99 protein-coding genes, 2 tRNA genes, 1 pseudogene and 1 riboswitch (1 of these 103 only partly in view) are annotated in these 114384 nt (G+C 68.2%); of the genes and pseudogenes, 62 read left to right on the top strand and 40 right to left on the bottom strand.

Features of this window, described 5'->3' with window-relative positions:
* The 4 genes in view from ACWF0M_RS03485 to ACWF0M_RS03470 are tightly spaced (at most 4 nt apart) and all read left to right on the top strand, a layout consistent with a single transcriptional unit that may run on beyond the window.
* Positions 1-536: the end of an ABC transporter ATP-binding protein gene (locus tag ACWF0M_RS03485; RefSeq protein WP_452234011.1), read on the top strand. 595 nt of this gene lie to the left of the window's left edge; the window shows 536 of its 1131 coding nt (coding positions 596-1131); its start codon lies beyond the left edge, outside the window; the stop codon is at positions 534-536.
* Positions 533-1459 (top strand): acetylxylan esterase, encoded by a 927-nt coding sequence (locus ACWF0M_RS03480; protein ID WP_452234010.1) that lies wholly within the window; start codon positions 533-535, stop codon positions 1457-1459. The genes ACWF0M_RS03485 and ACWF0M_RS03480 overlap by 4 nt, the downstream gene beginning before the upstream one ends.
* A 4-nt stretch (positions 1460-1463) precedes the next feature.
* Entirely contained in the window at positions 1464-2309 is an 846-nt protein-coding gene (locus tag ACWF0M_RS03475; RefSeq protein ID WP_452234009.1) for an acetylxylan esterase, read from the top strand.
* Positions 2306-3364, top strand: a complete 1059-nt coding sequence (locus ACWF0M_RS03470) for a hypothetical protein (RefSeq protein WP_452234008.1) — start codon at positions 2306-2308, stop codon at positions 3362-3364. Before ACWF0M_RS03475 ends, ACWF0M_RS03470 begins: the two co-directional genes overlap by 4 nt.
* Here ACWF0M_RS03470 and ACWF0M_RS03465 read toward each other — a convergent pair whose 3' ends face one another.
* Positions 3365-4228 carry a phosphotransferase family protein gene (locus tag ACWF0M_RS03465; RefSeq protein ID WP_452234473.1) on the bottom strand — a complete coding sequence of 288 codons (864 nt, stop codon included), beginning with the start codon at positions 4226-4228 and terminating at the stop codon, positions 3365-3367.
* Between the two features lie 208 nt (positions 4229-4436).
* Here ACWF0M_RS03465 and ligD point away from each other — a divergent pair, with 208 nt between their 5' ends.
* The gene (ligD, locus tag ACWF0M_RS03460) at positions 4437-5405 is read left to right on the top strand and encodes a non-homologous end-joining DNA ligase (RefSeq protein WP_452234007.1); all 969 of its coding nucleotides are present in this window, start codon (positions 4437-4439) and stop codon (positions 5403-5405) included.
* A 3-nt stretch (positions 5406-5408) separates the two neighbouring features.
* On the opposite strand, the gene ACWF0M_RS03455 is transcribed toward ligD, so the two are convergent.
* Together ACWF0M_RS03455 and ACWF0M_RS03450 are read right to left on the bottom strand one after the other, a co-directional pair.
* Positions 5409-8681, bottom strand: a complete 3273-nt coding sequence (locus ACWF0M_RS03455; RefSeq protein WP_452234006.1) for a hypothetical protein — start codon at positions 8679-8681, stop codon at positions 5409-5411.
* A gap of 26 nt (positions 8682-8707) precedes the next feature.
* Complete coding sequence (locus ACWF0M_RS03450) at positions 8708-9280, bottom strand: TetR/AcrR family transcriptional regulator (RefSeq protein WP_452234005.1); 573 nt, start codon at positions 9278-9280, stop codon at positions 8708-8710.
* Positions 9281-9399: 119 nt separating this feature from the next.
* Here ACWF0M_RS03450 and ACWF0M_RS03445 point away from each other — a divergent pair, with 119 nt between their 5' ends.
* Positions 9400-10329, top strand: coding sequence for an alpha/beta hydrolase (locus tag ACWF0M_RS03445; RefSeq protein ID WP_452234004.1), 930 nt, complete (start codon positions 9400-9402; stop codon positions 10327-10329).
* Here ACWF0M_RS03445 and mug read toward each other — a convergent pair.
* Positions 10322-10822 (bottom strand): G/U mismatch-specific DNA glycosylase, encoded by a 501-nt coding sequence (mug, locus tag ACWF0M_RS03440; RefSeq protein ID WP_452234003.1) that lies wholly within the window; start codon positions 10820-10822, stop codon positions 10322-10324. The two genes, ACWF0M_RS03445 and mug, sit on opposite strands and share 8 nt — an antisense overlap.
* Before the next feature lie 135 nt (positions 10823-10957).
* Here mug and ACWF0M_RS03435 point away from each other — a divergent pair, with 135 nt between their 5' ends.
* The 3 genes from ACWF0M_RS03435 to ACWF0M_RS03425 are packed head-to-tail and all read left to right on the top strand — an operon-like array spanning position 10958 to position 15639.
* Entirely contained in the window at positions 10958-12235 is a 1278-nt protein-coding gene (locus tag ACWF0M_RS03435; protein ID WP_452234002.1) for a serine hydrolase domain-containing protein, read from the top strand.
* 45 nt (positions 12236-12280) lie between these two features.
* Positions 12281-13678, top strand: a complete 1398-nt coding sequence (locus tag ACWF0M_RS03430; protein WP_452234001.1) for an ATP-binding protein — start codon at positions 12281-12283, stop codon at positions 13676-13678.
* 2 nt (positions 13679-13680) lie between these two features.
* Positions 13681-15639, top strand: coding sequence for a hypothetical protein (locus tag ACWF0M_RS03425; protein WP_452234000.1), 1959 nt, complete (start codon positions 13681-13683; stop codon positions 15637-15639).
* Between the two features lie 42 nt (positions 15640-15681).
* On the opposite strand, the gene ACWF0M_RS03420 is transcribed toward ACWF0M_RS03425, so the two are convergent.
* Positions 15682-16554: an ABC transporter substrate-binding protein gene (locus ACWF0M_RS03420; protein ID WP_452233999.1), complete on the bottom strand. Its 873-nt coding sequence runs from the start codon at positions 16552-16554 to the stop codon at positions 15682-15684.
* A gap of 286 nt (positions 16555-16840) precedes the next feature.
* On the opposite strand from ACWF0M_RS03420, the gene ppdK reads away from it, so the two are divergent.
* A complete protein-coding gene (ppdK, locus tag ACWF0M_RS03415) occupies positions 16841-19495 on the top strand; it encodes a pyruvate, phosphate dikinase (RefSeq protein WP_452233998.1) in 2655 nt (884 codons plus the stop codon).
* A 512-nt stretch (positions 19496-20007) separates the two neighbouring features.
* Entirely contained in the window at positions 20008-20286 is a 279-nt protein-coding gene (locus ACWF0M_RS03410) for a YciI family protein (protein WP_452233997.1), read from the top strand.
* 6 nt (positions 20287-20292) lie between these two features.
* Here the strand turns inward: ACWF0M_RS03410 and ACWF0M_RS03405 are convergent, their stop codons facing one another.
* Positions 20293-21513, bottom strand: coding sequence for a hypothetical protein (locus ACWF0M_RS03405; RefSeq protein WP_452233996.1), 1221 nt, complete (start codon positions 21511-21513; stop codon positions 20293-20295).
* A gap of 161 nt (positions 21514-21674) precedes the next feature.
* On the opposite strand from ACWF0M_RS03405, the gene ACWF0M_RS03400 reads away from it, so the two are divergent.
* On the top strand, positions 21675-23201 hold the full coding sequence (locus ACWF0M_RS03400; protein WP_452233995.1) for a helix-turn-helix domain-containing protein: 1527 nt from the start codon (positions 21675-21677) through the stop codon (positions 23199-23201).
* On the opposite strand, the gene ACWF0M_RS03395 is transcribed toward ACWF0M_RS03400, so the two are convergent.
* Positions 23166-24059: an alpha/beta hydrolase gene (locus ACWF0M_RS03395; RefSeq protein WP_452233994.1), complete on the bottom strand. Its 894-nt coding sequence runs from the start codon at positions 24057-24059 to the stop codon at positions 23166-23168. The two genes, ACWF0M_RS03400 and ACWF0M_RS03395, sit on opposite strands and share 36 nt — an antisense overlap.
* Positions 24060-24144: 85 nt before the next feature.
* On the opposite strand from ACWF0M_RS03395, the gene ACWF0M_RS03390 reads away from it, so the two are divergent.
* Positions 24145-24771 (top strand): TetR/AcrR family transcriptional regulator, encoded by a 627-nt coding sequence (locus ACWF0M_RS03390; RefSeq protein ID WP_452233993.1) that lies wholly within the window; start codon positions 24145-24147, stop codon positions 24769-24771.
* Here ACWF0M_RS03390 and ACWF0M_RS03385 read toward each other — a convergent pair.
* Both ACWF0M_RS03385 and ACWF0M_RS03380 read right to left on the bottom strand, forming a co-directional pair.
* Positions 24711-25964 (bottom strand): MFS transporter, encoded by a 1254-nt coding sequence (locus ACWF0M_RS03385; protein WP_452233992.1) that lies wholly within the window; start codon positions 25962-25964, stop codon positions 24711-24713. The genes ACWF0M_RS03390 and ACWF0M_RS03385 overlap by 61 nt on opposite strands.
* Positions 25961-26503 (bottom strand): winged helix-turn-helix domain-containing protein, encoded by a 543-nt coding sequence (locus ACWF0M_RS03380; protein ID WP_452233991.1) that lies wholly within the window; start codon positions 26501-26503, stop codon positions 25961-25963. Before ACWF0M_RS03380 ends, ACWF0M_RS03385 begins: the two co-directional genes overlap by 4 nt.
* Positions 26504-26575: 72 nt before the next feature.
* Here ACWF0M_RS03380 and ACWF0M_RS03375 point away from each other — a divergent pair, with 72 nt between their 5' ends.
* Together ACWF0M_RS03375 and ACWF0M_RS03370 are read left to right on the top strand one after the other, a co-directional pair.
* A complete protein-coding gene (locus tag ACWF0M_RS03375) occupies positions 26576-27175 on the top strand; it encodes a dihydrofolate reductase family protein (RefSeq protein WP_452233990.1) in 600 nt (199 codons plus the stop codon).
* Between the two features lie 43 nt (positions 27176-27218).
* Positions 27219-28454, top strand: coding sequence for a deoxyguanosinetriphosphate triphosphohydrolase (locus tag ACWF0M_RS03370; RefSeq protein WP_452233989.1), 1236 nt, complete (start codon positions 27219-27221; stop codon positions 28452-28454).
* On the opposite strand, the gene ACWF0M_RS03365 is transcribed toward ACWF0M_RS03370, so the two are convergent.
* The gene (locus ACWF0M_RS03365; protein WP_452233988.1) at positions 28410-30269 is read right to left on the bottom strand and encodes an exo-alpha-sialidase; all 1860 of its coding nucleotides are present in this window, start codon (positions 30267-30269) and stop codon (positions 28410-28412) included. The two genes, ACWF0M_RS03370 and ACWF0M_RS03365, sit on opposite strands and share 45 nt — an antisense overlap.
* A 98-nt stretch (positions 30270-30367) precedes the next feature.
* Here ACWF0M_RS03365 and ACWF0M_RS03360 point away from each other — a divergent pair, with 98 nt between their 5' ends.
* A complete protein-coding gene (locus tag ACWF0M_RS03360) occupies positions 30368-31621 on the top strand; it encodes an NAD(P)/FAD-dependent oxidoreductase (protein WP_452233987.1) in 1254 nt (417 codons plus the stop codon).
* Here the strand turns inward: ACWF0M_RS03360 and ACWF0M_RS03355 are convergent.
* A complete protein-coding gene (locus tag ACWF0M_RS03355) occupies positions 31618-32466 on the bottom strand; it encodes a biopolymer transporter Tol (RefSeq protein ID WP_452233986.1) in 849 nt (282 codons plus the stop codon). The two genes, ACWF0M_RS03360 and ACWF0M_RS03355, sit on opposite strands and share 4 nt — an antisense overlap.
* A 129-nt stretch (positions 32467-32595) precedes the next feature.
* Here ACWF0M_RS03355 and ACWF0M_RS03350 point away from each other — a divergent pair, with 129 nt between their 5' ends.
* From ACWF0M_RS03350 to dnaG, 4 genes are all read left to right on the top strand, one after another.
* Complete coding sequence (locus ACWF0M_RS03350; protein ID WP_452233985.1) at positions 32596-35397, top strand: ATP-binding protein; 2802 nt, start codon at positions 32596-32598, stop codon at positions 35395-35397.
* A gap of 73 nt (positions 35398-35470) precedes the next feature.
* A complete protein-coding gene (locus ACWF0M_RS03345) occupies positions 35471-36160 on the top strand; it encodes an alpha/beta fold hydrolase (protein ID WP_452233984.1) in 690 nt (229 codons plus the stop codon).
* Between the two features lie 25 nt (positions 36161-36185).
* Complete coding sequence (locus ACWF0M_RS03340) at positions 36186-37007, top strand: alpha/beta fold hydrolase (protein WP_452233983.1); 822 nt, start codon at positions 36186-36188, stop codon at positions 37005-37007.
* Positions 37008-37066: 59 nt separating this feature from the next.
* Positions 37067-38980 (top strand): DNA primase, encoded by a 1914-nt coding sequence (gene dnaG, locus ACWF0M_RS03335; protein ID WP_452233982.1) that lies wholly within the window; start codon positions 37067-37069, stop codon positions 38978-38980.
* Here dnaG and ACWF0M_RS03330 read toward each other — a convergent pair.
* Positions 38977-39579, bottom strand: a complete 603-nt coding sequence (locus ACWF0M_RS03330) for a TetR/AcrR family transcriptional regulator (RefSeq protein WP_452233981.1) — start codon at positions 39577-39579, stop codon at positions 38977-38979. The genes dnaG and ACWF0M_RS03330 overlap by 4 nt on opposite strands.
* Positions 39580-39670: 91 nt before the next feature.
* Here ACWF0M_RS03330 and ACWF0M_RS03325 point away from each other — a divergent pair, with 91 nt between their 5' ends.
* On the top strand, positions 39671-40783 hold the full coding sequence (locus tag ACWF0M_RS03325) for an FAD-dependent oxidoreductase (RefSeq protein WP_452233980.1): 1113 nt from the start codon (positions 39671-39673) through the stop codon (positions 40781-40783).
* A gap of 99 nt (positions 40784-40882) precedes the next feature.
* Here ACWF0M_RS03325 and ACWF0M_RS03320 read toward each other — a convergent pair whose 3' ends face one another.
* Positions 40883-41419, bottom strand: coding sequence for a mycothiol transferase (locus ACWF0M_RS03320; RefSeq protein ID WP_452233979.1), 537 nt, complete (start codon positions 41417-41419; stop codon positions 40883-40885).
* 206 nt (positions 41420-41625) lie between these two features.
* Here ACWF0M_RS03320 and ACWF0M_RS03315 point away from each other — a divergent pair, with 206 nt between their 5' ends.
* Positions 41626-41901: a YggT family protein gene (locus tag ACWF0M_RS03315; protein ID WP_452233978.1), complete on the top strand. Its 276-nt coding sequence runs from the start codon at positions 41626-41628 to the stop codon at positions 41899-41901.
* Here the strand turns inward: ACWF0M_RS03315 and ACWF0M_RS03310 are convergent.
* On the bottom strand, positions 41891-42781 hold the full coding sequence (locus ACWF0M_RS03310; protein ID WP_452233977.1) for a LysR family transcriptional regulator: 891 nt from the start codon (positions 42779-42781) through the stop codon (positions 41891-41893). The genes ACWF0M_RS03315 and ACWF0M_RS03310 overlap by 11 nt on opposite strands.
* A gap of 202 nt (positions 42782-42983) precedes the next feature.
* Between ACWF0M_RS03310 and ACWF0M_RS03305 the strand changes: the two genes are divergently transcribed.
* Positions 42984-43616, top strand: a complete 633-nt coding sequence (locus ACWF0M_RS03305) for an NADPH-dependent F420 reductase (protein WP_452233976.1) — start codon at positions 42984-42986, stop codon at positions 43614-43616.
* A 38-nt stretch (positions 43617-43654) separates the two neighbouring features.
* Positions 43655-44590 carry an SDR family oxidoreductase gene (locus ACWF0M_RS03300; RefSeq protein ID WP_452233975.1) on the top strand — a complete coding sequence of 312 codons (936 nt, stop codon included), beginning with the start codon at positions 43655-43657 and terminating at the stop codon, positions 44588-44590.
* Between the two features lie 107 nt (positions 44591-44697).
* Here the strand turns inward: ACWF0M_RS03300 and ACWF0M_RS03295 are convergent.
* Positions 44698-44771, bottom strand: a tRNA-Ile gene (locus ACWF0M_RS03295).
* 376 nt (positions 44772-45147) lie between these two features.
* Here ACWF0M_RS03295 and ACWF0M_RS03290 point away from each other — a divergent pair.
* Positions 45148-45285 carry a hypothetical protein gene (locus ACWF0M_RS03290; protein WP_165546613.1) on the top strand — a complete coding sequence of 46 codons (138 nt, stop codon included), beginning with the start codon at positions 45148-45150 and terminating at the stop codon, positions 45283-45285.
* A 154-nt stretch (positions 45286-45439) separates the two neighbouring features.
* On the opposite strand, the gene ACWF0M_RS03285 is transcribed toward ACWF0M_RS03290, so the two are convergent.
* From ACWF0M_RS03285 to ACWF0M_RS03250, 8 genes are all read right to left on the bottom strand, one after another.
* The gene (locus ACWF0M_RS03285) at positions 45440-46102 is read right to left on the bottom strand and encodes a hypothetical protein (protein ID WP_452233974.1); all 663 of its coding nucleotides are present in this window, start codon (positions 46100-46102) and stop codon (positions 45440-45442) included.
* A gap of 104 nt (positions 46103-46206) precedes the next feature.
* Positions 46207-46470, bottom strand: coding sequence for a DUF4232 domain-containing protein (locus ACWF0M_RS03280; protein ID WP_452233973.1), 264 nt, complete (start codon positions 46468-46470; stop codon positions 46207-46209).
* A 299-nt stretch (positions 46471-46769) separates the two neighbouring features.
* Positions 46770-46842: transfer RNA gene (locus ACWF0M_RS03275), tRNA-Asn, on the bottom strand.
* A gap of 94 nt (positions 46843-46936) precedes the next feature.
* Positions 46937-47476 carry a hypothetical protein gene (locus ACWF0M_RS03270; RefSeq protein ID WP_452233972.1) on the bottom strand — a complete coding sequence of 180 codons (540 nt, stop codon included), beginning with the start codon at positions 47474-47476 and terminating at the stop codon, positions 46937-46939.
* Positions 47477-47622: 146 nt separating this feature from the next.
* On the bottom strand, positions 47623-48507 hold the full coding sequence (locus ACWF0M_RS03265; protein WP_452233971.1) for a sigma-70 family RNA polymerase sigma factor: 885 nt from the start codon (positions 48505-48507) through the stop codon (positions 47623-47625).
* Positions 48508-48604: 97 nt separating this feature from the next.
* On the bottom strand, positions 48605-49111 hold the full coding sequence (locus ACWF0M_RS03260; protein WP_452233970.1) for an SRPBCC family protein: 507 nt from the start codon (positions 49109-49111) through the stop codon (positions 48605-48607).
* Positions 49098-49427, bottom strand: coding sequence for an ArsR/SmtB family transcription factor (locus ACWF0M_RS03255; RefSeq protein WP_452233969.1), 330 nt, complete (start codon positions 49425-49427; stop codon positions 49098-49100). The genes ACWF0M_RS03260 and ACWF0M_RS03255 overlap by 14 nt, the downstream gene beginning before the upstream one ends.
* 47 nt (positions 49428-49474) lie before the next feature.
* Positions 49475-50962: an amidohydrolase family protein gene (locus ACWF0M_RS03250; protein ID WP_452233968.1), complete on the bottom strand. Its 1488-nt coding sequence runs from the start codon at positions 50960-50962 to the stop codon at positions 49475-49477.
* A gap of 109 nt (positions 50963-51071) precedes the next feature.
* Between ACWF0M_RS03250 and ACWF0M_RS03245 the strand changes: the two genes are divergently transcribed.
* The 3 genes from ACWF0M_RS03245 to ACWF0M_RS03235 are packed head-to-tail and all read left to right on the top strand — an operon-like array spanning position 51072 to position 53878.
* Positions 51072-51848 carry a uracil-DNA glycosylase family protein gene (locus ACWF0M_RS03245; RefSeq protein WP_452233967.1) on the top strand — a complete coding sequence of 259 codons (777 nt, stop codon included), beginning with the start codon at positions 51072-51074 and terminating at the stop codon, positions 51846-51848.
* A 31-nt stretch (positions 51849-51879) separates the two neighbouring features.
* The gene (locus tag ACWF0M_RS03240; RefSeq protein WP_452233966.1) at positions 51880-52749 is read left to right on the top strand and encodes an exodeoxyribonuclease III; all 870 of its coding nucleotides are present in this window, start codon (positions 51880-51882) and stop codon (positions 52747-52749) included.
* 1 nt (position 52750) lies between these two features.
* Positions 52751-53878 (top strand): hypothetical protein, encoded by a 1128-nt coding sequence (locus tag ACWF0M_RS03235; RefSeq protein ID WP_452233965.1) that lies wholly within the window; start codon positions 52751-52753, stop codon positions 53876-53878.
* Here ACWF0M_RS03235 and ACWF0M_RS03230 read toward each other — a convergent pair.
* Entirely contained in the window at positions 53871-54371 is a 501-nt protein-coding gene (locus ACWF0M_RS03230; RefSeq protein ID WP_452233964.1) for a mycothiol transferase, read from the bottom strand. The two genes, ACWF0M_RS03235 and ACWF0M_RS03230, sit on opposite strands and share 8 nt — an antisense overlap.
* A 73-nt stretch (positions 54372-54444) precedes the next feature.
* Between ACWF0M_RS03230 and ACWF0M_RS03225 the strand changes: the two genes are divergently transcribed.
* Entirely contained in the window at positions 54445-55473 is a 1029-nt protein-coding gene (locus tag ACWF0M_RS03225) for an aldo/keto reductase (RefSeq protein WP_452233963.1), read from the top strand.
* On the opposite strand, the gene ACWF0M_RS03220 is transcribed toward ACWF0M_RS03225, so the two are convergent.
* Entirely contained in the window at positions 55470-56051 is a 582-nt protein-coding gene (locus ACWF0M_RS03220) for a hypothetical protein (RefSeq protein WP_452233962.1), read from the bottom strand. The genes ACWF0M_RS03225 and ACWF0M_RS03220 overlap by 4 nt on opposite strands.
* 23 nt (positions 56052-56074) lie before the next feature.
* On the opposite strand from ACWF0M_RS03220, the gene ACWF0M_RS03215 reads away from it, so the two are divergent.
* Positions 56075-56800: a DUF5995 family protein gene (locus ACWF0M_RS03215; RefSeq protein WP_452233961.1), complete on the top strand. Its 726-nt coding sequence runs from the start codon at positions 56075-56077 to the stop codon at positions 56798-56800.
* Here the strand turns inward: ACWF0M_RS03215 and ACWF0M_RS03210 are convergent.
* Together ACWF0M_RS03210 and ACWF0M_RS03205 are read right to left on the bottom strand one after the other, a co-directional pair.
* Positions 56797-57501, bottom strand: coding sequence for a M50 family metallopeptidase (locus ACWF0M_RS03210; protein ID WP_452233960.1), 705 nt, complete (start codon positions 57499-57501; stop codon positions 56797-56799). The two genes, ACWF0M_RS03215 and ACWF0M_RS03210, sit on opposite strands and share 4 nt — an antisense overlap.
* A 28-nt stretch (positions 57502-57529) precedes the next feature.
* Positions 57530-58702 (bottom strand): hypothetical protein, encoded by a 1173-nt coding sequence (locus ACWF0M_RS03205; protein ID WP_452233959.1) that lies wholly within the window; start codon positions 58700-58702, stop codon positions 57530-57532.
* 133 nt (positions 58703-58835) lie between these two features.
* On the opposite strand from ACWF0M_RS03205, the gene ACWF0M_RS03200 reads away from it, so the two are divergent.
* The 3 genes from ACWF0M_RS03200 (at position 58836) to ACWF0M_RS03190 (ending at position 62622) form a co-directional block, all read left to right on the top strand.
* The gene (locus ACWF0M_RS03200; protein ID WP_452233958.1) at positions 58836-60893 is read left to right on the top strand and encodes a S41 family peptidase; all 2058 of its coding nucleotides are present in this window, start codon (positions 58836-58838) and stop codon (positions 60891-60893) included.
* Between the two features lie 116 nt (positions 60894-61009).
* The gene (locus ACWF0M_RS03195; protein ID WP_452233957.1) at positions 61010-62230 is read left to right on the top strand and encodes an aconitase X; all 1221 of its coding nucleotides are present in this window, start codon (positions 61010-61012) and stop codon (positions 62228-62230) included.
* Positions 62227-62622, top strand: coding sequence for an aconitase X swivel domain-containing protein (locus ACWF0M_RS03190; protein ID WP_452233956.1), 396 nt, complete (start codon positions 62227-62229; stop codon positions 62620-62622). Before ACWF0M_RS03195 ends, ACWF0M_RS03190 begins: the two co-directional genes overlap by 4 nt.
* Here ACWF0M_RS03190 and ACWF0M_RS03185 read toward each other — a convergent pair.
* Positions 62612-63550, bottom strand: a complete 939-nt coding sequence (locus tag ACWF0M_RS03185; RefSeq protein WP_452233955.1) for an MFS transporter — start codon at positions 63548-63550, stop codon at positions 62612-62614. The two genes, ACWF0M_RS03190 and ACWF0M_RS03185, sit on opposite strands and share 11 nt — an antisense overlap.
* Before the next feature lie 402 nt (positions 63551-63952).
* On the opposite strand from ACWF0M_RS03185, the gene ACWF0M_RS03180 reads away from it, so the two are divergent.
* Positions 63953-64780 carry a phosphatase PAP2 family protein gene (locus ACWF0M_RS03180; protein ID WP_452233954.1) on the top strand — a complete coding sequence of 276 codons (828 nt, stop codon included), beginning with the start codon at positions 63953-63955 and terminating at the stop codon, positions 64778-64780.
* Positions 64781-64794: 14 nt separating this feature from the next.
* On the opposite strand, the pseudogene ACWF0M_RS03175 reads toward ACWF0M_RS03180, so the two are convergent.
* Positions 64795-66732 (bottom strand): annotated as a pseudogene (locus tag ACWF0M_RS03175) (bifunctional SulP family inorganic anion transporter/carbonic anhydrase); the annotation flags it as partial.
* A gap of 228 nt (positions 66733-66960) precedes the next feature.
* On the opposite strand from ACWF0M_RS03175, the gene ACWF0M_RS03170 reads away from it, so the two are divergent.
* Positions 66961-67734 (top strand): SDR family NAD(P)-dependent oxidoreductase, encoded by a 774-nt coding sequence (locus ACWF0M_RS03170; RefSeq protein ID WP_452233953.1) that lies wholly within the window; start codon positions 66961-66963, stop codon positions 67732-67734.
* Position 67735: 1 nt separating this feature from the next.
* On the opposite strand, the gene ACWF0M_RS03165 is transcribed toward ACWF0M_RS03170, so the two are convergent.
* Positions 67736-68494, bottom strand: a complete 759-nt coding sequence (locus ACWF0M_RS03165) for a DUF427 domain-containing protein (protein ID WP_452233952.1) — start codon at positions 68492-68494, stop codon at positions 67736-67738.
* Positions 68495-68555: 61 nt separating this feature from the next.
* The gene (locus tag ACWF0M_RS03160; protein ID WP_452233951.1) at positions 68556-70580 is read right to left on the bottom strand and encodes a fibronectin type III domain-containing protein; all 2025 of its coding nucleotides are present in this window, start codon (positions 70578-70580) and stop codon (positions 68556-68558) included.
* 207 nt (positions 70581-70787) lie between these two features.
* Between ACWF0M_RS03160 and ACWF0M_RS03155 the strand changes: the two genes are divergently transcribed.
* Positions 70788-72239, top strand: coding sequence for a lysyl oxidase family protein (locus ACWF0M_RS03155; RefSeq protein ID WP_452233950.1), 1452 nt, complete (start codon positions 70788-70790; stop codon positions 72237-72239).
* 64 nt (positions 72240-72303) lie between these two features.
* Here ACWF0M_RS03155 and ACWF0M_RS03150 read toward each other — a convergent pair whose 3' ends face one another.
* On the bottom strand, positions 72304-73833 hold the full coding sequence (locus tag ACWF0M_RS03150) for an MFS transporter (protein ID WP_452233949.1): 1530 nt from the start codon (positions 73831-73833) through the stop codon (positions 72304-72306).
* Between the two features lie 123 nt (positions 73834-73956).
* Here ACWF0M_RS03150 and ACWF0M_RS03145 point away from each other — a divergent pair, with 123 nt between their 5' ends.
* Positions 73957-74829 carry a LysR family transcriptional regulator gene (locus ACWF0M_RS03145; protein ID WP_452233948.1) on the top strand — a complete coding sequence of 291 codons (873 nt, stop codon included), beginning with the start codon at positions 73957-73959 and terminating at the stop codon, positions 74827-74829.
* On the opposite strand, the gene ACWF0M_RS03140 is transcribed toward ACWF0M_RS03145, so the two are convergent.
* On the bottom strand, positions 74826-75626 hold the full coding sequence (locus ACWF0M_RS03140; protein ID WP_452233947.1) for a UbiA family prenyltransferase: 801 nt from the start codon (positions 75624-75626) through the stop codon (positions 74826-74828). The genes ACWF0M_RS03145 and ACWF0M_RS03140 overlap by 4 nt on opposite strands.
* A 33-nt stretch (positions 75627-75659) precedes the next feature.
* Here ACWF0M_RS03140 and ACWF0M_RS03135 point away from each other — a divergent pair, with 33 nt between their 5' ends.
* Genes ACWF0M_RS03135 through ACWF0M_RS03125 form a run of 3 tightly spaced genes read left to right on the top strand, consistent with a single transcriptional unit; the run spans position 75660 to position 78285 of the window.
* Positions 75660-76706: a type III polyketide synthase gene (locus tag ACWF0M_RS03135; protein ID WP_452233946.1), complete on the top strand. Its 1047-nt coding sequence runs from the start codon at positions 75660-75662 to the stop codon at positions 76704-76706.
* Positions 76706-77233 (top strand): isoprenylcysteine carboxyl methyltransferase family protein, encoded by a 528-nt coding sequence (locus ACWF0M_RS03130; protein ID WP_452233945.1) that lies wholly within the window; start codon positions 76706-76708, stop codon positions 77231-77233. Before ACWF0M_RS03135 ends, ACWF0M_RS03130 begins: the two co-directional genes overlap by 1 nt.
* Positions 77230-78285, top strand: a complete 1056-nt coding sequence (locus ACWF0M_RS03125; RefSeq protein ID WP_452233944.1) for an NAD(P)/FAD-dependent oxidoreductase — start codon at positions 77230-77232, stop codon at positions 78283-78285. Before ACWF0M_RS03130 ends, ACWF0M_RS03125 begins: the two co-directional genes overlap by 4 nt.
* Before the next feature lie 239 nt (positions 78286-78524).
* Here ACWF0M_RS03125 and ACWF0M_RS03120 read toward each other — a convergent pair whose 3' ends face one another.
* A complete protein-coding gene (locus ACWF0M_RS03120; RefSeq protein WP_452233943.1) occupies positions 78525-80063 on the bottom strand; it encodes a helix-turn-helix domain-containing protein in 1539 nt (512 codons plus the stop codon).
* A 102-nt stretch (positions 80064-80165) separates the two neighbouring features.
* On the opposite strand from ACWF0M_RS03120, the gene ACWF0M_RS03115 reads away from it, so the two are divergent.
* Positions 80166-81431: an NAD(P)/FAD-dependent oxidoreductase gene (locus ACWF0M_RS03115; protein ID WP_452233942.1), complete on the top strand. Its 1266-nt coding sequence runs from the start codon at positions 80166-80168 to the stop codon at positions 81429-81431.
* Positions 81432-81628: 197 nt separating this feature from the next.
* Positions 81629-81805: a VOC family protein gene (locus tag ACWF0M_RS03110; RefSeq protein ID WP_452233941.1), complete on the top strand. Its 177-nt coding sequence runs from the start codon at positions 81629-81631 to the stop codon at positions 81803-81805.
* Positions 81806-81872: 67 nt separating this feature from the next.
* On the opposite strand, the gene trxA is transcribed toward ACWF0M_RS03110, so the two are convergent.
* Both trxA and ACWF0M_RS03100 read right to left on the bottom strand, forming a co-directional pair.
* Positions 81873-82262 carry a thioredoxin gene (gene trxA, locus ACWF0M_RS03105; RefSeq protein WP_452233940.1) on the bottom strand — a complete coding sequence of 130 codons (390 nt, stop codon included), beginning with the start codon at positions 82260-82262 and terminating at the stop codon, positions 81873-81875.
* A 151-nt stretch (positions 82263-82413) separates the two neighbouring features.
* Positions 82414-83289 carry an aldo/keto reductase gene (locus ACWF0M_RS03100; protein WP_452233939.1) on the bottom strand — a complete coding sequence of 292 codons (876 nt, stop codon included), beginning with the start codon at positions 83287-83289 and terminating at the stop codon, positions 82414-82416.
* Between the two features lie 455 nt (positions 83290-83744).
* On the opposite strand from ACWF0M_RS03100, the gene ACWF0M_RS03095 reads away from it, so the two are divergent.
* From ACWF0M_RS03095 to ACWF0M_RS03055, 9 genes are all read left to right on the top strand, one after another.
* Complete coding sequence (locus ACWF0M_RS03095) at positions 83745-85022, top strand: conjugal transfer protein (RefSeq protein WP_452233938.1); 1278 nt, start codon at positions 83745-83747, stop codon at positions 85020-85022.
* Between the two features lie 49 nt (positions 85023-85071).
* Positions 85072-85359, top strand: coding sequence for a hypothetical protein (locus tag ACWF0M_RS03090; RefSeq protein ID WP_130380595.1), 288 nt, complete (start codon positions 85072-85074; stop codon positions 85357-85359).
* Positions 85359-85931, top strand: coding sequence for a hypothetical protein (locus ACWF0M_RS03085; protein WP_452233937.1), 573 nt, complete (start codon positions 85359-85361; stop codon positions 85929-85931). The genes ACWF0M_RS03090 and ACWF0M_RS03085 overlap by 1 nt, the downstream gene beginning before the upstream one ends.
* Complete coding sequence (locus ACWF0M_RS03080; protein WP_452233936.1) at positions 85918-89178, top strand: ATP-binding protein; 3261 nt, start codon at positions 85918-85920, stop codon at positions 89176-89178. The genes ACWF0M_RS03085 and ACWF0M_RS03080 overlap by 14 nt, the downstream gene beginning before the upstream one ends.
* Positions 89175-91178: a type IV secretion system protein gene (locus ACWF0M_RS03075; RefSeq protein WP_452233935.1), complete on the top strand. Its 2004-nt coding sequence runs from the start codon at positions 89175-89177 to the stop codon at positions 91176-91178. Before ACWF0M_RS03080 ends, ACWF0M_RS03075 begins: the two co-directional genes overlap by 4 nt.
* Before the next feature lie 375 nt (positions 91179-91553).
* The gene (locus ACWF0M_RS03070; RefSeq protein WP_452233934.1) at positions 91554-91988 is read left to right on the top strand and encodes a hypothetical protein; all 435 of its coding nucleotides are present in this window, start codon (positions 91554-91556) and stop codon (positions 91986-91988) included.
* A gap of 123 nt (positions 91989-92111) precedes the next feature.
* Positions 92112-93158, top strand: coding sequence for a hypothetical protein (locus ACWF0M_RS03065; RefSeq protein ID WP_452233933.1), 1047 nt, complete (start codon positions 92112-92114; stop codon positions 93156-93158).
* Positions 93159-93250: 92 nt separating this feature from the next.
* Positions 93251-94303 carry a M48 family metalloprotease gene (locus ACWF0M_RS03060; protein ID WP_452233932.1) on the top strand — a complete coding sequence of 351 codons (1053 nt, stop codon included), beginning with the start codon at positions 93251-93253 and terminating at the stop codon, positions 94301-94303.
* Positions 94300-95955, top strand: coding sequence for a type IV secretory system conjugative DNA transfer family protein (locus tag ACWF0M_RS03055; RefSeq protein ID WP_452233931.1), 1656 nt, complete (start codon positions 94300-94302; stop codon positions 95953-95955). The genes ACWF0M_RS03060 and ACWF0M_RS03055 overlap by 4 nt, the downstream gene beginning before the upstream one ends.
* Before the next feature lie 548 nt (positions 95956-96503).
* On the opposite strand, the gene ACWF0M_RS03050 is transcribed toward ACWF0M_RS03055, so the two are convergent.
* Positions 96504-97652: a winged helix DNA-binding domain-containing protein gene (locus ACWF0M_RS03050; RefSeq protein ID WP_452233930.1), complete on the bottom strand. Its 1149-nt coding sequence runs from the start codon at positions 97650-97652 to the stop codon at positions 96504-96506.
* 207 nt (positions 97653-97859) lie between these two features.
* On the opposite strand from ACWF0M_RS03050, the gene ACWF0M_RS03045 reads away from it, so the two are divergent.
* The 6 genes from ACWF0M_RS03045 to ACWF0M_RS03020 all read left to right on the top strand — a co-directional run bounded on the left by ACWF0M_RS03045 (position 97860) and on the right by ACWF0M_RS03020 (position 104335).
* Positions 97860-99329 carry a M36 family metallopeptidase gene (locus ACWF0M_RS03045; RefSeq protein WP_452233929.1) on the top strand — a complete coding sequence of 490 codons (1470 nt, stop codon included), beginning with the start codon at positions 97860-97862 and terminating at the stop codon, positions 99327-99329.
* Between the two features lie 57 nt (positions 99330-99386).
* Positions 99387-100316, top strand: a complete 930-nt coding sequence (locus tag ACWF0M_RS03040; protein WP_452233928.1) for an oxidoreductase — start codon at positions 99387-99389, stop codon at positions 100314-100316.
* Positions 100317-100375: 59 nt separating this feature from the next.
* Positions 100376-101965, top strand: coding sequence for an alpha/beta fold hydrolase (locus ACWF0M_RS03035; RefSeq protein WP_452233927.1), 1590 nt, complete (start codon positions 100376-100378; stop codon positions 101963-101965).
* Positions 101962-103068, top strand: a complete 1107-nt coding sequence (locus ACWF0M_RS03030) for a lactonase family protein (RefSeq protein WP_452233926.1) — start codon at positions 101962-101964, stop codon at positions 103066-103068. The genes ACWF0M_RS03035 and ACWF0M_RS03030 overlap by 4 nt, the downstream gene beginning before the upstream one ends.
* An 82-nt stretch (positions 103069-103150) precedes the next feature.
* Positions 103151-103975, top strand: a complete 825-nt coding sequence (locus tag ACWF0M_RS03025; protein WP_452233925.1) for an aldo/keto reductase — start codon at positions 103151-103153, stop codon at positions 103973-103975.
* A 7-nt stretch (positions 103976-103982) separates the two neighbouring features.
* Positions 103983-104047, top strand: a riboswitch (guanidine-III (ykkC-III) riboswitch).
* Positions 104048-104071: 24 nt separating this feature from the next.
* Complete coding sequence (locus ACWF0M_RS03020) at positions 104072-104335, top strand: CBU_0592 family membrane protein (protein ID WP_452233924.1); 264 nt, start codon at positions 104072-104074, stop codon at positions 104333-104335.
* 11 nt (positions 104336-104346) lie between these two features.
* Here ACWF0M_RS03020 and ACWF0M_RS03015 read toward each other — a convergent pair whose 3' ends face one another.
* On the bottom strand, positions 104347-105198 hold the full coding sequence (locus tag ACWF0M_RS03015) for a hypothetical protein (RefSeq protein ID WP_452233923.1): 852 nt from the start codon (positions 105196-105198) through the stop codon (positions 104347-104349).
* Positions 105199-105536: 338 nt separating this feature from the next.
* Between ACWF0M_RS03015 and ACWF0M_RS03010 the strand changes: the two genes are divergently transcribed.
* From ACWF0M_RS03010 to ACWF0M_RS03000, 3 genes are read left to right on the top strand one after another with little or no spacing between them, the layout of a single operon-like run.
* On the top strand, positions 105537-106571 hold the full coding sequence (locus ACWF0M_RS03010; RefSeq protein ID WP_452233922.1) for an AAA family ATPase: 1035 nt from the start codon (positions 105537-105539) through the stop codon (positions 106569-106571).
* 29 nt (positions 106572-106600) lie between these two features.
* A complete protein-coding gene (locus ACWF0M_RS03005) occupies positions 106601-107563 on the top strand; it encodes a DUF58 domain-containing protein (protein ID WP_452233921.1) in 963 nt (320 codons plus the stop codon).
* Positions 107563-108516: a VWA domain-containing protein gene (locus tag ACWF0M_RS03000; RefSeq protein WP_452233920.1), complete on the top strand. Its 954-nt coding sequence runs from the start codon at positions 107563-107565 to the stop codon at positions 108514-108516. Before ACWF0M_RS03005 ends, ACWF0M_RS03000 begins: the two co-directional genes overlap by 1 nt.
* On the opposite strand, the gene ACWF0M_RS02995 is transcribed toward ACWF0M_RS03000, so the two are convergent.
* The gene (locus tag ACWF0M_RS02995) at positions 108513-110687 is read right to left on the bottom strand and encodes a glycoside hydrolase family 9 protein (protein WP_452233919.1); all 2175 of its coding nucleotides are present in this window, start codon (positions 110685-110687) and stop codon (positions 108513-108515) included. The genes ACWF0M_RS03000 and ACWF0M_RS02995 overlap by 4 nt on opposite strands.
* A 199-nt stretch (positions 110688-110886) precedes the next feature.
* On the opposite strand from ACWF0M_RS02995, the gene ACWF0M_RS02990 reads away from it, so the two are divergent.
* Together ACWF0M_RS02990 and ACWF0M_RS02985 are read left to right on the top strand one after the other, a co-directional pair.
* Positions 110887-111897 (top strand): LacI family DNA-binding transcriptional regulator, encoded by a 1011-nt coding sequence (locus tag ACWF0M_RS02990; protein ID WP_452233918.1) that lies wholly within the window; start codon positions 110887-110889, stop codon positions 111895-111897.
* 201 nt (positions 111898-112098) lie between these two features.
* Positions 112099-112596, top strand: coding sequence for a DUF3145 domain-containing protein (locus ACWF0M_RS02985; RefSeq protein WP_130380557.1), 498 nt, complete (start codon positions 112099-112101; stop codon positions 112594-112596).
* Positions 112597-112869: 273 nt separating this feature from the next.
* Here ACWF0M_RS02985 and ACWF0M_RS02980 read toward each other — a convergent pair whose 3' ends face one another.
* Positions 112870-114294: an acyl-CoA carboxylase subunit beta gene (locus tag ACWF0M_RS02980; protein WP_452233917.1), complete on the bottom strand. Its 1425-nt coding sequence runs from the start codon at positions 114292-114294 to the stop codon at positions 112870-112872.
* Positions 114295-114384 lie beyond the last annotated feature (90 nt).

The following is a 114384-nucleotide window of genomic DNA, read 5'->3' as shown; positions in this document are numbered from 1 at the left end:
CGATGTCGGACCGGATCGCGGTGATGCGCGACGGCGTCGTCCAGCAATGCGCGACCCCGGAGGAGATCTACGAGCGCCCGGCGAACCGCTTCGTCGCCTCGTTCATGGGTTCACCGCCGATGAACTTCGTCACCGGCGAACTCGCCGACGTCGACGGCACCCGAACCTTTCGCAGCCCCGCGATCACGCTCGCCCTCACCGCGACGCACTCGGGGATACAGCAGAGTGCGTCGTCCGGCGCCGCGCCGGACGATCGCCGGGTCGTCCTGGGAATCCGCCCCGAAGACGTCACGCTGTCCACCACTCCGGTCCAGGGTCATCACCCCGGGAAGGTCTTCGTAGCCGAACCGCTGGGCCCCGACGTCCTGGTAACCGTCCGCATCGAAGGCGAACTGATCAAGGCCCGCGTCCCGACTCCCTTCCGCCTCGGCCACGACAGCACGGTGTACGTCGGCATCAACCCGAACCGCCTGCACCTGTTCAAGGCCTCCGACGGCGCCGCACTCCACGCCCCGAACCGAGAGGAACAATCTTGAGAGACCCCGAGAAGGCGACCGTCGAGGTCGAACTGCCCGCCGACTTCGACGACTTCTGGGCAGCCGGTCTCGCGGACTGCGCGTCGTACCCGCTGGACCCGGTCCTCACCGAGATGCCGACGCTCTCCACGGACACGGTGATCGTCTACGACCTGCGCTTCACCAGCTACGGAGGTCTGCGGATCGCCGGCTGGTACGCCGTCCCGCGCGCAGGCACCGCGCCGTACCCGGGCCTGGTGACGATCCCCGGGTACATCTCGGAGCCGACCGTCCCGAAGGAGTGGGCGGAACTCGGGTACGCCGCGCTCGCGGTCGCGCCGCGCGGGAAGCTCCGCTCGAACGACGTGTTCGATCCCGGGTATCCGGGTCTGCTGACGCACAACATCGTCGACTCGCAGACGTACGGGTACCGCGGGTTCTACCTCGACGTGGTGCGCGCGGTCGAGGTTCTGCTCGATCGTCCGGAGGTGGACAATCTGCGGATCGGATTGCAAGGGTCGAGCCAGGGCGGCGGGCTCGGGATCTCCACGGCCGCGTTGCTCCCCGATGTGATCCGGTGCGTCGCGGCGGGCGCGCCGTACCTCTGCGGGATCATGACCGCGCCGACGCTGACCCGGTCGTACCCGTACGAGGAGATCAACGAGTACCTGCGGATCCATCCGAAGGACGTCGACCGGGTGCGAGAGACGGTCGCGTACTACGACGGGCTGAACTTCGCGCCCAAGGTGCAGGCGCCGACGCTGATCTACCTCGGGCTCGAGGATGACGTCTGCCCGCCGGAGACCGGGTTCGCGTTGCACCGCACGCTGACGTGTGCGAAGACGCTGCACACCTATCCGCATTGCGCGCACCACGCCGGCCTGCCGGGCGTGATGCGCGTCGTGGAGGACTTCCTTGCCGAGCACCTCACCCCGGGACGGTGACCATATGACCTTCGATGCCTACTGGGCCGCGGTCGACGACGAGCTCGCGGCGATCCCCGGCCGCCCGGTGCTGGACGTGGTGCCGGCGCGGACGACCGACGAAGCGACGTTCTACTCGGTGCGGATCACCAGCACCGGGCCGTACCGCGTGTACGCCAACCTCAGCATCCCGAAGGGCGACGGCCCGTTCCCGGGGCTGCTCATCACGCCGCGGTACGGAAGCGTCAACAACATCCCGCACCCGAACGACCGGAGCCGGTACGTCGTACTCGGGCTGATGCACCGCGGTCAGCGGCTCGCCGACCAGGGATTCGCGGCGGCGTACCCGGGCCTGTTGACGCTGGGGATCGACGACCCGTCGACGTACATCTATCGGGGGATCGCGGCGGACTGTCTCCGCGCGGCGGAGTTCCTGATGGGTTTGGCGGAGGTCGATCCGGCGCGGGTCGCGGTGACCGGTGACGATCTTGCGCTGCTGACGGCGGCGCGACGGCCCGGGTTCAGTACTGTGCGCGTGACGGACCTGCTGTTCTACCGCGCGATGGAGGCGCGGCTGAAGTCGTGCATGTATCCGTTGGAGGAGCTGAACGATCACCTCCGGGGTGGATCGTCGACTGATGCTTTGTCGACAACCTTGTCGTACTTCGATCCGGCGCAGCACGCGCCCGCGGTCGCCGGTCGGACGCTGCTTGCCGTCGCCGACGAGGACTGGTGCAGGTCGCTGCTGTCGGCGTTGCCGGATCCGGAGGTCTACCAGGTCACCCACCTCGACGGCACAGACAACGATTACCTCGACGCGTGGCTGGCCGAACGGTCCGGCGTACCGGCGATGTCGAAGTTCGTCGCATGACCGCACCACTCGGCGTACGGCCCGTCATCAACGCCAATGCCACAGTCACGGTGCTCGGTGGATCGTTGATGCCGGCCCCGGTCCTGCAGGCGATGAACGACGCCGCGGCGCAGTTCGTCGACCTGCCCGAGCTGAGCGAACGGGTGGGGCAGCGGCTCGCCGAGCTGACCCACAACGAGGCCGCGTACGTGACGTCCGGCGCCGCGGCCGCGATCTCGCTGACGGTTGCCGCGTGCATCACCACGGAATCGCAGGCGTTCCCGACCGACGCCGAGGTGGTGATGTTCGCGAGCCAGCGCAACGGCTACGACTACTCGGCCCGACTCACGGGCGCCCGCGTCGTCGAGATCGGCCCGTCGTACGACGAGTTGCGTACGGCGCTCGCACGCAAGCCGGCGTGCGTGCTGTGGTTCGCGGGCGCGCACTACGCGGCGGGTGCGCTTCCGGTGGAGGAGGTGGTGCGGGGTGCTCGCGAGTTCGGCGTACCAGTGATTGTGGATGCGGCTGCGCAGATCCCGCCGATTGCGTCGCTCTGGCGGTTCACGAGGGACGTCGGTGCGGATGCGGTGCTGGTGAGCGGCGGGAAGGGACTGCGGGGGCCGCAGGCGAGTGGGCTGGTGCTGGGGAAGCGGTGGCTCGTGGATCGGGTACGGGCGCACACGTCGCCGAAGCAGGAGCTCGGGCGCGGAATGAAGGTGGGGAAGGAGGAGCTGATGGGTCTGCTCGCTGCGGTCGAGTGGACGCTCGCGCAGGACGAGACCGAGCTGCTGGCGTCGTACGAGCGGATTGTCGACGATTGGATCGTCGGCTTGCAGGGGCTCGTGGTCGTCGAGCGCGGGTACCCGAGCGAGGCCGGCCAACCCCACAGCCGCGCCGTACTGCGCCTCACCCGCGACCGCGACGAGGTCATCAAGGCCCTGTGGGACGGCGACCCGCGCATAGCGGTCGGCACCTTCGGCGTACCCGACGACGCCATCGCCCTCAACCCCCAAACCCTCCAACCCGGCGAGGACAAACAAGTCCTCGCCGCCCTCCTCAAAATCCTCGCCCCGTAGTTATCCGAGGCGCCGTAGAGCTGTCTCGACAGCGGCCTCGACCCGGGAAGTCATGCCGGGTACATCGACGGGACGGCGGCCGGCGACCTGACCACGGATCCACTTCGACCCGCTGTCGTCATAGTGCAGCAGGGCATACAGGTCCCACCACGGATCGAGAGTCACCCCGGCGATCGACTCGTAGAGCGACCGAAGCTGCTCCGACCACTCGGGCGAGTACAGCGCCGCCAAGTATCGCCGGCAGTGCCCGACGTCGATCGCGCGCGACCCCCGATAGATGGAGTTCCAGTCGGTCAGCCCAGTGATCCTCCCGCGCGACCACAGCAGGTTGACCGGCAGGAGATCGCAGTGCAGAAACACGGCAGTGTCCTTCGGCGGCGGCGCCGCCATGACACCGAACGCCGCCTTCCACACAGCCGGCTTCTGTGCGTCGACCGGCACCTGAAACCCGTCCCGAGGAGCGATCCAGGAATCCGTCCAAGGTCGGAACGTCTTCGCGGGGAGATCGAGGGAATGCAGCAAGACAGCAATCTCCGCGATCCTCGTCAGCCATGGCCGAGGTTCCGCCGGATCGAGGTGAACATGCCCCGGCAACCGGGTCATCAGCAACGACGGCGCGCCCCCCGTCGAAGCACCGGCAACATCAGCAGCGAGGACTTCCGGAACCGGGAGCCCGCTTCCCGCCACCACACCGAGGTTGGCGATCTCCTTCTCCAAGGTCCCCTGCAGGTCGAGCCCGCCCGGGTACTGCCGCAGTACGACGAACGTTCGCATTCCACGTCGCTCGACAGTCACTCGATTCACGGCGGAGCAGACGCCACCGGTCAGTCGGCGACAGCCAACGACGCGGCTGCCCCGACCCATCGACGCCGCAACCCAGGCGAGGGTCTCCGCGGAGGGCCGACGCTGCCTGAACCCGCCATCCCTCCAGTCGCCGTCGGTCATGAGCGCGAGCCTATTCGTCAGGGACCTCCGGCGATAAGGGTTTTCTACCCGCTGGAGGCAGTGCAGGCGGTGAGGTGGACTTCCTGATGGTGGGTTGTGTGACGGGTGGCGGGTTTAAGCTCGGGGGATGGCGAGCAAGCCGGATGAGACGCGGGACGGCGTTGACCTGACCAATCTGGATCAGCCGTTGTTCGACGGGGCCGATGCGCGGAAGCGGGATCTCGTCGACTACCTGGACGCGGTGCACGAGCGGATCGTGCCGGAGCTGCGGGAGCGGCCGTTGTCGGTCGTGCGGATCCGGCCGGGGCAGCCGAAGTTCATGCAGAAGAACGTCCCGAAGTACACCCCGGACTGGGTGAAGACCGTGCAGGTCTGGGCGGAGGCGTCGAAACGCCAGGTGTCGTACGCGTTGTGCGACGACCGCCGGACGTTGCTGTGGTTCGCGAACCAGCGCGCGGTGGAGTACCACCCGACGTTGATGCGCGCCGATCGCTGGGACCGCGTCACGCATCTCGTGCTCGATCTCGACCCGCCGGAGGGCGCGACGTTCTCGATGGCGGTGCAGGCTGCGCTGCTGGTACGGCAGGCGCTGACCGACTGCGGTCTGTCCGGCGCGGTCAAGACGAGTGGCGCGAAAGGTGTACACGTGATCGTGCCGATCGTCGACACGGTGACGATCGAGGACGCCGCGGCCGCCACACGGGCGATCGCGGCGCGAGCCGAGAAGATCGATCCGTCGATCGCGACCACGGCGTACATCAAGGAGGACCGGCACGGGAAGGTGTTCGTCGACTCCACGCGGTCGGGTGGTGCGACGGTCGTCGCGGCGTACAGCCCGCGCGTCCGGCCCGGTACGACGGTGTCGTTCCCGGTCGGCTGGGATGACCTGGAGAGCGTGACGCCGCGCGACTTCACCGTCCGCAATGCGCCGGCCCTCGTCGGCGACCGCGACCCATGGGCCGAACAGCTCCCCGCCCCGCAATCCCTTCCCGAGGATCTACTGGAAGAAGGCCGCGCCATACCCATCGCCCGCGTCGTCGCCATGCACGAAGGCAAACGCCGCAAACGCGCCCGCGAGGCCGAGGAGCAGAACTAGCTGCTACTCCGTGGCGGTTGTCAGGTCGAGGCCGCGGCGGCGAACGGCGGGAGACGGGTGGTTGCGGAGGGCAACCAACAGCTCGCGCCACTCCGCGGACCACCCGGCCCGCGGCGCCGCAGCGCTCACGAGCGCATGGGCCAACAACCCGGATGCCAAGTCAGGGGAGTGAACGAGCGAATCGGCCACCGGCAGCAGGTCTGCAGGCGTCCAGGTCGACTCGGTCGCGGACAGGCGGGCGGAGACGAGGTCGGCGGCCCTCAGCGCGGCCAACGGATCATCGCGGACCAGATCCCGAAGCTCGTCGGCCCGCTGCGAGTGCACCAGCAGCTGCAGCCGGAGCTCGAGGAAGTCCGAGCCGGTCAGCTCGTCCGCAACCACGCGCAGGTACCGACGGTCCGCAGCCGAGCGGCCGCTGAACTGCGCAGCCAGCTGGCTCACCAGATACGTGAGCCGCTGCCGCGCCGGGTGATCCCGATCCGGCAACGCGTTCGGCAGTGCGGGATTCGCCTCCGACCGCACGAGCAGCCGAGCGACCTCAACCACCTCATCCAGCCCGGCCGGCGCATCCGTCGCGACGAACGAGACGAGTGCAGTGACCGCGTCCCGCCATACCCGATTGCGCAGCGACAGCCGGGTGATGAAGTCCGCGCAGACCCGAGTCGCAGCCGGGTTGTACCGCGCCCAGCCCCGCAACGCGAGCAACGCCGGCCCAACAACGTCAGGCTCGCTACGACTCGTCACAGCGATCAACAGGTCGGCGTACCGCGCCCGGTACCCCACAGGTACGTCGTACGCGCGCCGTACCGTCAATGCCTTCGCAGTTGCCGGTGAGTCATGCACAGCCTGCTCCAGCACTGCCCACGCCGCAGGGTCGTACAGGAGGTACTGCGACACGGTGCGCGCGATAGCGGCCCGCACGTCCCGATGCGCTCCGGCCCACGTCTCCGTCAGTACGGCGCTAGCTCCAGGCGCTCGTAGCTCACCCAGCAGCCGCACGGCCTCCTTCCGCGACGTGACCTTGACGCGGCCACCGGACAGCACCGGCTGCAGCAGCCCGGGCAGGAGACTGGGCCGAACGTACCGCGCAGCCCGTGCAGCCGAGTACACAGCGACCCGCGCCCGATCGTCACCCGCATGCGCAAGCAGCAACGGCATCGCGAGGTCAGGTCGCTCTGTCCACGCCAACGCAGCCAGCGCGGCCTCCTGCAGCAGTACGTCGGAACTCCCGAGGAACTCGTCCAACGCAGCCCTGCCCGCGACCGGTACGCGTCCGAGCGTCCGCACCGCCAACGCCCGGTACCACGTGTGCATGCGGTCGTCACGGGCCGCTTGGACGAGCAGATCGGCGTACCGAGCCTGCTGTCGCGGCAACCAGCGGCGGATGGCGTAGTCGGGCACCTGCCAGGAGGTGCTGTTGCGATCGAAGCGGCGAATCCGATCCGCCGCGGCGAGGACCGGGTCGAGCAGGTCGGTGTAGTGCTCGGTGACCAGCCACCACACCGGCTGCCAGCGGGCCATGGTCACGTCCCGCTCGACGATCTGACGGAGACGGTCGTACCGGGTCCGCGGCGCTTCCAGCCAGTATCTGCAGGCCTGGTCGGATGTGTACTCCTGGTCCGACCAGACCGCCTGCTCGAGCACACTGTCGAGGTGATCCGTCGACCAGCTGCGGCGGCCCAGCGCAGCGGCCACCGTGAACGCCAGCGAGAATTCGTCGCGCTTGGCCGCGGCCTGGATCGCGGGCCGCAGCGCCTCGTACACGTCGGCTTCTCGTCCACGTGGCAGCCGGTCGACCAGGGGATCGAGGTCGATCCGGCCGTGGTTCTCCGACAGCCGCGCGTGCGCCTGCAGGCCCCAGTCCATCAGGGCGTTTCGGTCGCCCAAGACGCCTTGTACGACCGCGTCCTCGGCCAGCTGCGTCAGGGCATGCCGTGTCGCCCCCGAGGTGTCTCGTGCTGCCAGCGCATCGGTGAGCAACGTGTCCAGCGACTCGGTCAGCGCATCGGTCAACAGCGACTGCGGAAGCTCCGCGACAGCCTGTACGGCGTTGAGCCGCACGGTGTCCTGGTCGTTGCGGATCCGCCCCGCCGCCCACGCGACAGCCTGCACGACATGCTCCGGCCGCCTGCCGTAGCCGGCCGACTGAATGATCCCCTGGTAGACCGAGCTGCGCACTGCGGCGTCTGGCTCGCTCACATCGGGTTCGAGGAGTGCGAAGGCCTCGTCGAACGGGAGGTGACTAGCGATGCTGCGCCGCCACCACGCGTCTTCACTGATCGCCAGCATCCGACGTGCCTGCTCAGCGCGCACAGTGTGTGGCAGCGCCTGGAGAAGCTCCGTACTCAGCTGCGTCTGACTGAGGTCGACGTACTGCGTCACGGCCGCGAAGACGACCGCCCGCCGTGACGGAGGCAGTGTGTCGAGGAAGGTGGCCGGCCAGAGAATCCGTCCGAGCGTGATGAGCTCGTCGTCGGAGTACCTGTGCAGGCGGCGCCGGAACGCTGGGGTCAGCGCCCGCGTCACCACCCCGCGCCGGTCGGGTGCGAGCAGCAGCTCCAGTACGCCCGTCGAGTCCCGATCCGTGAGCTGACCGATGATGTCGAGCACTGCGACGGGCAGGTCGTGCGCAGGCACCGCATCCTTGATCAGCTCCAGCACCACGTCCGGTGCGTGCTCTAGCGATGCAGTGACGCCGTGGCCGACGCTCTGCCACCACTCGTCGTTGGCCGGGAGCGTCTGGCGAGCAAAGGCGAGTACCTCGTCCGGATGATGCTTCGCGAGCTGACGCCAGCCACCAGGCGTCACGCAGTACGCCAGCTCAGGCAGCAGCCGCGCCACAGTCGCGTGATCGGTCGCGTCGAGCAGACCGGTCGCCGCCACATCACCCCAGCGCGCCCGGTGCTCGTCGATCAGCCGTACGGCGAGATGCTCGCGCCGCTGCCGACGTACCAGCGCCACCAGCTTCGAGCGCAGTGCCGCGGGCGCGTCGTCGTACACGATCCGCAGGTCGTCGTCCGCGACAGGCACCCCGCGAGCGACCGCCGCGAGCGCCCGCCTCTGCACAGCCGGATCCGGGTCCCGAAGCATCCGGCTGACGTACGTCGCCTCGTGGGTGACCTCGGCGATCTGGAGACCGAGGACGCGTTCGAAGGCGCTACCTCGACCCAGGTCGTCGAGGAGACTCACCAACTGCGGCGCCTGGTCGGCGAGCAGGCGTACGCGCTGTCCGTACGAGAGTCCGTCGATCGATCGCAGCAGCTCGGGCAGACGCATGAGCCCATCCTGCCCAATAGGAGGTGTCAGCTCTTCAGTGAGGCGTCCAGGATCATCGTCGCGGCCTCCCGGGCGCTCAGAGCGGGGTCGGCCGAACCGGAGATCGCGGCGCGGGTGATCGCGCCCTCGCTGAGCAGGATCAAGTGGTCGGCGAGCCGGTCGGGATCGTCGGAGCCGGCCTCGCGGGCGAGCTGGGTGAGGGCCTGCCGGAAGCCTTCCTTGTGCCGCAGCGCCATCTCGGCGACCCGTGGCGACACGGCGCCGAGCTCACCGAACGCGTTGATGAACGCGCAGCCGCGGTAGTCGCGCTGGCTCGACCAGGCGTAGAGGAAGTCGAACACCGCGAGGATGCGCTTGCGCGGATCGGTCTGCGCCTCGACATGGTCGGCGAGCATCGTCTGCCAGAGGATCTCCCGGCGGTCCAGGTACGCCTCGACCAAGGTCTCCTTCGACGGGAACAGCTGGTAGAGCCGCTTCAGCGACACCCCGGACGCCGTCCGGATCGCGTCCATGCCGACCGACTGCACGCCGCGCTCGTAGAACAAGTCGTCGGCCGCGTCGAGCACTTGCTGCCGTGCCGTCGCCGTGTCCAGCACCATCTCTCGCCTCCAGTGTGACCCGCGCCACCTTGCGCGGAGAACCATCGTTCTCCTAGAGTAGCAAACACCGGAGAGAACGAGCGTTCTCACCGACAATCCCAGCCAGGAGGATGATTCAGATGACCGTTCTGGAGCCCGCTGCCCAGGCCTTCGCCGACGCGACCGCCAAGCCGCCGTACCTGTTCCAGCTGACGCCCGAAGAGGGCCGCAAGGCCGTCGACGAGGTACAGACCACCGACTACCCGAAGCTCCCGGTCGACGAGGAGTGGGTGACTGCCGCGGACGGCACCAAGGCCCGCATCGTCAAGCCCCAGGGCGCCACCGGCGTACTGCCTGTGATCCTCTACATCCACGGCGCGGGCTGGGTGTTCGGCAACGCGCACACCCACGACCGGCTGGTTCGGGAGCTCGCCGTCGGCGCGGGCGCCGCGGTGGTGTTCCCGGAGTACGACCTGTCGCCGGAGGCGCGGTACCCGCACGCGCTCGAGCAGAACTACGCGGTCGCCCGTTGGATCATTGCCTCAGGCAAGGACCACGGTCTGGACGCGCAGCGGCTGGCGATCGCCGGCGACTCGGTCGGCGGGAACATGACGGCCGCGCTCACGCTGCTCGCGAAGGAGCGCGGGGACGTGAAGTTCGTCCAGCAGGTGCTGTTCTACCCGGTCACGGACGCTTCGTTCGACACCGCGTCGTACAAGGAGTTCGCCGAGGGCTACTTCCTGCAGCTGGACGGGATGAAGTGGTTCTGGGACCAGTACACGACCGACGAGAACGAGCGGAACCAGATCACCGCGTCGCCGCTGCGCGCAACAACCGAGCAGCTGACGGGCCTGCCGCCGGCGCTGGTCATCACCGGCCAGGCCGACGTACTGCGAGACGAGGGCGAGGCGTACGCCGCCAAACTCCTCGAGGCCGGCGTACCGACAACCGCCGTCCGCTTCGCCGCAATAATCCACGACTTCGTAATGCTCGACGCGCTGCGCGATACCCGCGCAGCCAACGCCGCAATCGACCTAGCAATCACAACCCTACGCAAGGCGCTCAACTGACCCGTTCGAGCTCCGCGAAGGCGGCGGCGAGCTTTGGCAGCGTGTAGTGGGCGTTCAGGCCGCTTGGATTTGGTAGGACCCAGACGCGGGTCGCGCCGATCGTTCGGTCCTGTTTGCCCACTGCTGCTGTGCGGTCCGCGAAGGCGTCGCGGTACGCCGTGACGCCTAGGACCGCGAGCCACTCGGGCTGGACGTCGAGCACCTTCTTCACGAGGTTCTCGCCGCCCGCCTCGAGCTCGGCCCGCGACAACTCGGCCGCCTTCGCCGACGGTCGGTCGACCACGTTGGTGATCCCGAGCCGGTACGTCAGCAACTCCCGCTGCTCGTCCGGCCGCAGCTGACGGGGCGTGAATCCGCTCAGGTGCAACGCCGGCCAGAACCGGTTCCCCGGCCGCGCGAAGTGATACCCGGTCTCCGCCGACATCAGCCCCGGGTTGATCCCACAGAACAACACCCGCAACCCAGTCCCGATCACATCCGGAATGCCGTCCACGGGGAACACCGTAGCTAACGACAGGAGGTAGTGGTCGCGGCCGCCCAGGTCCACGCCTGACGCCCGCGCCGGCCATCCCGTGTGACGCCACTACCTCCTGTCGTTAGCGACGTCGTGCCGACGTAGGTTGGGGGCATGGCTGACTGGGCTGCGCGGTTGAACGAGTTGGCGGTGGCGGGTGAGGTGACCGGTGCGGTGCTCGGGATCTGGCACGACGGTGAGACGACGATCGCGCCGTACGGCGTCCTGAACGCCACGACCGGCGTCGAGACCACCGCCGACTCGCTGTTCCAGATCGGCTCGGTCAGCAAACCGTGGACCGCGTCGATGATCGTCCAGCTCGCCGTCGAGGGCCGGTTGCGGCTGGACGACCCGATCGTCAAGTTGTTGCCCGAGGCACCTGTCGACCCGCGGATCACGGTCGGTCACCTGCTGACCCATACCAGTGGCATCGACGGCGACCTGTTCACCGACACCGGTCGCGGCGACGACTGCCTGCAGCGGTACGTCGCTCTGCTCGCGAACGTGGACCAGCTGTTCGAGCCCGGTACGGCGTACTCGTACTGCAATGCCGGATTCATCCTGCTCGGCCGGCTGATCGAGGTCCTCGACGGCCGGACCTGGGACGAATCACTGAAGGCCCGTCTGGTCGAGCCGCTCGACCTGACCCACACGGTCACGCTGCCGGAAGAGGCGATCCTGGAACGCGCCGCAGTCGGTCACCTGGCGACGGACGGTTCGCGGGTCAAGACATGGCAACTCCCGCGCAGCATCGGCCCTGCTGGGACGATCACCGCGAGTGCCAGCGACCTGCTCGAGTTCGCCCGGATGCACCTGACCGACGAGCGGTACGCGGTCATGCAGGAGCCGCAGGTCCCGTTCGCGGCCGGCATCGGCGGCTTCGTCGACCTCGGCCTGACGTGGCGGATCTACGACTGGGGCGGCCGCCGCCTGTTCGGGCACGACGGGTCGACGATCTCGCAGCTTGCCTTCCTGCGGATCGATCCGGAGGCCCGGTTGGCGATGTGCCTGCTGACCAACTCCGGAAACGGCACCCGCCTCTTCGAGCCGCTCGCCACCGAGGTCTTCACGGAGTACGTCGGGGTCGCGCATCCGCCCGCGCCGCAGCCGATCGACGTACCCGTCGACGACCGTCATACCGGGGTGTACGAGCGCGCCAGCGTCCGGCTCGACGTCGCGAAGCGTGACGACGAACTGGTAATGGTCTATTCCGCGACGGGCGATCGCCTGCTGTTCTCCGACGATCCGGTGCACGAGTACGAGTTGCGCCCGACCGAACCGGCCGACGGTGACCATTTCGTCACGCGCGAGTCGCCGGCGCACCCGTGGGTGCCGGTCACGTTCACCCCGACTCACGTGTTCACCTCAGGACGGGTAACGCCCAGGCGGTGAGATATTTGAGGTGCATTTTGGGGTGAGCGAGCTAACGTCTCACACGTGACTAGTGCACCTGCTGAACTCCCTCGTAAAGCCGGTGACCTCCGGGCCGCCGGATATCTTCCCCGGTCGATCAAGGCCGAGATCCGTGACAACCTGCTGAAAGCACTCCGGGACGGGCGTGACCCGTGGCCCGGCATCGTCGGTTTCACCCGCACGGTGATTCCGCAACTCGAACGCGCCCTGCTCGCGGGGCACGACGTCGTACTGCTCGGTGAGCGCGGTCAGGGCAAGACGCGCCTGCTGCGCACCCTGGTCGGTCTGCTCGACGAGTGGACCCCGGTGATCGAGGGCGCGGAGCTGCCCGAGCATCCGCTCGACCCGATCACGCCGGCCTCGATCCGGCGTGCCGCCGAACTCGGCGACGACCTGCCGGTCGCCTGGCTGCACCGCAGCCTGCGGTACGCCGAGAAGCTCGCGACCCCGGACACGTCGGTCGGTGACCTGATCGGTGACGTGGACCCGGTGAAGGTTGCCGAGGGCCGCAGTCTCGGCGACCCGGAGACCATCCACTTCGGGCTGGTCCCGCGGGCGCACCGCGGCATCGTCGCGATCAACGAGCTGCCCGACCTCGCCGAGCGCATCCAGGTCGCGTTGCTGAACGTGATGGAGGAGCGCGACATCCAGGTCCGCGGGTACACGCTCCGGCTGCCGCTCGACGTGTTGCTGGTGGCAACGGCCAACCCCGAGGACTACACCAACCGCGGCCGGATCATCACGCCGCTGAAGGACCGCTTCGGCGCCGAGGTCCGGACCCATTACCCGCTCGACATCGACGCCGAGGTGGACGTGATCCGGCAGGAGGCCGAGTTCACCGCCGAGGTCGGCGAGCCGTTGCTGGAGGTGCTGGCCCGGTTCGTCCGGCACCTGCGCGAGTCGACGTCGATCGACCAGCGGTCCGGGGTTTCCGCTCGGTTCGCGGTCGCAGCGGCCGAGACGATCGCCGCCGCGGCGCTGCGTCGGTCGGCGATCACGGGCGAGGAGCCCGCCGTGGCGCGCCCGGTGGACCTCGAGGCGGTGCCCGCCGTACTGCGGGGCAAGCTCGAGTTCGAGCCGGGTGAGGAAGGGCGCGAGATCGAGCTGCTCGAGTACCTGCTGCGCCGGTCGGTAGCCGACACCGCACGCGAGCGTTTCGCCGGACTCGACCTGACCCCGCTCGCGCACGCTGTTGCCGATGGCAACCTTGTGACGACGGGGGAGCGGGTGCCCGGCCGGGACGTGCTGGCCGCGCTGCCGGAGCTGCCCGTCCTGCACGACGTCGCCGCCCGCGCCGGCGTCGAGCCCGACGACTCGTCCGGACGGATCGCCGCCGCGATCGAACTCGCCCTGGAAATGCTGTACCTGTCCAAACGCGTCGCCAAGGACGCCGACGACGACACCACGGTCTACGGGTCCTGACCATGTCGGCATCGATTCCGGAAGGCTGGTCCTACGGTCCGTGGCACGACGGGCCGGATCCTCTGAAGGCGCCCGCTGACCTGCGGGATGCGCTGGACGAGATCGGCCGGGACGTGATGAACGGGTCGTCGCCGCGGTCCGCGCTGGAGGAGCTGCTCCGGCGCGGCACCCGGAACACCCAGGGCCTGGACGACCTGTCCCGGCGGTTGTGGGAGCGCCGCCGCGAGATCCAGCGGCGGCACAACCTCGACGGCACCCTGCAGGACGTCCAGCGCCTGCTGAACGAGGCGCTCGAAGCGGAGCGGCGTGAGCTGTTCCCGAACCCGTCCGACGACGCGCGGTTCAAGGAGGCCGAGCTCGACGCGCTCCCCTCCGGTACGGCGGCCGCCGTACGGGAGCTGGCGAACTACCAGTGGGAGTCGTCGGACGCGCGAGCGAAGTACGAAGAAATCCGCGAACTGCTCGGGCGGGAGCTGCTCGGTTCGCGGTTCGAGGGCATGAAGGAGGCGCTGCAGCAGACCACGCCTGAGGACGTCGAGGCGATCAACGAGATGCTGACCGACCTCAACGCCCTGCTCGCGGCGCATGCGCAGGGGCTGCCCGAGGTGCCCGAACTCTTCGAGGAGTTCATGGCCAACCACGGCGAGTTCTTCCCGGAGAATCCGCAGAACGTCGACGAACTGATCGACGTACTCGCGCAACGGGCGGCCGCCGCGCAACGGATGCTCAACTCGATGACGCCCGAACAGCGCGCCGAGCTGGCGGAGCTTTCGCAGCAGGCGTTCGGCAGTCCGCAACTCGCGCAGCAGTTGGCGCAGCTGGATGCTCAGCTGCAGTCGCTGCGGCCGGGGGAGGACTGGTACGGGTCGGAGCAGATGCGCGGTGACGATCCGCTCGGTCTCGCCGAGGGTGCTCAGGCGATGTCCGACCTCGCGGAACTGGATGCGCTGGCCGAGCAGTTGGCGCAGTCGTATCCGGGGGCGCGGCTCGAGGACATCGACCTCGACGCGCTCACCCGTCAGCTGGGTGACGAGGCGACGGTCGACGCGCGTCGGCTGAGTGAGCTGGAGCGGCAGTTGCGTGATCAGGGCCTGATCGAGCGGGCGCCCGACGGTTCGCTGCGGTTGTCGCCGAAGGCGTTGCGTCAGCTCGGTCAGACGGCGTTGGCCGACGTACTGCGGACCGCTCGAGGATCAGGTGAACGGGACGCGGCCAACGCGGGTGCGGCCGGTGAGCTGAGTGGATCGTCGCGCCCGTGGCAGTTCGGGGACACCCAGCCGTGGGACGTGCCGAGGACGGTGCGGAACGCCGTACTGCGGAGCTCGTCGCTCGATGGGTCCGTCAAGCTTGATGTGGCGGACGTGGAGATCGCGGAGACCGAGCATCGGGCCCGGGCGGCCGTGGCGTTGCTCGTCGACACGTCGTGGTCGATGGTGCAGGAGGGGCGCTGGCTGCCGATGAAGCGGACCGCGCTCGCGTTGCATCAGCTGATCTCGACGCGGTACCGGAACGACGCGCTGCAGCTGATCACGTTCGGCCGGTACGCCGGGGTTGTCGAGCTGCCCCAGCTGATCGGGATGGAAGGCACGTGGGAGCAGGGCACCAATGCGCACCACGCGCTGCTCCTCGCCGGGCGTCATCTGCGGCGGCACCCGGACGCACAGCCCGTCGTACTGATGGTGACGGACGGGGAACCGACCGCCCACCTGGAGCCCGACGGCACGGCCGAGTTCTCGTACCCACCCGAGGCGGCCACCCTCCGCAAGACGATCTTCGAGGTAGACCGCCTGGCCAAACTCGGCGCCTCCCTGACCGTCTTCCGCCTAGGCGACGACCCGCGCCTCCACGCGTTCGTAGACCTACTGGCCCGCCGCAGTGGCGGCCGCGTCCTCGCGCCCGACGCCGACGGCCTAGGCGCGGCTGTAGTAGGCGACTACCTCCGCACCCGCCGCAAGCTCTAAAGCTGACTGGTGTGCCCGACGGACTGGGGGTTTCGTACGGCGCTAGCGGAGGCGCCGGGCGATCGCGGGATCCGGGGTCTCGCTCTGGAGGATGGCTGCCAGCACCTCGACACCGTCCACCAGGCGGGGCCCCGGCCGTGCGAAGTACCCGTTGGCGTCGACTGCCCACACCGGTACGCCCGCCGGCAGCTCACCCATCAGAAGCTCGGTCAGCTCGGCAGCCTCATCAAGTCCGAACCCACACGGCGCCGACACAACCACCTCAGGCTCCGCAGCCGCCACCTCTCGCCAGCTGATCGCTCTCGACCGCTCCCCAGCCGCACCCAACACGTTCACCCCACCCGCAACCTCCACCATCTCCGGCAACCAATGCCCAGGCGCAAACGGCGGATCAGTCCACTCCAACAACCCCACCCGCGCACCACCGCCTCGTGTGCCCGCTGTAGCGGCCAGCTGGTCTAGGCGGGTCCGGAGGTTCTTCACCAACTGCACCGAGTCTCGGCCGATGACCTTTGCGATGGTTTCGATTGACTCGAGCACCTCGGTCAGGCTGTCGGGATCGGTGGTCACCACCTCCGCGCAGCACCCCAGGTAGTCGAGGGCCTGGGAGACGTCGGCGACGTCGATCGCGCAGACCGCGCACAGGTCCTGGGTGATCACCACGTCCGGGTCGAGATCGCGCAGCGCGCCCGCGTCCAGGTGATAGAGATCCTCCCCGGCGGCGACCTTCCGACGTACGGCGGCGTCGATCTCGCTCGGTGTCAAACCCTCGGGCAGCGCCGTCGTCGACACGATCCGCCGGGTGCGCGCCGCCGCCGGGTAATCGCATTCGAACGTGATGCCGACCACATCCTCACCACCACCGAGCGCGAAACAGATCTCGGTCGCCGAGGGGAGCAGCGAGACGATACGCACCCCCAAACTCTAGCCCGCCTACCCACTTACCCACCGACGAAACCGCCTCAGCGCCGACGAAGAATGTTTCATCGGTGAAGACCCGGAATGTCTCGCGTTGTCAATCAGGGAAGGGTTTTCCGGCCTTCGACCTGTGGGGAGGGTCACGTCAGCATCGTGAGACCAGTGTTCAACTGGACTGGTTTTTAGGCTTACTCTGAAAACACGCCCCCGCCGCCGGAGTCGATGGGCCAGCGGGCCATTCTCCCGCGCCTGAAAACACCCGCCTGCAACCCAGGGAGTGACCGTGCCGAAACTCGTCTATGACTTCGCCGAAGGCAACAAGGACATGAAGCAGCTCCTCGGCGGCAAGGGAGCGAACCTGGCCGAGATGACCAACCTCGGCCTGCCGGTGCCACCCGGTTTCACCATCACCGCGGACGCCTGCCGCGCGTACCTGGAGACCGGCACGGTCCCCGCCGACCTGGCCGACGAGATCGACCACCACGTCGCGCTGCTCCAGCAGAAGATGGGCAAGAAGCTCGGCCAGGCCGACGATCCGCTGCTGGTCTCGGTCCGCTCGGGTGCCGCCGTCTCGATGCCCGGCATGATGGAGACGGTCCTGAACGTCGGCCTCAACGACGACTCGGTGAACGGGCTCGCGCACCACTCCGGCAACCCCCGGTTCGCCTGGGACGCGTACCGCCGGCTGATCCAGATGTTCGGCAAGACCGTGCTCGGCATGGACGGCGACGTGTTCGAGGACGCGATCGAGCAGGCCAAGCAGGCGAAGGGCACTCGCGACGACCTGGACCTGGACGCCGCCGACCTGAAGGGTCTCGTCGAGACCTTCAAGCGGGCCGTACACGAGCACACCGGCCGCGACTTCCCGCAGGACCCGCGGACCCAGATGGACCTCGCGACCGAGGCCGTGTTCCGTTCCTGGAACTCGGACCGCGCGATCCTCTACCGCCGCCAGGAGCGGATCCCCGCCGACCTCGGTACGGCGGTGAGCGTCTGCTCGATGGTGTTCGGCAACCTCGGCATGGACTCCGGCACCGGCGTCGCGTTCACCCGCGACCCGTCGACGGGCCAGCCCGGCGTGTACGGCGACTACCTGCAGAACGCCCAGGGCGAGGACGTCGTCGCGGGCATCCGCAACACCGTCCCGCTCGCCGACCTCGAGCAGATCGACAAGGCGTCGTACGACGCCCTGATGGAGATCATGGCCAAGCTCGAAGGTCACTACCGCGACCTGTGCGACATCGAGTTCACCGTCGAGCGCGGCAAGCTGTGGATGCTGCAGACCAGGGTCGGCAAGCGGACCGCGGCGGCGGCGTTCCGGATCGCGACGAGCCTGATCGACGAGGGCGTGATCGACACCGACGAGGCACTGAAGCGGGTGAAGGGCGCCCAGCTCGCGCAGCTGATGTTCCCGCGGTTCGATGCGGATGCGGCGACGGACCTGATCACGAAGGCGATCGGTGCGTCGCCGGGTGCGGCCTCGGGCAAGGTCGTGTTCACGTCGGCGGCCGCGGTCGAGGCAGCGGAGCGCGGCGAGAAGGTCATCCTGGTACGGCGCGAGACCAACCCGGACGACCTGCACGGCATGATCGCGGCGCAAGGCATCCTGACCAGCCGCGGCGGCAAGACCTCGCACGCGGCCGTGGTCGCCCGCGGCATGGGCAAGACCTGTGTCTGCGGCGCCGAGGAACTCGACGTGAACGTTGCCCAGGGCACCATCACGGTGAAAGGCACAGTGCTCGAGGCGGGTGAGCTGATCTCGATCGACGGCACCACGGGTGAGGTGTTCCGCGGCGAGGTCCCGGTCGTACCGTCCCCGGTCGTGCAGTACTTCGAGGGCGCGTTGGCCCCGGACGCGGGCGACGAGCTCGTCGCGTCGGTGCACCGGTTGATCACGCACGCGGACGACGTACGGCGGCTCGGCGTACGGACCAATGCCGATACGGCGGACGATGCGGCGCGGGCGCGGCGGTTCGGGGCCGCGGGGATCGGGCTGTGCCGGACCGAGCACATGTTCCTGGGGGAGCGGCGGGAATCCGTCGAGCGGTTGATTCTCGCGGACACTCACGCGGAGCGCGACGCGGCGCTGGCCGAGCTGGAGCCGTTGCAGCGTGCGGACTTCCTGGAACTGCTGGACGCGATGGACGGGCTGCCGGTGACGATCCGGCTGATCGATCCGCCGCTGCACGAGTTCCTGCCGTCGCTGGAGGACTTGGCCGTGAAGGTGGCGGTGGCGCGCGAACGCGGCGAGGACCCGGGGCGCGACGCGACCCTGCTGGCCGCGGTCCAGCGGTTGCACGAGCAGAACCCGATGCTCGGTCTGCGCGGGGTTCGGCTCGGGCTGGTGATCCCCGGACTGTTCGCGATGCAGGTCCGGGCGATCGCGTCGGCGGCGAAGGAATTGGGGGCCAAGGGCAAGGATCCGCGGCCGGAGATCATGATCCCGCTGGTCGGCGCCGCTCAGGAGCTGCACCTGGCGCGCGACGAGGTGGAACGTGTGCTCGCCGACGTCGACCCCGGCCGGGAGATCCCGATCGGCACGATGATCGAACTGCCGCGCGCGGCGGTGATCGCGGACCAGATCGCGGAGGCGGCCGACTTCTTCTCGTTCGGCACCAACGACCTGACCCAGATGACATGGGGCTTCAGCCGGGACGACGTGGAGAGTGCGTTCTTCTCGCGGTACCTGGAGAAGGGGATCTTCGCGGTCTCGCCGTTCGAGTCGATCGACCGAGAGGGCGTCGGTGCGCTGGTGCGGACCGGTGTGGAGCGTGGGCGGGCGACCAAGCCGGACCTCAAGCTCGGCGTCTGCGGCGAGCACGGCGGCGACCCGGACAGCATCCACTTCTTCCACGAGGTCGGCCTCGACTACGTCTCCTGCTCCCCGTTCCGTATCCCAGTAGCCCGCCTAGAGGCCGGCCGAGCCGCCCTGGCCTGACCCCGATCCCAACTTTGAGAAGCCACCAACCACGAATCGGCCCGCGAAATGGTTGGTGGCTTCTCAAAGTGGGCTGACGTGCTACGGCGGGGCGGGGCGGTGCGGTCGCGGGCGGGGCTCGGGGAGACGGGGCTTTTCGGGTCTGTGGAGTTCCGCGGGTATGCCTGGGACGTGGACTATTCGACGGCCGGGTACCTCGAACTTCTGTCGTCTTATTCGGGTCATCGGGCCTTGACAACGGACCGGCGTGACGGACTGTACGGCTGTATCGGCGCTCTCATCGACGCGGCCGGGGGGTCGATCACGAAGCGTTATCTCAATCAACTGTCTGTAGGAATTTCCCTTAACCAACCCCTTGCGTAGGGGGCCGTCGGCTGGCGAGAATGTCCGGGCGGGAAGGGAGATCACTCGTCGACTTTCGGGTCTGACCTGAACCAGCCGCTGTGGCGGCTCGTGACTCCCTTTCCCGCACCAAATCCCCTTGTTTCCAAGACTCTTGTAGAGTTTTGGGCATGGCCCAATTTGTCGTGCAGTTGCGCTTCGATCTCGACCGGACCGACCAGCGGATGGAGGTCCGTCCGGCGCACCGCGAGTACCTGACGGCGCTGAAGGCCGACGGCAAGCTCGTCGCCGCCGGACCGTTCGCCGACCAGACCGGCGCCTTGCTCGTGTACGACGTCGCCGACGAGGCCGAGCTCCGCGACATCCTCGCCAAGGACCCGTACACGCCGGCCGACGTCTACCAGCTCGCCACCCTCGCCGAGTGGCAGCCGCTCTTCCCGTTCAGCTGAGGCGGCTCAGGCGTCGGCGCCTTCCAGGTTCAGGTGGTCGACGTACGCCCAGAGCCAGACCAGGGGAGCGAGGACCAGTTCGGGCTCGTTGTCCTCGTCGGCGATGAACAGCATCGAGGCCTCGCCGTTGGTGAGGTCCTCGATGACGGCCTCGCACATCTCGATCGCGACCTCGAACGGCAACAGCCGCGGACCGTTCTCCCAGCGCGGCTCCGGCAGCGGCAGGACCGGTGCCTCGTCCGTCCCGTCCAGCTCGACCGAGACCTTCTGCAGCTCCTCGTACAGGTCGAACGAGATCAGGCCCGCGAGCGGCCGCCCGTCCAGACCGACCAGGTACGGGTCGTCGGCGCCGTCGCGGAACGCGTCCCGGATGTCCGGCAGCGCCGCCTTGAGATCGGACGCTTCGAGGTACGGCGCCTCGTCCAGCTCCTCCTCGGCCTCCGCCTCGACCAGCCCGCTGCGCATCTGGTCGAACTGGTGCAGCAGCCCGTTCAACTCGTCGTACGCGCCACCGCCCGGCGCCTTCTGCGCGCGCGCCTCCAGGTCACGGAGGTGCTCGACCAGTTCGTCCTCGAAGTGCAGCTCGTACCGCGGGAGGCCCGGCTCGCGGCCCGCGTTGATCTGGGCGACCAGCTGCGTCGACACCGGGCCGATCCGCTCGGCGAGCACCTCCAGCGGCGTGGTCGGCTTCTCCTCGTCGTCGTGCGCGCAGGAGTCGTCCTCGCCCTTGCCGTCGCCTTCCATCGCGAGCAGCACCTGGAACGCCTGGAAGGACAGCAGCGCGGCGGTCGCCATCGTCCCGTCGCCGATCAGCATCAGCGGGTTGCCGCCGGCCTCGGTACGGCGTACGTGGTCGGACATCAGCGTCGCGGCCTGCTCGACGTTCACCTGGCTGGCCAGCGACGACAGCCCGTGGTCCGTGTCCACGCCGAGCAGTTCGACCAGCCGCTCGGAGCTCATGTCGAAGTTGGAGCGGAGGTAGTACCGCAGCCAGCCGGCGTCGACCGGGTTGCCGAGCAGGTCGGCGATCCGGGCCCGGAAGTCGGCCAGGTCGGCGATCGCCAGCACCACCAGCACCGGCTGGTCGCCGTCGCCGATCACCAGCGGCCGGGTGTCCCCGTTGTGGAATCCGTCGATGACCTGGTGCAGGCTGTCGGCGGCGGCCTCCAGCGGCCACGACTCCGCCTCGAACTCGTTGACCACCGCGGCGGAGGTGTCGTCGGGCATCTGATGGATCCTCTCCGGGGTGCGGCGGGAGTTAGGTAACTGTAGGCTGCGGGCGTTTCACCAGGCCGCAGGGGTCCTTCAAGGGTCCGGTAGTGACATTGGCTACGCTGGTACCGGCGGGTCGGTGCAGCGGTATCTCACATGTGAGATAAGGTCCGGCCATGACCGATGACTACCTGAGCCGGATCGGAAACCTCATCCGGGACGCCCGCAAGCATCGCGGCTGGACGCAGACGCAGCTCGCGGAAGTTCTGAACACCAGCCAGAGCGCGGTGAACAGGATCGAGAAGGGTCATCAGAACCTCACCCTCGAGATGCTCGCCCGGATCGGCGAGGCGCTCGATTCAGAAATTGTCTCTCTCGGTGGCGGTCCGGTCCACCTCCGTGTTGCCGGTGGCCGCCGGTTGTCCGGCTCCATCGACGTCAAGTCCAGCAAGAACGCCGGTGTCGCGCTGCTCTGCGCGAGCCTGCTGAACAAGGGCCGTACGACGCTGCGCAAGGTCGCCCGCATCGAGGAGGTCAACCGTCTCCTCGAGGTGCTGAACTCGATCGGCGTCAAGACCACCTGGCTGAACGACGCCGGCGACCTGGAGATCATCCCGCCGACGCAGCTCGACCTGAGCGCGATGGATGCCGAGGCGGCCCGTCGTACCCGCTCCATCATCATGTTCCTCGGCCCGCTGCTGCACCGCGAGGACGCGTTCGAGCTCCCGTACGCCGGTGGCTGCGACCTCGGCACACGCACCGTCGAGCCGCACCTGACCGCGCTGCGCCCGTTCGGCCTCGAGGTGAAGGCGACCGGCGGGCAGTACCACGCGCTGGTGAATCGGGCGATCACGCCGGGCAAGCCGATCGTGCTGACCGAGCGCGGCGACACCGTGACCGAGAACGCGATCATGGCCGCCGCCCGGTACGACGGCGTCACGGTGATCCGCAATGCGAGCCCGAACTACATGGTCCAGGACCTGTGTTTCTACCTCGACCTGCTCGGCGTGAAGATCGACGGCATCGGCACCACGACGCTGACCGTGCACGGCAAGGCCGACATCGACGTGGATGTCGACTACGCGCCGTCCGAGGATCCGATCGAGGCGATGAGCCTGCTCACCGCGGCGATCGTCACGAAGTCCGAGATCACCATCCGGCGCGCGCCGGTGGAGTTCCTGGAGATCGAGCTCGCGCTGCTGGAGGAGATGGGGCTCGACTACGACCGCAGTACGGAGTACCTCGCCGAGAACGGTCGGACCCGGCTGGTCGACCTCACCACCCGGCCGTCGAAGCTGCACGCGCCGATCGACAAGGTCCACCCGATGCCGTTCCCGGGCCTGAACATCGACAACCTGCCGTTCTTCGCGGTGATCGCGGCGATCGCCACCGGGCAGACGCTGATCCACGACTGGGTCTACGAGAACCGCGCGATCTACCTGACGGACCTGAACAAGCTGGGCGGCCGGGTCAAGCTGCTCGACCCGCACCGGGTGATGGTCGAAGGCCCGACGCATTTCTCCGGCGCCGAGATCATGTGCCCGCCGGCGCTCCGGCCGGCCGTCGTCACGCTGATCGCGATGCTGGCCGCGAAGGGTACGTCGGTGCTGCGCAGCGTCTACGTGATCAACCGCGGCTACGAGGACCTGGCCGCCCGCCTGAACTCGCTAGGCGCTCAGATCGAGACCTTCCGCGACATCTGAGTCATCGCTTACGTCCGAAGAAGCGGAGGGAGCTCCCGCCACTTCTTCGGACGTAAGGAAGGTTGTCGCTGCCTCGATGACCGCCGGGGTGGACAGGATCCGGCGGTGGCCGAGGCCCGTCGTCGGCAGGAAGTGTGCGCGGTCGCCGTAGTTCCGTAGCAGTACCTGCGCCTGCGCCGGGTCCACGACGTCGTCCTCGTCGTTGTGGATCACCAGCAGCTCGAGCTTTCCTGTGGTCACCGAGAAGCGCGTCCAGATCTGGTCGTCGCCGTCGAAGTACCCGCGCTCGATCCGGCGCCGCAGTTGCTGGTTGATCTTCGGTCCCAGGCCGAGCTGGGCGCAGAACGTGTCGGCCAGGTACCCGAAGTCCGCGACGCCGCTGATCATCACCAGCCGCTTGGCCGCGACGCCCTCGCGGACGGCGTACAGCGCGAACGGTACGCCGAGGGAGTGCGCGATCACGCCCTCGAACGGGCCGTGGCGTTCCTCCAGCGCGCGGATGATCCGCTGGTGGCCGAGGATCGACACGACGTCGCCGTCCGAGTCGCCATGCGCAGGAGCGTCGTACGACACCGGGCTGTAGCCGAGCTCGAGCAGGCGCGTGATGAATCCGGCGTACCGCGATGCGCGGGAGCGCCAGCCGTGGACGAGCAACACCGGGCGGTTGCCGTCGCCCCACGCGTAGGTCTTCACGTTGTCGACGATCTCGACGCGCGCGGCGTCGTGGACGGCCTGCTCGTCGGGGCGGACCCGGCCGCGGGCGAGCGGGCGCCGCCACAGGTTGAACGCGAGCCGTCCGCCGAGTCGCGGTGACAACGCTCCGACGGTCTGCAATCCGGCACTGACCAGCTTCTGCATGACATCCCCTCCGGTAACTGTACGAACGGTCGTACTATTAGATTCGCACAGACTAGCAAGTCAACGGCACTTAGGATCAGGAATCGTGGAGAAGGTCGACGGACGGTTGGCGCGGGGTGACCAGACCCGCCGCGCCGTCCTGCGCCGTGCGGTCGACATCGCGTCGGTCGACGGGCTCGAAGGGTTGTCGATCGGGCGGCTCGCGACCGAGCTCGGGATCAGCAAGAGCGGGCTGTTCGCGCACTTCGGTTCCAAGGAGGAGCTGCAGCTCGCGACCGTCCGGGCCGCGCGCCGGATCTACGCCGACAACGTCGTGATTCCGGCGTACGAGGTGGAGCCCGGTCTCGGCCGGGTGTGGGCGCTGAGCCGGCATTGGCTGGACTACTCGCGGAGCCGCGTGTTCCCGGGCGGCTGTTTCTTCCAGAAGGTCTCGCACGAGTTCTCCGCGCGCGACGGCGCTGTGCACGAGTACCTCGCGGCTGTCCATCACGAGTGGATGGACCTGATCGAGACCGCGGTCGCCGAGGCCGTCGAGCGGGGTGAGCTCGCGGCCGATCCGGTGCAGCTCGCGTTCGATCTGAATGCGTACTACGAGGCCGCGAACCTCGCGTCGATCCTGCACAACGACGAGGCGGGGTACGAGCGCGCGCGTCAGGCGGTGCGGATCCGGTTGGAGTCAGCGGTCGTTCCCGGTACGCCGGTGCCCTGGTGAGCCGGCAGGTCGCGGCGACTACGGATCGGTGACGCGAGCAGGACCAGGCCGGCCAGCGGTACGCCGGCTGTCGTGATCCAGAGGGCCGGGGTGAGGCCGAGGGTTTGGCCGAGCGTTCCGCCGACGAGCGCGCCGAGCGGGATGGTGCCGTAGTTGACGAAGGCGTTCGTCGCGGTCAGCCGGCCGAACAGATCTGGCGGACAGTACGACTGCAGGAAGGTCGCCTTCACGACATTCCCGCCGACCACGCCGAGGCTGACGCCGAACGCGCCGACCAGATAGAACCACGGGCTCGCGCCGCTCAACGGGATCAGCAACGCCAGGGTGGGCAGGCCGAGCTCGCACAGGAGCAGCGCACGCGCCGTACCGAACCGCATCATCTTGCGACCGACGAGCGCACCGACCACGCCGCCGCTCGATGCCGCCGCGATCAGGCCACCGACTGTGCCAGCAGTCAGTCCGGCCTCGCGGACCAGGAACACGACGACGATCGCCTGATATCCCATCAAGGCGAGGTTCGAGACCGCGCCGAAGATCGTCAATGTACGCAGCCAGACGTCGTGCGCGACCAGCCTGATGCCCTCCCGGATCGCGCCGGCCTGCCGAGGCGTGTTCGTACGCCGTTCCCGGAAGCGGATCGCGGCGAGACAGCCGAGCGCGACCAGGAAGCTGCCCGCGTCGACGAGCAATGCATTCGCCGCGCCGGCGAACTGGACCAGCAGTCCACCGCACCCGAGCCCCGCGATCTGCGCGGCCGACGCACTGCCGTGGAGTTTCGCGTTGCCCTCGGCGTGATCGGACGGATCCAGAAGCGTCGGAAGATAGGCGGTGTACGCCGTTTGGAAGACGACCGATGCGGCTCCGACGAGTCCGGCGAGGACCAGGAGGAACTCGATCGTCAGCAGGTCGCCGGCCAGCGGAACCACGGCGAGCAGGAGACCGGACGCAGCCGAGGAGGCGAGCATGAGCGGACGTCGACGTACCCGATCGATCCAGGCGCCGGTGGGCAGGCCGATCAGGAGCCACGGCGCCCAGGCGGCCGCGGTCAGCAGGCCGACCTCGAAGGTTGTTGCGTCGAGCATCGAAATCGCGACCAGCGGCAGCGCCACCGACGACGTCGCGCTGCCGAAGCGGTTGATCGTCTCGCCGATCCAGAACAGACGGAAGTCGCGGTGCGTTCGCAGGAGGCTCATGGGCGGCGCGGGAACGATTGCAGCTGGACGATCACGCGCTCGGATCCCTCGGCCGGTTCGCTACCGGTGTACCGGTCGACGACGGCCGCGATCTCCTCGTTGAGCTTGTGCAGTTGCTCCGGGGTCAGCTGCAGATCACGCCAGTCCGAGAGGCCGGCCGCGTGCTGCCAATCGGCGGGCCAGTCTTCATCGACGTACGCGCGGACGCGGTCGTAGTACCGCTCCACGAGATCGCGCAGGTAGACGTCGAGTGCGCGCCGAGTCTCCGGGTCGTCGAGGAACTCGGCCGGGTTGAGGACGGTCGGCCCGTCGGGGAGCCGCCACCAGCGCTCGCGCTTCGTGCCGCGGCCGGGATCCTCCTCGAGGTACCCGTGCTCGGCGAGCAGGCGCAGGTGCCAGCTGATCGTGCCGGTGTTCTCGCCGAGTCGCGTCGCCAGGGTGCTCGACGTCGCCGGTCCGTCGAGCTCGATCGCCTCCAGGATGCGCATCCGGAGCGGGTGGGCGAGTCCGCGCAGACTTCGGGCATCGATCCGTCGCATGGATGCAGAGTAGTCTCTGCAAAGGAGTCTCTGCAAGTGGATTTGTCGGTGGTCGTCCCTAGGTTTGGGGACATGCGGCCTCATGTGGTGGCTCAGCTGGCGGTCTCGCTGGACGGGGTGGCGTCGGGATTCGACGTCGACCTCGCGCGGTTCTATGCGCTGGCGTCGCTGTGGCAGGAGGACGTGACGCTGATCGACGCCGGCGCGATCCTCGCCCAGGAGAACGCCGTACTCGCGGCTCCTCGTCGCGGTCCGCGGGCGGAGGGTCCGCTGCTCGCGGTGGTGGACGAGCGGGCGCGGGTCCGGAGCTGGGACTCGTTGCGGGAGCTGGGCTACTGGTCCGGCGTCCTCGCGTTGTACGCCGACCAGACGCCGGAGCGGCCGCCCGACGCGACGACGCGTGAGTTGATCACCGGCTACGACCAGGTCGATCTTGTCGAGGTGTTCGACGTACTGGGGCGCCGCGGTGTGCAAACGGTCCGCGTCGACGCGCCCGGCGTACTGCTGCGGACTTGCCTGGCGCTCGGTTTGGTCGACGAGCTCGCCCTCCTCGTGCATCCGGTGCTGATCGGCGGCGACCGCTGGTACGACACCGGGCGCCTCAACCTCCAGCACGCGGGCACCGAAGTATTTAAGGACGGCGTCATCTGGATCCGGTACTGCGTTTCCTGAAGAGTCCGCAAACTGTCGGTAGGCGCGGCTACTGTGAGCGGTGATGAGGAAGCAGCATGAGTGGTACGACGAGCACGATGCCGAGCGGTGGGTTGCCGAGCCGGTCAAGCGACCGGGACGGACCGCGTTCGCTCGTGATCGCGCACGCGTGCTGCACAGCGCGGCGTTGCGACGGCTGGCGGCCAAGACGCAGGTCGTGACGGCCGGCAGCGACGACTTCGTGCGGAACCGGTTGACCCACAGTCTCGAGGTCGCGCAGATCGGCCGCGAGCTGGCGGCAACGCTCGGCTGCGATCCGGACATCGTGGACGCCGCCTGTCTGGCGCACGATCTCGGGCATCCACCGTTCGGTCACAACGGCGAGCGCGCGCTGGACCAGGTCGCCGCGGAGATCGGCGGCTTCGAGGGAAACGCGCAGACGTTGCGGCTGCTGACCCGGCTGGAGTCGAAGACGTTCGATGCCGAAGGACGCAGCGTCGGCCTCAACCTGAGCCGGGCGACCCTCGACGCCGCGACGAAGTACCCCTGGCCTCGCCGGGCGGACGAGCGCAAGTTCGGGGTGTACGACGACGACCTCGCGGTCTTCTCGTGGTTGCGCCAGGGCGTGGGGGAGCGGCGCTGCCTCGAGGCGCAGGTGATGGACTTCGCCGACGACGTGGCGTACTCGGTGCACGACGTCGAGGACGGGATCGTCGCGCATCACATCGACCTCGCCGCGGTCGACGCCGAGCCGGCGCCGTACTGGGAGACGGTCCGGCAGATGTATTTGCCGGAGGCAACCGATGCCGAGCTGGACGAGGGCTGGGCGCGGCTGAAGGCGCTGAACTACTGGCCGCGGGTCGCGTTCGACGACAGCCGGCAGGCGCTGGGCGCGCTCAAGGACGTCACCAGCCAGCTCATCGGGCGGTTCGCGACCGCCGCCGAGCAGACCACGCACGCTGTCTTCGGCCGGTCCCGGCTGATCCGGTACGAGGCCGATCTGGTTGTTCCGGACGGCATTCGCACCGAGATCGGGCTGTTGAAGGGCGTCGGCATGTTCCACGTCCTCAACTCACCCGAACGCCAGGCCCGCCGGGCCACCCAACGCGAGCTCCTCACCGAACTCGTGGAAGCCCTGTGGAAAACGGCCCCGCAGCACCTGGACGTCCCGTTCCGGTCCGACTTCGCGGAGGCGACCGACGACGATGCCCGCCTCCGCGTCATCGTCGACCAGGTCGCCTCCCTCACCGATCCGTCAGCCCTGGCTTGGCACGCTCACCTTGTCGAAGGGCAGATCTAGGCCGAGCCGGTTCGTGATCGGCTTGTTCTGCTCGCGGATCTGCTGAAGTTCGGTGTCCGTCAGTGCCCGGCGGTAGACACGGACCTCGTCGAGCGCTCCCTGGAAGCGGTTGACGCCGTCGACGCGCTGGCCGACGTGGATGCCTTGCACGCCGAACTCCTTGCCGGCCGTCACCGATCCGGCCGGCGCCGTCGCCGAGCCGACCTCGACGCCGTCGACCACCAGCCGCAGCTTCCCGCCGACCCGCTGCAGTACGACGTGATGCCACTGGTCGTCGTTGTACGCCGACGCCGACTGGACCGTCACGTTGAAACGGTCGACCGACAGCAACGCGCGGATCCGTTTGCTCGCCGGCTCCGCCCGCAACCACACTTGCGGCGTACTGCCCGACCCGGTCCGGTACGCCCACAGGATCGCGTGCGTCCCGGTCGTCGCGCCGTACTTGATCCAGCTCATCATCGTGAAGTCGTCGGCGCCGAGATCGATCGACCGGTCGTACGGCACCTCGACGTAATCGTCCACCCCGTCCAGCGCGAGCCCGTTCCCGAACTTGCCTGCGGCAACAGTCGCCCCACCCCGCACGTACGCCGGATTGTGCGCCGGGGCGACGTCAGGCGTCAGCGGCCCGGGCGCGGGCGGACCGGGGATGCCCGGCGGCGTCCCGTTCGGCGTCGACAGATAGGCCTCGTTGAATCGTGCCCAGCGGATCGACTCGTACGGGTTCGCGACGCCGGCCTCGTACAGCAACCCGGCCTCGTCGCCGTCCAGCTGGACCATGTCGGAGTACGCCGACGGACCCCAGTAGAACACCTTCCCCTGTTGCCAGGTGCCGAACGATCGCGCCTCGTCGTACGACGACCGCACGGTCATCACCTCGCGTGCGGCCGGGTGCGCCGGCGCCGAGAACAGGATCCGGTGCTTGTCGAACCGCAGCAGCGACCCTTGGACGTCGGGCATCTCCAACTTCGGGATCGTCCGGAACGGTGCGTCGAAGCTGTCCCCGCCGTCGCTGCTGATGGCGTACGCGCGGTTGCCCGGATCGGTGCCGCGTTCGCGGGCCAGCGCGTAGATCCGGCCGTCGGTCAGCTCGACCACGGTGACCTCCTGCGCGATCACCGAACCGTCGTCCCGCGAGGTCGTCGCGCCGATGTGCCAGGTCTCGCCGGCGTCGTCGGAGTACAGCAGATGCGTGCCGTAGACATGCGGCCCGACCCCGTCGTACGTCTCGAAGCTGGCACCGACGATCAGCCGGCCGGCGTGCGGGCCGTGTTCGAGCTGGATGCCGTGCATCGGGCCGGTCGCGTACCAGAAGTTCCAGCTCGGCAGCTTGGCGTCGGTCAGTTCGCGCGGCGCGGTCCAGGTCGCGCCGAAGTCGTCGCTGGTCTGGACGTACGGGTCGCGGTCGCAGCCGTTCGGGCACGGCTGCGGGCCGTTGTGCGTCGTGACGAGCACGATCCGCCCGGTCTTCCCGTCCACTATCGGGACCGGGTTGCCGTGGGTGCTGCCGTTGCCGTCCGAGACCACCTGCAACGGGCCCCAGGTCTTGCCGCCGTCGGTCGAGCGACGCAGGACGATGTCGATGTCGCCGTCGTCACCGCAGTCCGCGACGCGGCCCTCGGCGAACGCGAGCACGTCGCCGTTCGTCGCGTGCACGACGGCCGGGATCCGAAAGCACGAGTAGCCCTCGGTCTTCTGCTGGAACAGCACGCTGTCGTCGACGAAGGGCGCTGCGCCGGCATGAGCGGGCGGCGCGGTGAGGGCTGTGAACACCAGTAGGGCGGCGGCCGCGAGACGGCCTGGTACGAGTACGCGCATGGCTCTCCCAGGGAAGTCATAGGACGTATGATGTCCTGCGACAACGTAGTCATCCGCGTCGTCGGCGACAAGGGGTCGGGGAGGACTATCGTTCGGTCATGGCTGATACTGCTTCTGCCTCAGCGCAGATCGTGATCGTCGGTGCGAGTCTCGCGGGAGCGACCGCGGCCGAGGCCCTCCGGAAGGACGGCTGGAACGGCGGCATCGTCCTGATCGGCAGTGAGCAAGCACTGCCGTACGAGCGACCTCCGCTGTCCAAGGGCGTCCTGCTCGGCAAGGACCAGACCGAGTCCGCGCAGCTCCACGACCAGCAGTGGTACGACGACAACACCATCGACCTGCGCCTCGGGACCACGGTCACCGCGATCGATCCGTCCGCGCACACGGTCACGCTCGACGACGGCTCGCAGGTGCCCTACACGAAGCTCCTGATCACGACGGGCAGCCGCGTCCGCAAGCTCGACGTACCCGGTGCAGATCTGCCAGGCGTGCACTACCTGCGGACGGCCGACGAGGCGCAGGCGCTGACCGACGCGTACGCCGCGAAGCCGCGCGTCGTCGTGGTGGGTGCCGGATGGATCGGTCTCGAGGCGGCGTCGGCTGCTCGCGAGCGCGGGTGCGAGGTGACGGTCGTCGAGCCGCAGTCCACCGCGCTCGCCGCCGTACTCGGTGAAGAGGTCGGTGAGCTGTTCGCCGAGTTCCACCGGCAGCACGGGGTGCACTTCCGGTTCGGGACCGGGGTCGAAGGGTTCGAGGGGACCGACCGGGTCACGGGCGTCCGCGTGAGCGGCGGTGAGGTGATTCCGGCGGACCTGGTGGTGGTCGGGGTCGGTGTGCAGCCGAACACCGAGCTGGCCGAGGCAGCCGGCATCGAGGTCGCGACCCGGGAGAACGGATCGGGCATCGTCGCCGGCGCGGACCTGCAGACCTCGGTCGCGGACGTGTACGCCGCCGGTGACGTGGTCCGCTGGGACCACCCGCTGTTCGGGCGGTTCGTCCGCGTCGAGCACTGGCAGAACGCGAAGGACACCGGCGCCGCGGCCGCGAAGGCGATGCTCGGGCAGGACGTGGCGCACGACGCGATCCCGTTCTTCTTCACCGACCAGTTCGACCTCGGCATGGAGTACGCCGGGGACGTCCCGCGCGGAACGTCGTACCAGGTCGTCCTGCGCGGCGACCCGAAGTCCGGCGCCTACGTGGCGTTCTGGCTGGACGACGAGCACCACGTCCTGGCCGGTATGCACGTCAACACCTGGGGTGCGATCGACGCGGTGCAGAACCTCATCCGCTCCGGCAAGCAGGTCGACCCTGCCCGCCTGGCCGATACGTCGGTGGACCTCGCCGACGTCTAGAGCGGGTACGTGACGTAGGCGAACGACGCGCTGTCCGGCGACCAGCTCGGTACGTTCATCGTGCCCTGGCCGCCGAACAGGCTCGTCAGCTCGCGGATCTCGCCGTCGCGCATCAGCAGCCGCAGGCGGACGTCCTCGATGTCGGCCGGATGTCCTTCGGTGCCGGTCGGGAAGCTGACGTACGCGATCGCCGACCCGTCCGGAGCGGGATGCGGGAACCAGTTCACCCGCTCGTCGTCGGTCAGCTGCTCCGCGTGTCCGTCGGCGACCCGGATCCGGAACAGCTGCGCCTGGCCGGAGCGCTCCGAGTTGAAGTAGATCCACTCGCGGTCCGGGCCGTACTCCGATCCGTCGTCGGCGAACTCGTCGTCGGTCACCTGTACGTCGGCGCCGCCCGCGCTCGGGATCGTCCACACGTTGGTGATCCGCTGATCGCCGACCCATTCCAGTCCGATGTACGCGAGCGTCGTACCGTCCGGTGAGACTCCGTGCAGGTAGTGGCGGAATCCCGGTCCGCGATCGTTCGTCACCCGGCGGCCAGGTCCGCCCTCGATCGGTACGGCGTACACGTGGCCGTCCTCCGCCGACACGTAGACCGTCCGCCCGTCCGGGCTCACCACGTGGTCGTTGTTGATCGCCGGTACGCCGCCGAGCTCGATCTCCTCGAGCGCGTCTGCGACCCGGAACAGCAGCCCGTTGCCGTTGACAACCAGTGTCCCGTCGGGCAGCCAGTTCGGCGCCTCGAACAGCACCTCGTCCGAGCTGAACACCAGCCGGTGAGTGCCGGTCGCGACATCGACGACGTACAACTCGGACCGCTGACCTGGACGAAGAGTACGAGGCATGTCCGCACCCTAGCTCGGGTTCGCGAACGCCGAACGCTCTCGGCGTAAACTCGCGCCCACCACAAGCACCGACCGGGGGCGGGCCTCGGCGCTGACACTGTCAGCGCCGGAGAATCGGGAGGTCGCAGCATGCAGACGGGGGAGGCCGGCGCCGCGCGGTGGGAGGGTGAAGCGCGCGCGTCGATGGTGGGTCGGCAGGCAGAGCTCGACCAGCTCGACTCGATGGTCGACCGGATCGGCACCCGAGGCGGGTCATTGCTGATCCGTGGCGAAGCCGGCGTCGGCAAGTCGACGCTGCTGCAAGCCGTCCGGGAGCGTGCGCGTGAGCGAGGTGCAACGGTGGTCACGGCGACAGGTGTCGCATCGGAGTCCCGCCTCGCCTTCGGCGCGCTCCATCAGCTCCTGCTGCCGTTCCTCGGCTCGGACCTCAACCTGCCGCCGCGGCAACGTAGGGCTCTCGACGTCGCTCTCGGAATCGCCGACGGCGAGACGCCTGACATCTACCTGGTCGGTCTGGCCACCCTCGGCGTCCTCACCGATCGAGCCGCTACCGCACCGCTGCTAGTGGTCGTCGACGACGCGCACTGGCTCGACGGACCCACCGCCGAGGTCCTCGCGTTCGTCGCACGCCGACTCGACATGGAGGTCGTGCTGCTTGTGCTCGCGATCCGCGAGGGTCTGCGACCCGAACTCGAGAACGTCGGGCTTCCCGAACTCCACCTCGGAGGGCTCGATCCGGACGCCGCCCGGAACCTCCTGGACCGCACCGGCCGCGGCCTGTCGCCTGAGCTGCGCGACCGCATCCTGAAAGACGCCGCCGGGAACCCGCTGGCGCTCATCGAACTGCCCATCGTCTCTGCCACCCTCCAACAGACCAGCTCCTGGGTCCCGTTGCCCCTGACCGCCAGACTCGAGTCGGCCTTCGCGTCCCGGCTGTTCGCCCTGAGCGCCGACTCACGCGCCTTGCTCCTGCTCGCGGCGCTCGACGGCGCCGACGTCAACCTGCTGACCCGCGCCGCGGAGGACCTGCTCCGTCGCAGCGTCGACCAGGACGCGTGGGCGACGACGGTCACCACCGGTCTGGGATCGCTCGACCGGGGACGCTTCCGGTTCCGGCATCCACTGATGAGATCGGCGGTCCACCAGGTGGCGACCGCCGACGAGCGCCGCCACGGGCACGCGGCGCTGGCCCGGGTGCTGGCCGGCGACCCCGACCGGGCCATCTGGCACCGCGCCGACGCGTCCGCGGGAACCGACGACGGCATCGCGGACGGACTGGTCGAAGCCTCTGACAGAGCCCGTGCGCGCGGCGGAATCGATGTGGCTGTGGCCGCCCTGGAGCGTGCGGCGTCCCTCACCACGGATCCTGGGCTGCGGGCGATCCGGTTGAAGCACGCCGGGTATCTGGAGTTCGATCGGGGCGAGGCCAGCCACAGCCTCGACATGCTTCGTCGAGCACTCACGCTCGGACTGCCCGAGGCCGATGCGGCGTCGGCTGCCTTCCTGCTCGAAACGATGTCGTCCGCGTGGACCGCGTCTTCTGCGGTCCCGCGGTTCACCCAGATCGCCCAGGATCTGGCCTACCGGGGTGACGACCGTGAGGCGCTGCTGGTCCTCGACGACGTCTCCCTGCGCGCTCACTGGGGTCCACTGGACGACGAGACACGGCACCAGGTCTCAGCGGTCGTGGCAGGGCTCGCGGTGCCGGCCGACGACCCGATCCGACTCTCGTGTCTGGGTCTCATCGACCCCGTCGGCCGCGCCGCGGAGGTCGTCCAGGGGCTGCGGCGGTTGACTCCGCTGAACCTCGTGGATCCCACGGCGCTGATGGCGGTCGGGCAGGCCGCCGCGGCCGTCTGGGCCGACGACCTGGGGTTGCCGTTCCTCCGGCTCGCGGTCGACGGGTTCCGTGCCGACGGGCGCCTGGGGAAGCTCGGCCAAGCGCTCATCCATCAGGCGTGGGGCGACGTACACGCCGGGTCCGCCGGCCTCGCCCTCACCGGTGCGGCCGAAGGGGTCCGGCTCGCCCACGAAGTCCGGCAGCCTCGGTACGCCGCCGTCGGGACCATTGCCCACGCGATCGCCGCGGGCGCGTCCGGTGACGCCCGAACCGCCGAGCGGCTCGCGTCATCTGCCGAGGCCGTACTCATGCCGACGGGTGCGCACCAGTTGCTCGCCCTGGTCGCGCTCGCGCGAGGTCGGGCGGCCCTGGCTCAGGAGCTTCCCGACGAAGCCTTCGCTAGCCTGGCACGCATCTTCCGGCCGACCGACGTCGCCTACCAGCCGTTCGTCCGAGGATGGGCGCTGGCCGACCTGGCCGAAGCTGCCGTCCACGGACGAGGTGACCTCGGCTTCGTGCACGAATGCCTGGCCGAATGGCATCCGATCGCAGCACGCGCCGGGTCCGGTCACCTCGTAGTCCAGATCGCCTACGCCGACGCGGTCCTCGCCGCCGAGGAGAACCCCGGCGATCCAGAGGACCAGTTCGCAATCGCCATCGCCATCAGCGCCCGCGGGTGGCCGTTCTACAGTGCCCGCACCCAGCTGGCGAAGGGCGAGTGGCTGCGTCGGCAACATCGTGACGTCGATGCACGGGACCCGTTGCGCACAGCCGCCGAGGTGTTCGAGGCGCTCGGCCAGCGACGGTACGCCGAACGTGCGGTGCGTGAGCTGCGCGCCACCGGGGAACGGCCCCGACAGCGAACCCCGGAGAACTGGACCCAGCTCAGTCCTCAGGAGCTGCAGATCGCCCAGCTCGCCGCCACAGGTCTGTCGAACCGCGAGATCGGGCAACGGCTCTACCTGTCACATCGCACCATCGGCACCCATCTCTACAACACGTTCCCCAAGCTGGGCATCACGTCGCGCGCGCAATTGCGCGACGTACTGCCGGCAATCGATGACCCGGGTCAGGCCAGTCATTTGACGTAGGTGAGCGCTCTCGCCGATTCCTAAGGTCGGAGCGGCCGCCATCGAGCGGCTCATCCGATCCGAGGGAGAGCCCATGAGCACCACGCCGGCGATCATCCTGGTGCACGGCGGTTTCGTCGACGGGTCCGGCTGGCGAGCCGTCTACGACCGCCTGCGCGCCGACGGCCACCGCGTCGCGGTCACCCAGAACGACACCATCACCCTGCAAGGGGATGTGACGACCACCAAGCGGGTCCTCGACACTGTCGACGGCCCCGCCGTACTGGTCGGTCATTCGTACGGCGGCGCGGTCATCACCGAGACCGGTACCGACGAGCGGGTCGCGGGCCTCGTCTACATCGCCGCGTTCGCCCCCGACCGGGGCGAGTCGGTGGGAACCCTCACGTCGAACCCCGCACCGGATGCCCCCGTACCGCCGATCCTGCCGCCGACCGACGGCTTCCTCTTCCTGGACCGGGAGAAGTTCCATGACTCGTTCGCCGGCGACCTCTCGGCCGAGGAGGCGGCGTTCATGGCCGACTCGCAGGTCCCGTGGGGCCTGGGTGCCGCGGGCGGCGAGATCACCGAGCCCGCGTGGCGGGTCAAGCCCAGCTGGTACCTGGTCGCCACCGACGACCGGATGATTCCGCCGCCGGTCCAGCGACAGATGGCCGAGCGAGCCGGAGCCACCGTCCGCGAGGTCGCCGGCAGCCACTCGGTCTACGTCTCACAGGCCACAGCCACCGCGGACCTCATCCACGCCGCCGTCGAGTCCCTGAGCTGAGCAGCTCGAGAAACTGGAGATCATCATGAGTAAGAACGTCACACGCCGCCAGGTGCTGGCCACCGGCGCGGCTCTTGCCGGGTCAGCAGCGCTGACGGCCACTCCGCTCGGGGCGGAGGCTTCCACGGCGAAGGTCAAGCCGACCATCGTCCTGGTGCACGGTGGGTACGCCGATTCCTCGTGCTGGAACGCGGTCATCCAGGACCTGCAGCGCGACGGCTACCCGATCATCGCGGGATCGAATCCGCTGCGCGGTATCCCCACCGACGCGCCGTACATCGGGAGTCTGCTGGACTCCATCAGCGGTCCGGTCGTGCTGGTCGCGCACTCCATGGGCGGAACCGTCATCACGAATGCCGCCGCCGGAAAGAGCAATGTGAAGGCGTTGGTCTACATCGCGGCGTTCGTGCCGGATGTGGGCGAGACGCAGGGCGAGCTCATCAACAAGTTCCCGGGCAGCGAGGTCGGGCCCGTCAGCGTCCCGGTCCCGTACACGAAGCCCGACGGCACCACGGGAATCGACTTGTACCTGGGCACGAACGGCCAGGCAGCTTTCGCCGCGGATATCTCCAAGGCTGCGTTCCGCGTCCTGCAGGCCACTCAGCGGCCGTTCGACGCCGACTCGTTCATCTTCCCGACTCAGGCCGCCGCGTGGCGGACGATCCCGTCGTGGGGGCTGGTGGCCGGTCAGGACAAGGCGATTCCGGCCGAAACCGAGCGCTGGATGTACAACCGCGCGAACGCCCGCAGGGTCGTCGAGGTGCCGACGTCGTCCCATGTCGTGATGATCAGTCACCCGGGGATCGTCGCCGGTCTGATCAAGGAAGCTGCCAGGGCGACCAGCTGACTTGTCCGGTACGCCGTCCCGCGGGTAGAGGTGCTTGCCGATGATCGTAGACTCGCGGGGTGGCAGGCCGGATCAAGGAAGAGGACATCGCGCTGGTGCGCGAGCGCGCCCGGATCGACGACGTCGTCGGCTCGTACGTGACCTTGAAGAACGCCGGCGGGGGCAACCTGAAGGGCCTCTGCCCGTTCCATGACGAGAAGTCGCCGTCGTTCAACGTCACCCCGGCGCGCGGTTTCTTCTACTGCTTCGGCTGCCAAGAGGGCGGCGACGTCATCGACTTCATCCAGAAGGTCGACCAGATCACCTTCTCGGAGGCGGTCGAGACGCTGGCCTCGAAGGTCGGCATCCAGCTGCGGTACGAGGACTCCGGAGCGCCGGTGCAGCGCGGCCCGGGCAACCAGCGGCCGCGGCTCGTCGAGGCGCACAAGGTCGCGGCCGAGTTCTACGTCGACAACCTGTTCGGCGCGGCCGAGGCCTCGATCGGGCGGCAGTTCCTGGACAAGCGCGGCTTCGACAAGGACGCCGCGGTGCGGTTCGGGGTCGGCTTCTCGCCGCGCGGCGGCGAGGCGCTCACCAGCCACCTCCGCGGTCGCGGCTTCACGAACGCCGAGCTGGTCGCGTCCGGCCTGGTCGCCGACGGGCAGCGCGGGCTGTACGACCGGTTCCGCGGCCGGCTGATGTGGCCGATCCGGGACGCGTCGTCGGACGTGATCGGGTTCGGCGCGCGTCGGCTGTTCGACGACGACCGGATCGAAGCGAAGTACCTGAACACCCCCGAGACGCCGATCTACAAGAAGTCCAAGGTCCTGTACGGCGTGGACCTCGCCCGCCGGGAGATCGCGAAGGGCCGGCAGGCCGTGGTCGTCGAGGGCTACACCGACGTGATGGCCTGTCACCTCGCGGGCGTACAGACCGCTGTCGCCACCTGCGGTACGTCGTTCGGCGACGACCACGCGCGGGTGCTGCGGCAGCTGTTGCTCGACCACGACCAGTTCCGCGGCGAGGTGATCTTCACTTTCGACGGTGACGCGGCCGGCCAGCGCGCCGCGGTCAAGGCGTTCGAAGGCGACCAGGCGTTCGCCGCGCAGACGTACGTCGCGGTCGAGCCGGACGGGCTGGACCCGTGCGACCTGCGGCTGCAGAAGGGTGATGCTGCAGTCCGGGAGCTGATCGGGCGGCGCGTCCCGCTGTACCGGTTCGTGCTGGGGAACGTGCTGTCGAAGTACGACCTGGACCGCGCCGACACCCGGATCGACGCGCTGCGGGACGCGGCGCGGCTGGTGATCAGCATCCGCGACCGGTCGAAGGTGGACGCCTTCACACGCGAGCTCGCCGGGCATCTCGGGATGGACGAGGACCAGGTCCGCTCCGAGGTCTACAAGGCGGCCTCGCGGCAGACGGCTGCTCCGGCGGGGACGTTTGCCCATCCGCAGCCGGCCGTGGCTTCTGGCGATGCATCGCAGCCGGCGGTCCGGCGTACCGAGATCCCGTCGCCGCGGGACCAGCGGTTCGTGATCGAGTGGGACGTGCTGAAGGTCGCGATGCAGCATCCGGCACTGGTCGGGGCCGCCTTCGACGAACTCGACGACCACGACTTCACGCATCCGTGGCTGGGCGCGATCCGGGCCGGTATGGCGAAGATCGGTGGGCCGGCCGCCGCGCCACCCGGTGAGGCCTGGGTGGTCGCCGTACGCGATGCCATCGGCAACGATCCGGCGGCTGCTGTGGTCGGTGCGCTGGCCGTGGATCCGTTGCGGTTGGGCCGCGAGCCCGATGAGCCGTATGCGCTCGCGTTGCTGGCGCGATTGCAGGAGCTGACGTGCGCGCGCCGCATCCAGGACCTGAAGTCGAAGCTGCAGCGGACGAACCCGATCGAGCGCGCGGACGAGTACAACCGGATGTTCGGCGAGCTGATCGCGCTCGAGGCCTACAAGTCCGAACTCCGCAACCGCGCCATCTCCGGGGCGATCTAGCTCTTCTTCAGGTGTGACACGATCCTCGCCGTCTGGTCGGCGTACTCGGCGGCGAAGTCCTCGTTCTCGACGTCCAGGCCGAGCGCCTGGGCGATCTGCGGGAACACCACCGGCGCGGCGGCCAGACCGAACAGCGCGAGCGCGGCATGCCGCGGATCCAGGTCGGGCGCGAGCTCACCGTCGGCCTGCCGGCGCCTGAAATCCTCGACCATCGCCCGGAACCGGGCGCGCTGCCCCTCCCGATCCAGGTTGCTGGTGTCCCGCTCGACGGCCTCGCGGACAAGCAGTCGCAGCAGGTCCGGCTGCGCGATCGCGGCGCCCGCATACGCCCCGACCACCTCGCCGAGGGAGTCCGCGTCCGCCGCGAGGTCCGGCTCGCCGGCCCGCCAACGGTCGGCGACCGCACGGTACAGGCCCTCCTTGCCACCGAAGTAGTACGAGATCAGTTGCTTGTTGACGCCTGCCCGGGCGGCGATCTCGCTCACCCGCGCCCCGCCAAACCCGTGCCTGCCGAACTCGACCACCGCCGCATCCAGCAACTGCTGCTTGCTGCGCTCGGGGTCGCGTTGCCGTTCCTCAGGCTCCGGTGATCTCCGCACGAAAATCATCCTAGCGGACTTCCATCCGGCGTGCTAACTTAATCAACCACACGGATGACAAAGTTTTCTGAGCGGATGATTGGAGTCGGAGATGAAGGTCGCGATCATGGGTGCCGGGATCGGTGGACTGGCGCTGGCGCAGGGATTGCTCAAGGCGAGCGTCGACGTCACGGTGTTCGAGCGCGATCCCTCCCCGCGGTTCCGCAAGCAGGGCTACCGGATCCACATCAGCCCGGTCGGGGAGGAGGCGCTGGCCGCGATGCTGCCGGACGCGGTGCGGCGTCGGGTGATCGCCACATCGACGCAGCCCGGTGACCTGGTGGCGGGCTTCGACGCCCAGCTGAACCCGCAATTCGAGCAGGTGTTCCCGGTCGCCGGTCCGGACGCGGTGACCTCGGTCGATCGGTATGCGTTCCGCCGCGCGTTGATGACAGGGCTCGACGACGTGCTGCAGTTCGGCAAGCAGTTCACGTCGTACGTCGAGACGCGCGACGGGGTCGAGATCGCCTTTGCGGACGGGACTTCCGCGGTCGCCGACGTACTGGTCGGTGCGGATGGAGTGGGTTCGCGAGTGCGCGGTCAGCTGGTGCCGGAGCTCGACGTGCTGGACATCGGGGTGCGGTGCATCTACGGGAAGGTGCCGTTGACTCCGGCCGTCCGGGCGGCGGCACCGGAGGCCTTTCTCCGCGGGTTCTGCATCGCGAGCGATGGATCCGGTCTTGGCGCGGCGTTCGCGCCGGTGGTGTTCCGGGAGCCGCCGGCGGAGTACGGCGACTATCTGATGGCGGTGCTGACCGGGACGAACTCGGTGCTCGGCGCGGCCGACGAGGAGCTCCTCGCGATGAGCCCCGCCGAGTTGTGGGCGATCGTGGAGCGATCCGTGGCCGACTGGCATCCGAAGATCCGCGAGCTGGTCGATGCGGGGGAGCCCGGCGCAGCCTTCCCGATCACGCTGCGCACCTGCATCAAGGTCCCGTCCTGGTCCGCGTCGCGCGTCACCTTGCTCGGCGACGCCGTACACCCGATGACCCCAGCCGCGGGCGCCGGCGCCAACACGGCCCTCTGGGACGCAGCACGACTCACCCGCACACTGACCTCGGACCAGGACCTCGCGACCTACCAGCAGGAGGTAATCGCCAACGCCCAGCCCATCGTCACCGAGTCCCTACACAACGCCGAACGCATGTTCAAGATCTCAGTCTGAGCCGCTCCCGCAACCTGGTTGATGGTGTTGGTGCCCGCGGGGATCCGGTGTAGTTCGGTCGTGTGGATGCCGTACGCATCTCGCAGGGCGTTCGCGATGTCAGTCAGGATCGTTTCCTCGCACGCCGTCGACGGCCTCGCGCAGGACATCGGCATGGCCGGTGTGCTTGAGGTACTCCTCCAGAAGGTCGAACGCGATGCGCCGGCGGTTCGACGTCCAGGCTGGATCCGGGTCCTCGATCAAGGCGTCCAGGCCACCGTCCGCACTCAGTTGTTGCCAGGCGGCGCGGGAGCGGGCAGCAGCGGCGTACCAGAGTGCGTAAAGCTCGTCCGGGTCGTCGGTGACCGCGGATTCCCAACCCCAGCGGTCGTTCTCGACCCAACTGCGGGTGTCCCACGGGGGAGCGATCGGCTGATCGGCAGCCTTCGCGGTGAAGCCGTCCTCCACGAACGCGAGGTGCTTGATCAGCCCTGCCAGCGTCATCGTCGACGGTGGATGCGTCTGCCGGAGTTGCTCCGCGGTGAGCCCGCCGGTCTTCCACGCGAACTGCTGCCGCACCCGGTCCAAGGCGAACTGCAACATCTCCACCTCGTCACCCCGCGGGCAATGCTCGATCGGCAGATCTTTCCAGTCCATGACCACCCCTTCGCCGACACTCATCGTGTGAGGCAGCCCAGCATGCCGCACCCGATGGACCAATCCGCTTGCCAAGACCCCCGGTTCGGAGTGGCACCCCTCCACCCTGATAGTCCGCTAAGAAGTCGGCCGCGCGGACATTCCTGCGGGGCCTGCACCGTTGATACTGACAAGACGGTCAGCGTCGGATCACGGAGGAGTTGATCATGAGCCTCATCGGAGCCCTGGTCGGGTACATCCTGACGGCGTACATCCTGGTGTTGATCGCACGGATGATCCTGGACTGGACAGGGGTCCTGGCAAACGGCCCTCAATGGGCAAGCCGAGCCCGCGCCCTGACCCACGCCTGGACAGAGCCAGTAATCGCCCGAGTACGCCGAGTCCTACCGCCGGTCCGCGTCGGCGGCCTGTCCCTGGACCTAGCCTTCTCTGCAGTCTTCCTCGCGGCACTGATCCTGCGCTCGATAGCCTTCAGCCTGTAGCCGCACCCGAATCGTAGTTCCCACATGCTGCCGTGATCTCGGCCGTCGATTGTGCCGCGGCGACGAAGTCGTCGGCGAGCGGCGAGATGCGCGATGCCGCCATCGCGAGGCCTACCTGGTCGGGCGCGAGTTCCGGGATGGGCACGTAACTGATGTCCGGCCGTGAGTAGAACACTGTCTCCGAGCGCCCTACGAACGAGATGCCCCGGCCGGCGGCGACGTGCTCGAGCTTCTCCTCCACGCCGCGTACCCGGATCCCGGAGTCGGGGTGCGGGCGCCTGGTGGGGTGCGTGCTCGGGCCGGCATGCCAGACCAAAGGCTCACCGGCCAGGTCGGCCTCGGTGACCTCCTCCTTACCGGCCAACCGGTGGCCTGCGGGCAGCACGACCATGAGCGGTTCGGTGTACAGCGGTGTCACGCGCAGGCCGGTCTCGTCGATGGGCAGCCGCACATAGCCGACGTCGATGCGGCCGTCGAGCAGCATCGCGGCCTGGTCGTCCCATTCGATCCGCTGCACGTCCACGACCACGTCCGGATGCCGGGCCTCGAACGCCCGGGCCGCCGGTATGACCGGGATGCCGGTGCGGAAGCCGACTGCCAGCCGCCGGTTGCCGCGGGCGGCCACGGTCACGCGGCGGCGGACCGCGTCCGCGGAGGCGAGCAACGGACCGACGTCGGCCAGCAGTTGCCGGCCGGCGTCGGTCAGCACGACGACGTGGCGGTCCCTGGTGAACAGCGACGCGCCGAGATCCTTTTCCAGCGCGCGGATCTGCCGACTGAGCGCCGGCTGCGCGATATGCAGCTCTTCAGCCGCGCGGCCGAAGTGCAACCTCTCGGCGACGGCGAGGAAATAGCGCAGTTTGCGCAGATCCAGATCCATGGAAGCTCCCGGTCCGGTGATGCCTCCAAGGTATCACCACGGCTGAAAGAGGTCTTGGACACCCAGTCAAGTCAATGGCAGCCTTAATGGGTACCTAATGGGGTCAAAGCAGATTCGGAATAAGAATTCGACATCGAGACTTGCTAGCGGGCCCCAGAATCAGAATTAACATTTCATGAATTGATTCAGAAAGCAGACACCTATGAGTAACGTCAGCATTATCGGTCTGGGGAACATGGCCGGCGCTCTGGCCGGCCGGGCGCTCGCCGGCGGCAACGCCGTCGAGATCATCGGTCGCGACCCGGCCAAGGCCAAGGAAGTGGCCGCCGCGCTCGGCGGCGCCACTGTCGGGACGGCCGGCACCGTCCCAGCCGGAGACATCGTCATCCTCGCCGTACCGTACGCCGGCGCGGCGGCGGTTGTCCGCGAGTACGGGGATGCGCTGCAGGGCAAGGTCATCATCGACATCACCAATCCCGTCACCCCCGATCTGACGGGCCTCGTCACCCCCGACGGCAGTTCCGGCGCGCAGGAGATCGCCAAGGTCGCCCCCGCCGGCGCGCATGTCGTCAAGGCGTTCAACACCCTGTACTCCAATGTTCTGGCCGCCGGCCCAGCCGATGGCCGCCGATTGGACGTGTTCCTTGCCGGCGACGACGCGGAGGCAAAGACACGCGTGTCGGCGTTCATCGAGAGCATGGGACTGCGCCCGATGGACACCGGGCCGCTGCCAATGGCGCGGACGCTGGAGAACGCCGCCCTGTTGATGCTGGGCCTGGTCGCCCACTCCGTCAAACACACCAACTTCGCCCTCGGCATCAGCATTCTCAGCTGAGCGCGCCCGCACCCACATCATTCACAAGGAGCAGTAGCGTGCGCGTTTTCGTCACTGGCGGGACCGGCCATTCCGGTTCGTACATCATCCCCGAGCTCATCGCCGCCGGGCACGAGATCACCGGCCTGGCCCGGTCGGACACGGCCGCGGCGGCGTTGTCCGCGCTCGGCGCGAAGGTACGTCGCGGCGACCTCGAGGATCTCGACGGGCTCAAGGAGGCGGCCGCGGATTCCGACGGCGTCATCCACGTCGCGCACCGGCAAGACCTGCTTCCGTCCGGCGGGATCGACGCCGTGGCCGCCGCGGAGCTCCCGATCATGCTCGCGTACGGCGAGGCGCTCGCGGGAACCGGAAAGCCGCTGGTCGCGGCGGGGAGCATCGGCTCGCCCGGGAACCTGGGCCGGCCGGCCACCGAGGAGGACCCGGCTCTTCCCGGCGGCGATGAGTACAAGGGCACCCTGCGGGCTCGTAACGTAGTTGAAACCGCGGTCGTCGGCCTCGCCGAGCAGGGAGTGCGGTCTTCGGTCGTGCGGATTGCCAACATCGCGCACAGCACGACCGATCGGGTCGGCTTCCTCGTGCACCTCATCGCGCTCGCGAAGGAGAAGGGCTTCGTCGGCTACCCCGGAGACGGCGCGAACCTGTGGAACGCCGTACATGTCCGCGATGTCGCCTCCTTGTTCCGCTTGGCGCTGGAGAAGGGGCCGGCCGGCAAGTACTGGCACGCGGTCGAGGACAGGCTCATCCCGCTCCGCGAGATCGCCGAGGCCATTGGCAGCCGTCTGGGCCTGCCCGCGGTGAGCATTCCCGCGGACGTACTGATGGTGCCGGGATACTTCGGGTTCCTCGCGAACATCGTCACGCAGAGCTACCCGGCGTCCAACCTCATCACCCGCCGCACCCTCGGCTGGGAACCCACCCAGCCCGGCCTACTCGCCGATCTGGACAACGGCCACTACTTCTCCGCCGGCTGACGGCAGCGCCCCGAATCGCGACGAGCCCTCTGAGCTCATGTCACGGGCGGGCTCGGACTGCTCGCAGGTCACGGCCGAACGCGACCGTGACCCGCGGCGATGCAAGGTAGGGCGGGCGGGACTCGAACCCGCGGCCCAGGGATTATGAGTCCCCTGCTCTAACCAGCTGAGCTACCGCCCCGTGTGCGGCAGATCGTATCGGGTCCGGGCGGGGCAGGCGGGAGGGAGGTGCGGGGCGGGTGGTGACGGCGTACCAGCTTGCGGTAGATCGGCGTCTCGGGGGGCGGTGGCTTCATTGGTACGGCGGTCGAGGTTTCGCGCACCGGGCGCCGGATGCTGATCGACGAGGGCGGCTGGTCGGCCGGACGCTTCGAGGTGTGGTGGGGTGAGGTTCTGGTCCGGGGGCTGGTGGTGGATCGGGTTCGGTGACAGGGGAGGTTGAGCACCTGTGCGGTTGCTGAGGTGGTGGGAAACCAGGGGTTAGTCAGGGGTTTGACTGAGCTGTGGTTACCGGGGACCGGGCATGATGGAGGCAGGTCCGGACGAAGGGAATCCTGATGGGCTGGTTCATTTTCCTGGTGATCGTGGTGGGCGCGATCGCGGCGTACAAGTACCGCGTGCCGCTGCTCGCGAAGATCCTCGGTCAGCCTCAGCAACGTATCCAGCGAGCGATCGACCGGAAGAAGGGGAAGTAGTCACTTCCTCCTGAAGCACGAAGAGACCCTGACCGCCGGATGCGGTCAGGGCCTCCTTGATGAGCGGTGCTCTTCACGAGCGGTGTTCTCGACGAGCGGTGTTCTTGATGAGCGGTGCGTCTGACGAGCGGTGCTTTGACGCGGCAGGTGCTTGTCAGCCGATCAGGACCGCTACTACCGATGCGGAGGCGGCGATCTCGCCGCTTCCGGCGGCGCTGGCGTCGTCGTTGTAGCCGAAGGCGAAGACCTCGACTGTGGTCGCCTTGGTGACGGTCACGACCTTGACCGTCGAGCCGGTCAGTTCGCGGTCCTTCGCGGGGGAGATCTCGGCGCCGAGGATGGTGCCGTAGTCGTCTCCGAATGCGGTCTCAGAGGCGCCGACCCGAAGGGCGAGCTGCGGCCGGGTGCCCGGTGTGCCGGCGGTGTTGCGCGCGAAGAACGCCGTCGAGTTCAGCAGCCACGTGCCCGGCTCGAGCTTGAACTCGCCCAGCTTGGTCTTGTTGGTCTTGAACGGCCCGCCGATCTTGTCGATCGTCACGGCCTTGAAGTCGGCGGACACCCCTGACTTGCCGTACACGTCCGTGTTCTTGAGGAACGCTGCGCGATCGCCCGGCACGAGCTTGCTGGCCGGGATGCTGTTGTCGACGACCTGCGACGCGGCAACCGAGCGCGCGCAGAGCGGGTACGACAGGGTTTTGCAGTCCGGCCGTACGGCACCGTTCGCCGCGACCGTGACACCGACCAGCACGCCGGCCCCCAGTACGGCGGCCACCAACAGCCGGCCACCCTTGGTGTTGAAAACCTTCTTGATGTTCACAGGGTCCCTTTCCCCTCCATCCCCGAGGCCCCCCTCGGGATACTGGAGAGGAAGCTAGCTCAGATGGCGGTCTAGGCCAATAGGCGGAATGCATTCGTCGCGAATCAATTCGGGAACTTCAGGCACCAGGCGGTCAGGGTGACCTTGGCCGTTGTGCCGAGGTCGGTGTCGACCGGCCAGATCACCGGTTGCGCTCCGCGGTGGCGCGCGACGGCGAGATAGGTGCCGGAGGCCTTGTCCTCGGCAACTTCCACGGTGCTGGACCAAGAGACGGCGGCGAGCGCCGATTCCCCTTTGTTCAGGCGGATCTGGGTCGCGCCTGGGTCGATTGCCATGTACGACGTACCACGCGCAATCGTCACGTTCATCGTGCGTCGGCGCCGGACGCCGGACAGGTTGGCGGGGGAGGAGTTGGCGTGACTGCGGCAGTCGGACCCGGGGTGGTGCGTGACGTACTCGTCCCCGGCGAGGTCGGCCCTCCGCCAACTGCCCCGGATCCTGCGGCCTCGGTCCCGCAGCCCGCTAGCAACAGGAGCGCACCAACCAGTGGCACCCACCCCCGGCAACTCATTCCCTGAACCTACCGGCGCGCGGTTCAACGGGGTGGGGCGAGCGGGCCTGAGAAATGCGGAAGCCGGGCTCCTGTGGAGGCCCGGCTGGTGTGTTGCTCCCGCGACTGGACTCGAACCAGTAACCTGCCGGTTAACAGCCGGCTGCTCTGCCAATTGAGCTACGCGGGATCGTGGCGGTGCTCAAGCCCTCGATCCCCGAGGACCTGAGTAGGTTAGCAGGCGGGCGGCGAACTACAAAAACGGGATTCGGGCCGCTGCCGGGTCAGATTCCGAACTCGTCGCGGACCTGTCGGAGCGCTGCCTCGGCCGCGTCCACGACGCCGGGCTGGGTGGGCTCCAAGCCCTTGTCCAGAACGAAGTTCCAGGTGACGGCTGCGTCGGTGGCTGCTGGGTTGCGGCGGCCGACGATGCGTACGCCGCGCTTGCCGGACAGTGGGACATGACGCTGTACGACGATGCTCGCGTCGACGCGCTCGCGGAGGAGTTGGCCGAAGCGGCCCGGGTCCTCGACCTTGAGCTCGGTGGCGCGCAGCGGGGTGCCGAAGTCGGTGGTCTCGTAGACGTGCAGGACCGATGCCTCGGAGTCCCAGTTGGCGCGTTCGATCTTCTCCCATCCGACCCGGCGGTCGGCGTCCGCGGCGTCGGACGGCAGGTAGACGGCCGCGCGCGTCCCTGCCACCCAGCGGCCGTTGGTCAGTTCGACGGCGGCCAGGATGTCTTCCTTGCTCCCGGTCGACTGACGGGCGGCGGCCGCCACGGCGTCGCCCAGTTCGCGCGGCCAGCGGGTACGCAGAAGTCTCACACCCCCATCATCCCAGCCTCACCAACAAGCCGATCAGCCCACTCCACCAGCCCACTCCACCAGCGCCGTCCACCACGGCCGTCCATCATCGCCGTCCAGGGCGCTGCACCAGCGCGTTCGGTCAGGGTCGTTGGTCGGGTGGTTGGTTAGGCGACGTAGTCGCGGAGTTGTGGGAGTGCTCGGCGTCTGAGTTGGCGGAGGGCTTCTCGTTCCAGGGCGCGGACCTTTGGTGTGTTCAGACCCAGTTGTAGGGCGATCTCCTCGGGGGTGGACGGGATGTGGCCGTGGAGCCCGTAGCGGCGGTGAAGTACGGACTGGTGCAGGTCGTCGAGGAACTGGAGGTGATGGGCGAGGTCGCGGCGCAGCGCGGCCCGTAGGACGATCGGGTCGTCGTCGATCACCGGGTCGATGTCGTCGACGTCGAGCGTTTCGGGTTGCATCCGCCACGCCTGCGCCCGCTCGATCCGCGCGATGCTCAGGCCGGTCGCCCGCGCGAGCTCCGGCGTACCGGGTTCGCGTCCCAGTTCCTGGGTCAGGTCGTGGCGCGCCGACCCGACCCGGGACGCGTCGGCGTACGCCTGGGCAGGCATCCGGACCAGGCGCGAGCGGTCCGAGATCGCGCGCCCGATCGACTGGCGGATCCACCAGATCGCGTACGTCGAGAACCGGTGCCCGAGGCGGTGGTCGAACCGCTCGACCGCCCGCATCAGCCCGATGTTGCCCTCCTGGATCAGGTCGAGCAGCGAGATGCCCTTCCCGCCGTACCGCCGGGCCAGCGACACGACGAGTCGCAGGTTGCCCTCGATCATCCGCTGCCACGAGTGCTGCCCGAGCGCGACCACCTTCTGCAGGTCGCGCGGATCGTGCCGCCCGGGATCGCCGGTCAGCCGCTCCGCCGCCAGCAGGCCGGCCTCGATCCAGTACGAGTGTTCGTTCACTTCCTCCAAGGTCAGTAGTTCGTGTTGCCCGATGTCGCGCAGGTACGCCACCAGTGCGGTGATGTCCGCCGGTTCACAGTCGAGATCTCCCATTCCGGCCCCTTCGCCGCCAATCTCCTTGCCAAAGAGAGTGCCGTGAATCGACCCCTTGAGAACCGGTGACTTCGCGTATGTGGATAACTACGTCGAGTCAGATCCACGTTGGGTACGACGGTGCCAGCTCGGCGTACCGGTCCGACCAGTCGGGGATCTCGGCGTCGTCGAGCCAGGCCTCGAGCCGGTCGAAGAAGGCGTGCGTGCCGGGGATGAAGCCGCGAGCGTTCTGCTCGGACAGGCCGGTGTGGGTGAAGGTGAGCAAGGTCCCGGCGCCGTCCGGGCGGAGCTCGTACCGCACGACGCTGTCCTCGACGATGCGCTGGCGCCACTCGTGCTCGAGGACGTGAGGCGGGTCCCAGACGAGGATCCGGCCGGTCAATCGCTTGGCGTCCGGCGCCGCCGGGGGATCGGTCGGCATCATCTCGATGGTGCCGCCGGTGCGCCCGTCGATCACGGTCTCGCCGAACCACGCCCTGCGTTCGAGGGGATCGGTGAGCGCGGCCCACACCCGCTCGATCGGGTACGGAAGGTGGCGCCGGAACGTCATGGTGGCGCGGTCGCCGTCGATGGCGAGCTCGCCCAAGTGGTCAGGGGTTGTCATGCGGGTGCTCCTCGGGGTTGTCGGCCAGGTGCTGCTCGAGGGCGTCGAGGTGCCGCGGCCAGTACTTGCGGTACCGGCTGATCCAGTTCTCGATCTCGATCAGCCGGTCGGCGCGCAGCGTGTAGATCCGCTTCTGGCCCTCCGGCCGTACGTCGACCAGCCCGACCTCGCGCAGGATCCGCAGGTGCCGGGACACGGCCGGCTGGGTCAGCCGGTGCAGATGCTCGACCAGCTCACCGGCTGGTCGCTCCCGCTCTGCGAGCAGATCGAGCACCTCCCGCCGGCTCGGCTCCGCGATCGCTTCGAACACGTCCATGCCGAGAAGTATTACAACAAGCATATATAGAGTGCAAGTGATATATCTCAGGCGTAGGCGCGGAGGCCGCTGAGGAGGCCTTGGTGGAACGGGTTTGCGTCGACGGCGTCGAACCAGGCTGGACCGGTGGTGAGCGGTTCCAGTGGCGGGATGGCGACGGGGTCGGGGGATGGGGTGGCAGGACCGCCGCGGAGGATCTCGTCGTCGACCTCGGGCGCGGGCATGTCGGGCAACAGGACGAACGAATCGGCGAGACCATTCCCCGCAACACCATCACCGGCGAGGGCGCCAAAGGTGACGGCTGCTCGGGCGGAGGCTCCGGCGGGGTCGCTGCGGATCTTCTCCAGATCCGCGACGACGGTCTCCCAGGTGACGGCCGGGTCGCCGTAGTCGATCGCGCGCGACAACCGGCCGACCTTGATCGGGGTCGCCGCCGGCGCGAGCGGCGTCATGAGCGACCGCAGCCCGTACCGTGCCCGCCCACCCACGACGACCAGCCGGACGTCGGCCTCGGTCGCCTCGATCACACTGCGATACGTGCCCGCGGCAGAACGCCGTACGACGACCAGGTCCGCGAGTGCACCGGGCTCGAGCCGCCCGACCGGACGCGGCCAGACCCCGGACAACGCGTCACCGGGATTCGACGTGACCATCCAGACCAGTTCTTCGTCGGTGAACACCGATTGCGCCTTGTTCCACAGGTCGGCGACCTTCAACTCCCATAGGACATTTCGCGTCCCCGACGGGCCCCAGTCCGAGCCCAGGCACAACCGGACCCCGGCCGCATGGGCGGCTTTCACATCGGCCGTTGCCCCGTACAGCCAAAGGTTCGAGAACGGCGACCAGACCAGACTCGAATTCCCGACCTTCATCGCCGCGAAATCATCGGCATTCAGGGCCGCGCCGTGAATCGCGACCAGTTGCGGTTTCACCACACCGGCATCGGCCAGCAGTCGGAACTCGGATCGCAGTTTCGGATCCGATCCCTCCGCCGAATGCGCGATGAATCCACGCCCGGCCTGTACGGCGGCGGCGTACGGCGCCAGTGCGGCCGCGTTGTCGGCGACGAGCGTGCTGACCCGGATGAAATCGTCGTGCGTCCCGAGTTTCTCCGAGTCGACGTTCCGGATCAGGTCGTTGTCCGGCGGTACGGCGCCGCGCGGGTTCCCCTGGATCGATGTCGTACCGCCGACGATCGCCCGCGTCTCGACGTACCGGAGCAGCGCCCGCCCCGCGGTGGCGCCGAGCAGGCGGGCCGGCTGGCTGATCTGGCTGCTGTACGTCGGCGCGCGGCCCCACTGGTTGTGCGAGGTCCAGGGAACGGCCCGGGAAGGCTCCGTCCACAAGGGCAGGCTGTTGTACATCAAATGATTGTGCAGATCGATCAGACCCGGGCAGATCAACCCGCCCGCGGTGATCCGCGGCGCATTCCCGAATCCGGCCGGGACGGGATCCAGCGGTGTGACCGCCGCAATCAGCCCGTCGTCGCCGACGTACACCTCGCCGCCGGACAGAACGTCTCCGCCCGGTCGCATCGTCACTACGGTTCCACGCAGTACAAACATGGCCCACCCTCCCGTAGAATCCCCGTTGCCGCCCCTAGGTCCTGAATCACGAGCGTATCGCCGAGGGGGAGGTAGTTCGATGGGTGATTTCGATCCCGGCCCGCCGGTCACGGTGGCGCGGCACTTCGCGAAAGTTCCCAGTTATGCGGATTTCCGCGAATTGTTCTGGCACGACTGGGGTCCGGTGTTCTACCGGGGACGGCTCAACCGCACGGCCCGGCTGCTCGCGATCGCGTCCGACCCTGGCCCGACGGAACGCGTCGCGGGTCGCACGCTGGTCGGCGACGCCGGTCAGCGCGTGCAGGGTTTCCTGGGCAAGCTCGGCCTGACCCGCAGCTACGCTCTCGTCAACGCGTACGCCTACGCGCTCCGACCGTCTCGCGCACAACAAGCGGCACCGCTGCTGTCCCGGCCCGACCAGCTCGCCTGGCGCAACACCTTGCTCAACCTGATCACAGGCCCTGAACTGCAGGCGATCGTCGCGTTCGGGACCCAGGCGCGTTCAGCTGTTCAGCTGTGGACCGACAAGCCCGACGTACCGCTGTTCGAGGTGCCGCATCCGTCGAGTCGCAGCCCGAAGGTGCTCGTCGACAGCTGGCGGCAGGCGATCGTCGAGTTGCGTGGGATCGTGACGCCGGATCCGGACGGCGACAACACGGTCCCCAACTACGGCGTGAAGTTCGCGGAGTCCGACTACGCGCCGATCCCGCCGCAGGACCTGCCGTTCGGCGTACCGCCGTGGCTGGGGAACGACGCCTGGGGACGCAAGGACAAACCCCGGCACAACAACAGCGTCGAACGTCCGAGCACCGACCTCTTGAACACTCTCGTCTGGCGGGCGCCGAAGCTCGGCTGAAATGGTCCGTGGCTGGCGCTACCTTGGTCGGATGCGAGTCGCCACGTGGAATGTGAACTCGGTCAAGCAGCGGATGCCGCGGCTGCTGGACTGGCTGGACGAGCGGCAGCCGGATGTCGTGTGCCTGCAGGAAACCAAGCTGGCCGACGACGCGCTCCGGAAGCTGCTCGGTGACGAGCTGACCGGCCGCGGCTACGAGATCGGCCTGTACGGCGAGCCGCAGTGGAACGGGGTCGCCCTGCTGTCGAAGGTCGGTCTCGAGGATGTGGTGACCGGAGTCGCCGGCGCGCCCGGGTTCCCGAATCCCGAGGCCCGCGCGGTGGCGGCGACCTGTGGCGGCGTCCGGATCCACTCGCTGTACGTGCCGAACGGTCGCGAGCCCGACTCCGACCACTACCGCTACAAACTCGCCTGGCTGGCAGCGCTGACCGAGGTCGTGGCGAACGGGCCGGCCGATCAGATCGTCTGTGGTGACATGAACATCGCCCCGACCGACGCCGACGTCTTCGACCCCGTCGCGTACGTCGGCCAGACGCATGTGACCCCGCCCGAGCGGCAGGCGCTCGCGGAACTGATGGCCGCGAAGGACCTGCACGATGTCGTCCGCGACCGCTGGCCCGACAACCGCATCTTCAGCTACTGGGACTACCGAGCCGGCATGTTCCACCAGGATCTCGGCATGCGGATCGACCTGATGCTCGCAACCGTTCCGGTCGCCGAGCGGGTGAAGGCCGCGTGGATCGACCGCAAGGCCCGCAAGGGCACCGGCCCGAGCGACCACGCACCGGTGATCATCGACCTCGACACCGCACCGGACGGCGACATCGGTCCGGTGGTGCCACCGCCGTCCGCGCCGCGGACCGGCCGGAAGAAGACCACCAAGCTTCCCCAGAGCCGCTGACATGCGGCGCCTCGCTGCGGTCGCGATCCTGGTGTTCGCGACCCTCACCGCCTGCAGTGACAACAAAGCCGACAACAAGCCGCAACTGCTCGACGACTGGACCCTGGTCGACGTCAGCCCGGCCGAGCCTGTCACCCTGACCGCGCACGACAACCAGCTCCTGGTCGGCCTGCGACATCGCGGTGCCAAGGTGGTCCCGGAGCTGATGTTCTACGACAGCACCGGCAAGCGCACGCCGGTCGCGGTCAAGCCCAACCCGGCCAGCCCGTACGCCTTCGAGGCGATCTGGTACTCGATCGCGTACGACGGCAAGCAGCTCCTCGCGCTCGGTGGAGCTTCCGGCGGCGCGCACTCCAACACCCGCTGGACGGTCTGGACCGGCACGCCGCAAACCGGGCTCGTCGAGCACCCACAGAACTTCTGGACCTTCGGCGGGCAGACCGCGGGCGACCTGTTCAGCGCGGTCCGCACCCCGAGTGGCGGCGCGCTCCTCGGCACCTGGGGCGGCGTACAGACCGGCAACGACGCAATGGTCTGGCTGCCGCAGAGCGACGGCAAATGGGTCCGGCAGGATCCGACGAAGACCGCTCTGCAAAGTACGCCGTCCCTCCTGGTCGGGCCCGGTTTCGGTACGACGCTCGGCGACCGCATCGTCCTCGTCGGCTCGCAGGTCCGGCTCGCGCCCAACGTCGTCGCGCAGGAGGCGGCCGTCTGGCGATCCACCAGGTTCAACCAGGGCTGGACCCGGATCGTGCTGCCCGATCCCGGCAGCCGCAGTCAGGCCAACACCGCGACCTGCGCGAAGGACTGCGTGATTTCCGGGTACGTCGACGGTCAGCTCGCGATCTGGCAGCTCGACGCCTCCGGTGCGGCGAAGCGGCTGCAGGGCGTGCCGTCGGTCCCGGTGGGGGACAAGGACAAGCTGCCGCCGCCGATCATCGACGGCGACAAGGTCGTCCAGGTTGTTGCCCAGGACAACAAGGTGAAGGTGCTGACCGGTCAGGACGGCCATTGGACCGTCCGTGACACGGTAGGACCGGAGGGCAAGGTGACCGACGCCGTACTGCTGCCGGATCGCAAGCTCTACCTGATCGCAGGCTCCTCGCTCTACTCGACCACGCTCAGCTGAGCAGACCCTTCACGTACGCCGCCTGGCCGGAGTGCTGCGCGCAGTCGTCGATGACGCTGACCAGTCGCACTCCGAGCGTGACCGGCGGGTTCCATCGCCGGTCGACGATCCGGTCGAGGTCCTCGTCGGTCACGGTCTGCAGGAACTCCGCGGTCCGTGTGTGTACGGCGTCGTAGTACCCGAGCAGCTGATCCGCTGAGAGCTTCACGAGCCCGACCTGGTCGGACGTGTGCGCATACCCGGTGTCGGCCGCGTCGAGCGGCAGCCTGAGCCGCTCGAACCACCCGTCGGCGGTATAGACCTGCTCATACCCACCCGCGTCCGCCAGGTGATCGTCCTGCACCCGGGTCAGGTGCCAGACCAGCCAGGCGATCGAGTTCGCCGTGTCACCCGGGCGCGTCGCGAGCGTCTTGTCGTCGAGCCCGGTGACGACGTCGTGCAGCACCTCCTGGACCCGGCTGTGCGCATCGAGGAGCAGTTCACTTGTCTTCATACCCGCCACCGTAGTCTTCGCTTCAGACAGTTCGAGGACAATTCGAGGACAGTTCGATGAGAGGGAGCATTCCGTGGAATATCGCACTCTCGGCGCGAGTGGCGCCGTTGTCTCGACGTACGCGATCGGCACGATGACGTTCGGCAACGAGACCGATGAGGACGGGTCGCACGCGCAGCTCGACCGGTATGTCGAGGCGGGCGGCAACTTCGTCGACACCGCGGACGTGTACACAGCCGGGGCGTCCGAGGAGATCGTCGGCCGCTGGCTGGCGAAGAAGAACGCCTCCGACGTCGTCCTCGCGACGAAGGGCCGGTTCCCGACCGGCGACGGGCCGAACGACGTCGGTACGTCGCGCCGGCACCTCCGCCAGGCGCTGGAGGCGTCACTGCAGCGACTCGGTGTGGACCACATCGACCTGTACCAGCTGCACGCGTGGGATCCGGTCACGCCGCTCGAGGAGACGCTCAGCTTCCTCGAGGACGCCGTACGCGTCGGCAAGATCTCGTACGGCGGTCTGTCGAACTTCACCGGATGGCAGTTGCAGAAGGCCTGTGACCTGATCGCGTACCGCGGGTGGTCGCGGCTCGTCACGCTGCAGCCGCAGTACAACCTGCTGGTCCGCGAGATCGAGTGGGAGATCGTCCCGGCCGCGCAGGAGAACGGGCTGGGCCTGCTGCCGTGGTCGCCGCTCGGTGGCGGCTGGCTGACCGGGAAGTACTCGTTCGACGAGGAGCCGGCCGGTGCGACCCGGCTCGGTGAGAACCCGGACCGCGGTGTCGAGTCCTGGTACCGCCGCAGCCGCAACCAGCGCGTCCGCGACGTGGTCGACGCGGTCCGCGAGATCGCCGAGGCCCGCGGGATCTCGATGGCGCAGGTCGCGCTCGCGTGGCTGGTCGACCGGCCCGCGATCACGTCGGTGATCCTCGGCGCCCGCACCCTCGAACAGCTCGACGACAACCTCGCCGCGGCGGACCTGCACCTCACCCCCGAGGAGACGACCAAACTCGACGAGGCCAGCGACCCGGGCGCGGCCGACTACCCGTACGGCGGCCCAGGCGTAGCACAACGCGACCGCCCAATCAGCGGAGGACGCGCCTAGTTCTCAACAGCCACGCGGAGAGCGGCGTACGACGCAACCAACGCACGCCGCTCTTCCGCAAGCAGCGGGTCGTCGCGATCGCATCCCGCTCGGACCCACCGGTCCGACAGGTCCATCGCCTCGACCCGCTTGCGAGCTGCCTGCCGTACGGCGTCCCGCTCGGCGTCGTACACGTACGAGTAGAGGTCGACGAGCACCGTCTCCAGCTGTTCCTCGGCCACGTCGTCCGAGTGCTGGTGCACTCGATGCACGTGCCACCACGCGACTTCGAGCTCGGCGGCGCGGGCCGGGTCGAAGGTCAGGGAGCTGGAGACGGCGACGAGCTCGTAGAAGCGGCGCATGTACGCGCGGGCGGCGTCGGGCTGGTTGTCGGGGTACGGCGCCCACACCTGGTTGGCGCGTAGTACGTACCAGGCTCCGGCGAGTGTTCGTCGTACGGGCATCCCGAACCCGGCCGCGACCATCCCGACCGCAGCGACGAGGAACGTGCGCCACTCGTGGCGGTAGTACGCGGCCCAGGCGTCCGTCTCCCGGTTGCCGACCACTACCGGGTCGAAGGACAGTGGAGTGGTGCGCATGATCCCTCCCCTGAGGAGATCCGATGACCGATAGTAATCCGATCGCAGATGTGGTCGCGCGGATGCGGCAGCGGGTTGAGGAGCTGCCGCCGGAGCTTGCGCATCGGCGGTTCTTCCTGGAGACGTACCTGCGCACCACACAGGCCGTGGGGCGGGCGATCGACCAGGCCCGGTTCGAGGATCCGGACTGGGTCGAGGTGTGGGACGTGCGGTTCGCGGAGCTCTACCTGCAGGCCCATGACGGTACGTCGGTGGCGCGTCCGTGGAGGCTGGCGTTCGAGGCACCGGCGAAACTGCCGGCGTTGGCGCACGTACTGCTCGGGATCAACGCGCACGTGAACTACGACCTGCCGCAGGCGCTGCTCGCAGTGATCAGCGACGACGACTTCCTGGATCCGCACCTGATGGACCGACGCCGTCGCGATCACGAACGAATTGACGGTGTGCTCTCGGAACGTGTCGCCGCAGAGGACGGCGAACTCGCTGCGACTGGTGCCCGCAGCCTGACAGATCGCGTGCTCACACCGCTCAACCGGCTGGCGTCGCAACGCTTCCTGCGCGAGTCCCGGCAGAAGGTCTGGCACAACACGGTCGAGCTGCAGCATGCGCGCATACAGGGCAGCTACGAGAAGCGGCTGGCTGAGCTAGAGGTGCTGAGCGCAGCAAAGGTGGCTGACCTGCTCAGACCCGGACAGGTGTTGCTGCGACTCGCACTGACCGGCTTCGGCGTGACGCTGCCGCCCGTCTAGCTCGGTAGTACGCCGGACCAGACGACGCCCAGCGCCAGACAAGCGAGCGTGATCAGCCCGAACACGCCGACCCACATCAACGCCGGTACGCCGGTGAGGCGCCGGAGCTGATCCGCGTCGGAGCTGCGCCCCTGACCGCGCCGCCGCGAGTGCTGCAATTCCAGCACGGCACGGGGCGCGGCCAGCAGCAGGAACCACGTGAGCAGATGCGCGAAGGTGGACTGCACCGAGGTAGAACCCCACCACGTCACGCCGAACACCACGGCGCCGAACACCAGCACCGACCACAGCCCGAACAGGTTGCGGATCTGGAGAAGCAAAATCACCAGCGCCGCCAGCAGTCCCCACAGCAGCGCAACGGCGTACCCGCGGCTGAGAACGAACGCGGCGGCCAGACCGAAGAGCGCAGGACCGGGATAGCCGGCCAGGAGTACGGCGATCATGCCGCCGCCAGTCGGCTTGCCGCGCGACACGGTGACGCCGGACGTGTCTGAGTGCAGCCGGATCCCGGACAGCTTCCGGCCGACCAACGCGGCGATCAGTCCGTGCGCGCCCTCGTGCGCGATCGTCACGACCTGCCGCGTGTACTTCCAGATCGGGCGCCAGGCGATCAGCAGCAGCGCAGCTACTCCCGTACCGATGACCAATTGGAGCGACGGCTCCGGCTGAACCGACGTGATGTTGTCCCAGAACTCCTTCACCCGCCCATCCTTACAGGCAGGTGGTCGACTACCAGGGGATGTGGACGGTGACGCGTTCGCGGAGTTGCTCGCTGAGCAGCCACAGCTCACCGGTCGCGGGCCAGTACGAGAGGTTCTCGGTGTTCTTCGGCGCTTTGGTCCAGACCGTTGTCGACTCACCGCCGACGCCACGATGGAGGCAGCTCGGGTAGTCGATCCCGTCGCCGATGTTCCCGGCGTACTCCGGACACACGCCGGTGATCACGAAGCTGTTGTTGTACGACGTCGCGCCCTGCATCCCCCACACGGGCGAGTCGAACGCCTCGACCGCGTGCACGACCCCGTCGGAACCCGCACGGAGCAGACCGGTCGACTCGTCGAGCGGCCAGCGAACGATCCGCCCGCCGCCCCGCGTCGTGTGCTCCACTGCCACGAACGATCCTGTCCCGCCGTGGTCGATCCCGAGCGATGCGAAGCACGGCTTGGTCCCGGTCGTGTTCGCACAGCCGCCACCGGCGTACCAGTACGCACCGACCTGCGGCAGCGCGAACGCGTGCCACAACGCATGATACTTGCCGTCGGCGCCTAGTCCGACCTCGCCGGTACTCGTGTCCGTGCGCCAGATGTGCCGCAGGTCGAACACCCGCAGGACCGATCCGCCGGTCGCGACCACCAGCATGTTCCCGGACCAGAACAACCCGTGCCCGTGCCCGGCGACCGCCTGGAAGTTCCCGTCCGCGGTCGGTTCGACGAGCAGCACGTGCCGGTACTTGTTCGTCGCCAGGTCCAGGAACGACACCCGGATCGCCGTGTCGTCGCTGTTGTGCCAGCTCGCGACCACGACCCGGCGCGCCCCGCCGGCCGGCTGTGCATCGCCGGAACCGCTGACGCCCTGCGGAACCCAGACGTTCTCGTCGTCGTCCTCGCCGTCCTGCCAGCAGAATCCTTGTGGATTGAGCGAGGCGTTCAGGTACGTCTCGTGGCACAGCGCGCGCCCGGTCCGGTTGGACGCGGCGAGCACCTCGGTGACGCCGACCGGTGCGAGTGGCGGCTTGGTCTCCAGTTGCGCGACGCGGGCGCCGTAGGTCGCGAACGTGTCACCTGACACGAGCTGGAAGCCGCTCGCATCGATGCGTGGGAAGGTTGCCGCCGCCTGCGCAGGCGTCGGGACGAGCACGCCGATCAGGAGGGCGGCCGTCAGGAACAAACGGCTGATCCGCATGTCTTCGATAATGATTGACAAGGCGGTGAGATGTCCTGGTGGTACGGCGTGGCGGGCCGTTGACATCGCCTGGTGCGCGGACCAACGTGGAGGGATCGTGGCCCGGGGAGGGGCCCGCCGTATTGGGGGGACGATGTCTCAACCACGCACGACCAAACGCCCAGCCAGCAAAACAGCAGCCAGCAAGACAGCTGCCAAGAAAACAGCAGCTAAGAAGACCGCAGCGAAGAGGACGGCGGCCAGCAAGTCGGCCGCGCGTGGGTCGGTGGTGCGGGAAGCAGTCGGGGCGGACGCAGCGACCGCTGTCCCGTTGCCGGACTTCCTCGACGCGGCCGGAACGCTGACGCTCGACCAGCGGAAACTCCTGGTGGAGCAGGCGCTTGTGCTGCTCAGTGAGAACTACGTGCACCTGCCACTGAAGGTCGCGATGCACGCCGTCAACCCGTTGCAGCGGCTGCGGGTGATGCGCGCGCGGATGGACCGTTTGACGACGGAGACGATGGAGGACGAGTGGCTGTTCCATCGCGAGATGTCGAGCATCTTCCACTCGGTCCGCGACCTGCACACCAACTACCTGCTGCCGGTGCCGTTCGCCGGGAAGATCGCGTTCCTGCCGTTCATGATCGAGAAGTGCTACGACGCCGACGGCCCTGACAGCACAGAGCACTATCTGATCTCCCGCACGATCACCGGCTACGAAGCCCCGCAGTTCGGTCCCGGCGCCGAGGTGACGCATTGGAACGGTACGCCGATCGCTCGCGCGGTCGCCCTCAACGGCGCCGTGTTCGCCGGTAGCAACAACGCCGCCAACCTGGCCCGCGGCCTGGAGTCGCTGACGCTGCGCCCGCTGGTCATCCAGGCTCCGCCCGACGAGGACTGGGTGACCCTGACGTACGTCGGCCTCGACGGCTCGAACCAGGAACTGCGCGAGCAGTGGAAGGTCACCACGAACCTTCCGCCGATGACGGACCTCGACGCGGTCAGCGAGGCGTCCGCGTTGATGGGTCTCGACCTAGACTCCGACGAGAAGTCGCGCGCGAAGAAAGCGCTGTATGTCCGCGACGTCGTCGACCTGGAACGCGGCCAGAGCTCGGCCGAGCTGGCTGCCCCGGCCGCGGTCGCCGGCGCGGATCTGCCGACCACGATGCCCGGTGTGTTCCGGGCCCGTGAGGTCGTGACGCCGTCCGGGGCGTTCGGGCACCTGCGGATCTTCACGTTCAGCGTGCCGGACCCGGTCGCGTTCCGGGACGAGTTCGTCCGGCTGGCCGCGGTGCTGCCGCAGAACGGCCTGATCGTGGACGTCCGGGACAACGGCGGCGGGCACATCTACGCGAGCGAGTTCACCCTGCAGACGATGACACCGCGGCGGGTCGCGCCGGAGCCGGTGCAGTTCATCAGCTCGCCGCTCAACCTGCGGATCTGCCGCCGGCACCAGGACAACCCGGCCGGGATCGACCTCGGTCCGTGGTTCGACTCGCTGGACCTGGCGATCGAGACCGGCGCGCAGTACTCGGCGGCGAAACCGATCACGCCCGAGGACGGGGCGAACGACGTCGGCCAGACGTACCACGGACCCGTCGTGCTGATCACCGACGCCCGGGTCTACTCGGCGACCGACATCTTCGCGGCCGGGTTCGCCGACCACGAGATCGGTGTCATCCTCGGCGTCGACGACAACACCGGCGCAGGCGGCGCGAACGTCTGGACGCACGGTCTGCTCGCGCAACTGCTGAACGAACCGCCGCCACCCGACGAGACCTCGCCGTACGTCGCGCTGCCGAACGGCGCGAACCTGCGGGTCGCGATCCGGCGCACCCTGCGGGTCGGCAAGCTCGCCGGTACGCCGGTCGAGGACCTCGGCGTCAAGCCGCAGGAGACGCACCGGATGACCAGGGCCGACCTGCTCGAGGGCAACGTCGACCTGCTGAACAAGGCCGGTGAGCTGCTCGCCGCGCTGCCGGTCCGCCGGCTCGACCTGAAGACCACGCTGAGCGGTACGACGCTCACGGTCGACATAGATGCCCAAGGCATCGACCGGGTCGACCTGTACGTCGACGGCCGCCCGATCAGCTCCGAGGACTACACCGGCTCGCTGAGCATCGACATCCTCGAGGTGAACCCCGGACAACTCCTCCGCGCCGACGGCTACGACGCGGACGAACTCGTCGCATCCAGACGGCAGGTCGTCTAGGCGGACGCCCGACACTCACCAACCTCGCGCGAATCGGGTCCCGGCGGCCTGGACGAGCGTGGCGCGCGTCGCGTCCGGCGGGTTGGTGAGTGGCGCAGGTCCGCTAAGTTCAACGCATGCCGATCCTCCACCTGACCGCCGACGAACAGGGGATGCTCGGCGGTCGGGACGGGGAGGGTGTCGCGCTCGCGATGCGGGTGGTGGTCGGTCAGGCGCGGATCTCGGACGCGCCGCGGCTGGTCGAGATCACGTCGGCGCACGTCGACTCGTGCCTGTACCACGGTCAGGTCAGCCTGGACTTCGCGCACCGCCTCGTCGACCTGGGCGCCCGCGTGCGCGTGCCGACGACGCTGAACGTGGGTTCGACCGACCTCGTCCATCCAGGCCTCGTCCGCGATCACGAGCTCGCGGCGGCGGGGCGGGAGCTGATGGCGGCGTACGTCGATCTCGGTTGTACGTCGACGTTCACCTGCGCCCCGTACCAGCTCCCGAATCGCCCGGCGCTCGGTGAGCACATCGCGTGGGCGGAGTCGAACGCGATCGTGTTCGCGAACTCGGTCCTCGGCGCGCGCACGGATCGGTACGGCGACTTCCTCGACGTCTGCGCGGCGATCACCGGACGAGCGCCGTACGCCGGGCTGCAGACTCCCGAGGCGCGGCGGGGGACTGTGGTGTTCGACTGCCGTCCGCTGGGCGACTTCCTCCGAAACGACCTGGCGTACCCGTTGCTCGGCCACCACATCGGATCGGTGGTCGGCGCCGAGATCCCTGTCCTGGTGGGGATTCCGGCCGATGTAGGGGAGGACGACCTGAAGGCGCTCGGCGCGGCGGCCGCGTCAGCCGGCGGTGTGGCGTTGTTCCACGCGGTCGGCGTCACGCCGGAGGCGCAGACCTCGGTCGACGGCCTGCCGGTGCGAGTGGTTGACCTCGAGATACTGCAGCGCGTCCGACGCGAGTTGTCGTCGGCCGCCTCGGAGCTGGATGCGGTCAGCGTCGGTACGCCGCATGCGTCGTACGCCGAGTGCGTCCGGCTGTCCGAGCTGGTCGTGGGACCGCCCTTGAAGTTGCCGTTCTACCTGTCGACCGCTCGCGCGACACGGGAGCGCCTGGCAGCAAGCGGCGTACTGCAGGTGTTGGAGGCTGCGGGTGTGACCGTCGTCGTGGACACCTGCACGTACGTCACGGCGATCCTGTCGCCCACCTGGAAGTACGTGATGACGAACTCGGGCAAATGGGCGCACTACGCACCCGGCAACCTCAACGTCGCCGCGATCCTCGGCTCGCTGACCGAATGCGTCGCGTCCGCCCGCGCCGGCCACGTGGTCCTCGACGCATGATCATCCACGGCCGAACCCTCCACCCCGGCACCGCTTCGGGTACGCCGATCCGCCTCACCGCGCCGTTGTCGTTCTGGGGAGGCACCGACAACGAGGGCCGTATCGTCGACGCGCATCACCCGCAGTGCGGCGCCGTCCTCACCGGCCGCATCCTCCTGATGGAATCCGGCCGCGGCTCCAGCTCCGCGTCGAGCGTCCTCGCCGAACAGATCCGCGCCCGCACCGCGCCCGCCGCCATCATCCTGTCCCGCCCCGATCCGATCATCCCGCTCGGCGCCCTCATCGCCGCCGAGCTGTACGACCTCCACCTCCCGGTCGTGGTCGCGCCGTACGACGCCATCCCCGCCGACGCCTTCGTGCAGGTCGCAGCGGACGGCACGATCACCTGGTGACCGGCCGGCGCATCAGTACGACGGTTGCCGCGAACAGGACCGCGCACGCGGTGAGCGCGAGCGGGAGTGTGGTGAGTCGGGCGATCGCGGAGATGGTGACACCGCAGACGATCTCGCCCAGGTACTCGAGCTGCGCGAGGAACGAGTGCGTGGTCGCGCGGATGTCGGCGGTCGTACGGGCATTGACCCAGATCGTGCTGATGACGCGAGTGAGCGGCGTGACGATCCCGTTCAGCAGTACGACGGCGATCGCGCCGACGACCGGATCGCGGGCGAACGCGAGCAGCAGCATCGCCAGCACTCCGACGAGGGCGGCCAACGCGTAGTCGGTCGCGGCGTGTGCGCCGTTGATCCGGTTCGTGACGAGCCGCAGTACGACGGCGCCGACGACCAGGCCGGTGACGCCGAGGGCGGTGAACCAGACGATCGGGTCCGGCGCCGTGGGCAGGCCCAGGTCGAGAAGTTGCTTCTGGGTAAGACGTCCGGCGGCATCGGAGGCGCCGTTGACGAGGAAGGTCGCGGCGAAGATCAGCAGGATCGCGCGGCTCCGTCGTACCAGCGTGACGCCGCGGCGGAACGTGCTCCAGGACGTCGACCAGCGGGCGGTCCGGGCCGGGACGAAGTTGTGTTCGGTGAAGCGGAACGCGACGTACAGCGCGAGCGCCGCCATAGCCCCGCCGGCGATCACGATGGTGAGGTCGCGCCGGGTCGCCCACGCGAGCAGCCCGAGGAGGACGAGACCGGTCGCCGCACCGGTCAGCTGCGCGCGGGCGGCCCGCGCGAGGACGAGGTTGATCTCGTCCGGACGGGACAGTTCGTCGGTGATCAACGCGACGTCGGATCCGCTCGCGAACGTCCACGAGATGCCCCACAGGACCTGGGTCGCGAGCAACGTGGGGAACGACGAGAACAGCCCGGTCGCGAGCATCGCCGTACCATCAGCAGTTGCGAGATCACCAGCGACCACTTGCGGCTGATGGTGTCGGCGATGACGCCGGCAGGTACTTCGAAGACGAGCGCGAACGCACTCTGCACGGACCCGATCAGCACGAGTTCGGCGGGGGAGAGCCCGGCGTCGACGACCAGATAGACGCTGGTCACCAACCACCAGCCGTTGTGCAGGACTGCCCGCATCCACGTCCACCGGATGAAGACCGTCACCATGCGAGCACTCTCCCGAGGCCGGCAGCCCGCGTCGACCGATTTAGCCGGGGCCTTCAGAGTGCTCAGCGTCACAGTGGAAAACGAATGACCGTTCTTGATCTGAGGGTGGCGCGAGGCGCAGGGTGGATTTCAGAGAACGAGCGTTCGGTTTGATGTGGGGGTCGGCATGGCGCAGGTGACTCTGGAGCGGGTAGGGCAGCCGAATCTGCCGGAGCTGGGGCGGCAGCGCGGCGGGACCTGGCGGATCGTCAAGGAGATCGCCCTGCTCGCCGCGCTGTTCGGGGTCTACAACCTCGGCCGCTTCCTGTCCGCCGAGCATGCGGGCTCGGCGTTCAGGCACGCGGACGAGCTGATCCGCTGGGAGGCTTGGCTCCGGCTGCCGAGCGAGGCGACGTTCCAGCACCACGCGCTGAAGATCGACGGCCTCGCCCAGCTCGCCAACGTGTTCTACGCGAGCGTGCACTTCCCGCTGACCGCGGTCGTGCTGCTCTGGTTGCTGATCCGCCGCCCGGCCGAGTACGGGAAGGCGCGCTGGGCGCTCGCGTCACTGACCGGGCTGGCGTTGATCGGGCACATGTTCTTCCCGCTCGCCCCGCCGCGGATGATGCCGGGGTGGGTGGACACGGGGGTGCAGCTCGGTCAGTCGGTCTACGGACCGAGCACGCACTCCGGGGTCGCGAACCAGTTCGCCGCGATGCCGAGCCTGCATGTCGGCTGGGCGTTGATGGTCGCGGTCTTCCTGATCCGGGCGACCCGGTCACGCTGGCGCTGGCTGTGGATCGCACATCCGTTGCTCACGTTCACGGTCGTCGTGGTCACCGCGAACCACTACTGGCTGGACGGGTTGGTCGCGATCGCGCTCGCCGTACCGCTGCTCCTGATCTTCGACAGCTCTTCGTCGGCACGGACCAGGAACGGCGCGCGGTCCAGGACCGAGCGGGCCGTCGCCGCGCCGATGTCGAACCAGAGGCCGATCAGCTCGAGCCGGCCCTGATCCTCGGCCGCGCGGACGCACGGGAAACTGCGCAGATTCTCCAGCTGTACGGCGACATTCGCGACCGACAGCTTGTCGGCGGCCGACAACTGCACGCCGGTCGCCGGATCCACGATGTCCTCATACGCGACCGCCCGACGTACGGACGGCTCCAGGTGCCGTAACCAGTTCTGCAGTCCCGATCCTTCGGGTGCGTCGGCGGCGAGCGCGGCAGCCGCGGCGCCGCAGGAGGAATGACCGCAGACCACGATCGACTTCACCCCGAGTACGTCGACCGCGTACTCGATCGCGGCGTCGACCGAACTGCTGTTCGATCCCTTCGGCGGCACCAGATTCCCGATGTTCCGCACGCAGAACTGGTCACCCGGCCCGCTGGTCGTGATCATCGTCGGCACGATTCGCGAGTCCGCGCACGTGATGAAGAGATGTGCGGGTTGTTGCCCCTCGGCCGCGAGTTTCGCGAGCAACGCCCGGATCGGCACGTCGTCCAGTTCATCGGCGGATCCGGCGCGGTGCACCTCGACGGAGCCGCCGCGCGCGATGTGCCCGCGCCGCCAGTCCTCGATCGCCTCGAACGCCGCGTGGTCCAGATGATCCACCGTGAGATCGACCCGAACCGTCGCACCGGTTGGGATCGACCGCAGTGTCCGCACCAGCGACGCGACCCCGAGGAACACGAGCGCGCCACGGATCCGTACCGTCCACACGCCGTCGGCTTCGGTCGCCGTCACGGTCGCCCGCGCGAGCCGGTACAGCACGCGGGCGAGAGCGAGCACCAGACCGAGGAGCACGCCTTCGGCCAGTCCCAGTACGCCGACGCCGACCGCGGTCACGACGTACACGAGTAACTCGTCATGCCGCCGCAGCGTGCGGATATGGGCGAGCTGCACGAGGCGCAGTCCGGTGACGAGGAGGACGCCGGCCAGCGCGGCCATCGGGATCAGTTCGAGCATCGCCCCCGCCGCGAGCACGAAGACAGCGATCCACAGGCCGTGCAGGATCGCGGACGCGCGGGTCCGGGCGCCTGCCGCGACGTTCGTCGACGAGCGCACGATCACGCCGGTGACCGGCATCCCGCCGAGCGCCCCGGACACCGCGTTCGCAGCGCCCTGGCCGATCAGCTCGCGATCGAGATTGCTCCGCCGACCGCGATGAAGCTTGTCGACGGCAACGGCCGACAGCAACGACTCGACGCTGGCGACGAGCGCGACGGTCATTACGGCGGTCGCGATCTCGAGCGGCGTGCCCTTCGGCATCACCGGAAGGATCAGACTCTGCAGCGGGTTGTCCGGCAGGCCGACCCGCGTCACGTCGGGCATGGTGACGGCTGCCAGTGCGGTGACCGCGACAACGGCGACGAGTGGTGCCGGAATCACCTTTACTTTAGGGATTCGCGGCCAGGTGAGCACGATCGCGACCGTGAGTACGCCGACCAGGACCGAGTGACCGTGGTGCGTGATCAGCTGCGCGGGAAGCGCGGTCACGTTGGAGACCAACGAGCTCTGGGCCTTGCCGCCGAGCACAACATGCAACTGCTGGACAGCGATCGTGACACCGATCCCGGCGAGCATGCCGTGCACGACGGCGGGGGAGAGGGACAGTGCCAGTCGCCCGATTCGGGTGACTCCCAGCAGGATCTGCAACAGGCCGGCCGCGCAGGTGATTGCGGCGGTCGCGGCCCAGCCGAACTGGGTGATGAGTCCGGCGACGACAACGGTCAGGCCGGCGGCCGGGCCGCTGACTTGGAGCGGGGAGCCGCCGAGCGCGCCGGCGACGACACCGCCGACCACAGCGGCCACCAGGCCGGCGATCAGCGGGGCGCCGGACGCGGCGGCGATTCCTAGCGAAAGCGGTACAGCGATGAGGAAGACCACCAGCGAGGCCGGTAGGTCATGGTGGAGAACCGTCTTCCAGAGACTGGACGACGGTGGGGAATGGGAAGTGGTCGGCACGGGGTCCTCCGGCGTCGGTGCTCAGGGCAACTGCTCGGGCATCAGGCGTCGAAACAAAGAGTGTCGATCTAGTTACTCATCGTACTGACCGGATCAAGCCCACAACAGCGATCGGCCGAAATCGTTGCCCCCGGCTCCGAGCCGGTCCGAAGATGACGATCACTCACCGAATCGGCGTCCGGTCGCCGCACGTAGACTCACGGCTGACGAGCCGAACTGAGGAGTCACGTGGAGCTGGAACTGTCCGGGAAGACCGCGGTGGTCACCGGTGCGAGCAAAGGGATCGGGCTGGCGTGTGTCGAGGCGCTGGCGCGCGAGGGTGCGGTGGTCGTCGGCATCTCGCGCGACGCCGGCAACCTGGCGAAGGCGCAGGAGGAGCTCGCCGCGAAGGGCCTGAGCTTCACCGCCGAAGCGGTCGATCTGACCGACGCCGACGCGACGCGGGCCGCCTTCGAGCGGATCGGCGTACCGGACATCATGATCAACTGCGCGGGTGCGGCCCGCCGGACGCCGGTCGACGAGCTGGACAGTACGGCGCTGCACGCCGCGATGAACGCGAAGTACTTCACGTACATGCACGCGACCGAGGCCGTCATCCGCGGCATGGCGGAACGCGGCAGCGGCGCGGTCGTGAACGTCGTCGGCCAGGGCGGTCGCGCGGCGAACCCGTTGCACATCGGCGGCGGCGCGGCCAACGCCGCGCTGATGCTGGCGTCCGTCGGCTACGCGAAGGCGTACGCGAGCCGGGGCGTCCGGGTGAACGTGATCAACCCGGGCATGACCCGCACCGGTCGTGTCGACGAAGGACTCGAGGCCGCGGTCCGCGCGACCGGCAGGCCGAAGGACGAACTGCTGGCCGAGATGACCAAGGAGATCCCGATGGGCCGGGCCGGCGAGCCGCACGAGGTCGCCGACGTCGCGATCTTCCTCGCCTCACCCCGAGCCAGCTACGTCACCGCCTCAATCATCACCATGGACGGCGCAACCACCGCAGGCATCTGATTCACACAATTCCGTCGGTTGGTCGTTGACCTGGGGTCGAGAACGGCGTCACCGGACGCTCCTGCGGTACGCCGTCGACGGTGATGTCGACGTTCTCGTTGAAGAACGCGACATGGCCGGCGATGGGCAGCAGCGGCGCGGTCGGGAAGTCGTAGGACCAGGCGACGTCCGGTATCGAGGGGACCGACCAGTACGCCGACGTACGTCCCTTGTACGGGCACGCCGTGACGGTGTCGGACGGGGTGAGGTGCTCGAGCTGGACGGACGTTTTCGGGAAGTAGTAGCGCGGTGGCAGCCCGGTCTCGAAAACGATGACGGTCGCGGTGGAGTCGGCGAGGAGCCGGCCGCCGGCTGAGACTGTGAGGTGGCGGGTGGACTTGATCGCGTCGACGCGGGAGTACGGGTTGCGGGGATGGACGAAGACTTCCTCGTCCTCCTCGAACCAGCTGTCCAGGGCGTCCCACTGGAAGCGGACGCGGTCCTTCGCGACGCCGTCGTCGTACACCCAGGCCTTGCCGACGCCCGCGGTGTGCACTCGCGCGACACCGTGCGCGAACGTCTTGGTCTCGCCGGTGTCGGTCAGCAGCCCGTCGGCGACGTCCGCGAGCGGGACGTAGTACTGCGGGTACGGCGGGAACTCCCAGAGGTAGATCGCGTCCGTCGTGTCGAGGACGACGCGGTCGTCGAGCATCGCGCGGATCCGCCGCGGGACCGGCGCGGTGCCGCCGGGCGGGATCAGAGGTTCGGGATAGGTGCTCATTCGTCAAGTAAAGCGCGGGGCCGGCCCTGGTGGTGCCGGCCCCGCGGTCTCTGTGACCGGATCAGACGGTGATCCAGTCGATGTCGGCGATGTAACCGCTCGGGTTGCTGACCTTGATCGCGTTCGATCCGGCGGTCAGCTTCATCGGGAGGTAGGTGACCTGCGGCGTACCCCAGTCGTTGTCGCCGAGGCCGTGGTAGTTCACCCAGTAGCTGTCGGTGCCGTTGACCGTCAGCATGCTCTGCCGGCTGGTGTCACCGTCGGTGTACGCGATCTTCACCAGGTACGTGCCCGTGGTCGGCACGGTGATGCTGTTCAGCGTCACCGAGGCGTCGTACCCGATGTTGCCGATCTTCGCGCCACCCGAGCACAGGGTGCAGCCCGAGATGCCGGCGTTCCCGGTCAGTGTGCTCGTCGACGCCTCGGCCTCGTAGCGCACCGGCCCGCCGGACTTCGAGGTGTACATGGTGATCCCCGCGCTCGCGTCCGACGTACGGCCGGACTTCACACCCTTCACCGTGAACGTGTACTGCGTCTGCGGCTGCAGCCCACCCACCACGACGCTCGGCTTCGTGCTCGTCGCAACCTGCTTGCCGTTGGCGAACACCTGGTACGACGACGCGCGCGAGCTCGGCCGCCAGTTCAGCGACACCGTCGTACGGCTGACGTCCGTCGCGGTCAGATCAGCCGGGATACTCACCGGGACGTTTCCAGGTGTGATCTTGTAGAGCTTCGAACCATGTGCGGGCAATGCCGCCGAGACCTGACCGGTGACGTCGCGGGTGTCCTGGTTCGCCCAGATGTCGCGGACCGTGGCCTTCCCGCCGATGCCGAGCTGGTCGAAGTTGCCGGTCACGGTGGCAGGTGCGTCGGCCAGGTTGAACAGGGCGACCGTCGTACTGCCGTCGGCGTTCTGTGCGTACCAGACCTGCTGCAGCTGGTCCTGGTTCAGTGGACGGGCCGGGTTGCCGGACTGGTCGATCGCGATGACCTCGCGGTTCGTCAGCAGCTTCAGGCCGTACGCGTCCAGCTTGGTCAGGTCGTCGCCGGCGAACAGCGGCGCGGAGTTGATCGCCCAGAACGTCATGTAGGACTGGCGTTCCGCGTCGGTCAGGCCGTCCATCGCGCCGACGCCGACGTTGATCGCGTCCAGGTTGTTCCAGTGACCCGGCCCGGCGTCGTCGATCCACTGCGGCAGGTCCCACCAACGGGCCTTCACCGAGCTGTCCCATTTGACGATCGTGTCGCAGTAGCACTCGACGTCGGTGTCGATCCGCCAGCCGTTCGAGTTCTGCTTCCACACGTCGGCGTACCGGTGGCTGAGCGACCAGGACAGCGTGTACTGCATCGGCCGGCCGGCGTTCTGCACCGCGCGCCACCAGGCCTCGACGTCCTCGGTGTTGTTGTGGTTCGGGTCGTCCGGCGCGCCCTTCCAGGAGCCGGGACCGACGCCGTCCATCTTGATGAAGTCGACGCCCCAGGACGCGAACAGTTTCGCGATCGAGTCGGCGTACTTCTGCGCGCAGGGACTCGCGTAGTTGATCTTGTACGCCGCGTCCCAGCCGTTGGTCTTGCGCAGGTCCGGGTACACGATGTCGCGCGTGAAGCAGCCCGGTGCGTCGTAGATCGGCGTGTTGCCGTCGCGGTAGACGTCCGTGCCGAGGCCGACGGTCGTGTAGATGCCGAACTTCAGCCCGAGCTTGTGGATGTCGTCGCCGACCGCCTTCATACCGCGCGGGAACCGCTTCGCCATCGCGACCGGACGGCCGTACTCGTCACCGCCGTCCTGCCAGCCGGCGTCGACGTTGATGTACTCGTAGCCGTACGGCTTGAGCTTCGTGGCCAGGGCGTTCGCCTGGGTGAGGATGTTCTTCTCGCTGATGAAGCTGCCGGGGCCGTCGGGATTGACGCCCGGGTAGTTCGTCGACTGCAGACTCCAGCTGCTCCAGCCCATGTACGGCTTGGCGGCGATCTGCGGGTAGGCGGGTTTCTGGTCTTGGACTGCATCGGCGGGGGCGGTCACGGCTGCTGTCGACACCAGGGCGAGGGCAGCCAGGACGAGCGTCGTACGACGTCTCAAGGACATGAAAACGTTCCTCCTGGGGAGGAGTGAGCGGACGTCGTCGAGCCTAGGCAGGGTTAATTTACGCAGTCAAGTATTGAGGCTCTGTTACTTCGTGTGACAGGACTGCCATCGAACCTTGATCAACTTCGCCCCGCCCCCCGGTCGTCGTACCAGCAACGGGCCGGCTCGTGAGGATGCCGGCCGGAAGCAGGAGGGGGTTCCGTCATCGTGAACACAAGGAAACTCGGCCGGACGGCGGTCGCCGCGGCCGGGGCGGCCGGTCTGGTCGTCATCGCAGCAGTTGGTGCCTCGGCGGCATCATCGCCGCCGCCTTTGAAATTGGTTGCTGGAGGCACCGATGTGACAGTGGCCAGTTTCGAGGACTACGGCGTCGACCTGGACCTCGGTACGCATGTGGTGGCCGGCAACGCGCCGATCGAGGTGCGCGCCACGCGGGCGTCGTACAGCTCGCCGGTCATCGCGACGCAGTACGTGCACGGCAAGGCGGTCCGGCAGTTGCCGAAGGGGCTCGTCACGGACTTCTCCGGTCTCGGGAAGTTCCTGCACGTCACGCTCACCAACGCGGCCGGCAAGAAGGTGCTCGAGCAGGACCAGGCGCTCTGCCTGAACGGGGACGGGTCGCGGACCCGTCCGGATGCCCCGGCAACCTCGCCGTACCCGGACGGTTGTACGGCGAACCCGTTCACCCAGGGCGCCGTGTGGGGACTGCAGACCGGGTGGTCGTCGCGGACGTACGGCGGTGGTGATCCGGTGCAGCTTGCCGTCGGCAAGTACAAGGCGACGGTGACCGTGAACAAGGCGTACCGGGACTTCTTCAAGATCCCCGCGAAGGACTCGTCGGTGAAGCTGAACGTGACGGTCCAGAAGTCCGACGCCTCCGGGGCTCAGAAGCTGAGCGCGAGTTCGGCTGCGCCGAGGCCGAACGCGGCGCGCCCGACCGGCAAGGCGAGTGTGCCGAAGGGCCCGAAGCCCGACCTGCGGCCGGTGCCGGCCTGGGGGATCGTGACCGCGCCGGGCGACGAAGGTACGCCGGACGCGAACAAGGACTTCCTGCAGTTCTCTGCGACCGTGTGGAACGCAGGCCCGTCGCCGCTGGTGCTGGACGGGTTCCGGCGGCAGGGCAAGGACCTGATGGACGCGTACCAGTACTTCTACGACGCACAGGGCAAGCAGGTCGGGTACCAGAACACCGGGACGCTGGAGTGGGACGGCCGAGACGGTCACAACCACTGGCACTTCACCGACTTCGCCCGCTACAGCCTGCTGAACGCCAAGCAGACCGAGGTGGTACGCAGTCAGAAGGAGGCGTTCTGCCTGGCCGCGACGGACTCCATCGACTACACGGTGAAGAACGCGAACTGGCACCCGGACAACACCGACCTGCACACCGCCTGCGGTGATCACGGCTCGCTGTCGGTCCGTGAGGTCCTGGACGTCGGCTCCGGCGACACCTACGTGCAGTCGCTGCCCGGCCAGTCCTTCGACATCACAAACCTGGCGAACGGCACGTACTACGTCCAGGTGACGGCCAACCCGGAGAACCGGCTGTTCGAGTCCAGCACGAAGAACAACGTCGCCCTCCGCAAGGTGGTCCTCGGCGGCACCAAGCACCACCGCACCGTCAAGGTGCTCCCGGTCGGCGTCATCACAACGCCCTGACCCCAACTTTGAGAACCCACCAACCAAATCTCGTCACGAAAAATGGTTGGTGGGTTCTCAAAGATCAGTGGTGTTGGGCGCGGCGGCGGGTGCGGGCGGGGCGTAGGTGGGAGTCGGTGCGGGCGTGTTGGCGGCGGCCTAGCGTGAACGGGCGCGAGGTGCGGCTCGGGAGTGGGATGCTCGGGGCCGACAGGTGGATCTCCGACTGCTGGAGGTTGAGGCGGATCGGGACCTGGTGCCAGGGGGAGCGCGTCCGGACCAGTACCAGCCGGAGTCGGCCGTCGCGCCGTAGCCGGAGCCCGATCGCGACCGTTGCCACCGCTGGAACCAGGCCTGCGATCATCAGCGCCGAGCGGGCGCCGAAGTGCTGGGCCAGGAACCCGACCAGCGGCCCGCCGATCGCGCCGCCCCCGATGAAGACCAGGTTGTAGATCCCGGACACCCGGCCGCGCAGGCCGTCCGGCGTGGTCAGCTGGACCATCGACTGGGCCGCGGTCAGGAACATCAGCGTCGCCATTCCCATCGACGCCAGCACCGGGATGAACGTCCACAACGAGGGCTGGATCGCGGCCAGTACCTCGGTGATCGTGAGCAGGCACGCGATACCGATCAGGTTGCGCAGGCGGGTCGGCCGGACGCGGCGGGCCGAGAGCAGCGCGCCCGCCAGGGCCCCGAACGCGACGACCGAGTTCAGTACGCCGTACCCCGAAGCGCCGGTGTGGAAGACCCGGTCGGCGAACGCGGTCAGCGTCACCGGCAGGCTGATGCAGAACATCCCGTAGATCCCCACCAGCGCGATCGCCCAGCGGACGGCCGGCTCGTGGAACGCGTACCGTACGCCGTCCCGCAGCCCGTCCCGGATCCGCATCCCGGCACTCGCCTTACGCGCGGCGTGAAACCCGGGCATCTCGGACTCGCGCATCCGCAGCAGCGCGCTGATCGACGCGAAGAACGTCAGCCCGTTGAGCGCGAACGCCCAGCCGGCGCCGATCGTGCCGAGCAGCAGACCGCCGAGCGCGGGGCCGATCAGGCTGCCGAGCTGGAACGTCGATGACACCATGCTGATCGCGTTCCGGACCGTGTCGCGCGGGACGAGTTCGGTGACGAACGACTGCCGGGTCGGGTTGTCGACCGCGGTCGCGAGACCGAGGACGAAGGCCATCGTGTAGACGTGCCAGACCTGGACGTGACCGGTGAACGCGGTCAGCGCGAGGATGCCGGCACAGGAGCCCATCGTGATCTGCGTGACGAGCAGGATCTTCCGCTTCGGGAAGCGGTCCGCGATCACGCCGCCGTACAGACCGAGCACGAGGGTCGGGAGGAACTGCAGCGCGGTCGTGATGCCGACCGCGGTGGCGCTGCCGGTGAGCGTGAGCACCAGCCAGTCCTGCGCGATGCGCTGGATCCAGCCGCCGGTCGAACTGACGAGCAGTCCGCTCACCAGGAGGCGGAAGTTGCGGACCCGCAGTGCGCTGAAGGTTTCCTTGAATCCGGGCCGGCGCGCTTGCGTCTCCCGGAGCTTGCTGGAGTCGGTGGAGCGGTGCAGATGGAAGTCGGTGGACGGGACAGAACCGGAGGTGGCCCGGGTGGTCAAGAGCGATCCCTACGCGAGTGGACTGTCAGGGGAGGACATGTCCATCCTCAGGGTTGGGTACTGGATTCCTCCAACGAATTACTCCTATTAGTCTTATTGCGTCACGTAATAGGAGGTCTATCGATGTACGACCCGGACCAGCTGCGCACGTTCCTGGCGGTGGCGCAGTCGCTCAGCTTTACCCAGGCAGCCGAGCGGCTGGGCATCCGGCAGCCGACGGTGAGCCAACATGTCCGCAAACTCGAGACGGCGGTCGGGCGGCCGCTGTTCGTCCGTGACACCCGCACTGTCACGCTGACCGCGGACGGCGAGGCGATGGCCGGTTTCGCCCGGACCATCCTGGCCGCACACGAGGAGGCCGCCGGGTACTTCACCGGCTCGGAGCTGCGCGGCCGGCTGCGGTTCGGCGTGACCGACGACCTGGCGCTGACGCCGCTGCCGAAGATCCTCCGCGACTTCCGCCAGCTGTACCCGCGGATCGACCTGGAGCTGACCGTGGCCCAGAGCCCCAATCTGCTCCGCCGGGTCGAGTCCGGCCACCTGGATCTGGCCTACGTGAAGCACGGCACCGGCGGCGGCTACGAGCCCAACGGCCGCCTGGTACGACGGGACCCGATGGTGTGGGCGGGGATCTCGGGGACCCGGATCGCGCCCGACGGGCCGGTGCCGCTGGTCGCGTACCAGGCGCCGTCGCTGAGCCGGTCGCTCGGTGTGCAGTCGCTCGAGCAGGCCGGTCGCACGTGCCGGATCACGTGCATCGTCCGCGGCGTCAACGGCGTACTCGCCGCTGTCCGCGCCGGCCTCGGGATCGCGATCTTCGCCCGCTCCCTGATGCCCGCCGACCTCGTCGAGCCGCCGCCGAGCGCCGGCCTGCCCGACCTCCCCTCCATCGACCTCGTCCTTATCACGAACCCACGCGCCGCGAAGGAGCCCGCAGAGGCGTTGACGGCCGCCATCCTCGGCAGCAACGCCCCACTCAAGCCGGATGCGGCCTAGATGAGTGCGTCGCCGCGGAGGACGAGGGAGATGACGCTGACCGCGGCGATGGCGATGGTGACGAGGAACGGCGCGTTGCGCCACAGGAGGATCGTGGCGAGGAGGGCGGCGACGACGGCGAGGGCGATCCAGCCGATGGTCCCGATCGCTCCGGGGGGCGCGATGACCAGGAGACCCGTTGCCGTCGCCAACGGGAGCGGTGCGATCAGGCGGGCGTAGCGGCCGAGGCGTTGCGGCCAGCCGCGGACGCCGGTGGCCAGGTCGTCGGCCAGATCGGGTACGACGTTCGCCAGATGCGCACCGATCCCCAGCAGGGCACCCGCCGCGGTCGCCCACCACGGGGCCCAGACGTGCGCGGTGCCGAGCGTCACGAACGAGGGCAATCCGCCGAACGCGACGGCGTACGGGAGCCAGGAGATCACGGTCGACTTGAGTCCCAGGTTGTACGCCCAGGCGCAGGCGACGAAGAGCAGGTGAACCAGCCCGGCCGCGAATCCGTTGGCAAGAGAGACCGGAATCGTGACGACCAGCATGATGCCGGCACCGACCGCGAGCGTCCGGCGACTCACCAGTCCACGTACCACCGGCTTGTCCTGTCGGTTCACAATGGTGTCGCGGGCGGCATCTATCGCGTCATTGCTCCAGCCGATCGAGAGGTGGCCGGTGAGGATCGTTGCTGCGACGAGGAGACACCCGGCCGGACTTCGCCCGGCCGACCACGCGACAGCGGTGACCAGCGCGGTCACGGCCACGGTCGGGCCCGGATGGCACGCGAGAGCCAGACCTTTGCCAGTCACGACGACGGTCCTCACCGACGTAACGATGCCACGATGACGCGGATCGCAGCGGTCCGGCCCGCGCTCCCGCCGTACCGCTATCCGCAGTCCGAGCTGACCTCCGCGTTCGAGTCGATCTGTCTCCCGGACGGCCGCGGTACGGCGTTACTTCGCCGGCTGCACGCGAACGCGGGCGTGTCGTACCGGCATCTCGCGCTGCCGCTGGAGCGGTACGCCGTACTCAAGGACTTCGGTGAGGCGAACGACGCGTGGATCGCGACGGCCGTCGACCTCGGGGCCGAGGCGGTCGCGGGCGCGGTGAAGGACGCGGGGCTGACGCTCGACGATGTCGACGTACTGATGTTCACGACAGTGACCGGGGTGGCGGCGCCGTCGATCGATGCGCGGGTGGCGATGCGGTTGGGGATGCGGGAGGACGTGAAGCGGCTGCCGCTGTTCGGGTTGGGGTGTGTCGGGGGAGCGGCCGGGATTGCGCGGCTGCATGACTACTTGACGGCTTGGCCCACGCACGTCGCCGTGCTGCTCTCGGTGGAGTTGTGCTCGTTGACGTTGCAGCGGGACGACGCGTCCCTGCCGAACCTGGTGGGCGGCGCGTTGTTCGGGGACGGCGCGGCGGCGGTGGTGCTGACGGGGTCGGAGCACCCGCTTGCGTCCGGGCCTTCGGTGGTGGCGACGCGTTCGCGGCTGTACCCGGACTCGGAGCGGGTGATGGGGTGGGACATCGGGTCGGGCGGCTTCCGGATCGTGCTCGGGGCCGACGTACCGGAGGTGGTGCGTCAGTACCTGGGCGGGGACGTGCGCGGGTTCCTCGGTGAACACGGGCTGACCATTCCGGAGATCGGGACGTGGGTGAGTCATCCGGGCGGGCCGAAGGTGCTGGAGGCGGTGGCGGAGACGTTGTCGTTGCGACCCGGGGCGCTGGAGCTGACGTGGAAATCGCTCGATGCGGTCGGCAACCTGTCGTCGTCCTCGGTGCTGCACGTGCTCGGTGACACGCTCAGGCTGGATCCTTCGGGTATGGGTCTGCTGCTCGCGATGGGCCCGGGTTTCTGTTCCGAGCTCGTCCTCTTGGAGTGGTGATGACGGAATCGTTGTGGTGGTACGTCGCACTCGTCGTACTGGTCGGGCTCGAACGGGTCGCCGAGCTGGCCGTGTCGCTGCGGAACGCGAAATGGAGTTTCGCCCACGGCGGCGTGGAATTCGGGAAGGGGCACTACCCCTTCATGGTCGTGCTGCACACCGGGCTGCTGGCCGGGTGCGTGGTCGAGGCGATCGTGTCCGGCCGGCCGTTCGATCCGAAGGTCGGGTGGGCGGCGCTGGCGGTCGTGGTGACGATGCAGGCGCTGCGCTGGTGGTGCATCTCGGTGCTCGGGTATCAGTGGAACACCCGGGTGATCGTCGTACCGGGGCTCGGCCGGGTCACCCGTGGGCCCTATCGCTTCTTGCGGCACCCGAACTACCTCGCCGTCATCGGTGAGGGGATCTCGCTGCCGCTGGTGCATTCGGCCTACATCACCGCGATCGTGTTCATGTTCCTCAACGTCCCGTTGCTGGCGGTCCGGATCCGGACGGAAGAGACCGCGTTGGGCACCGTGCTCACTCGATGATCGACCTGCTCGTCGCCGGTGCGGGGCCGGCGGGTGCCGCCACTGCGATCCGCGCTGCGCTCGCCGGATTGTCGGTCGTTGTGGTCGAGCCGCGCTCGGCTCCGATCGACAAAGCTTGCGGGGAAGGCATCGCCCACAGCGCCGTCTCCTATCTCGAGCGGTTGGGCGTGGAACTCTCCGGCCGTCCGTTCCACGGAATCCGCTACCTCGATGCAAGTCATAGCGTCGACGCCCGCTTCACTGCCGGACCAGGTCTCGGAGTACGTCGTACGGCGCTGCAGGCCGCTCTGATGTCCCGGCTAGCAGCGCTAGATATTCCGGTCCTTCGCGCCCAGGTCGGCCCCATCACGCAGAACACCACGTCCGTCACCGCAGCCGGCGTCACGGCCCGCTACCTGGCCGCCGCCGACGGCCTCCACTCACCCATCCGCCGCCAACTAGGGCTCACCGCTCCAACCTCCCGCCTTTCTCTTTCTTCTCCCGCGCCGCACGGCGTCGCAGGCGGCGTGCGGCGCGGGCTCCGCCAGCACTTCGCCGTCTCGCCCTGGACCGACCTCGTCGAGGTCTACTGGTCTCGTCTGGGGGAGGCCTACGTGACTCCCGTCGCCGACGACCTCGTGGGGGTCGCCGTTCTCACCTCCGCGCGCGGCACCTTCGACTCACACCTCGACGCGTTCCCGCTGCTCAAGCGCCGGTTGCGTGGGGCAACCGCAGCAAGTGCGGTGATGGGCGCCGGACCACTCCGCCAACGCGTAAGCGCCCGTACCGCCGGCCGGGTCCTGCTCGTCGGCGACGCCGCCGGGTACGTCGACGCGCTGACTGGCGAAGGCATCGCGGTCGCGTTGCGTACCTCCGCCGAACTGGTCGACTGCGTCCGCGCCGACCGCCCTGAGGACTACGAGGCAGCCTGGCGCCGTGTCTCCTGGGAATGCCGCCTGCTCACCGGTTCGTTGCTGTGGGCCCGCAACCGTCGGCTGCTGGCGCCGCGGATCGTCCCCGCCGCAGCCGCGCTCCCGGGCGTTTACCGCACCATCGTGAACCGGTTGTCCTAGGCAAGTGGTTCGGTGCCAAGTGGTTCGGTCCAGGAAATGCCGTAAGGCCCGGCGATCGCTCAGACAACCGCCGGGCCCAACGGGTGGCCCGAGCTTCCTGGTGAAAAGCTCGGACCCGCAGCCTTTCCGGCTCCCTGGTGAAGAGTCGGACCTGCTGACAAGGAAGACTCTGTCAGGCGGATGTTGCCCAACAGTTGCCGGAATGTGAAGCCTTGTTACATACGGCTGTGGCGTACATCTCAGTGTTCGGTGCGGACGGCAGCTATTTGCAGCTGCAACGCCAACCGTTCCCGTGGATCGGACAGATCGAGCTGCGTGATCTCCCCGATCCGCTTCATCCGGTGCCGCAACGTATTCGTGTGCAGGTGCAGTTCCCGCGCCGCGCGCTGCGGTTGCCCCGGAAAGTTCAGCCAGGCTTGCAACGTTTCCACGTATCCGGTGTCGTGCTCGATATCGTGCCGCAGCAACGTCGCGAGCGGACCATCCATCTTGGTGGTATCAAGCGACGTGACTGCCCGGTGCACCGTCAGTACGTGCCACGCCTCTTCGACTCGCAACGCCGGCCCCGGCGCGACACCCCGCCGTACCAGCCCCAGCAGCTCGACCGCCTCGGCGCGTGAGCTCGGCAGATCGGCCGGACCGCGGGCGGGACCCCCGGCAGCGGCATACGTACCAGTGGGCTGCTCCAGGACGAGCTTCTGCAACCAGTTCCATGACCCTGGCCCGTCGGTGTCTGTAACAACAGCCAGCACCGTCCCGTCGAGGTCAGCCAGCTGCGGCTCGCTCCAGCCGTGCCGGCGGCCGGTCGACTCCCACAGGTCGAGCTGCTGCGGTACGTCGTACCCGTCGGGCGACCCGAGCGCCACAACCCGCCACGGCTGCCGCGGGAGCCGTACGTCGACCGGGTTGTCCGGGGAGAACTGCCGCAGGATCGTCCGCAGCCGGTCGATCGCACTCCGCCGCGCCACGTCGGCCTGAGCCCGCAGCCGCAACAGGTGCAGGGCAAGAACGGAGGCGGCGTTGCTGAGCTCCGCCGTGACCGCATCACTCACCGGACCGTCGACAACGGCCCAGATGGACCCCAGCCACTCACCACCAGCCCGAACCGGTACGACGAGACGCGGGCGGATGCCGTTCGGTCCGTCAGGTACCAGGAACGGCTCGCTGGATCGGGCCAGCCGTCGGAAGATGCCCCGGGCCCGGAAGTGTGCGATCACCTCGGGCGGCACCCGGCGTCCGACGATCGTCGACACACGGGTCGGGTCGGTGAAGTCCTGGCCGGAGGAGTACGCCAGGACCCTGGACTGGTTGTCCTCGATCGTCACAGGTGCGTCGACGATCGCAGCGGCAGCGTCAGCCAGTGCGAACAGCTCCTGGTGCACACCGGCGTCGCCAGCGGCAGGGGAGTCCGGTGCGGCGGCACGGTCGAGTACACCGCGGAGCAGCCAGACCACGTGCGCCCACGTCACGCTCGGCTGCAGTGCAACGAGGGTCATGGCCTCCCGCTCCGCTGCAGCCGCCACGGTCGGCTCGTGCGCTAGCGCCGTACGGAGGACCACCCCTGAGGCGTTGCCGGCGGCGCAGCGCTCCACCAGCTCCACGGCGTCCTCTGCGTCGCGTAGACCGAGTCCGAGCACCAGGTCGCCCGGCTGACCCGTCGCAGGCTCCTGCGGGTCGGCCAGGAAGACGTCCCGGACCTCACGGTCGCCCTTGCCGGGCACCACGACCTCGAACAGCGCCGGCCCGACGGCGACGATCAGATCGGACGACGAAATCATGCGTCCAGTGTGCAGGTTATTGTGCGATGAGCACAGTCATTAGTCCCGGCAATGGTGTGATCGCACCATGACAGCCGCTGGCAGCGGCCCCACCATCGATACATGACCACAGCTGGTTCCACTCATATCGTCCCCGAGCGCGTCGCCGTCGTCGGCGCGGGCATGGTCGGCCTGGCCACCGCCTGGTTCCTCCAGGAGGCCGGCGTCGAGGTGACAGTGCTCGACCGTGAGGGCGTCGCCGCCGGAGCGTCCTGGGGCAACGCCGGCTGGCTGACCCCCGGCCTCGCCACTCCGCTCCCGGAACCAGCGGTCCTCAAGTACGGCGTCCGTGCGGTGCTGAGCCCTGCCTCACCGGTGTACGTTCCGCCGACCGCGAGCCCGCGGCTCCTCAAGTTCCTCACCCGCTTCGCTCGCAACAGCACCGCCGGACGCTGGAAGACCGCCATGGACGCGCTCGTCCCGATCAACCGGCAGGCCCTGCCCGCGTTCGACTTCCTGGCCAAGGCCGGTGTCGAGGCGCAGACCTACGAGGCCAAGTCGTTCCTGGCCGCCTACCGGACCGCCGAGGAGCGCAAGGTGCTGCTCGAGGAGATCGAGCAGATCCACGCCGCCGGCCAGGGCATCGAGTTCGAGGCGATCAGCGGTGACGACGCCCGCGAGATCGAGCCGTCGCTGTCCGACGAGATCGGCGCGGCGATCCGGTTGCACGGGCAGCGGTTCATCAACCCGGGCGAGTACGTCCAGCTGCTTGCCGACTCGGTGATCGCCCGCGGCGGCCAGATCATCAGCGGCGTCGTCGTGAAGGACATCGTCGACGAGATCCGCGGCGTCCGGCTCGTCACCGGCGACGGCGAGACCGATCCGTTCGACGCGGTCGTGATGGCGACCGGTGCGTGGCTCGGCGACCTGGCGCGGCAGTTCGGTGTCAAGACCGTCGTACAGGCCGGTCGCGGGTACAGCTTCAGCGTCCCGATCGCGCACGTACCGGCCGGGCCCGTGTACTTCCCGGCGCAGCGGATCGCCTGCACGCCGCTGGGCGACCGTCTCCGGGTCGCCGGGATGATGGAGTTCCGCAAGCCCGAGGCGAAACTCGACCCGCGCCGCATCGACGCGATCGTCGAGGCCGCCCGGCCGCTGCTGCGCGACGCCGACCTGGACGCGCGGACCTTCGAGTGGGTCGGGCCGCGGCCCTGCACCCCGGACGGTCTGCCGATCATCGGCGCCACCTCGTCGCCGCGGGTGTTCGCCGCCGGCGGTCACGGTATGTGGGGCATCACGCTCGGCCCGATCACCGGCCAGCTGCTGGCCGAGACCATCACCACCGGCCGCGCGCCGGCGGAACTGCGTCCCTTCAATCCACTGCGCTGACCTTCGGCTGGAGGGGCCCCAACGACGTGGTCCCTCCTTCTCGCTGACCGTCTCTTCGAGCAGCCCCCTCGGTGACCCTCCCCGGGCAGCACCTCACCTGCCCGCACCTCCTCAAGGCCACCCTGTTTGCCGCTCCGGTCAGCAATGAGAGCGGGCCCTGGCGACTTTCTCCTGCCCAGGGCCCGCTCTTTCTGTCGGTGGGCTGTGCCAGGTTCGCGCCACACACGAGCCAGGTCCGCGACACCGAAATCGCCCGCCTGGAGGCTCTCGGCGCCCAGCGAGTGAACGTCGGCCAACCCGACGACCCCACCTGGACAGTCCTCGCCGACCCAGAAGGCAACGAGTTCTGCGTCCTCAGCTCCCGCGACTTCTGAGCGCCACATACAGCTAGCGAGATCCCGAGACTCCGTCAGAGTCACGAGATCTCGCCAAATAGTTCGTTCAGTGCGTGTGCGGCTCGGCGCCGTGTTCGGCTTCGTGGGCGGCGATCTGGGCCTTGACCTCTTCCATGTCGACCGCGCGCAGCTGGCCGATCAGGTCCTCCAGGCTCGCTGCCGGGAGTGCACCGGCCTGCGAGTACAGGACGACGCCGTCGCGGACCGCCATCAGGGTCGGGATGGACCGGATCTGGAAGGCCTGTGCGAGCTCGCCCTGCGCCTCGGTGTCGACCTTGCCGAAGGTGATGTCACCGTGCTGATCGGACGACTTCTCGAACACCGGCCCGAACATCTTGCACGGACCACACCACTCGGCCCAGAAATCCACCAGAACGAGACCGTCGCTACCGACCACCTCGTTGAAGTTCTCCTGGGTCAGCTCGACCGTTGCCACTACGACCTCCGAAAGTAGATGAGTACGCCGTAGTCAACACCGATCGGCAGCCGAGTTGTTCCCGCATTCCCGGGCAGGTACGCCGGCCGATCTCGTACGCCGTACGACCTGACCGGAATGCGGAGTCTCGTCTGTGACCTGGGCCACGTTGTCAGATGGGCATGTCCACGAACGGTGACGCGTAGTCCTGGACCTCGTCGAGGATCGACGCGGCGGCCTCCGGCGTGAGATCGGCTCGCTCGCGCTCCGCGACGATCATCTGCTGCAGCAGCCGGGTCTCACCCGCAGTAGCGAGGCCGGTGATCTCGGGATGGCCGTTCAGCAGCCAGGCGGTCGCGGCGGTGATGTAGCGCTGCTCGTCGAACGGCCGGTACCAGGTGTCGTACGACTTCTGCTCGCCTTCCTGCCAGTTCCGCCGGGCGATCATCTTGATCGTCATCAGCGCCGCGTCCGACGCCTTGACGGCGGCCACGAGGGCTGCGTAGTCATCGGCGTACTGCGGGTCTGTTGACAGCTTGTAGTTCAGCGGCGTCAGCACACTGTCGAAGTCGAACCGACGTAGCCCCTCGGTGTGCACCGACGGTGCCTGCGCCGTGTGGCCGGTGATGCCGATCGCGCGGACCATGCCCTCGTCCTTGGCCCGGATCGCAGCTTCGAGCGAACCGCCCTTGCCGGTGACGAGATCGAGGTTCTCCAGGTCGCACACGGCGTGCATCTGGATCAGGTCGACGTGGTCGGTCTGCAACCTTTCGAGCGACCTGTTGATCTCGCTCCAGGCCTCCTCGAACGTCCGGCGGCCGGTCTTGGTGGCGAGGAAGATGCGGTCCCGGATCTCCGGCATCCGGGGTCCGAGGCGCAGCTCGGCGTCGCCGTAGTCGGCGGCCACGTCGAAGTGATTGAGGCCGGCGTCGAGAGCTTCCTGGATCGACGCGTCAGCGCGGTCCTGGTCGACACCACCGAGCGAGGCGGCGCCATAGATCAGCACCGAGCTCTGGTGGCCGAGTCTGCCCAGTCGGCGAGTTTCCATCCTGGTCCTCCGGGGGTAGCAGGGGTCACTCCGACCTTATGCCCGGAAGCCCTCTCGGCATGTGGTTGTCCACAGCCGATCTTGACCCCCTCGCCACGGGAGAGTTTTTCCACAGGCGGACCATCTGATCGGTTACTATGAGTGATCAGTGGTGCGTTCTTTTACCATGCTGTTCGCACGGATCTTCGAATCTGTCCGCGGCGTGTGGCATGGTGTGCGCTGCCCGGCCGACCCGAGCGGGCATGAGAGAGGAGCTATGACGACGGTACCGAAGGTGTCACGCTTGGCCGGTAATCGAGACGCCGAGGGTGACACTGCCCGCGAGTGGGGTAACAGTATGGCAGCGGGGAGCGATGAACCATCCGGATCCTGGGCTCAGGCCTCCCGGAGTGCGGTCGCTTGCCGTATTCTCCCGGCTACTGTCCGCGTAACTGCTGTCTGAGGGGCGGGTAGGGATGAGTTGGTGGCGAACGTTGCTGAATCTGCCGCCAAAAGGTGAGCACTGGTCGGACCAGCGCAGGACAGATCAGCGCCGGAAGAAGGCGGGCAAAGGACGCCCGCAGAGCACCGCGCCGGAGTGGTGGGCCCACCCCGGCGGGCCGGTGTCACCTACCCCTCGCCAGGCGCAGGGCGTAGCCGCGCAGTACTCCGCTCCGCAGGGCAAGGCGCCGCAGAACCCGGCACCACCGCCCGGTGGCGTGATGGCGCCGCCGCGTCGTCCTGGGACGCGTCCTCCGGAGGAACAGCAGCAAGACCCGGGGCATCGCACACCCGAACGCTTGAAACAGCGTTCGCCCCACGGCGCACACGCGGCGCCGGGGCCGGTGCGCGAGGTGCTGGAGCCCGGACCGACGCCGTGGTCGACCGAACGGGAGTCCTCTTTCTCCACGTGGGCCAGGCGGTTCTTCCGCGGCCTCGTGGTCGTCGTACTGCTGCTGGCTGCGATCAGCGGCATCCGCTCCTGGATCGCACCGAACAAGACACCTGAGACGGTCGTCAGCGGCCAGAGCAGCTTCCCGTCCGCGGAGGCGAGCGCGGTCGCGACGCGGTACGCCATGGCGTACCTGACGTGGGACGAGAGCAACCCGGACGCCCGTCCCGCGCAGACCGGACTGGACCTCGCCGCCGGTCTGGACAGCCGCTCGGGCTGGAACGGTCGCGGCAAGCAGACCGCCGACGTCGCGTACCCGGGGGAGGTCAAGGCCGACTCCAACGGCATCACAGCTGTGGTGGACGTCCGGGTCCGCGTCTACACGTTCACCAAGCAGGGCAAGAACTGGGCCGCCGGCCCGATCACCTGGCAGCGCATCTCGGTCCCGGTCGCGCGGACCGCAGCGCGCGTGGTGGTCAGCGGGCCGCCGACGTTCGTGCCGGACGAGCGCGCGCCGCTGCCGAGCAACATGCCGGACGCCGGCAAGCCCGACGACGACCTGACCACGGCGACCGAGAAGGACGCGGAGGCGTTCTTCGCCGCGTACGCCGAGTCCGACAACAAGGTGTCCGCGGTGACCGCGCCCGGCTCGACCATCCGCAGCCTGAACGGGGCGGTGAAGTTCGGCGAACTCAAGGACTGGCAGGTGTACACCGGCAACGACGACGAGCGGCGGGCGACCGCGGCCGTCACCTGGAACGGCGTAGGTGACACCGCGCTGGACCAGACGTACACGCTCACGCTGAGGCGTACTGTCGCCACGGACGGAGCACAGCGATGGCAAGTGGCTGCCGTCGGATGAATCCAGCTACTGGCCATCGGATGACCGAGGCAACAAGGGAGACACCGCAATGACGACTCACGAACTGGCTGCGAGCGTGCTTCAGCTTGCCGTGCCCATGGCCGACCCCAATGTGCCGACGGGCGCGGACTTCAAGGACTGGGTCCTGGTCATCGCGGGGAACATCTTCATCGCGATCCTCGTGTTGCGGGCCATCGGCCACTACTTCAAGCGCGAGTGGGGCGAGCTGTTCGGCCACATCGCGGCCGGGGTCCTGGTGGGTGGGCTGATCTACGCCAACAACCAGACCATCAACGTGCTCAAGGGCTTCTGGGGATTGCTGTCCGGAGGTAATTGATGCGAGTCGGCCGCACCCTGACCCACCACTTCGAGATCGAGACCCGGCAGTACGACCTGCTCGGGATCGACCTCGGTGAAGGCGCCCGGCGCCGGATGATCATCTTCGGAGCAGTGATCATCCTGCTCTGGGTCGCGTTGCTGTTCCCGTTCATCGGCGTACCGAAGAAACCCACGGTCAGCCTGTACGTCGTGCCGCCGTTCGTGATCACCGCGTTCGGCTGGCGCCCCGGCAAGTTCCACGAACGTCGCCGGCGGGTGACCGAGTGGGCGCTCGCCGTCCGGTACGCGTTGCGGGCGCACCGCCCGATCATCGGCCTGGGCGCGCGCGCCGCCGACAAGACGGAGTACCTGCCCTGGCGGGAGCGCGTCTCGGCCCGGAAGGTGGCCGACCTGGCCAAGGCTCGGGTCACGCCGGAGTGGGAACGCGAGGTCGTGGTCGAGGTCGACCCGATGGTCCGCGCGGGCGCGGACATCACCGTCAACCAGCGGGCCCGCCTGCTGGGTTCGGATCATGTGCAACGGGTGAGTCGCAGGACATCGTCAGGAAGAGGCCTGAATGAAGATCGCTGACAAGCTCCTGAACCTGGTGGGGGTCGGTCGCGAGCGCGGCCTGCCGCCACCGCGTCTGGTGGCCATCGCCGACGGTCTGCTGGTGACCGAGCGCAGCGCCGAGGCGTGGTTCCTGATCTCGGTGGCGAACACCGACCTGGCGACCGAGGCCGAGCAGGACGCGGCCCTCGACGCCGCGGTCAGTGCCGCCGCGACGACTCTTGGCGACCGGCTCAGCCACCTGAAGGTGGTGTGGGGCCGCTCGACCGGTCAGGACTACATCGACTCGGTGGCCGGCCACTACCGGCTCGGCGACCACGAGGCGTGGGCGCAGACCCGAGCGGACCGGATCGACGAGATGCGGATGCCGGAGCGGTACGTCGCACTCGGCGTACACCTGTCCGACCGCGACCCGCGGGCGACCGCGCAGGTCCGCGGCTCGATCAGCGACGCCCTCGGTACGACGTCCTGGCGGGTCAGCTCCCGCGAGCTCGCGCACCTGGACGAGCGGGTGCGCAAGCTCGCTCGTCAGCTCGGCTCGACCGTCTGGCGGGCCCACACCGCGCCCGCCGAGGTGATCTCCTGGCTGATCAGCCGTGAGATGCACCGTGGTGCGGTCGCGGCGCCGCGCCGCGGTCTGATCACCGGTGCGTCGCTGGCCCGGCTGACGTCCGGGCGCGTGGTGCCCTACACCGACCATCTGCGTATCTACGACACCCGCGGCCAGATCGCGGCGTACACGACTGTCCTCGCGATGACCGACTTCCCCGAGGAGCTCGAGACCCCGGGCGCGGGGGAGTGGCTGCGGACCCTGTCGGAGATCAAGGCGATCGACGACGACGGTGACGAGATCGACGTCACCGTCGAGGCCTCGGTCCGGTTCCGCGTACTGACGAAGAAGACCGCGCGCAACCTGGTCGACGAGACCCGGAAGAGCGCGAAGGAGCAGCGCCGCTCGGCCGCGAAGGGTACCGCGGAGGAGACTGCCGACGAGATCGTCGAGACCGAGCGCGTCATGCGTGAGGTCAAGCGCGACATCAACCGCAGCGGTCTGACCCTGGTCGAGGACCACCCACGACTGCTGGTCAGTGCAGACACCCGTGAGGACCTCGAGGCGTACGTCGACGCGGTCATCGCGCACTACGCGGACCGGGGCATCACCGTTGCCGCGGGCGCGGACGAGCAGCGCGACCTGTGGCTGGAGTCCTTGCCGGGCGACCAGCTGCGCGTGCCGGACCTCGGTCACGTACGTGAGTCGACCGCGTTCTTCGGGTCCTGGTTCTGGGGCGGTGCCTCGATCGGTGACGCCACCGGCCCGGCCATCGGGTACCTGACCGGCTCCACACCCGGTCTGGTGCGTTTCGACGCCGCAGCTGGTTCCGCACTGGGTGACGCAACCACGACACTGTTCCTCGGACGGTCCGGTCGAGGGAAGACGACTGCCGCCATGCTGGGCGGTCTGGACTCCGCGTTCGCCGGAGCGTGGGTGCCGCTGCTTGACCTGAAGGGCGATGCTGCAGGCGTCTCCGCAGTCGCTGCGGAGTACGGCGTACCCACTGCTGTCATTGAAATCACGGCGCAGTTCTCCGGCGCTGCAGACCTGCTGCGGGTGCTGCCCGTCGACGACGCGCTACTGCAGGCGCCGTCACAGCTCATGCTGCTCCTGCCGCCTCACCTGCGTGGTGCGGCCGAGGCACCGGTCATGGCAGCCACCCGCGCCGAGATCCAGTCACCCGATCCGTCGTCGTGGGGCGTCATCCAGCGGCTCTGCGCCTCCGACTCCGAGACAGTGCGGACTGTCGGCTTCGCGCTCCGCGACCTGGTCGAGACAGGTCTCGGCTCCGTCGTAGCCGGCCCGCCGTCCGGTCTCTCCTCCCTGACCACGAACCCAGGCCTCTGGGTCGTCCAGATGCCTGGCCTGACCCTGCCGTCCCCCGAATCGGCCCCCGAGTCCTGGTCCCCGATCGAACGCGTCGGCATGGCCTGCCTCCGCGGCTGCCTCGCCTGGATGGTCCGTACGACGGGCCGCCGCGAGTTCCGCGGTCGCTCGAAGGTCGTCATCGTCCCCGAAGTGCACCTGCTGACGAAGACGCCCGACGGCGCCTCCTTCCTGGACTACATCGCCCGTGTCGGCCGCGCCCTGGGCGCCTCCCTCGTCCTCGACACCCAGGACCCGGCCTCGATCCTGAAGCTCCCCGGCCTCGTCGAACAGATCACCACCCTGTTCGCCTTCAGCCTCCGCTCCCGCGAACAGGTCGACTCCCTGCTGGAGCTCCTCGGCCGCCCGCAAACCGCGCCGTACCAAACCCTGGTCCGCGGCATCAACACCGCCGCCAACGGCAAATCCATCCGCCACGGCCACTGCATCATGCGCGACCGCTGGGACGAAGTAGCCACAGTCCAAATCGACATCCCCAGCCAACAGGTCGCCGCCCTCCTCCGAACCACCCCCGAATCCGAACACGCCACAACCGCCGCCACCCCAACCCCAGCCCTCGCCGCCCCCGAAGACCCCTTCGCCGACGACGAGGACCCAACCCTCGAACCAGCCCTAGCGCAGGCCGCCCAGCGCCCCCAGGACACAACCCCCCAGCCCCAAACCTCGGCGCAACCTCAACCCCAGGCAACCCCGGCATCAACCAACCCCGCCTCAACCCCGCCCGAGCCAACCTCAGCCCCACCCCGGCCCGCGCCGGCACCGGCTCACAACGCGTCTGTCCCGGCCCAGGCCGCCTCAACCCGGGCTCAGAACGCGTCGGCACCAACTCAACCCGCGTCGGCCCCGGCTCAAGCCTTGGCACCGTCCCAGGCCGCCTCAACACCGGCTAACACCACCTCAGCATCGGCTCAGCCCCCGGCCTCCGAGCACCAGCCCCCCGCCCCGGCCGCGCCGCCCCCCGCACCGAACTCGCCGTACGCCACCCAGCCCACCACCCCTGCCGCCGACCACCAGCCGTCCGCAGCCGCCAACGGGCAATCACAAACCAACCCGCCACACCCGACCCCACCACCCAACGCGGCCCCGGAGCCCTCACCAGCCCCAGCCGCACAGGCAACCTCCGCCGTAGCCCAACAGAACGGCCACCCCCCAACCCCGTCCTCCAGCGAAGACCGCCACCACGCCCTCCGCTACGAGTCCCCAATAGGCCCCGACGAGGTCTACGACCAAGAAGCCGACGAGGCCGCCTACAACGAAGCGATGTACCCCGCCCACAACGGCTCCGACCAACCCACCAACACCCCCACCGGCAAGGAGCACGTCGCATGAGATGGCAGCGCCGCACCCGAACGGCGCTCACCATCCTCGCCATCTCGCTGATCATCACTTCACAGGTCGCGCTCGCCGCAGACCCGAAGCAGCCGACGACGCCCACCGGATTTGCCGATCTGCTTCCGGCGCCGGACCTGACGCACGGTGACACGAGGACGCTGTTCGAGCAGTACAACCCGATGGCGTTCAGCCTCGACTACGAAGGCAGCTTGCGAGATCCCCTTCGCCCGATCTTCAACTCATTCGCCCAGTTGTTGATGCTGTTCGTCGTCGCGGCGACGCGCGCCGGGATCTCGGTTGGCTGGTGGCTGTTCTCATTCACGGACATCCATCCGCTGATGAATGCGACCGCTGGCGCGATCGGCGGGATCAGCAGCCAGCTCACAGGATGGCTACTGCCGTCGGCGCTGGCCTTTGGAGCGGTCGCGGCCTATGTTCATCGGAGGTCTAGCGGAACTGCATTTGGGCAGTTGGTCTGGGTCTTCGCCGCGGGCGTACTCGCAGTCAGTCTGGCGTTCGGCGCTACGAGCTGGCTGAAGGGTATCGATGGTGCACGTCAGGTCGGGGCCCAGACTGTGATGGGCGCATCGGACCAGGTTCTCGGCAAGCCGATGAAGACTCCCATTGAACTTCCTGAGCCGGCATTCCCTGGGTCGGCCCGGGACACCATGCTGCGCAAATCCGGAGATGCTGCGTGGCGAGGCTTCGCTGCGACCCCTTGGTGCATCGCGGAATTCGGATCCATTGAGGCATGTAAGCGATACGGCAAGGGCATGCTTGATATCGGGGTTGATCCCGATAAACGCCTCGACTACATCAATAATCAAGTTGCCAAAAGTGAAGGCAGCGACGATGCGGCGACCGTCAAGTGGGCGAAGGGTGAGAATCCCTTCGGTAGAGTCGGCGTTCTCCTCGTTGCGTCGGTCGCAGCTGGAATGTTCACGTTCCTGACAATCGGTCTGGCCACAACTGCACTGATGGCGTTTGTCGGATGTCTCCTCCTGCTCGTGGTCGGCGTCATCTTCGCTTGCCTGTTCATCATCCCAGGTCGATCGCGACAATGGGGGATGAACTGGCTCGAGTCGTTACTCGGACTCGTCCTGCAATCAGTCGCTGCAATGCTGGTCTTTGGAATTGCCCTGTCGCTGCTTACAGCAGTGTTCACTTTGAGCGAGAGCCTCGGATGGTTGCCAGTTACTTGTCTGGCGTTGGTCGTACTAGTCGCGGCGTTCCGACTGCGGAAACTGCTTGAGAGCATGACCACAATGATGCGACCGGGGATCGGCAGCATGATGATGGGCTCGTACGCGCGACGGGGCGCGGTTCAGGCCGTCAGGCGTGTGGTGACTGCTCTGCGTAGCCGCGGCACGGCGCCCACTCCCGAGCGGCCGAAGTCGAGCGGCCGCACCTCCGGCGATGCACCAGCGGACGAACGCGCCAAGAGTAATCGCAACTACCGCACGATGCCGCCGGTCGGTACCCGTCTGCCAACAGCAGACGGCGATGAGCGTGTCTCGTCCGGTGGCGATCAGAAGTCTGAGGTCGGCCGCTCCAGAATAGGCGGATCTCGTCGGCGCCCGGATTCGATCCGGTCCGCTCCAGGCCGACCGGGCGTTGCCGTGGCAGTCCCGGCAGGCGGGGCGGCGAACTCAGCCAAATCGGGCAAGCGGGAGGACGCAAGCTCGGGACGCCGGACCAAGGACACGGTCTACCAAGGCGGATCGACCGACCACAGCAAGCCGGCCACGAGCACAGGACGTACGTCCAGCGAGCTCAGCTCGGGCCGCCACGTGAAACCGTCGACGACCGCAGCTCAGCTGAGAAATGGTGGGTACGAGCCGAGACGTGTAGTGACACATTCGGCCAGCCTGCGCGAAGGGCCTCCGAAGCCGGGCCGAGTCTCCCGGAAGGTGTCGACGTCCACGAGTCGGGCCTTCCGCGAATATTCGGCGGCCCGCGGAAGCGGCCCGACGGGCCGACGTGTGAGTGGGCGGTGAGCAACAGTGGCGTTGCGTGGCAATCGCGACAACAAGCCGTCCTCCGATGAGTCATGGGACGTTGTGGGCACCCCGAACGAATCGCAGCCCGGAGGATCGCGACGAGAGCGCCGCCGAGAGGACGCTGCCAGGCAACGTGCCATGCTGCGCGACCGGCGGCGTAGCGAACCGGCGAGTCCAGTTGGTGTAATCGCTGTCATCGTTCTTCTGGCTGTTGTCGTTCTTGGAGTTGGAGGAGGCTTGCCACGCCTGTTCGGCAGCAAAGGCGAGCAGGGACCTGCGGGGCTGCTGACGCCTGGTGATGGAGCGACTGGCGCAACGGGGGCTGGAGAGACAACTCTTCCGGAGACCGCCGCGAGCACCAGCCCGAGCAGTGTGACCACTCCGCCGCCGCAAACGCAACGCCCCGGAGCCGAGGCGACTGCTGCAGCAGATCAGATCGCGAAAGGTTGGGCGAATCTGTTCTACAAGCGCAGTCCGGCAGCCGAGACCTACGCTCAACTCGTTGAGCGTGCGAAGCGGTTCACGACTCCAGAACTGGCGGACAGTTTCACGGCTTCGGGCGATAACACCTACGATGCTCTGCGCGCGAGCGGCGGGACATCCACGGTTCTGTCGGTTGCGGTCGCGCAACCGCGGCCAGGTACTGCGCCGGTCGACACACCGACCAGAATCACTCGGCTGGTAAATATCAATGTTGCCACGACTGGGAAGAATGCCGGGCAATTTGCAGTACCACTGCTGGTGACTCTGGTGCCGGACGGTGGCCAGTGGCTTGTTAGTTCGGTCGATGGTGGGAGCGGCCCGTGAGCAGCCTCCGGGGCGATCTCAATGTTTAGCGGCAAAGATCTCGCGGAGGCGGTTGGGCTTGGCGGGGCGCGGAGCCTTGCGCCGAAGCTCGCGGCGGCGGGGGCAGTCCTTGCTCTCACAGCCGTGGTCATCCTGGCTCCATTTGGTGCCGGAGGCAGCCAGGTCAGCGCTGCGTGTCCGCCCGGAGCGCCCGGAGGCGCTGACGATCCGCCCGTCGACGGTTCGCTGCGAACCGTTCAGATCTCCTACGCGAAGATCATCGACGGGGTCGCCGTCAGCCGTGGCCTGCCAGGCCAGGCGACTCTGGTGGCCCTGATGACTGCGCTGCAGGAGTCGCAGCTGCAGAACCTTACCTACGGCGACCGAGATTCAGTCGGTCTGTTCCAACAGCGGCCGTCAGCCGGTTGGGGAACGGTGGAGCAGATCCTCGATCCGGTTTACGCGGCCAATGCATTCTTCGGAGGTGCGAACCCACCGAGTCCGCCAGGGTTGGTGGACATCAGCGGCTGGGAGACCATGCCGTACACCGTTGCCGCGCAGTCGGTTCAGGTTTCCGCATTTCCTGACGCTTACGCACGGCAGGAGAACACGGCCCGAGGTATCGCAGAGCAGGCAGGCATCGATCTGAACCGTGTCGGTGATCCGTATGCCGGGCGGCCAGGACCTCGACCAGCAAACTCGGGTACACCGTCACCAGGATCCGAGTCCGCCGATCAATGCGGTGGCGGGCTTATCGACGGGCGTCCGACGGCGGGACATTGGCCTGCAGAGGTTCAGAGCGTTCCTGATCCGACTGGTACCGGTGGTCTCCTGACGCCCCGGACAGCCGCGTGGGTGCAAGCTGCACGAGTCGCCCTGCAAAATCCGAGCATGTCTTGCTGGGATGCGCACGCATGGAATCCAACGAGTGATCATCCCAAGGGTAAAGCCTGCGATGTCTTCGTGGGTGGGGACGCCAGAAAGTCACCCGCCGAGCGGGCAAAAGGCGACAGGTACGCAAACTGGACGATCCAGACCGCCGCAAAGACCGGGGTGAGATACGCCATCTGGTACGGGAAGATCTGGAGTGCGCGAACTGGTCAATGGCGGGAGTACAACGGCGGTGGAGTCTACAATCCGACGGACGCGACAGGCGGGCACTATGACCATGTGCACGTGTCGATGTACTGAGTCGCGATGCAGGCGTTGTAGATGTCGACTCTGGGGAGATGCTGCGAAGGGATACAGAACCGTGGGTGCGTCGGGTCGGTCGGAGGGTTCTGATGAACGGCGCTGATGACCGAGACCGGCCTGGCTCATTCTCCGCCGACGATTGGGAGCCCGCAGGGCAGCCAAGTCAGAGTGGTAAGCCGCCGGATGCACCAGGCAGCGCACCGGGTTCGTTCGGTGGCGGCGATCCGGGGCCTGTAGGCAATCAGGCACCTCGGGCGCTGCGGTTCTCGGCTCATTCTGCTGCAGAGTTGGTACTCGGCATCCCGTGGGCGCTGTGGAGCCTCAGCGTCGTGTCGACTGTGTCTACGTGGATCTTCGATGGATTCGTTGACGCACTGGTGGTCGCGCTCTGGGTTCTGTCTGGCGTACTCATCGTGCTGCCAATGACCGAGGACTACGTAGCGATGTACCTCTGCCGATTGCGCAAGCCCACCATGCTGGAGCAGCAGAAACTTGAGATTGCCTGGCGAGCTGTATGTACCCGTGCTGGCGTTGATCCCGGCTACCACAAGCTCTGGGTGGAGGAAGCTGACAGCGTCAACGGTGTCTCAGTTGCTGGCCGCTCAGTTGCCGTGACCAGATGGGCGCTCACCACCCTGCCTCCACGCCAGCTACAGGCAGTGCTCGCGCACGAGTTAGGGCATCACAGCGGCGGTCATCCCTGGGCAACGTCGCTGGTGTTCTGGTACTCCCAGCCCGCGCGCCTGATGCTCGCGATGATCCAGGCCATGCTGCGGCTCGGCTCGCAGATCACTGCGTTCGGGTGCTTGATCGCGGCGTTTCTACTGTTCGCAATCGGCGGCTTGGTCCTTCACTCGCTGTTCTGGGGCGGTTGGGGATGGACCCTCTATGCGCTCGTGCCGTTTGCCGTGCCGATACCCTTGGCCTGGCTCAGCCGGCGCTCCGAACTGGTTGCCGATCGGGTAGCGGCGGACCTTGGCTATGCACGCGAGACGATCGCGTTCTTCTACGATCTGCAGTCACAAGGCGAAGATGTTGCACGGCGGGCGGCCGGGTGGCGTGGCGTTCTCTACGCCACCCATCCATCGATCGCCGACCGTATCCGAAAGCTCGAGCAGTATGTGCAGGTCTCTGGAGCATGAACAAAAAAGGGGAGCGGTTCAGGTCGCTCAAAGACAAGTTGGCTGCGGTTGCCGCCGCTGTCGGCGGCCACGCGCCGCCTCCGCCACCACCCGAGCCGCGGCGCGCGGTACAGCCGTGGGAGCCGATCCGCGAATCACACGCAGACCTTGCCCGGCAGTTGGACGAGTTGGCGAGATCGGCTGACTTCGGTGACGTGGACAGGGCTCGTATCGGCCACGTCATCGAACGGTCGGCGGCCAATCCGGACGAGCTTGAGAATCTAACGCGTGCTGTGGAACGCGACAGCAGCGCGGCGCTCGTGCACCCATCACAACAGCGGAATCTTCCTGGAGCGAGATTCGCCCGTCATAATCTCTTGGCTGGGCAAGTCAGGCTCGGAGAGGTCGTTGCAGACCACCGCAGCGACTTCGACGTTACGGGAGACTTCGGCATCGATCTGGACGTGTTGCGAACGTCCCTCCTGGTTGTCGGTCCACCGGGGTCGGGAAAGACTCGGGGTATCGCGACACCCATCGTTGAGCACCTGTCTCTCGCAGCCTTGACTGGTAAGGCGAGCATGGTCGTCATCGATCCGAAATCGACCGACTTCGCATACGACGGGTGGTTCGATGTCACGATCGACCCGCTGCATCCGACCTGTGGGTTCAGTCTGTTCGGCGGATCCAAGACCGCAGACGTTGCTGCTGATCGGTTGGCATCCGCGCTGCTGCCACCTCGGGTAAGTGACGACAAGGCCTACTTCATCGATGCTTCCAAGAACGCTCTTTATGCGTGTCTGGCGCCGTTCGAAGCTGCCTACCAACGGTGGCCGACGGTGGTAGAGCTGCTCGGCCTCCTCAGGGCCGAGCAAGCCTCGACAGATCGGGTGAAAGAACGACTGCGAGGTCCAGGTGCCAAAGAGATGAAGGCGCTGCTCGACAGTCGTAAGGCTCAGACACAACGGACCGCAGACCCTGCTGCGAGCTTGGTCGAGCGCTTCGCGCTGCTTGATCGCCCATCGCTGCGCGGCTTGTTCGACCATCCGGGGCCCACCTTCCAGATGCGTGACCTGAACCGACCGGTGCGCGTCCGGGTCGCATTGCCGGAGGCGGAGTATCCCGACGCGTCGCGAATTCTCGCACGACTCGTGGTCTCACAATTCGTTCAGATCACGTCGTCTGCGGACACAGACAGATCGATCTTCAAGGGCCTCGTCATCGACGAGGCGGGCCGCTTCGTCGATGACTACGTGGCCCGAGGCGTGCAGAAGCTGCGTTCGAACAACGCTGGGCTGGTGCTCCTGTCACAGACCATGTCCGATTTCCAGCCGGAGGTTCGAGCGACCGTGTTCGGATCGACCGGTTGCAAAGCCGTGTTCGGTGGAATTGATCCGGCGGACGCGGATGTGTTCTCCCGCTGGTTCGGTGAGCAGTACGTCACCGAGACAACGATTAACCGGAGTGCGACGACTGGAACCCAGTACAACCAGTTTGGCTCTGTGGGCGGGCGGTCTGAGAGCCGCACGTCTGGATACAGCGCCCGGCGCGTCGAGCGGGCGCGGTGGACAGTCTCGGACATCATCACCGGCGTGCCCGCCGGCCACGCGTTGGTCTCGCTTGCTCGCTCGAACGGTGTCCGCGTCGGACCTGTACTGGTCAATCTGCGAGCGTAGAGCAGACCGCGGCGCATGGAGTCGAGTCCTAAGATGCGCCGCGGTCTCATCGGCATCAACGGTGTTAGCGCACCTCCGCCGACATCTCACCATATCGGATGTCGTGACCGGCGGCCATCGGCGCAAGGGTGGCAAGCCCGCATGCTGGCTTGCTAGCCTATAGGAAAGACAGAGGTACCACACGGTGCTTTCGTTCACTTGTGATCGATTCGCCGGGTGGTTGTTAGCGCGACTCTGGGCGAATTCGTCACCTGAAACCAGGAGTCGAGTCCATGGTTGCCACTAACACCCGTCGTAAGCGCACTTCTTTCGAGAAGAAAGTTGAGCGTTGGAATGCCAACTTGGTTGCGTTGAGCTCGTTGATGGGGAGTCTGAGTGGTCTGCTTCGGCGGGTTGCTCAGGTTGTCCTGATCGTGGTCGGCGTGGTCGCGGTGTTCTGTCCGGGGCTTTTGCCGCTCGTGGCTGCGATGTCTGCTCTGCTGTTGCAGGTTCGGCGTTCGTAAGTGCGGGGCATGACAGCTCGACCCTTGTGGTCGGGCTGTTGTGTTTTAGGAGTCGAGGCGTTTGATTTGGGGGGTGGCGGTTGGGGTGGTGAAGGTTAGGAGGGAATGGGCTTCGGTTTCTATGGAGGTCCAGGCTTGGGGGGTTAGGGGGGTGAAGGGGGTGATTTCAAGGATGGCTTGGGTTTTGGTGTTTTTGGTTAGTTTCCAGAGGGCTTTGGGGTGGCCGTCGTGGAGGACCGAGCCTTTGGTGAGGACTTCGTGGAGGGTCAGGCGTTGGCGGGTGGGGGTGTCCAGGAAGCGGGTTCGGTCTTGGTGGGATAGGAGGAGGTTGTCGTATTCGGGGAGGAAGCGGGTGGGGGCTTCGGTGTCTTCGTGGGGGAGGGGGAGGTCGGGGAGGTCGTAGAGGGTTCGGTCTGTGGTGGCGTCGGTGTAGGTGCGGAGGTCCAGGCGGTCGAAGACTTCGGACAGGCGGGTGAGGCCGGACCAGGTTTGGGCGTCGGCTATTGAGGCGGGGCCGTAGGCGGCGAGGTAGCGGAGGACCATCGCCTCTACGGTCGGAGATGAGTCGTCTGCGGGGGCGGATGAGGAGTCGACAGGGGTGGCGCCGGGGGTGGGGGGTTGGGGGAGCCAGAGGGGGGCGGTGGTGAGGGTGGGTTGGCCGGGTTTGTTCCAGAGGCCTCGGGGTGGGGTTTGGATGGTGGGGAGTAGGCAGCGGACGGCGTGGGCGAGGGCGGCGGGGTCGCGGTCGGGGTAGAGGGGGGCCAGGTGGTCGCGGAGTTGGGCGGCGGTGGCGGGGCTTTCGGTCATGCGGGCGATGCCGGCGGCGAGGACGGCGTCCATGTCGAGGCCTTCCAGGCGGTGCCGGCCGTAGGTCTGGTTCTGGTAGACCTCGCGTTCCAGGCGGGCCTGGATGAGTGGGCGGAAGGCGAGGAAGTCGCGGCTGGAGACCAGGTGGATGGTTGCTCGCATCATCGATCCGCGGACGGCCTGGCGGGTTTCCAGGAGGGTGGAGAGGTCGGCGGGGTCGAAGTTCGTGAGCCGGGTCCAGAGGCCGACGTACGGCGCTTGCGGGGATTGGGCCTGCATGCCGACGAGGTGTTCGATCGCGTCCAGGGCGGTCGCGTCGTGGCGTTCGAGGAGCCACTGGCGGTCGAGGGTGGCGCGGTTCAGGGCCTGCAGGCTCAGCTTCGTCATGGCGGGATCCTCTCTGATCGGCGGATCCAACGGTAGGCGGAGAAGCGGACAGGTTCGGTCCGCTACTTCCGTGCGCAGGTTCGGAGGGTTATCCCTTGCAGGGGGTCGATGTGGTGACGATCTGCTTCCCAGTGAGTGCGGCGCGGAACTAGGGTTCGACGGACCGTAGTGGTTGCGTTACGCAACCTGGATGTGGGAGGGAAACGGATGAGGAAACGCCGTACGGCGATCGTGGCCGTCGTCGCTGGGCTGGCCACTGTCTCGCTCGGGTTGTCGTTCACCAGCGCTGCGGGGGCCGCGCCGGAGGCAGCGACGGCCAATCCGAACGGACTCAAGCTGATCAAGACGAAGACGTCGCTGCTCGGGAAGCACTATTGGTACCAGCAGACCTTCAAGGGCCTGCCGGTGATCAACGGGTACTACGCGAAGCATGTGGCGAAGGACGGCGCGGTGCAGATCGCGGACGGCCGGGACGCCGTACCGGCGAACCTGGATGTCAGCGCGGCGGTCGCGCCGGCGTCGGCCACGCAGACTGCCAACACTGCGGTCACCGCGCGTGCGAATCGTGCCCGGATCGCTGGGCCGAACAAGAACCTCGTTCCGCAGCCGGGCGCGACCAGTGGCGCCGCGCAGCTCGCGGTGATCGGCGGGCCGAACGCGCGCCTGGTCTGGAACGTCACCAGCCGCTCGGCCGAGGGCGTCAGCCGCTCGCTCGTCGACGCGGACACCGGCACCGTCGTCGAGTCGAAGGTGATCAGCGACAACGTCGACGGCCGCGGCTCGGTGTTCGACCCGAATCCGGTGGTCAGTGAGCAGAACGAGAAGCTGACCGATCAGAACGACAAGAACCAGGACGCCTTGTTCCTGGCGCAGAAGAACGTGATCCTGCGCAACCTGGACGGCTCCGGCAAGCTCAACGGCTCCTACGTCAACATCACCGAAGCCAAGGGCGGCCTCGCGCAGAGCAAGACCAACACCTTCGTGTACCAGCGCGCGAACGACAAGTTCGAGCAGGTGATGGTGTATTACCACATCAACCAGACGCAGGAGTACATCCACCAGCTCGGGTTCACCGAGGTCAACAACGAGTCGCAGGACTTCTCGGTCGACACGTTCTCCGGTGACAACTCGTTCTACGACCCGTCGACGGACATGATCACGGTCGGCGAGGGTGGTGTCGACGACGCCGAGGACGCCGAGGTGATCTGGCACGAGTACGGGCACGCGATCCAGGACGACGTGGTGCCGGGCTTCGGCGAGTCGGAGGAGGCCGGCGCGATCGGCGAGGGCTTCGGCGACTACTGGGCCGTGACGATGTCGGTGCCGGTGAGCAGGGGCTTCGAGCTGCCGTGCGTGATGGACTGGGACGCCACGTCGTACACCAGCGACGAGCCGCACTGCCTGCGCCGGACGGACACCGGCAAGACCATCGACGACAAGACCGGTGAGGTTCATGACGACGGCGAGATCTGGTCGAACGCGCTGTGGGACATCCACCAGGCGCTCGGCCGGACCAAGGCGAACAAGCTGATCCTCGAGTCGACGTTCTTCTACGACCCCGACACGTCGTTCGCCGCCGCGGCCCAGGACACCGTCCAGGCTGCCCGGCTGCTGTACGGAAAGCCCGCGGCCGCCCAGGTAACGAAGGCCTTCCAGGACCGCAAGATCCTCCCGTAACAACCAGCATTCACCCGTGACAACACCAGGCCGTGCGCCCACGACTACTGTGGGCGCATGACCTGGAGTACGGCGGATATTCCCGACCTCACCGGACGACTGGCGCTCGTGACGGGTGCCACCAGCGGACTCGGGTACGAGACCGCGCTGGAACTGCTCAGACACGGCGCGGACGTGCTGGTCGCCGCGCGGAATCCGGAGAAGGCGGCGCGGGCGGCGGAAACGCTGACGCAGAAGGGCGGGCGCGCGCCGACGGTCCTCGAGCTGGACCTGGCCGATCTGGCGAGTGTCGAGCGGGCGGCCGACGAGGTCGTCAAGTCGTACGACAGGCTGGATCTGCTGATCAACAACGCCGGCGTGATGGCACCGCCGTACCGGCAGACCATTGACGGGTTCGAGCTGCAACTCGGTACGAATCATCTCGGGCATTTCGCGCTGACCGGCCGGCTGCTTCCGTTGCTGGTCAAGGGCAGTCGGGTGGTCACGGTCAGCTCGTTCATGCACAAGACTGTGCGCGGCATCAGCGAGGACGACCTGCGGCGGCCGGCGGACAGCTATCGGAAGTGGGAGGCGTACGGGAAGTCGAAGCTCGCCAATCTGCTCTTCATGCTGGAGCTCGACCGTCGCGCCCGCGCCGCCGGAGCCGATCTGCTGAGCGCGGGGGCGCATCCCGGGTACGCGGCGACTCATCTCCAGGCAGCCGGTCCTGAGCTCGCCGGGAGTGCCCTGCAAGCGCGGCTGTGGAGCGCTGGGACGCGCATGGTCGCGCAGTCCGCGGCGGCCGGTGCCTGGCCGACTCTGTACGCCGCGACGTACCCGGATCTGCGTCCTGGATCGTTCGTCGGCCCGAGCTTCTTCGAGTACCGCGGTACGCCGAAGGTCGTGCTGCCGACCCGTACCGCGCAGGATCCCGCGCTGGCGAAGGATCTCTGGGCGTGGTCGGTCGAGGCAACCGAGGTCGATCCGGCACTCACCGTGCCGAGGTAGTGACATAGCGGCAACTTTCTGGTTACCCTCCGGTAATTCCAGTTGCCGGAGGTCCTCCAGTGCGCAAGTACGCTGCCGCCCTTGCAGTAGCCGTGACCCTGATCGCCGTGACCCTGACCGCGATCGGTCCGCGTGCGGATGCGAGCCAGACCGCTCCAGGTTTCAGTACGGCGTACCAACGCATCCCCGGCGTTGACGGGATCGAGATCGGCGCCGTCGTACTCACGCCGACCGGGCAGGGCGACGGGCCGTTCCCGCTCGTGGTGATGCCGTCGAGCTGGGGTGTGCCGAACGTCGAGTACGTCGGTCAGGGCGCGGAGCTGGCCGCGGCCGGGTTCCAGGTGATCTCGTACTCGAGCCGCGGCTTCTGGGATACCGGCGGCGGTATCGACATCGCCGGTCCGCCGACCGTCGCCGATGTCAGCAAGGTGATCGACTGGGCGGACGAGCACACGCCGGCGGATACCAGCAAGGTCGCCGCGGTGGGGATCTCGTACGGCGCCGGTACGTCGCTGCTCGCCGCGGCGAAGGACCCGCGGATCAAGGCGGTCGGCGCGATGAGCGGCTGGGCGGACCTGATCCGCTCGCTGGATCCGAACGACACGGTTGCGCTCCAGTCCGTCGCCGGTCTGCTTGCCCTGGGCAACGTCACCGGACGGCCGGGGCCGGAGATGGCGTCGTTGCAGACGAAGTTCGTCACCGGGGACTTCGACGGCGCGATCGCGGCGGCCAAGCAGCTGTCGCCGGTTCGGTCGGCCGCGACGATGGTAGACCAAATCAACGCGCGGAAACCGGCGGTCTTCCTCGCGAACGCGTTCGAGGACTCCATCTTCCCGCCGTCGCAGTACACGGACTTCTTCACCGCGCTGACCGGCCCGAAGCGGCTGCTGCTGGCGCATGGCGATCACGCCACGCCGGAGGCGAGCGGTGCGGTTGGTCTACCAAATGAGACGTGGGACGAGCTGGCCGGCTGGTTGCGGCATTACCTCACCGGCGCGGACAACGGCGCGGACACGGAGGAGCCGGTGCAGCTGAAGTCGCAGCGCGGCGTGTGGCGTGGGTATGCCGACTGGGCAGCGGTCGGCCAGGCGCGTACGTCGTACCTGACGAAGGCCGGTGCGCTGCAGGGGAACGAGTCGACCGGGTGGAGCCGGGCGATCGGAGCCGGTATACCAACGGTCGCCGACAGTGGAGTCGCGCTCGTATCAGGTGCTCTGCAAGGGCTGCTGTCGATTCCGACCGGGGTTGCGACGCCACTGGTGGACAGGACGTTCGCTGGCGTTTGGTCTGGTCCGGCGTTCGATCGTGCGGCCGTTGTCAACGGGTCGCCGAAGGTGCATCTCACCGTGAAGCCGTCGGCGGCGAGTACGTCGCTGTTCGCCTACCTGTACGACGTGGATGCGCTCGGTGTCGGCTCGTTGATCTCGCACAAGCCGTACACGCTGCGCGGGGCGACGCCGGGCAAGGCCGTGCCGCTCGACGTCCGGTTGGAGGCGACGAGTTGGGAGGTGCCGGCCGGGCATCATCTCGTGCTGGTGGTGGACACGGTCGATCCGCGGTACCTCGGGCGGAGCGTGATCGGGTCGACGGTGACGTTCAGTTCGCCGGCAGGCGATCCGTCGTGGGTCAGCGTTCCGGTGGCGGCGTGAACCTGAGCCGCCGCGGATTCCTCGGCTTCACCGCTGCCCTCGTCCCGATCCACCAGCCCGCAACCCGCGAGCCCTCGCGCCGCGAGGCGCCGGACTACGAAGGTTGGGACCGCGAAGGCCCGCGGCGCGGGGAAGCGGTCAGCCGGGGAGCACGCCGTGTGGCCGGCGGCACGATGTACCTCGGCACGTACGGCGACGGCATCGGCATCGCGACGTACGACGCCGGCGGCAAGATCACCAGGACCGGGACCATCGACGGTATACCAAACCCGTCCTTCGTGATCCGGGACGGCAACTTCCTGTACGCCGTGAACGAGCAGGACGCCGGCGCGGTGACGGCGATCGACATCTCCGGTACGCCGAAAGTCCTGAATCGCCAGCCCAACAAGGGATCCGGCCCGTGTCACCTGGCCAAGGTCGGCGACCACCTGCTCAGCGCGAACTACGGATCCGGCGACATCGCGGTCCATCCTGTCGCCGCGGATGGGAGCCTGGGGCAACAAACCGATCTGGTCAAGCACGAGGGAGATGCACCGCACGCGCACCAGGTGGTGCAGGCCGACGAGTACGTGCTGGCCGTCGATCTCGGTACCGACACGATCTACACCTACGCGCTCACGGCCGGGAGACTCACGCCGCAGCATCAGGCGAAGGTCAAGAACGGTGCCGGTCCGCGACATTTGGTATTCCATCCGTCGGGCAAGTACGCCTACGTCGCCGATGAACTCGACAGCACGGTGACGATCTGCGGCTACCAGGACGGCGTACTCACGGTGCTCGACTCGATCCCGACCGGGGCGGGGGAGAACTACCCGGGCGAGGTCGTGATCTCCGCCGACGGCCACTTTGTCTACGTGACGAATCGCGGCCACAACAGCGTCTCGATCTTCCGGACCAAGGAGGCGGGGCTCGAGTTGGTCGGTACGCCGAGTTGCGGAGGGGACTGGCCGCGGCATGCCGCGTTCGACCCGACCGGCCGCCTGCTGTTCGTCGCCAACCAGAAGTCGAACAACGTCACGACCTTTTTGGTAGACCAAACGGCGGGCACGCTGACGCAGACCGGCGACTTCAGCACGCCGACCCCGGTCTGCGTCAACGTTTGAACGGATCCGGCCCTAGGTCGAGATGCGCGGAAGCCGCTGAGCCCTGATCCTGGTAGGTAACCGATCAGCGGAGGTGAGCGCGATGGTTGCACCCAGCCAGGTGCTTGCGCCCCGCACTACGGCCCGGTTCCGGCCGCCCCGGTTCGGGCTCGGCGGCTCGCACCTCGGCAACCGAGAAGCTGACCCAGAAGGCGGGACCGCAACCGCGACAGGAGACGCGGCAGCGGTCGCGACCGTCGATGCGGCGTACCAGGCCGGCATCAGGTTCTTCGACACGTCCCCGGCGTACGGCGAGTCCGAGCGACGACTCGGTACGGCGCTGCAGCGGCGGCCACGTGGTGAGTTCCTGGTGTCGACGAAGGTGGTCGGCACTGACCCGGAGGACTCGATCCGGGCGAGCAGCGAGCGACTCGGTCTCGCGGTCGATCTGGTGTTCGCGCAGGACGACGCGGCGTACCCGGTGCTCGATCGGCTGCGGCGCGACGGCGTGATCAAGGCATTCGGGGCGGTGTCGGACGACTGGCGCGAGCTCGATCGGCTGGTGCGGGACGTCGAGCTGGACTGCGTGCTGCTGACGGCGCAGTACGAGCTGCTCGACCAGTCGGCCAGGCCGCTGCTCGATCGTTGCGTCGCGCGCGGGGTCTCCGCGGTCGTGTCCGGCGTACTCACGCCACAGGTGCTGTACACGGAGACCATCCAGGCGCGCCGGCTCTCGGCGGTGTGTGAGCGGTACGGCGTCTCGCTGCCGCAGGCCGCACTCGCCTTTCCCAGCAGGCATTCCGCGGTCACGTCGGTGCTCATCGCGGCGTCGTCACCCGCGGAGATCCGGGCCGACGCGGCACTCGTCCGGCAGCCGGTACCGGAGCGGCTCTGGAAGGATCCGGAGTTGATGCGTTTGCTATCCTGAGAGCAGGAGTTCGGCTTTCAGCGGGCTCCCCGGACGAGCGGCGCCGTACCCGGTCTGAGAAGACGACGCCTTGCCCCTCAGGGAGGGGGTCGTCCCATGCATACGCTCGATGTCGTCGAAATCGTTGGTGCGCTCACCGTTCTGGTCGCGTTCGCGGCTGCCCAGGCCGGGAAGCTGCGGCAGCGCACGATCACGTACCAGCTCCTGAACCTGTTCGGATCGGGGGTGCTGGCAACGATCGCGGCCGTGCAGCTGTCCTGGGGCTTCCTGCTGCTGGAGGGCAGCTGGGCCGTCATCAGCCTGCTCGGTCTGTTGAATCTGCTACCCCGCGAACAAGCGACCGAGAAGCAAGCGGCCTAGAAGAAGGCGGCCTAGAACTTGTCGCCGGGGTTGGTCGCCGTACCGGGCGATCCGGACGGCGCGACCGTTGGGATGCCGGTGCTCGGTGTAGTCGGCGTCGACGGGCCGGTCGAGGGGCTGGCGGAGCCGGTCCCGGTCCCCGGCGGCGGTGTGGTCGGGGTGACCGTGACCGTCGTGGTCCCGCTCGGCGTCGGGATGACGGGCTCCGGCTCCAGCGGCGCGGCGTGCCGGAACAGCAGCCAGGCCAGGAACACCGCGAGCGCCATGATCACAGCCATCGTCAGCAGCGCGAGCGCCAGCGCCCACCGCGACGCGGGGCGTAGCGCGTTCGGCCACGGCAGCGGCCAGATCCGGAACAGGCCGGGGCGCCGCCGGTTCTCCCAGTAGTGCCGGAAGTCCGGTCCGCGGAGCTTCCCGGGCTGCGGGATCCGGTCCATCAGGACCGCGGACAGGATCTCCTCGCCGCGGCGTTCGGCGATCAGACGCTCGTCGGACGCCGCGCTGGAGCCGTCGTCGGCCCGGATCGGCCCGACTGCGACCCAGAGCGCGAGGTCGTCGTCGTCGGAGTCGTTGTGTGCGAGTACGGCGTCCTCGGGCAGCTCGTCGACGGCGTTCACGAACCGTTCGCGGGCGGCGGCGTCGTCGGCCGATCCCTCGGTCATCATCGCGACGATCGCGTCCCGGCCGTCCTCGGAGCTGGCGGTGTAGAGGTAGCCGGCCGCGTTCGCGCCGAGCCGGCCGCGGAGCCAGAACTCGCCGACCCGCGGCGGGTCCTCCGGCTGCAGCGGCAGGGCGTCCGGAATCTCCAGCGCAGCCGGCACCTCCGCCGGCTGCACCTGAGGCTGGGATTCGGTCGCAGTCATCACCCCAATCCCACCACATCCCCGGTAGCACTGTCGCCGCCGCTCCTCCCGGGCCGCACTTTGTGCATCAGATCCGTACGGCGGCGCGTCCGACGTACGGATGTCGTGCACAAAGTGCGCCCAGCTCGGACCGGGGCGCGGAGCGGGGCGCGGAGCGGGGCGCGGAGCGGGGCGCGGAGCGGGGGCGCGGGCCGGGGCGCGGATTTGGGGTGGCGGGGGAGGATGGGACGGGGCTCCGGGAGCGCTGGCCCCGGTGATCTGATGGAATGGCGGGTGTTGTCAGCGGTGCAGACGGTGGGGAATGACAAGGCTCGCGTGCGGGCCCCGGAAGGACAGGCATGACCGAAACCACGGTGCCGACAGGTTCGGTGGCCCAGCAGTCCCGGCTGATCGGCGAGGCGATCAGCGAGGTGAAGCGGGTGATCGTCGGCCAGGAGCACATGGTCGAGACCCTGATGGTGTCGTTGCTGGCCAAGGGCCACTGCCTGCTCGAGGGTGTTCCGGGCGTCGCCAAGACGCTGGCTGTCCGGACGTTCGCCAGCGTGGTCGGGGGTACGTTCGCCCGGATCCAGTTCACCCCTGACCTGGTCCCGTCCGACATCGTCGGCACCCGGATCTACCGGCAGACCCGCGAGGCCTTCGACATCGAGCTCGGCCCGACGTTCGTGAACTTCGTGCTGGCCGACGAGGTCAACCGCGCCCCGGCCAAGGTGCAGTCCGCGATGCTGGAGCTGATGGCCGAGCGGCAGGTGTCGATCGGCGGCCAGACCTTCCCGATGCCGAAGCCGTTCATCGTGATCGCGACCCAGAACCCGATCGAGTCCGAGGGCGTGTACCCGCTGCCCGAGGCGCAGCGGGACCGGTTCCTGGTGAAGATCGACGTACCGCATCCGCGCGGGCACGAGGAGTTCGAGATCCTCCGCCGGATGAGTGTCGACCCGCCGGAGCCGCGGCAGGTGCTGAAGCCGGAGACGATCCTCGAACTGCAGCGGTCCGCGGAGCAGGTGTTCGTCCACAACCTGGTCGCGGAGTACGCCGTACGCCTGGTGATGGCGACCCGTACGCCGACCGACTTCCACCTGCCCGACCTGGAGCCGATCATCGAGCTCGGCGTCAGCCCGCGCGCGACCCTCGGCCTGATCGCGGCCGGCCGGGCGCTGGCGCTGATCCACGGCCGGGACTACCTGCTGCCGAGCGACATCCAGACTGTCGCACTGGACGTGATGGGGCACCGGCTCGGCCTGACCTTCGATGCGGTCGCGGACAACATCGACCCGCGCGCCGTGATCGAGCGGATCCTGGCCACCGTCCCGCCGCCGCAGCCGGTATGGCGCGACGGCACCGACGGCTCCGGCCGCCCGGAGTTTGTGTAGTGCCCAACCGCCCAGATCCACGAGTTGCGATGACTATCTCGCAGCTTGCCCCCGAGCGTGCGTTGCGGCGGCTCGAGCTGACCGTCGTACGGCGGCTCGAGGGCTACTTGCACGGGGAGCATCTCGGCCTGTTGCCGGGGCCTGGCACCGAGCTTGCCGAGGCGCGTGAGTACCAGGTCGGCGACGACGTACGGCGGATGGACTGGGCGGTCACCGCGCGCACCACGGTTCCGCACGTCCGCGACCTGATCGCGGACCGTGAGCTGGAGACCTGGGCGCTGGTGGACCTGTCCGGCTCGATGGACTTCGGTACGTCGACGCTCGAGAAGCGGGAGCTCGCGGTCGCGGCCGTCGCCACGGTCGGGTTCTTGACCCACCGGCTCGGCGACCGGTTCGGCGGACTGATGCTGCGCGACTCCGCGCTGCGCCGCTGGCCGGCACGGTCCGGGCGGCTCGCGCTGTACGGCCTGCTGCGGGCATTGCTGGCGGAGCAGTTCAACGGCGACCAGGAGGTGCACCGCAGCGACCTGGCCGCGGCGATCGAGTCGATGGCGCGGACGCAGCGTAAGCGTGGTCTGCGCGTGATCGTCTCCGACTTCCTCACCCCGCAGGACGGCGAGGTGGCCAGCCAGATCGAGCCGTCCTGGGAGCGCGCGATGCGCAAGCTGACCGCGCAGCACCAGGTGCTCGCGGTCGAGATCGTCGACCCGCGCGAGCTGGAGCTGCCGAACATCGGCGTCGTCACGATCGGTGACCCGGAGACCGGCGAGGTCCGCGAGATCGACACCCGGCGGCGTAAGGTCCGGGAGGCGTTCGCGACCGCCGCGCTCGCGCAGCGGGAACGAACGCGGGCCGCCCTGCGTAGGGTAGGTGCGGGGCACCTGGTCCTGCGGACCGACCGCGACTGGGTCGCCGACACCGTGCGGTTCGTGCTCGCCTACCGGCATGTCGCGTCCCGCCTGCACCAACCGCCGAAGGGAGTGGCTCGCTGATGGAGTTCCTGTCTCCAGGGCGGTTGTGGTTCCTGCTGCTCATCCCGCTGATCGTCGCGGGGTACATCGTTCTCCAGCGCCGCCGCTCGCAGTACGCGCTGCGCTTCACCAACATCGCGCTGCTGGACCGCGTCGCGCCGCGGCGGCCGCAGTGGCGGCGGCACCTGGCCGTCGGGCTGGCGCTGCTGGCCGCGCTGACCTGCGTCGTCGCGTTCGCGCAGCCGAAGGACAAGGTGAAGGTGCCACGCGAGCGGGCCACCATCGTGGTCGCGGTCGACGTCTCGCTGTCGATGATGGCCACCGACATCGACCCGAACCGGCTCGAGGCCGCGAAGAAGTCGGCGAAGAACTTCGTCAACCAGCTGCCGAGCAAGTTCAACGTGGCGCTGGTCAACTTCGCTGGTACGGCGTCGATCATCGTGCCGCCGACCACCGATCGGGCGACCGTGCTGCGCTCGATCGACGGGCTCGAGCTGGCCGAGTCGACCGCGACCGGTGAGGGCATCTTCACCTCGCTGCAGGCGCTCACCCAGGTCCCGCCGGACCCCGACCACCCGACCGAGCCGGCCCCGGCGCGGATCGTGCTGCTGTCCGACGGGAAGCGGACCGTCGGCCGGACCGCCCAGGAGGGCGCGCAGGCGGCGAAGGCGAAGAGCACCCCGGTGTACACGATCTGCTTCGGCACCGATTCCGGCTTCATCGAGATGGACGGCATCCGGCAGCGGGTCCCACCGGACCGCGCCGAGCTGCGGTCGGTCGCCGAGATCAGCGGCGGCAAGGCCTACACCGCGGAGTCGGCCGGCGAGCTCGAGGACGTCTACAAGGACATCGGCTCCTCGGTCGGGTACGACGAGGTCGACAAGGAGATCACCGCCCGATACGCCGGGATCGCGATGCTCTTCACCCTCGCCGCGGCCGGCGCGTGCATCGCCCTCGCGACCCGCTTCCCCTAGGAATCGGCGTAGGCGGTCAGCCAGGCCAGGGCCGAGTTCCAGTTGATGGCGACCTCGTTGGTCGAGTACGAGCCGATCTCGTCGAGGTAGCACTTGGCGGGGGCGCAGCCCGGGAGGTTGCGTTGGGCAACGGGATCCTGCAGGTGCGAGTTCGGGCCGCCGGCGAGCGAGCCGGGGTACGGCGACGGTAGTGCGGGGTTGAGCGAGTGGGCCCAGAAGCGGTGGTGCTGGTTGTGGCTCGCGCGTTCGCCGTACCCGGTGATGTAGGACTGGTTGAGCGCGTTCCGGCCGAGTAGGTAGTCCAGCGACTCCAGCGCCACCGATCGGTAGGCGGGTCGCCCGGTGAGGTCTGCGGCGATCGCGAGGATCATCGCGTCGTTGGCCGTGGCAGAGTTGGATCCCCACACGTACTGGCCGTCCGCCGGTTTGTACGGGTTCGGGTACCCCTGGGACTTCAGGTCGGCCAGGTAGGTGTCCGCCGCGTCCGTGATCCGCGTGCGCAGCTTCCAGCGGTCGAGCGGTGACAGCCGCCACGGGACGCGAGCGAGCGCGAGATCGGCGAGTCCGCCGGTCTCCTGCCACGAGAACCCGTCGGCCGCGTTCAGGGTCGTCGAGATGAAGCGCTTGTACGACGTTGTGCCCGTCGTCGCGAACAACTCGGCGGCCGCCCACGAGAACTCGTCCGTCACTTTCGTGTCGTCGTACGCTCCACCGCCTTCACCACCCGCGGGCGCGTACACCGCCGGATGCTCCCGCGCCGCGTTCCAGGCCGTTTCGGCAGCGGCCAGGCACCGCGATGCGAACTGGTGGTCCCAGCGCGCGTAGACCCGGGCGCAACGGGCGCCGACGGCCGCGAGGTTGAGCGTGGCCGCGGTCGACACCGGGTAGAGATAGCGTGGCTGCGGATCGTCGGCGGGCGCGAGGCCGAGGCCGGTCCATTTCTCGTCGTGGACCTTGTGGTGCACCATGCCGTTCGGCGCCTGCATCCGCAGCAGGAAGTCGAGCTCCCACCGCGCCTCGTCGAGTACGTCGGGCGTCCTGTTGCCGGCCTCGGGAATCTTCAGCGCGACACCGGCACCGGTCTCCTCGTACAGATCGAGAAGCTGCCACGCGGCGAGCGCGCCGTTCACGACGTACTTCCCGTGGTCGCCGGCGTCGTACCAACCGCCGCGGACGTCGAGGCTGTAGTCGCAGGTGCCGGGGTAGCACGGGACGGAGGTGTCGCCTTTGTTCGGGGCGATGCCGAGATGGCCGGCGGCGCGGGCGTAGGCGTCGCCGACGTACTGCGCCTCGATCGGGATGCCGCTGCGGTTGTTGTAGAAGTACTCGAGCGCGTCCTTCCGAAGCCCGGCGTACACGTGGGCGCCGATGTCGAACGGTTCGCTGACGTCCTCGCCGACGGCCAGCCGGAAACCCGTCCCGGTGCGATGGTAGGTGCCGAAGTCGATCGGCTGGACATTGTCGCCGGACAGTGCGTCGGCGCCGTACGGCTTGGTCTTGCCGGTGGCAACGATCTGGTTGCCTGCGTCAAGGAGCTGCCAGGTCTGTGCGGTGGTTGCCGTGGTGACGTAGGTGGCGCGCTTCGGGCCGCTGGCGACGTACCCGAGCTGGTTGACGCGCACCGGTGAGCCGACGTCGCGCACGCCGCCGGGTGGCACGATGCCGCCGACGACCGAGATGTTGTCGAGGCAGAGCGTGTACGGCTCGGTCGCGCCGCCCGCCTGGAACGACACCTGACCGTGCGTGTCCGTGACCGGCGACGTGCCGGTGAACTCGAACGTCTGCGGGGCCGTGGTCGCGTTGACGGGCTTGTTCAGCACTGTCGAGTGCGGCGCGGCCGCCTGCTGGAGCACGGCGTGGAACTGGAGCGGCCGGCTTGTCGACGCGTCGAACTTCAGCGTGTACGGCTGACCTTGTTCGAGCGGCAGGTCGTCCTGGCCGATCATCGCGTCCCAGGGATTGACCGTGCCGACCGGGATCTGGGCGCACAACCGGCCGTCCGTCACGTTGGCCGGGATGTTGCTCCACCACGGCTCCCTCTCTGCGTCGAAAGTCCCGTTCAGGACCCGCTCGTACGCCGGATCGGCGGCTGCCGGTGGGGTGACGAGGGGGAGCAGGATGAGGGCGCCGAGCAGGGCGATCGCGCCGGACCGCCGTCGGGATCTGGGCATGGCAGGCCTCCGGAGACCGGGCTGGGAGCGCTTGCAGTTATGAACCGATCGGGACCTGATGCTGCCGACCCCATGCGCCCGTGTCAAGACCGAGATGCACACTGGAACCGCTCCCAATTTGATCGACCGGACGCGCTGGACGGCGCTTTCGGGTCGTGATGTTCTACGCTCGCCCTACGCCAAAAGTAAGGAACCGCCGGTGACCGACCTCTCCAGACGCCAGGTGACGCTCGACGAAGTCGCCGAGCGAGCCGGTGTGTCCCGGTCGGCGGCATCGCGCGTCATCAACAACGCCCCGCACGTCAGCAAGGCGAAACGGGCCGCCGTACTGCGGGCAGTCGCCGACCTGGGCTACGTGCCCAACGCAACGGCGCGGGCGCTCGCGACGCAGCAGGCCGGTGCGGTGGTACTCGCGATCTCCAGCGACAGCGCACAGGTGTTCGCGGACCCGTTCTTCGCCGAGGTGGTGGTCGGCATCTCGACGGTGCTCGACGAGACCGAGCTGGAGCTGATGTTGCTGCTGGCAACGTCGTCGCGGGGACAGACCCGGCTCGAGCAGCTGCTGCGGACACGGCAGGCCGCCGGGGTGATGCTGATGTCGATGCACGGCGACGACCCGCTCGCCCGGCTCGCCGAGCAGTCCGACGTACCGGTGGTGTTCGGCGGGCGCCCGATCGGCTTCGAGCCGCGGTACTACGTCGACGCGGACAACCGCGGTGGTGCACGGCTCGCGACCGAACACCTGATCGCGAGCGGACGGACCCGGGTCGCCACGATCACCGGCCGGATGGACGAAGGTGCCGGCAGTGCGCGGTACAAGGGCTTCCAGGAGGCGCTCGCCGTCGCCGGACTCGACGCCGGCCGAGTCGCCCACGCCGACTTCTCCGAGGACGGCGGCACCACCGCGATGCGCGAGCTGCTCGATCGGTACGCCGACCTGGACGCGGTGTTCGTCGCGTCCGATCAGATGGCGGTCGGCGCGCTGCAGGTGCTGAAGGCGGCCGGTCGTTCGGTTCCGGGCGACGTGGCGATCGTCGGTTTCAACGACATCGCGGGCGCCCGGCACCTCGATCCGCCGTTGACCACGATCGCCCAGCCGATCCAGTCTCTCGGCCGGGAGATGGCGCGGATGCTGCTCGCGCTGATCTCCGGTGACACGCCGACGCCACTCATCCTCCCGACCCGCTTGGTACGCCGAGGCTCCGCCTAGGCCCTGTCTGAGCGGGATCGCGACACGACGGTGATGTAGTTGACACGGCGAGGTTGCTGGTGTTGCTGGGGGCTGTGGTGCAAGATGTACCAGAGTTCCACGGGGCGGCTTGTGATGCCTTGAGGGATTTGTACCGCCAGGACCGACAGACAAGTGATCGAGAACGCTGGGGAAGGCGCCCCTCGAGCACAGGAGGTCCCGGTGGCGACGACTCGTGGCGTTCTGTACGTCCACACGGTGCCGTCAGCGTTGTGCCCTCATGTCGAGTGGGCCGCGGGCGGCATCCTTGGCGTGCCCGTGAAACTGGACTGGACACCGCAGCCGGCGGCCCAGGGTCAGTACCGGGCCGAACTGTCGTGGCAGGCTGAGGCCGGGACCGCGGCGAAGTTGGCGTCCGCCTTGCGCGGATGGCAGAAGCTCCGGTTCGAGGTGACCGAGGAGCCGAGCAACGGCGTCGAAGGCGAGCGGTACTCGTTCACCCCGGCGCTCGGGGTTTTCCACGCGACCACCGGCGTACACGGCGACATCATGGTGCCCGAGGAGCGGTTGAAGGCGGCCATGCTGAAGGCGGCCAGTGGTGAGGCCGACCTGACCGAGGAGGTCGAGCGGCTGCTCGGCCGCCCGTGGGACGACGAACTCGAGCCCTTCCGCTACGCCGGCGACGGCGCCCCCGTGCGCTGGCTGCACCAGGTCGTCTAAGGAGTTACTGAGAACTTCAGAAGAAACCTGTGAACTCAGGGATTTCGCCGAACTTTTCGGTGAGACTGAGCATCAGACGTTGTACAAGGGTGGGAGGGGCCGTGGCCGCTGGGCCACCGGGTGTCGGGACACCCCCGGTGGTTGTGAACAACAGCGGCCGCACCACGTGAAGGGCACGGATCTCCGGATCCGTGCCCTTCTTGTGTCTGCGCCGACCGTTACGTCCGAAGATGTGAGGGCGATCGCCCACAGTTCTTCGGACGTAACGAGGGTTCAGAGCGGGATGTTGCCGTGGTGGCCGCGGATCGGTCCGTCGGCCTCGGCCTTGGCCAGGGCGGTCGCGAGGGCGGTGCGGGTGCGGGTCGGTTCGACGACCTCGTCGACGACGCCGATCTCGATGGCGCGGTCGATGCCGCCGGCAATCTTCTCGTGTTCCGCGGCCAGTTCGGCCTCGACCTGGGGCCGGAGCTCCGGGTCCACCTCGGCGAGCTTGCGGCGGTGCAAGACCCGGATGGCCGCCACCGCGCCCATCACGGCGACCTCGGCACGCGGCCAGGCGAACACCCGGGTGGCGCCCAGTGAGCGCGCGTTCATCGCGATGTACGCCCCGCCGTACGTCTTCCGGGTCACCAGGGTCACCCGCGGTACGACGGACTCCGCGAACGCATGCAGCAGCTTGGCGCCCCGTCGTACGACACCGTCCCACTCCTGACCGACACCGGGCAGATACCCCGGTACGTCGACCAGAACGACGAGCGGTACGCCGAACGCGTCGCACATCCGCACGAACCGGGACGCCTTCTCCGCGGACAATGCGTCCAGACAACCACCGAGCCGGAGCGGGTTGTTGGCGATGACACCGATCGTGCGGCCGCCGAGGCGACCGAGTGTGGTGACGATGTTCGGCGCCCACCGCTGGTGCAGTTCGACCGAGGAGTCCTCGTCGAGCACTCCTCCGACGAGCGGGTGGACGTCGTACGCACGCTTCGCCGACTCGGGCAGGAACCCGGACAGATCGGTGTCCGGGATGGCGGTCGACATCGTGCCCTGGTTGGCGAGCAGATCGGTCAGCCGGCGCGCCTGCTCCAGTGCCGCCTCTTCGCTGTCGGTGGTGATGTGGACGACGCCGGACCGCCGCCCGTGCGGCTCGGGTCCGCCGAGGCGGAGCATGTCGACGTCCTCACCGGTGACCGAGCGGACCACGTCCGGGCCGGTCACGAAGATCCGGCCCTCCGGACCGAGGATGACGACATCGGTCAGCGCCGGACCGTACGCCGCTCCGCCGGCGGCCGGGCCGAGGACGACGGAGATCTGCGGGATCTTCCCGGACGCCTGCGTCATCGCGTAGAAGATCTTGCCGACCGCGTGCAGGCTGAGCACGCCCTCGGCCAGCCGGGCGCCGCCGGAGTGCCACAGGCCGATGATCGGCACCTGCTCCTCGCGGGCGACCTCGTACGCCTTGACCACGACGTCGCAGCCCTCGTCACCCATTGCGCCGCCCATCACGGTGGCGTCGGAGCAGAACGCGACGACCTTCGCCCCGGCGATCCGCCCGCGCGCCGCGACCATCCCGGACAGATTGTCCGGCGTGATCAGCTCCAGACTGCCCGGATCCAGCAGGTTCGTCAGCCGGGTAACCGGGTTCCGCAGGTCCAGCTCACGGGGCAGTTTGGCGGGTTTTGCCGGGGCGCTGGTCATGGGGCCTCCCGGCCTGGACTGAGGAGTGTAGGGAGCGAAGCGACCGGAGCGACGAGGGAAGGCCGGGAGTTACAGCCCCATGACCCTGTC

The organism is Kribbella sp. NPDC055110, assembly GCF_053607525.1.
The sequence above is the reverse complement of the archived record's forward strand: the minus strand, read 5'-3'. Positions and strand labels throughout refer to the sequence as shown.

Coding starts and splice junctions, on each gene's coding strand:
- ACWF0M_RS03075 (WP_452233935.1), top strand. CDS start 89,175: ATGAGATGGCAGCGCCGCACCCGAACGGCGCTCACCATCCTCGCCATC.
- ACWF0M_RS03425 (WP_452234000.1), top strand. CDS start 13,681: ATGTCGGCATCGATTCCGGAAGGCTGGTCCTACGGTCCGTGGCACGAC.
- ACWF0M_RS03355 (WP_452233986.1), bottom strand. CDS start 32,466: ATGCCTCGTACTCTTCGTCCAGGTCAGCGGTCCGAGTTGTACGTCGTC.
- ACWF0M_RS03055 (WP_452233931.1), top strand. CDS start 94,300: ATGAACAAAAAAGGGGAGCGGTTCAGGTCGCTCAAAGACAAGTTGGCT.
- ACWF0M_RS03345 (WP_452233984.1), top strand. CDS start 35,471: ATGAGCACCACGCCGGCGATCATCCTGGTGCACGGCGGTTTCGTCGAC.
- ACWF0M_RS03160 (WP_452233951.1), bottom strand. CDS start 70,580: ATGTCCTTGAGACGTCGTACGACGCTCGTCCTGGCTGCCCTCGCCCTG.
- ACWF0M_RS03080 (WP_452233936.1), top strand. CDS start 85,918: ATGAAGATCGCTGACAAGCTCCTGAACCTGGTGGGGGTCGGTCGCGAG.
- ACWF0M_RS03320 (WP_452233979.1), bottom strand. CDS start 41,419: ATGGACTGGAAAGATCTGCCGATCGAGCATTGCCCGCGGGGTGACGAG.
- ACWF0M_RS03385 (WP_452233992.1), bottom strand. CDS start 25,964: ATGAGCCTCCTGCGAACGCACCGCGACTTCCGTCTGTTCTGGATCGGC.
- ACWF0M_RS03470 (WP_452234008.1), top strand. CDS start 2,306: ATGACCGCACCACTCGGCGTACGGCCCGTCATCAACGCCAATGCCACA.
- ACWF0M_RS03365 (WP_452233988.1), bottom strand. CDS start 30,269: ATGCGCGTACTCGTACCAGGCCGTCTCGCGGCCGCCGCCCTACTGGTG.
- ACWF0M_RS03445 (WP_452234004.1), top strand. CDS start 9,400: ATGACCGTTCTGGAGCCCGCTGCCCAGGCCTTCGCCGACGCGACCGCC.
- ACWF0M_RS03130 (WP_452233945.1), top strand. CDS start 76,706: ATGACGGAATCGTTGTGGTGGTACGTCGCACTCGTCGTACTGGTCGGG.
- ACWF0M_RS03145 (WP_452233948.1), top strand. CDS start 73,957: ATGTACGACCCGGACCAGCTGCGCACGTTCCTGGCGGTGGCGCAGTCG.
- ACWF0M_RS03410 (WP_452233997.1), top strand. CDS start 20,008: ATGGCCCAATTTGTCGTGCAGTTGCGCTTCGATCTCGACCGGACCGAC.
- ACWF0M_RS03260 (WP_452233970.1), bottom strand. CDS start 49,111: ATGACAACCCCTGACCACTTGGGCGAGCTCGCCATCGACGGCGACCGC.
- ligD (WP_452234007.1), top strand. CDS start 4,437: ATGGCGAGCAAGCCGGATGAGACGCGGGACGGCGTTGACCTGACCAAT.
- ACWF0M_RS03085 (WP_452233937.1), top strand. CDS start 85,359: ATGCGAGTCGGCCGCACCCTGACCCACCACTTCGAGATCGAGACCCGG.
- ACWF0M_RS02995 (WP_452233919.1), bottom strand. CDS start 110,687: ATGCCCAGATCCCGACGGCGGTCCGGCGCGATCGCCCTGCTCGGCGCC.
- ACWF0M_RS03050 (WP_452233930.1), bottom strand. CDS start 97,652: ATGACGAAGCTGAGCCTGCAGGCCCTGAACCGCGCCACCCTCGACCGC.
- ACWF0M_RS03010 (WP_452233922.1), top strand. CDS start 105,537: ATGACCGAAACCACGGTGCCGACAGGTTCGGTGGCCCAGCAGTCCCGG.
- ACWF0M_RS03455 (WP_452234006.1), bottom strand. CDS start 8,681: ATGCGTCTGCCCGAGCTGCTGCGATCGATCGACGGACTCTCGTACGGA.
- ACWF0M_RS03435 (WP_452234002.1), top strand. CDS start 10,958: ATGGCTGACTGGGCTGCGCGGTTGAACGAGTTGGCGGTGGCGGGTGAG.
- ACWF0M_RS03195 (WP_452233957.1), top strand. CDS start 61,010: ATGCCGATCCTCCACCTGACCGCCGACGAACAGGGGATGCTCGGCGGT.
- ACWF0M_RS03370 (WP_452233989.1), top strand. CDS start 27,219: ATGAGGAAGCAGCATGAGTGGTACGACGAGCACGATGCCGAGCGGTGG.
- ACWF0M_RS03135 (WP_452233946.1), top strand. CDS start 75,660: ATGACGCGGATCGCAGCGGTCCGGCCCGCGCTCCCGCCGTACCGCTAT.
- ACWF0M_RS03350 (WP_452233985.1), top strand. CDS start 32,596: ATGCAGACGGGGGAGGCCGGCGCCGCGCGGTGGGAGGGTGAAGCGCGC.
- ACWF0M_RS03040 (WP_452233928.1), top strand. CDS start 99,387: ATGACCTGGAGTACGGCGGATATTCCCGACCTCACCGGACGACTGGCG.
- ACWF0M_RS03310 (WP_452233977.1), bottom strand. CDS start 42,781: ATGGATCTGGATCTGCGCAAACTGCGCTATTTCCTCGCCGTCGCCGAG.
- ACWF0M_RS03290 (WP_165546613.1), top strand. CDS start 45,148: ATGGGCTGGTTCATTTTCCTGGTGATCGTGGTGGGCGCGATCGCGGCG.
- ACWF0M_RS03265 (WP_452233971.1), bottom strand. CDS start 48,507: ATGGGAGATCTCGACTGTGAACCGGCGGACATCACCGCACTGGTGGCG.
- ACWF0M_RS03245 (WP_452233967.1), top strand. CDS start 51,072: ATGGGTGATTTCGATCCCGGCCCGCCGGTCACGGTGGCGCGGCACTTC.
- ACWF0M_RS03375 (WP_452233990.1), top strand. CDS start 26,576: ATGCGGCCTCATGTGGTGGCTCAGCTGGCGGTCTCGCTGGACGGGGTG.
- ACWF0M_RS03015 (WP_452233923.1), bottom strand. CDS start 105,198: ATGACTGCGACCGAATCCCAGCCTCAGGTGCAGCCGGCGGAGGTGCCG.
- ACWF0M_RS03200 (WP_452233958.1), top strand. CDS start 58,836: ATGTCTCAACCACGCACGACCAAACGCCCAGCCAGCAAAACAGCAGCC.
- ACWF0M_RS03165 (WP_452233952.1), bottom strand. CDS start 68,494: ATGAGCACCTATCCCGAACCTCTGATCCCGCCCGGCGGCACCGCGCCG.
- ACWF0M_RS03220 (WP_452233962.1), bottom strand. CDS start 56,051: ATGCGCACCACTCCACTGTCCTTCGACCCGGTAGTGGTCGGCAACCGG.
- ACWF0M_RS03025 (WP_452233925.1), top strand. CDS start 103,151: ATGGTTGCACCCAGCCAGGTGCTTGCGCCCCGCACTACGGCCCGGTTC.
- ACWF0M_RS03115 (WP_452233942.1), top strand. CDS start 80,166: ATGACCACAGCTGGTTCCACTCATATCGTCCCCGAGCGCGTCGCCGTC.
- ACWF0M_RS03000 (WP_452233920.1), top strand. CDS start 107,563: ATGGAGTTCCTGTCTCCAGGGCGGTTGTGGTTCCTGCTGCTCATCCCG.
- ACWF0M_RS03240 (WP_452233966.1), top strand. CDS start 51,880: ATGCGAGTCGCCACGTGGAATGTGAACTCGGTCAAGCAGCGGATGCCG.
- ACWF0M_RS03380 (WP_452233991.1), bottom strand. CDS start 26,503: ATGCGACGGATCGATGCCCGAAGTCTGCGCGGACTCGCCCACCCGCTC.
- ACWF0M_RS03095 (WP_452233938.1), top strand. CDS start 83,745: ATGAGTTGGTGGCGAACGTTGCTGAATCTGCCGCCAAAAGGTGAGCAC.
- ACWF0M_RS03100 (WP_452233939.1), bottom strand. CDS start 83,289: ATGGAAACTCGCCGACTGGGCAGACTCGGCCACCAGAGCTCGGTGCTG.
- ACWF0M_RS03215 (WP_452233961.1), top strand. CDS start 56,075: ATGACCGATAGTAATCCGATCGCAGATGTGGTCGCGCGGATGCGGCAG.
- ACWF0M_RS03120 (WP_452233943.1), bottom strand. CDS start 80,063: ATGATTTCGTCGTCCGATCTGATCGTCGCCGTCGGGCCGGCGCTGTTC.
- ACWF0M_RS03360 (WP_452233987.1), top strand. CDS start 30,368: ATGGCTGATACTGCTTCTGCCTCAGCGCAGATCGTGATCGTCGGTGCG.
- ACWF0M_RS03305 (WP_452233976.1), top strand. CDS start 42,984: ATGAGTAACGTCAGCATTATCGGTCTGGGGAACATGGCCGGCGCTCTG.
- ACWF0M_RS03235 (WP_452233965.1), top strand. CDS start 52,751: ATGCGGCGCCTCGCTGCGGTCGCGATCCTGGTGTTCGCGACCCTCACC.
- ACWF0M_RS03340 (WP_452233983.1), top strand. CDS start 36,186: ATGAGTAAGAACGTCACACGCCGCCAGGTGCTGGCCACCGGCGCGGCT.
- ACWF0M_RS03280 (WP_452233973.1), bottom strand. CDS start 46,470: ATGAACGTGACGATTGCGCGTGGTACGTCGTACATGGCAATCGACCCA.
- ACWF0M_RS03450 (WP_452234005.1), bottom strand. CDS start 9,280: ATGGTGCTGGACACGGCGACGGCACGGCAGCAAGTGCTCGACGCGGCC.
- ACWF0M_RS03250 (WP_452233968.1), bottom strand. CDS start 50,962: ATGCGACCGGGCGGAGACGTTCTGTCCGGCGGCGAGGTGTACGTCGGC.
- ACWF0M_RS03060 (WP_452233932.1), top strand. CDS start 93,251: ATGAACGGCGCTGATGACCGAGACCGGCCTGGCTCATTCTCCGCCGAC.
- ACWF0M_RS03465 (WP_452234473.1), bottom strand. CDS start 4,228: ATGGGTCGGGGCAGCCGCGTCGTTGGCTGTCGCCGACTGACCGGTGGC.
- ACWF0M_RS03405 (WP_452233996.1), bottom strand. CDS start 21,513: ATGCCCGACGACACCTCCGCCGCGGTGGTCAACGAGTTCGAGGCGGAG.
- ACWF0M_RS03475 (WP_452234009.1), top strand. CDS start 1,464: ATGACCTTCGATGCCTACTGGGCCGCGGTCGACGACGAGCTCGCGGCG.
- ACWF0M_RS02980 (WP_452233917.1), bottom strand. CDS start 114,294: ATGACCAGCGCCCCGGCAAAACCCGCCAAACTGCCCCGTGAGCTGGAC.
- ACWF0M_RS03045 (WP_452233929.1), top strand. CDS start 97,860: ATGAGGAAACGCCGTACGGCGATCGTGGCCGTCGTCGCTGGGCTGGCC.
- ACWF0M_RS03185 (WP_452233955.1), bottom strand. CDS start 63,550: ATGCTCGCGACCGGGCTGTTCTCGTCGTTCCCCACGTTGCTCGCGACC.
- ACWF0M_RS03190 (WP_452233956.1), top strand. CDS start 62,227: ATGATCATCCACGGCCGAACCCTCCACCCCGGCACCGCTTCGGGTACG.
- ACWF0M_RS03315 (WP_452233978.1), top strand. CDS start 41,626: ATGAGCCTCATCGGAGCCCTGGTCGGGTACATCCTGACGGCGTACATC.
- ACWF0M_RS03005 (WP_452233921.1), top strand. CDS start 106,601: ATGACTATCTCGCAGCTTGCCCCCGAGCGTGCGTTGCGGCGGCTCGAG.
- ACWF0M_RS03020 (WP_452233924.1), top strand. CDS start 104,072: ATGCATACGCTCGATGTCGTCGAAATCGTTGGTGCGCTCACCGTTCTG.
- ACWF0M_RS03230 (WP_452233964.1), bottom strand. CDS start 54,371: ATGAAGACAAGTGAACTGCTCCTCGATGCGCACAGCCGGGTCCAGGAG.
- ACWF0M_RS03325 (WP_452233980.1), top strand. CDS start 39,671: ATGAAGGTCGCGATCATGGGTGCCGGGATCGGTGGACTGGCGCTGGCG.
- ACWF0M_RS03255 (WP_452233969.1), bottom strand. CDS start 49,427: ATGGACGTGTTCGAAGCGATCGCGGAGCCGAGCCGGCGGGAGGTGCTC.
- ACWF0M_RS03205 (WP_452233959.1), bottom strand. CDS start 58,702: ATGCGGATCAGCCGTTTGTTCCTGACGGCCGCCCTCCTGATCGGCGTG.
- ACWF0M_RS03400 (WP_452233995.1), top strand. CDS start 21,675: ATGACCGATGACTACCTGAGCCGGATCGGAAACCTCATCCGGGACGCC.
- ACWF0M_RS03180 (WP_452233954.1), top strand. CDS start 63,953: ATGGCGCAGGTGACTCTGGAGCGGGTAGGGCAGCCGAATCTGCCGGAG.
- ACWF0M_RS03395 (WP_452233994.1), bottom strand. CDS start 24,059: ATGCAGAAGCTGGTCAGTGCCGGATTGCAGACCGTCGGAGCGTTGTCA.
- ACWF0M_RS03090 (WP_130380595.1), top strand. CDS start 85,072: ATGACGACTCACGAACTGGCTGCGAGCGTGCTTCAGCTTGCCGTGCCC.
- ACWF0M_RS03125 (WP_452233944.1), top strand. CDS start 77,230: ATGATCGACCTGCTCGTCGCCGGTGCGGGGCCGGCGGGTGCCGCCACT.